The organism is Streptomyces sp. HPF1205, assembly GCF_020400825.1.
Lineage (GTDB): Bacteria > Actinomycetota > Actinomycetes > Streptomycetales > Streptomycetaceae > Actinacidiphila.
Genome location: NZ_JAINVH010000032.1, coordinates 1 through 92,724 on the forward strand (window position 1 = coordinate 1; position 92,724 = coordinate 92,724).

Consider the following 92,724-nt stretch of genomic DNA (forward strand, 5'->3'; position numbering starts at 1 on the left):
GGTGAACTACGGCAACGGCGGCACCAGCACCGGCGGGTCGTCCGGCCCGCTGCACGCGGTGGGCGCGGGCAAGTGCCTGGACGTGCCGAACTCGACCACCACGCTGGGCACGCAGACGCAGATCTACGACTGCAACGGCCAGGCCAACCAGAACTGGACGCACACCTCGTCCAACCAGCTCACGGTCACCCTCGGCGGCACCCAGCTGTGCCTGGACGCCTATGCCAAGGGAACCACCAGCGGCACCAAGGTGGACACCTACAGCTGCAACGGCCAGACCAACCAGCAGTGGCAGTTGAACTCCAACGGCACCATCACCGGCGTCCAGTCCGGCCTGTGCCTGGACGTCACCGGAGCCTCCACCGCCAACGGCGCCCTGGCCGAACTGTGGACCTGCAACGGCCAGTCCAACCAGCAGTGGACCCTCGGCTGACCTGAACGGCGCCACTTCGTGGCCGGTACGCGCCGGCCGCGGGTCGTGGCGGGCCGCCGGGGCGCGAACGCCCGCGCCCCGGCAGCGGTGAGAGGCCCGCGCCACGGGCCTCTCACCGGATCACTGTCCCCCACCAGTGAGGCAAGCTGATGACGAACCACTCCGCGGCGCCGGCAGCCGCGCGCGGCGGGTGCGCGGCGGTCGCCGCGATCCGCCGGGACGCGACCCGCCCGTCGTCCGACGGGCCGATGGTCCCCCGCGGCAGCGGCCGGCCGGGCCGGGCCGCCCGCGACGCGCGGACCCGGCCCCGTACCAGGGTCGAGACCTGGACGAGCGACGGCGGCGACGGGCGGCAGCGGCCTCCTGGAACACCTCCCGCGGGCGGACGGCCCGCGAGCGGACGGCCGTCGACGGCGAGCGGCTCCCGGGCCGTCCTGGCGTCCATGACGGCCCGACGACCGGCGGCCCCAGCCCTCGGCACGCCCCGTACGCCCTGACGGCTGCCCCGGTCCCCACGCCCGGTCGGAGCGACTCCCGCGGCATCCAGGCCCATCCGACCCACGACCGCGGCACACACCGGAAGCGGTCGCGCGGTCGGGCCCACGGTCCGACGGGAGCCGACCCGACCACCGCTCAGCCCCACCCCGCGTTGTGCGATCCGCTACCCCACACGAAAGGCTCCCACATGTCCGATTCTTCCCTTCCGATCAGCCGGCGTCGGTTGCTGGCGTCGGCGGCCGGCGCGGCCACGGCCTTCGGTCTGCTGCGGTTCGCCCCCGACGCCGCGGCCACCACGGGCCCCAGCAGCTACTCGGCCAGTTGGTCGTCGGTGGACCAGCACCCGCCGGCCCCGGCGTGGTTCCAGGACGCCAAGTTCGGCATCTACTACCACTGGGGTGTCTTCAGCGTTCCCGCGTTCGGGAACGAGTGGTACCCGCGCAACATGTACATCTCGGGCTCGAACGAGAACAACCATCACAAGGCCACCTACGGCGACCCGTCGGTGTGGCCGTACAACTTCTTCATCGACGGCGGGCGTGACAAGTCCGGCAACTTCGTGCAGTTCGCGCCCAAGCTGACCTCGGCGGGCGGGAACTTCGACCCCAACGCCTGGGCAAGCCTGTTCAAGGCCGCCGGCGCGAAGTTCGCCGGCCCCGTCGCCGAGCACCACGACGGTTTCTCCATGTGGAACAGCCAGGTCAACCCGTGGAACTCCGTCCAGCGCGGTCCCAAGCTGGACCTGGTGAACCTGCACGCCCAGGCCATCCGCGGCCAGGGCCTGAAGTTCATGACCTCGCTGCACCACGCGTACCACTTCAACGGCTACTACGACCACGTGCCGGCCCAGTCGGACCCGACGCTGAAGATCCTGTTCGGGCAGCAGGGCACGACCGCGGAGAACCTGCTCTGGTACAACAAGCTCATCGAGGTCATCGACGGCTACCAGCCGGACCTGATCTGGCAGGACTTCGACCTGAACCTGGTGCAGGAGTCCTATCGCCTGCAGTTCCTGGCGTACTACTACAACAAGGCCGTCGCCTGGAACAAGGACGTCGTCGCCACCTACAAGGACGGCCTGGACAACAAGGGCGAGGTCTTCGACTTCGAACGCGGCGGGCCGTCGGGGCTGATGACGCCGTACTGGCTGACCGACGACAGCATCTCCTCCTCCAGTTGGTGCTACACCGTGGGCATCGGCTACTACACCACCCAGGCCCTGCTGCACGCGCTGATCGACCGCACGGCCAAGGGCGGCACGATGCTGCTGAACATCGCGCCCATGGCCGACGGCACCATCCCGTCGGGACAGCAGACCATCCTGCGCGGCATGGGCGACTGGCTGAGCCGCAACGGTGAGGCGATCTACGGCACCCGGTCGTGGTCCAGCTACGGCGAGGGCCCCACCGCCATGGGCGGCGGATCCTTCAGCGGCCCCAAGGCCGGCGTGGCCCAGGACGTCCGCTTCACCCGCACCCAGGACAACACGGTGCTCTACGCCACCTCGCTCGGCTGGCAGGGCGGCACCATGACCATCACCACCTTGAACTCCAACCAGTTCAACATCAGCACCCTGACCAGCGCACAACTGATCAACAACGCCGCGGGCAGCTACATCAACCTGCCGACGCCGACCCAGGACGCCTCCGGCCTGCACCTGACCATGCCGTCCTCCAGCGCCCCCTTCAGCGCCCTGGCGTACACCGTCAAGCTCACCTTCTCCGGGCAGATCCCGGCGCTGGGCAGCGGCGGGACCGGCACCGGCACCGGCTACGTGAAGATCGCCAACGTCACCACCGGGCTGGTCCTCGACAGCGGCGGCAACGTCTCCTCCGGCTCCAACCTCAAGCAGTGGAACTACGACGGCAGCACCAACCTGCAGTGGCAGCTGGTGGACCTGGGCGGCGGCTACTACCGGATCGTCAACCGCACCAACGGCATGGTCGCCGACAGCTGGGGCAACACCGCCAACGGCGCCCCCGCCCGCCAGGCCGCCTGGAACGGCGGCAACAACCAGCAGTGGTCGCTGAACAACCTCGGCAACGGCCGCTACCAGATCATCAACCGCGGCACCGGCACCGCCCTCGACGGCGCCGGCCTGACCTCGGCCGGCTCCACCGCCGAGCTGTGGGCGCCGAACGGCAGCACCAACAACGAGTGGACCATCACCGGAGTGTGAGGTCCGGCGGGGGTGGCGCCGGCCGGCGCCGCCCCCGTTCTCCCCTCGCGGACCTCGTACCCGAGGAGCAGGGATGTGCTCCTCGGCCGCGCGGCCGCGAAGACGCACACCCATCGGCTTGGCGGCCACCGGCCGTCAAGCCGATGCCGTTCCCCAAGACTTCCCAGGACAAGGAGCGATACGACCATGCACCGAATGTGGTTGCGCCGCGTGCGGCGCGCACTCGTGGGGGCGGGCGCGGTGGTGGCCCTCGCCGCCGGTGTCCTGACCGGTACGGCGGCCACGTCGCAGGCGGCGACGCAGCAGCCGTGCGACATCTACGCGGCGGGCGGTACGCCGTGCGTGGCGGCGCACAGCACGGTGCGCGCGCTCTTCGGCTCGTACAGCGGCAGCCTCTACCAGGTCCGGCGGTCGTCGGACAACACGACGAAGAACATCGGCGTGGTGACGGCGGGCGGCCGGGCCGACGCCGCCGCGCAGGACTCCTTCTGCGCGAACACCACGTGTGTGATCACGACGGTGTTCGACCAGTCCGGTCACGGCAACGACGTGATGTACCAGGGTCCCGGCGGCGCCGGCGGCTCCGACACGCCCTCGAAGGCGACCTCGGAGTCGCTGACCGTGGACGGCGGCAAGGTGTACTCCCTCTACATCAACCCGGGCAACAGCTACTGGCGCGACGGCCACCTCACCGGGATTCCCACCGGCAGCGCTCCCCAGGGCGCGTACATGGTCACCAGCGGCACGCACGTCAACGGCGGCTGCTGCTTCGACTACGGCAACAGCGAGACCGACCGCAGGGCCGACGGGGCGGGCGCCATGGACGCCATCTACTTCGGCACGAGCTGCTGGTTCGGCGGCTGCTCCGGCTCCGGCCCCTGGGTGCAGGCCGACCTGGAGTACGGCCTGTACTCCGGCGGCAGCCAGTCCTGGAACTCCAACCAGCGGGCGTTCACCAGCAAGTACGTCACCGCCATGCTGAAGAACAACGGGACGTCCAGGTTCGCCCTCAAGGGCGCCAACGCGCAGTCCGGCGGCCTGACCACCCTGTGGGACGGCTCCCTGCCGCCCGGCTACAGCCCGATGAAGCAGCAGGGCGCCATCATCCTGGGCAGCGGCGGCGACTGCTGCAACGGCAACACCAACCTGTCCCAGGGCACCTTCTACGAGGGCGCCATCGTCGCCGGCTACCCCTCCGACGCCACCGACAACGCGGTGCAGGCCAACATCACCGCCGCCGGATACGGCGGTTCCAGCGGTGGCACCGGCGGGACCTCGGGTCCGCTGCACGCGGTGGGCGCGGGCAAGTGCCTGGACGTGCCGAACTCGTCCACCACACTGGGCACGCAGACGCAGATCTACGACTGCAACGGCCAGGCCAACCAGAACTGGACGCACACCTCGTCCAACCAGCTCACGGTCACCCTCGGCGGCACCCAGCTGTGCCTGGACGCCTACGGCAAGGGAACCACCAACGGCACCAAGGTGGACACCTACAGCTGCAACGGCCAGACCAACCAGCAGTGGCAGTTGAACTCCGACGGCACCGTCACCGGCGTGCAGTCCGGCCTGTGCCTGGACGTCACCGGAGCCTCCACCGCCAACGGCGCCCTGGCCGAACTGTGGACCTGCAACGGCCAGTCCAACCAGCAGTGGACCCTCGGGTAGCCATCCCCGCGGGCCATGTCCGCCAGTCCGACGGGACCGCCCCCGGAGCCGGCAAGGGCTCCGGGGGCGGTCCCGTGCCGTCCCACGGGCGTGCCGTCGTACGGGCGTGTCCGCGCGGGTGTGCCGCGTCCTTCACTTGTGCGGCCAGTGGGGCCGCCGGGGGTGGGAGGGGCCGCGGGGGCGGGTCGGGCCGGGCGGCCGGGGCTGCGAGGGCGGCCCGCCCGGGTCCGGATGCGCGGGGAGGTCGCCGGGCGGGTGCAGCCCTTCCTCGGAGTACCGGGTCGCGGCGATGGCGTCGACGGTCTGCTCCTCGGTGAAGGTCTCGGAGCCGGGGATGTGCGGCACGTATCCGATGAGGGTGCCGTCGCGCACCACCTCGGCGTCCAGTCCGGCGGCCCCGTCGGCGTTCCACAGGGCCTCGCTCCCGTCGGGGATGACCACGCGGATCCCGAACTCGTACACGCCCTCCTCGGCGCGGTGGGCCATGATGCCCCGCGTACGCAGGGCGGACACGATGCGGTCGATGCGGTCGGGTTCCATGGCCGGGCATCCTCCTCGGGCGGCCTGCCGTCGGCGCCCGCCCGGAGCGGGCACCCGCCCCCCCTCGTCTCCACGGTACTGCGGCCGTCCCGGACCCCCCACCGGAAGCCGCGGGACCCGGGGCCGTCTGAGGCGGACCGCCGGGGGCCGTCCGCCTCAGACGGCCCGCTCGAACCAGGTGCCCTGCTTCCCGCCGAGGTCGGCCGGATCCGCCGGGCCGACCGGGACGAAACCGGTTTTGGCCAGCACCCTTCGTGAGGCGATGTTCTGGTGCGGCGCGGCCGCCCGCAGCCTGCGCAGGCCGTGCCGGCGCGCCGCGAAGGCGCACAGCTCCGTCACGGTCGCGGTCGCGACCCCGCGCCCGGCGGTCTGCCGCGCGACGCGGTAGCCGAGCACGGCGGTGCCGTCCTCGATGTCGTACAGGTTGAACCTGCCCAGTACGGAGCCGTCCTCGTCCAGGAGCAGGTAGAAGACGCAGATGCCGCTCTCCTGCTCGGCCAGCAGGTCGGCGTACCGGTCGTCGAAGGCGGCGAAGTAGTCGTCGCCGCGGTCCGTGATGTGGGCGGCGAAGTAGTCGCGGTTGGCCAGTTCGAAGGCCAGCACCGCCCGGGCGTGGTCGTGGCGCAGCCTCTGCAGTTCGGGCATCCGCCGACCGTACCGCCGGGCCGCGCCCGCCCGTCCACCGGGCCGCGCCCGTCGGGTGAGCCGTAATCGAGGAGCGGGCCGGGTTGGCACGGTGATAGGGAAGGCGGCATGGAGTTCTTCTGCTACCACCGCGACCGGCCCGGCTCGTCGACGCTGCGCGACGAACTGCTGGAGGAGCACTGGTCGTACATGGACCGGTTCGGGAAGGAACTGATCGCCCGCGGCCCGACCTTCACCGACGACGACGTGCCGACCGGCAGCGTGCACATCGCCGACCTGCCGGACCCGGCCGCCGCCCGCGCCTTCGCCTTCGACGAGCCCGGCTACCAGGCCGGCGTCTACCGGGACGTGCTGCTGCGCCGCTGGCGCAACATGCTCGGGCGCACCATGTGGGACTTCCCGGGCGGCCGTACCGGCGGCAACCGCTACCTGGTGCTCGGCCTCGGCCCGGCCGGGGCCGGAGCCGGGGCGGAGCCCGCCGTGCCGGACGACCGGGACGAACTCGTCGCCTACGGACCGCTGCTGTCCGACGACGGGGTCACCTGGGTGGGGACGGCGGCGCTGGTCCGCGCGCCCGACCCGGACACGGCACGCGCGGTCCTGACCGCGGACCGCGGTGCCGGCCCGTACGCCGGAGTCGAGGTGCACAACTGGGAGTTCGGCGGGCGGCGGTAGGAGAGCACGGGCGCCGCCGGCCGGCCCCGGTCGCCGGCGCGTCCCGTCAGGGAGCGGTGAGCGACACCGGGCTGACCCGGAACATGCCGCAGACGCGCAGGCGGTAGGTGATGAGCGCGGAGTTGCCGCCGGCGCCGGGCGGGAAGACCCGGATGAACGAGGAGGGCGGCCGGCACCTGGGCCCGAAGCCCTGGTTGTTGGTACGGATGGTGGCGAACGCCTTGTGGCCCGTGCGCACGGTCACGGTGGTCACCGGACGGTTGAAGCTGCGGCGGGCCGGGAACGTGATCGGGCGCTTGCCCTGGTCGAGCAGGACGACAACCGGATAGCCGCGCATCACGCAGTTGTGCGGGTTGACGTTCTGGAACTGGATGGGGACGAAGACCGACCCCGCGCCGGCCGTCACCCGGCCGATGGACAGGTGAAGGTCGCTCACCTGGCAGTTGGGTACGGGCGGTGAGGCCTTGGCGCCCTGGGCGCCGTCGGCGGCCTGGGCACCGGTGGCGCCAACGGTGGCACCGGTGGCGGCGAACAGGGCGGCGGACGCAAGGACGAGCGCCCGCCTGGAAATGCTGGTCATGTTGCACTCCCGTCCGGATCGACAAATGCCCAAATACCCGTCCAATTTACGTCTTCCGCCGCACAGCGGCATCGCGGGCACGAGTGGCGCGGCGGACCCGAGCGCGGTATGGGCGGCGGGCGCGGCCCTCGCAAAAGGCGAGGTGGGCGCGGCGCGGGCGGCGCCCGGACGGCCTCCTCCCGGCCGTCAAGCCGCGGATGACGCGAGGACCCAGGGTGCGGATCGCGGTACGCAGGGTGAGAGCGGGGCGGGGCGACGGCGGTGCCGGCTCGCGTCGTGCCGCGGGCCGGTGGACGTCCCCGGACGCGGCACACCGGCGTCCATTCGGCGCCCCGGACCGCCACGGAAGTCGCCGCCGCCACCGTCGTCGCCACTTGGGCCCCCGCGCGGGCGCCGCGCCCCGCGTCATAGGCGTCGACGTCTGACCGCCCCTTATGATTCGTCCGACCACTACGGGCGGGCGGCTCGTCCGGTACGGGCGGGCGGGACGGATGGGGGTGGGTGCGGTGCGCGTGCCGCGGGAACCACAGGAACCACAGGAACCACAGGAAGCGGAGGCGGGAGCGGCGGCGCAGGCGCTGGAGCTGGCCTACGACGGGCCGGCGGCGATCTGGGCGGAGGCGCTGCCGGTGGGCAACGGCAGGCTCGGCGCCATGGTGCACGGCACCTGCCCGGTGGAGCGGATCGACCTCAACGAGGACACCTTCTGGTCCGGCCCGGGCGACACGGACGTGCCCGAGGTGCCCGAGGGGCTGCTGGCCCGGGCCCGGGCACAGGTACGGGCCGGTGAACACGTCGCCGCCGGGCGGACCCTGACCGCCACTCAGGGCGCGGACGCCGAGGCCCTTCAGCCGGTCGGCACCCTGGAGATCGAATTCATCGGATCACCCGCCGCCCCGGCTTCGTACCGGCGCTCGCTCGACCTGCGCGACGGGGTGGCTCATGTGGTGCGCGGCCAGGCGGCCGGGCACCACGTACGGCAGCAGGTGCTCGCCTCCGCGCCGCACCAGGTGGTCGCGGTGCGGCTGGAGTCGGACGCCCCGGAGGGCCTGCACCTGCGGGCGCGGCTGACCACGCCTCAGCCGCGCTCCCGGTTCCGCGCGCAGGGCCCGGGAGCGGTGGCGCTGCTCCTCGCCGCGCCCCGGCACGTGGTCCCGTGGCCGCGCCGCGACGGCGTGCGGTACGAGGACGACGAGACGCGCTCCGTACGGGCCGCGGCGCTGCTGCGCGTGGACGCCGAGGGGGCGGGGGCGACCACCGGGCAGGACGACGGGCCGGGTGAGGGACCAGGCGGCGGGCCGGACGGCGGGCCGAGGGTCGCGGGCCCCGCGGTGACGGTGCGCGGCGCGAGGGCGGTGACCGTGTACGTGGCCGTCCGTACCGGCTTCGCGGGTGCGCTGACGCCTCCCGTACGGGACCCGGAGGAGTGCCTCGCCGAGGCCGCGCGGGACGTGGCGGCGGCGCGGGCGGCCGGGTGGAGCGGGCTGCGCGCGGCCCATCTCGCCGACCACAGGGCCCTCATGGACCGCGTGACGCTGCGTCTCGACGACGTGGGGCCGGTGCCCGGTCTCCCGGTCGACGCCCGCCTGTCGCGGCGCGCCGCCGGGGAGCGCGACGAGCACCTGTGCGTGCTGGCCTTCGCCTTCGGCCGCTACCTGCTGGCCGCGTCCTCCCGTCCCGGAACGCAGGCGGCGACCTTGCAGGGCGTCTGGAACAGCGAGGTGACGCCGCCGTGGAACTGCCAGTACACGGTGAACATCAACGCGGAGATGAACTACTGGCCCGCCGAGACCACCGCCCTGCCCGAGTGCCACGAACCGCTGCTCGACCTGGTCACCGGGCTCGCCGAGGCCGGCCGGCCCGCCGCGCGGGGCATTTACGGCGCCCGCGGCTGGACCTGCCACCACAACACCGACCTGTGGCGGATCACCGTACCGGTCGGCAAGGGCCTGGGCGACCCGATGTGGTCGCAGTGGCCGATGGGCGGCGCCTGGCTGAGCCTGCACCTGGCCGAGCGGTGGCGGTTCGGCCGGGACGTGCGGTTCCTCGCGCGGGTCGCGCTGCCGGTGGGCGCGGACGCGGCCCGGTTCGTGCTCGACCTGATGGTGCCGGACGCGGACGGGTGGCTGGTCACCTCGCCGTCGACCAGCCCGGAGAACCGGTTCGTCACCGCGGACGGCCCGGCCAGCGTGGTCGAGGGCAGCACGATGGACCTGACCCTGGCGCGGGAGCTGTTCGCGTTCCTGCTGGAGGCGGAGCGCGAACTGGCGGCGGCCGGCCTCGCGCCGTCCGCCGAGGACGCGGCCGCGCTGGAGGAGGTGCGCGCGGCCCTGCCGCGGCTGGCCCCCCTGCGCGTCGGCTCCGACGGCAGGCTGCTCGAATGGCCGGGCGAACGCGAGGAGGCCGAGCCGCACCACCGGCACGTCTCGCACCTGGTCGGCCTCTACCCCGGGCGGATCCTGGCCGGGGACGGGCGGTTGCGGGACGCGGCGCGCCGCTCGCTCGAAGGCCGCGGGGACGCGGGCACCGGGTGGTCGGTGGCGTGGAAGACCGGCCTGTGGGCGCGGCTCGGCGACGGCGCGGCCGCGCACCGGCTGCTGGGCGAGTACCTGCAGCCGGTCGGCCCCGGGCTCTCCGGCGGGTCCTCCTCCGGCGGCGGGGTCTACCGCTCGATGCTGTGCGCGCACCCGCCGTTCCAGATCGACGGCAACTTCGGCGTGACGGCGGCGATCGCCGAGATGCTGCTGCAGAGCCACACCGAGTACGAGGGCGCGCCCGTGCTGGAGCTGCTGCCCGCGCTGCCGCCGCGGTGGCCGGCCGGGCGCGTGACCGGTCTGCGGGCGCGTGGCGCGGTCCGCCTGGCCGAACTGGTATGGGCGGACGGCGCGGTGCGCTCCGCGCGGGTCGAAGCGCTCGCCGACACCCGCGTCGAGGTGCGCTGGACGGCTCCGACGGGCGAGGCCCGCGCTCTTCGGCTGCGCCTGCGCGCGGGGGAATGGGCGGACGTGCGCTGACGGTTCGCCTGCCGGCGGGGAACCGGGCCGACTGCGGCCAGGTGGGCGGACCCTGCCTGCGGCCGGTGGCCGGGCCACTTGCGGCCGGTGGCCGGACCCCTGCCTCCGCCCGTGGCCGGAAGCCCTCGCGGCCGGTGGCCGAACCGCGAAAGGGGCTGCCCCTTGCCGCCGGTGGCGACCTGCCGCACCGTGCCGGCTGGTCGCGCAGTTCCCCGCGCCCCTGGGTACTTCCGGCCGTACCGGCCCCGAAGACGCGTCGCCCCCACCGGCGCGTAGTGGCCCGCGGTGCCGCCGTCGCCCTCGGCTCGGCCTACTTGGAGAAGCCCGCTGTCAGGCCGGCGATCAGGGGGCGGCGGGCGAGGGCGAAGAGGGCGACCACGGGCAGGGTGGACAGGACGACCGCCGCCATGGTCGCCGGGACGTCGATGCCGTACTGGCCGCGGTAGAGGGTCAGGGCCAGCGGCAGGACGGCCTTGTCGGGGTTCTGGGTGAGGATGAGGGGGAAGAGGAAGCCGTTCCACACCTGCAGGCCGTCGTAGACGGCGACGGTCACCAGGGCGGGCCGGGCCAGCGGTACGGCGAGCGACCACAGCACACGCCAGTCGGACGCCCCGTCCACCACCATCGCCTCGAACAGCGACCGCGGCACGTCCCGCAGGAAGGTGACGAGGATCAGGACGGTGAGCGGCAGCGCGAACGCCGCCGAGGGCAGCACGACCGCGAAGAGGTTGTCGTACATGTGCAGCCGGATGATCAGCAGGTAGACCGGGATGACCACCGCCTGCAGCGGGACGGCCAGGCCCAGCAGGAACAGCCGGAAGTACATCCGGGTCCAGCGCCCGGTGCCGCGCACGATGACGAAGGCGGCCAGCAGCCCGGAGGCGACGGTCAGGGCGAGGGTGGCCGCGGTGACCACGGCGCTGTTGAGGAGGTAGGTGGAGAAGCCGTTGTCCAGGACGGTCCGGTAGTTCGCCAGGGTGGGGCGGTGGGGCACCGTCAGCGGGCCCGCGGTGACGTACTGGTCACGGGCCCGCAGGCTCGTGACGACCACCCAGTAGACCGGGACCAGGACGACCGCGGTCCACAGCAGGGCGGCGCCGCCGGTCGCGGTACGGCGCAGGGCCCGCGCGGCGCGGCGCGCCCGGTCCGCCGTCCCGGCGTTCACACGCCCTCCTGACGGCTGTCCATCCGGTGGAAGCCGGACAGGCGGGTGGTCAGCAGCGACAGGCCGAGGCCGATCACCACGAGCAGGGTGGCCACCGCGCTCGCCCGGCCCATGTCGTGCGCCTGGAAACCGGTGAGGTACATCGCCAAGGGCAGGACGCGGGTCGCGGTGCCCGGGCCGCCGGTCCCGCTGGACAGGACGAAGATCAGGTCGAAGGAGGTCAGCGAGCCGACCAGCACGAGCGTGGTCGAGGTGACGAGGGTGTACCGCAGCTGGGGCAGGGTGATCCGCAGGAAGCGGGCGCACGGCCCGGCGCCGTCGATGGCGGCGGCCTCGTACAAGGCGGCCGGGATCTGCCGCAGCCCGGCCTGGTAGAGCAGCGCGTGGAAGGGGACGAACTGCCAGGCGATCACGAAGACCACCGTGTAGAGGGCCAGGTGCGGCGAGCCCAGCAGCGGCCGGGCCAGCCAGTGCAGGCCGGGGGTGGTGCCGAGGCCGAAGGCGGGGTCGAGCAGGGACTGCCAGGTCAGCCCGACGGCCACGGCGGACAGCAGCAGCGGCAGGAACCACAGGACCGCGAGAAGCGACCGCCACCGGCCGCGCGGGGCCTGGAAGAGGCCGAGCGCGAGCGCGAGCGGGGTCTGGACGAGCCAGCTCACCGCCATCACCTTGACCGTGAGCCACAGGGCCTGCCAGGTGGCGCCGTCGGTGAGCACGCCGTGCCAGTCGGCGCCGCCCGCCCAGCTCAGCGGGCCGAGCCCGTCCCACCGGGAGACGCTGAGCGCCGCCACGCCGGCCAGCGGCACCAGCGCGAACAGGCCGAAGAGGATCAGGGCGGGGGCCGCCATGAGCACCGCGCTGCCGCGCCCGCTGCCCCGTCCGCGCCGCCCGCGGGCCCGCCCGCCCGGCGCGGACCGCGCGGACCGCGTGCCCTGCGTGACCCCCGCGGCCTGAGCCGCCTGCGCGGCCCGATCGCCCTGCACGGCCTCCGCGGCCCGTACCGGCGCCTGCGGCGACCCGGGCCGGCGCCCTCGTACCACGGCCGCCATCACGGCACCTCGCTCATGGCCGCGCCGAACTCCTCGGGCCGGATCTGTCCCAGCAGGGAGCGGTCCACGCCGGTCAGCACCGGGTCGGCCCGGCGCGAGGGCAGGTCCTGGTCCCAGGAGAGCTGGAAGCCGGGCGCCTTTCGCACCAGGGCGTACACGAACCGCAGCCAGGCCCTGTCGGGCGTGGCGACCGCCGCGAGCTTCGGCTCCAGGCCGGTGACCGGCGGTACGCTCCCGGCGGCGAGGTAGGCGTCCTGCTGCGTGCCGTTCATGACGTAGTCCTTGAGGAAGGCCAGCGCCGCCGCCTTGTGGGTGCTCGCCGCGTTGAGCGACAGGTAGTTGGCGGGGCCGCCGACGAGGTCGCCGGGCTCGCCCCTGCCGCCGGCCACGGTGGGGAAGGTGGTCCAGCCGAGGCCGCCGCCGGAGACGAAGGAGGGCGCGGCGGCGGCGATGTTGGCGTACTCCCAGGTGCCCATGACCTCCATGGCCGCCTTGCCGGTGTAGAGCAGGGCCGTGGCGACGCCTTGGTCGTACGTCATGCCGGAGGCGTTGCCGCCGAAGGCGCCGGCCCTGGCGAGGGTCTGCAGGTCCCGGTCGGCCTCGGTGACCGCCGGGTCCTTCCAGGCGGAGGCGTCCCCGGCGGCGATCCTGGTGAAGACCGACGAGCCGCCCACCCGGTCGAGCAGGTACTCCATGTACATCAAGGTGGGCCACCTGTCGTTGGCCGCGAGCGAGAGCGGCACGACGCCTCTGGCCTTCAGGACGCGCACGTCGGCGAGCAGTTCCGCGTACGTCGCCGGCGGCCGCAGCCCGGCGGCGGCCATCACCTTCTTGTTGTAGTAGAGGACGACGGGCGCGAGCCCGTTGCACGGCACCCCGTAGACCTTCCCGCGGAAGGCGGCCGAGCGCATGACGGCCGGCATGAACCGCCCGGCGCCCACGGCCGCCGGGGGCAGGGCGGCCACCTTCCCGGCGCCGACGTAGTCGTCGAGGGCCCCGCCGCCCCAGTTGAAGAAGAGGTCCGGGGCGCGGCCGGCACCGAAGGCGATCCGCAGTTTCTGCTTGTAGTCGTCGTTGGCGTACAGCCGCAGTGTGATCTTCTGCCGCGGGTGGTCCTGGTTCCAGGCGGCCACGGCCCGCGCGAGGATCGTCTGGTCGGACAGCGCCCACAGCGTGAGCCCGCGCGCCGGGGAGCCCGCCGCCGCGCTGCCCGCCGGCCCCGCGGTCCCGCACCCGGCCGCCGCCAGGAGCGCGGACACGGCGAGCAGGGCCGTACGCACGCGGGTACGGGTACGGGCACGCGTGCGGCCATGGGTACGGGCGCGTGCGGGGACGCCGGGGGATCTGATCACGTGCATGGGTTCCGCTCCTCGTCGGTCCGGTTCGGTCCGGTTCCGTCAGGTTCCGTCAGGTCCGGCCTGGGTCCAGTCCGGCCCGTTTCGGCCCGGTCAGGTCCGGCCCGGTCCGGTCCGGCCGGACGTGCGCGTCCGCTCATCGGACAGGCGTGCAGACATGGTCCGCACACGCCGGACAAGGAAGAGGAACGCCCTGGTCACAAAATCCTTTCGCCTGCCGGCCGGGACCGTTCCCCGGGCCTTCTCCGTTAGGCTCCGGCTCATGGCGAGAGCACGGTTCATCGCGCTGACCACCGCGATCGTGGTCCTGGGGGGCGGCGCCGCGGCGATCGTCGAGGTGTCGCAGGGCGGGGGCGGCGGTCACGGCGGCCGTGCGGGCGGCGGCCCGGTGGACCCGGCCCGGCTCCAGTCGGACATCGCGGCGAAGCTGCCCGCCGGGTGGACCGACACCGTCGACCGCAGCGGCGACACGGTCAATGTCCGCCTGGTGCACGAGGGCGGGACGAAGGAGCTGCTCGCCGCGATCCACGCGCACAAGATCGTCGACCCGGACGAGCCCGAGATGATGCGGCTGCTGCCGGCCGACCTGTCGGACACCGGCTACCTCATCCACTACTCCGACACGAAGGACAAGGGCACGCTGCTGCGTGTGGCGGCGGGCAAGGGGCACCCGGGCCCGCATCCGGTGCTGGTGTTCGCGAGCCGGGAGTTCATCGCCGCCGAGCTCGCGCAGGCGCCGCCGTTCACCCCGACGGCCGTCGTCGTGCCCCTGCCGTGAGCCGGGCCGCCGCGCTCAGCCCAGCACCCGGTCCAGGTTGAAGGCCGCGCTGATCAGGGACAGGTGGGTGAACGCCTGCGGGAAGTTGCCGAGCTGCTCGCCGGTGGGGCCGATCTCCTCGGCGTAGAGGCCGACGTGGTTGGCGTACGTCAGCATCTTCTCGAAGGCCAGCCTGGCCTGCTCGGTGCGGCCCGCCCGGGCCAGGGCCTCGACGTACCAGAAGGAGCAGATGGAGAAGGTGCCCTCGGTGCCGCCCAGGCCGTCCGGGCTGGCGCTCGGGTCGTAGCGGTAGACCAGCGAGTCCGAGACCAGGTCGGCGGTGAGGGCGTCGAGGGTGGACAGCCACTTGGGGTCGGTCGGCGAGACGAACTTGGCCAGCGGCATCATCAGCAGCGAGGCGTCCAGCACCTCCCCGTCGAGCCGCTGCACGAACGCGCCGCGCTCGGCCGACCAGCCGCGCCCCATTATCTGCCGGTAGATCGCGTCGCGGGTCTGCCGCCAGCGCGGCAGGTCGGCCGGCAGGCCGCGGTGGTTGGCCAGCCGTATCGCCCGCTCGATCGCCACCCAGCACATCAGCCGCGAGTAGATGTAGTGCTGCCGGCCGCCGCGCGACTCCCACACGCCCTCGTCGGGCTGGTCCCAGTTGTCGCACAGCCAGTCCACGACCACGCCGACCTCGTCCCAGCGGTCGCTGCTGATCGCCCGGCCCCACTTGTCGTAGAGGTAGACGGAGTCGATGAGCGCGCCGTAGATGTCCAGCTGGAGCTGTCCGGTGGCGGCGTTGCCGACGCGTACGGGGGCGGAGCCGAGGTAGCCCTCCAGGTGCGGCAGCTCGTACTCGGGCAGGTCCTCGCGGCCGTCGATGCCGTACATGATCTGCAGCGGGCCGCCGGCCAGGGCGCCCGTGGAAGCGCTCGCGCGTTCGGACAGGAAGTCCATGAACGCCTCGGCCTCGCTGGTGAAGCCCAGCCGGAGCATGGCGTAGACGCAGAAGGCGGCGTCGCGGATCCACACGTAGCGGTAGTCCCAGTTGCGCTCGCCGCCGATGCGCTCGGGCAGGCTGGTGGTGGGGGCGGCCACGATGGCGCCGGTCGGCGCGTAGGTGAGGAGTTTCAGGGCCAGCGCCGAGCGGTGCACCATCTCGCGCCAGCGGCCGTGGTAGCGGGACTGGTGCAGCCAGCCGCGCCAGAAGCGGACGGTGGTCTCGAACTCCTCCTCCGCCTCGGACTGCGGGCACACCCGGGGCAGCTCCGCCTCACCCGCGCCGTCCCCGATCCGGTCCAGCGTGAACACCGCCGACTCCCCCTCCAGGAGCTTGAAGCGGGCGAAGGCGTCCTGGCCGTCGCACTCCAGCGGGACGGTCGCGGTCAGCGCCATGGACAGCGCGGAGGAGCGGAACACCACGGCCCGGCCGTGCGACTCGGCGGTGTGCCGGAGGGTGCCGTAGCCGAAGCGGGGGGCGACGCGCGCGCTGAAGGGGAGCGTGCCGCGTACGCAGATGACGCGGCGGATCAGCCGGTGCATGCCGCTGTCGCCGTCCCCGCGGTCGCCGTCCCCGCGCGCCCGGCGGCCGTCGCCCCCGGCCGGACCGCTCCCGGCCGGATGGCCACCGGCCGGATCGTCCACGACCGGCATGAAGTCCTGGATCTCGGCCACGCCGTCGGCGGCGAAGAAACGGGTGATCAGTACGTTGGTGTCGGGGAAGTAGAACTGCCGGGTCCTGGCCGGCACGTCCGCGCTCAGCGCGAAACCGCCGCCCCGCTCGGCGTCCAGGATGCCCGCGAAGACGGCGGGCGAGTCGAAGCGCGGGCAGCAGTACCAGTCGATGGTGCCGTTCGTGCCGACGAGCGCGGCCGTCCGAAGATCGCCGATCAGTCCGTGCTCGGCGATCGGGAGGTACCGGGCGGACGGCTCGCGCCCGCGCTCGAATCCGCCCGGCTCGAAGGTCATCGCCGGTATGTCATCGCGGCTTTTCCGCGGCGGCGCCCGGTCGGCACCCGGTCAGCGCCTGCGGCCGGTGGTCGCCGACGAGGTCGCCGACGTGTCGAGCACGCAGTCCGAGCCAGGGAAGATCTCCGTCTCCCGGCCGTCCTCGTACCGGACCCGGTACGGAGGCTCGCCCTCGCGTCCCAGCACCTCCAGCACCTCGGCCCGGTGCTCCGGAGTGCCCACCGTGTGCCCTGTGAAGCGCAGCACGTCGCCCTTGTGCACCTGCATGGTCCGCTCCCCTCGCGCAGCACGTGCGTCCTGTGCGGTCGTGGAAGACCTCTTTGTCCGAGGGTACGCCTGTACGACCGGTACGACCCGGCGAGCGCGGCGGCGTCCGTACGGGTGCTTCGCGGCGCGGCTCCGGGGTGCGCCGGTGGACGGGTGCGTCAGTGGATGCCGTGGCGGGCCAGCAGCGACGCGAAGGCGGACGCCGTGAAGAGGGAGTTGGCATCGCTGCCGGTGACCGTGGTGCCGTCGATCTTCACGGTGGGGGTGCCGGTGGCACCGCCGGCGAGGAACGCGGCCTCGGAGCGGTGGACGAAGGCGAGGTAGCGGTCGGTGGTCACCGCGGCCTTGAAGGCGGGTGTGCTCAGCCCGGGGACCTGGCCCGCCAGGCTGAGCAGGGCGGCGGTGGTGAAGCCGTCGGCCGACTCGGGCGGCTGGTTGGCGTAGAGCACGTGGTGGTACGCGGGGAAGCGGTTCTCCTGGACGGCCGCGCGCAGGGCGTTGACCGCGCGGTGCGAGCCGTCACCGCCCGCGGTGCTGTCGATGAACGACGCCAGGACGTAGCGCAGCTGCACGGTGCCCGCCTTGGCCAGCGCGAGGAGCTGGGCGTCGTTGGCGTCCTCGAACCGCTTGCAGATCGGGCAGCGCGGGTCCTCCTCGATGGTCACCGTGTGCTTGGCGGCCGGGTCGCCCACCACGATCGTGGTGCCGTCCGCGGCCACCACCGAGGGCAGGCCCCCGGGGGGCGGGGGCGCGGTGGTCGGCGTCTGGGGCGGCGGCGGGGGCGGGGAGGGGACCGCCGTGGGGTTCGTGGCGCCCGTGGCGCTCGCCGAGGCCCGGCCGCCGGGCCGGGCGGCGTCTGTGTGCCCGCCGCTGCCGCCGCTTCCGCCCGAGCCGCCGCAGGCCGTGAGCGCGAACGCCATCAGCGCCGCCACCGTACCCGCCGTCATCGCGCCCACTCGCGACCGCCGCACCGCGCCCCCCGACTCCCGCCCGCCACGCCCGACTTGCGGCCGGCACGCCCGTCCTGCCGCTCTGGCCGCGACCCTACCGGAAGGGGCGAGGCGGCGGAGGACGGTTGCGAGCCGGTCGTGTACCGGCTACTCGTATGCCCGCCGGTCGCGGACGGGCGGGTCGCGTACGGGCCTGCCGGTCGTGCCGTCGACGCGCCCGCTTCCCGGCGAAGGCGGGCGGGGGCGGCGGCGGGCATCACGCGAGGCCCCTGGTGATCGCCGACGATCGCGGGCGGTCACGGCAGGGTGAGGACGCGCGGCCCCTCCTCGGTGACGGCGATGGTGTGCTCCATGTGGGCGGCGCGGCTGCCGTCGACGGTGCGCAGGGTCCAGCCGTCCGGGTCGACGCGGTACGCGCCGCTGCCGCCCGCCATCAGCATCGGCTCGATGGCCAGGGTGAGGCCGGGCCGCAAGGGGAAGCCGCGCCCGGGCCTGCCCTGGTTGGGCACGTGCGGGTCCTCGTGCATACGGCGCCCGATGCCGTGGCCGCCGAAGTCGGCGGGCATGCCGCAGCGCGCGGCGCGGGCCACCGTACCGATCGCGTGCGCGATGTCGCCGAGGCGGTTCCCGGCCGTGGCGGCCGCGATGCCCGCGTCCAGGGCGCGCCGGGCGGCGGAGACGAGTGCGGTGTCCGCCGGCCTCGGGGCGCCGACGCAGAACGTGATGGCGGCGTCGCCGGTCCAGCCGTCGAGTTCGGCGCCGCAGTCGACGCTCAGCAGGTCGCCGTCGCGCAGCCGGTAGTCGCCGGGGATGCCGTGGACGACCGCGTCGTTGACGGACGCGCAGATCACCGCGGGGAACGGTACGGGCGCGAAGGACGGACGGTAGCCGAGGAAGGGCGAGCGGGCACCGGCCCGGCGCAGCACGTCGCGCGCCACCTCGTCCAGCTCCCGCAGGCTCACCCCGACGGCCGCGGCCTCGCGGGTGGCGGCCAGCGCGTTCGCCACGACGCGGCCGGCCTCGCGCATCGCGTCCAGGGCGTCGGCGCTCTTGATCTCGACCATGGGGGTCTCCTCGACGGGGTCACCGTGTTCCAATTCTTATACCGGTATTAGTATCACGTGCATGGTACGTACTCCCCTGACCCCCGAGGAGCGGGCCCGCGGCGAGCGCTTCGGCACGCTGCTGCGCGAGGCCCGCGGCGACCGCAGCATGCCCGAGGTGGCGGCGGCGGCCGGTATCTCCGCGGAGACGCTCCGCAAGATCGAGACGGGCCGCGCCCCGACCCCCGCGTTCTTCACGGTGGCCGCCCTGGCCTCGGCCCTCGGCCTGTCCCTCGACACCCTGGCCGCGGCCTGCGCCCAGCCGTCACCGGACGACCGGACGCAGCCGCGCGAGGCGGCGGCCTGACCCCCGGCCCGCCCCGCGCGGCGCGGGCGGGTCTCAGGTCTCCTCCATCCGCCGGCCGGTGAGTTCGTAGCTGTGGCCGCCGGGGTGGCCGCCGTACTCGCAGCACCCCTCGCCCGCGGGCGGCGGCCCCACCGCCGGGCAGTCCGGCAGCACGACCAGCCGCACTTCGCCCTCCGGGCGGCTCCAGCGGGCCCACACGGCTCCGGTGTCGCGGCCGGCCAGGTGCATCACGTGAGCGTGGTGCTCCCCGGTGGCGTGCGCCTGCAACGAGCAGCGCAGATCCCGCTCGACGTCCTCCACCGCTGCCGCCCCGCCCGGGGCGAACCCCATGGCCACGGGCACGAGGTACGCGGGCAGCCGCGCCCGCCGCCCGCATACGCGCGCGGGCGCCGAGCACTGCCAGCTCTCGTCGATCATCAGGCCACCCTGATCAAGGCCCAGACAGCCTTGCCCTCGTTCCCGTGGAGCGTTACCCCCCATTGCCCGTCGGTGAGCACGTCCACGAGTGCAAGACCCCGGCCGCTCTCGTCGTCCTTCCCCGCCCTGCACGGCCGCAGTCGGACACCGGCACCATCGTGCACCTCGACGCGCACGGCGTCTTCCAAGCGGAGGAATCGCGTCTCGATCGACCTTCCTCGCGGCGAATGGCCATGCCGAACCGCATTGGTCACAAGCTCGGAGAGCACGAGTTCCGCGGTGCTCGCCAGATCGGCGAGGTCCCAGGCAGCGAGGACGCGACGGAGTTCGCTGCGTGCCGATCCGACGCAGTGAGCCTGTGCGGGCCACGTCCGCACAACCTCCGTCCCGTCCGCGCGCGACTGGTCGACGGGCTCTGGACGCCCTTTCCCCACAGGCGGGTCATGCAAGTCGATCGGGTTCACGGTGAATCACTCCATTGGTGCGTGCGGCCTGTCCGGGCGATTCCCAACGCTTTCGCCTCTTCGGCCGGCCTGGAAGTGTGTGCCGACGCCGAGTGAGCGTGTGCGTTTCACACATCGTGTGAATGCGCGGCGGCTAGTCTCGGTCGAGGGTCGGCAGTGAGGGGGTCGCATGGAGCCGAACACATTGCTGGACGCACTGCTCGATGAGGCAGGCATGTCCCGTGCCGGACTGGCAGCACGTGTCAACAGCCTCACGAAATCACGGGGGAAAGCCACCCGATATGATCACGCCTCGGTCATCCGGTGGTTACGCGGTCAGCGCCCGCGGGGCGCTGTCCCCGACATGATCTGCGACATCTTCACGGAACAGTTGGGCCGCCCGTTTTCGCACGACGACATCGGCATGGGCGAGCCCCTGTCGGTCGACGTGCCGAGGGGTGGGCTGGCCGCTTTCATCGACAGGTCAACGGCTCTGTGGCGTGCGGACGAGCAACAACGATCCGATGTACGGGAGGCGTCCACGATTGACGGCCTCGCCGCAGTGGCCCCCGTGTGGGAATGGGAGAACCCGCCGGAGGACACCGACGTGTCCCGCGAGGGAACATCGCACGTCGGGGCGCCCGACATCGATGTTCTGCGTACGGCACGCACCCACTACGAGCAGATGTACCGCAAGGTCGGCGGTGTAGCGGCAAGGGACCGGATCGTCCGCTTCCTCACCGGAGATGTCGCACCAGTGCTTCGCGGTTCGTACTCGGATGCGGTTGGGCGGGAGTTGCACCGTGCCGTGGGCGGCCTGGTGTCGATCGCCGGGATCTGCGCCTACGACAGCGATGCGCAGGGCTTGGCCCAGCGTTATTTCCATCAAGCGCTACGTCTTGCCAAGGCCAGCGGCGATCGGTCGTTCGGTGGCTACGTCATCGCGCTGATGGTCAACCAGTCCGTTTTCCTCCGTGAATACCGACAAGCCGTGGCATTCGCGGAGGCAGGCCTGCGGACCGCCGGCTCCCACATCTCTCCTGCCTTGGCCACCGACTTGTACGCGATGCAGGCGAAGGCGTTCGCACGCATGGGCGACCAGATCAATGCCCATCGCTGTATGGCGCTCGCTGAAACGGCTGCCGGACGGATTCACCCGGGCGACGAACCGGAGGAGACCGGCTATGTTCAACCCGGCCTTGTGGAAGCCCACTTGGCAGAGGCACTGATAAGTCTCGGTGACATGAGCCCTGCGCAGGAGTACGCCCACGAAGCCGTACGTTCGCAGGCGCACGCCCGTGGGCGCGTACACCGACTGGCGACCCTCACCAACGTACAGCTACGCAGCGGCGAGAACGAGCAGGCAGCCGCCACCGCGGCCGCGATGGTCCGTGAGGCCCGCGGCATGGAATCCCAGCGCTTGAGAGACCGGCTGATCTCGGTCCGGCGGTCCTTCGCCGAGCATGGCGGAGCGGCGGCCAGGGACACGACAGAACTGATCGACGAGACTCTGCGCCTGCCGCTGTAGCGTGGGCTGCGCCTGGGACAGTGCCGAGCCCCAGCGCGGAAGGCGGCCGGGTCGTGGCAGCGTGGAAGAACCTTGGAGAACGGACCGTTTACGAGAACCCCTGGCTCAGGGTGAACCTCGCCGACGTGGAACTGCCCGACGGCCGCCACCTCGATCACTATCTGCTCCGGCAGCGGCCGGTCGCGCTGGCCACGGCCGTCAACGAGAAGAACGAGGTACTCCTGCTGTGGCGGCACCGGTTCATTCCCGATTCCTGGGGGTGGGAGATCGCCGCCGGGGTGGTCGAGGACGGGGAGGACGTACAAGAGGCGGCCGCGCGGGAGATGCTGGAGGAAACGGGATGGCGGCCTGTACTGCCGTTGCGGCATTTGCTCACGGTGGAGCCGTCCAACGGACTGTCCGACGCGCGGCACCACGTCTACTGGGCCGAAGGAGCGGAGCACGTGGGCGATCCCGAGGACGACTTCGAATCGGACCGCCGTGCGTGGGTGCCGCTCAAGGACATCCCGGAGCTTGTGGGGCGCGGCGAGATCCGGGCGTCGAACACCGCGGCCGCCCTGCTTTTGCTGCACCACATGCGACTGGGCTGAGCACAACCTGACCGGCCCCGAGCCCGGCTGCGGGGCGGACCGGGCCGAACTGCCCGCGCGGCAGCGCGAGACCGACGTTCGAGACGGTCGCGAACCGCGGAGTCGGCCGGGGCCGGCCGGGCCGGGCGTGGGAGCGTGGAGGGCCCGGGGAGTCGGGAACTCCCCCATAAGAAAGAAAAGGGAGCACCGTGGCCCACCCGCACGCCGATGGACGGCCCGCCCCGCAGGAACCCGCCGTCCGGTCGATGACCCTGCTCGTCGCCGCCGTCATCGTCCACGACGCGGCGGCCGGGCGGGTGGCGCTGCTGCGGCGCGGCGAGAACGCGCGGTTCGCGCCCGGGAAGTGGGACCTGCCGTCGGGCAAGAGCGAGCCCGGCGAGCCGGTCAGCGGGACGGCCGTACGGGAGCTGCGGGAGGAGACCGGGCTGCTGGTGGAGCCCGGGTCCCTGGAGGTCGTCCACGTCGTCCACGGCGCCTGGGGTGTCGAGGCGCCCGGCGGCTTCCTCACCGTCGTCTTCGCGACCCGCGCGTGGGAAGGGGAGTTGGAGAACCGCGAGCCGGGCAAGCACGCCCGGGTGCGCTGGTTCGCCACGGACGACCTCCCCGCCGATTTCGTGCCCAGCACCGGGAGCGCCCTGCGCGGCTACCTCTCCGGCGGCCCGCGGCTCACCCTGCGCGGCTGGCACTGACCGGGCGGGCGGCCACCGGGCCGTAAACCCCCCTCACGCCGTGCCGAGTTCCCCGCGGGCCGAGGCCACCCAGGCCGCGACGCCCGGGGAGTCCGAGTCGCGGGCCAGGTCCGCCGCTTCGTCGAGCAGGGTCGCGGCGTCGTCGGGCCGCTCCTGCTGGGCGGCGAGGTGGGCGAGGCCGATCAGGTTCGCCGCGACCCCGGGCAGGAAGCCGAGGTCGCGGCGCAGCCGGGTGGACTCCTCGAGCAAGGACCGCGCCTCGTCCAGCCGGCCGGCCATGTGGGCGGCGAACCCGAGGTGGCGCAGCGCGTAGGACATGGTGAGACGGTCCTCGGCCCGGGTGGCGAGCTCCAGGGAGCGCTCGAAGGAGGGCAGGGCCGTCTCGTCGTCCTCGCGCACCACCTGGTGGTACGTCCCGATCCAGAACAGCGCCTCGCCCTCGCCCCGCACGTCGCCCAGCCGCCGGTAGAGCGCCGCGGCGCGCTCGAAGAGCTCCAGTTCGGCCGAGGCGTCCAAGCTCCGGTCCGCCAGGAAACGGGCGTGCACCAGCCGGCCCCGGGCCAGGGCGACATCGGCCTCGACCGCGTCCAGCCCCTCGTCGGCGGCGGGCAGCACCCCGGCGTCGCCCCCGAAGACCGCCCGCTCGTAAAGGAGTTGGGCCCGCTCGATCCGCTCGTCCACAGTCATGCGGCGATCCTACGCAGCCGGGTACGCGGGGCCGCGCGCCGCCGGCCGCCACCGGGCGCCCCCGAGGACCGCCCCGCCGGCGCCCCCGTACCCGCCCCTGCCCGCGCCCGGCCGCCCGGCCGCCCGGCCGCCCGCCGAAGAATTCACCCGGAAACCCCTTCGGGGGAACTGTCTACGCGCGTATCTTGGGCCGGATCGCGCGCGCCCGCGAGGGCGTGACGCACCGTCGCATGCCGTGAACGCCAACGGAACGCGGGCAAGCCCGCGCAACCCGCTCCGTACGAAGGAGAAGCCCCGGTGCCGCACCCCTCCGAGGACACACCCACCCCCGCAAGACCCGGACCGGCAACCCCGGCGGCCCAGGCCGCCCCGGTGACCCCGGCCGCCCGCCGAAACGGCAGCCCCGCCCTCAAGAAGCGGCTGCTGCCCGTCGGCATAGCCGGCTCCCTCGTCCTGGCCGCGCTCGGCGTGCACGCCGCCGTCGCCACGCCCTCCGCGGACGCCGTGATCAGCGAGGTGTACGGCGGCGGCGGCAACTCGGGCGCCACGTACACCAACGACTTCGTGGAACTTGCCAACGCCGGTGCCGCGCCCCTGGACCTGAGCGGCTACAGCGTGCAGTACCTGCCGGGCAGCCCCACCGCGAGCTCGAAGTGGCAGGCCACCGCGCTGAGCGGGACGCTGGCCGGCGGCGGGCGGTACCTGGTGCAGGAGGCGGCCGGGACCGGCGGCACCACCGCGCTGCCCACACCGGACGCGACGGGCACCGTCAACATGTCGGGGACGACCGGCACGGTCGCGCTGGTGTCCGGCGCCGACCCGCTGACCTGCCTGACCGCCGCGGACTGCGCGGCCGACTCGCGGGTGAAGGACCTGGTCGGCTTCGGTACGGCGGTCGTCCACGAGGGCGGCGGCCCGGCGGCCGGCGCGAGCAACACCGCGTCGGTCGCCCGCAGTGCCGCCCTGACCGACACCGACGACAACGCGGCGGACTTCACCGCGGGCGCACCGACCCCGCAGAACTCGGCCGGGGGCGGCACGCCGACGACACCTCCCACGACGCCGCCGAGCACGCCCCCCACCACCCCGCCGACCACGCCGCCGAGCACCACTCCCCCGGTCGCCGCCAGGATTCACGACATCCAGGGCCCCACCCGCCTGTCGCCGCTCGCGGGCAAGGCCGTCACCGGCGTGACCGGCGTCGTCACGGGCGTACGCGGCTACGGCTCGTCGCGCGGCTACTGGGTGCAGGACCCGCGGCCGGACGACGACCCCCGTACCAGCGAGGGCATCTTCGTCTACACCGGCTCGGTGAGCCCGGCCGTGGCGGTCGGCGACAGTGTGAGCCTGGACGGCACGGTCTCGCAGTTCTACCCGGGCGGCACGGGCATCGGCGGGCAGTCCGTCACCGAGCTGACCAAGGCGAAGGCGACCGTGGTCTCCAGCGGCAACCCGCTGCCGGCGCCCGTGGTCCTGGACGCGGCCGACGTGCCCGACGCCTTCGCGCCGAGCGCGGGCGGCGGCAGCATCGAGTCGCTGCCGCTGCGGCCCGCGGACTTCGCGCTGGACCTGTACGCGTCGCTTGAGGGCATGAACGTGGCGTTCTCCGACGCGCGCGTCGTGGGCGCCACCGACCCCTACTCCGAGTTGTGGGTCACGGTGAAGCCGCGGCAGAACCCGACCAGGCGCGGCGGCACCGTGTACACCGGGTACGACCAGCCGAACTCCGGCCGCTTGATGGTGCAGTCGCTGATCCCCCTGGCCACCCAGGCGTTCCCCACGGCCGACGTGGGCGACACGCTGGCCGGGCGGACCGAGGGGCCGCTGGACTGGAGCCAGTACGCCGGCACGTACGCCGTTCAGGCGCGCGCGATCGGCACCGTCGAGGATGGCGGCATCGCCCCCGAGGTGACCGCGAAGGCGCGGCCGGACCAGGTGACGGTGGCCACGTACAACGTGGAGAACCTGGCGCCCTCCAACGATCGGGCGAAGTTCGACCGGCTGGCCAAGGGTCTGGTCACCAACCTGCGCTCGCCCGACATCGTGGCGCTGGAGGAGATCCAGGACAACGACGGCGCCACCGACGACGGTGTGGTGGCCGCCGACAGGACGCTCACCGAGCTGACCGGCGCGATCGCGGCCGCGGGCGGCCCGCACTACCAGTGGCGGGAGATCGACCCGGTCGACGACAAGGACGGCGGGCAGCCCGGCGGCAACATCCGCCAGGCGTTCCTGTTCAACCCCGACCGGGTGTCCTTCACCGACCGCCCGGGGGGCGACGCGACGACCGCGGTGGGCATCACCGGCACCGGCAGGAACACCGCCCTGACCGCCTCCCCCGGCCGGATCGCGCCGGACGACCCGGCCTGGACCGACAGCCGCAAGCCGCTGGCGGGCGAGTTCACCTTCCGCGGCCGCACGCTGTTCGTGATCGCGAACCACTTCGTCAGCAAGGGCGGCGACCAGGGCGTCGACAGCCGCTTCCAGCCGCCGGTGCGCGGCTCGGAGGTCCAGCGCATCCAGCAGGCGATCGTGGAGCACGACTTCGTGCGGCGGCTGGAGCAGGCGGACCCGCGCGCGGACGTCGTCGTCCTGGGCGACCTGAACGACTACCAGTTCTCGCCCGCGGTCCTCGGCCTCACCGGCGACGGCGAGGTCCTCACCGACCTGGTCGACACGCTGCCGCCGCGCGAGCGCTACTCGTACGTGTACGAGGGCAACTCCCAGGTGCTGGACCACATCCTGGTCAGCCCCAACCTGCGCCACGACGTGGACTACGACGTGGTCCACATCAACTCCGAGTTCGCCGACCAGACCAGCGACCACGACCCGCAGGTGATCCGCCTGGAGCCGTAGCCGGCGCGGCCGCCGGCCCGGCGGCATGAGCGAGGGCCCCGGCATCCGGATCCGCCGGCCACGACGTCACGTCGGCGGCGGTCCGGTGCCGGGGCCCTCGCGGTGCCAGGTCCCTCGCGGTGCCGGGTCTCGGCGGTTCCGGCGACTCGGCGGTTCCGGCGGCTCGGCGCCCACGGGCGCCGGGCCGTCAGTACTCCTCCACGCCCGGGCCTTCCTCGACCTCGCCCATCCTGGCCTTGATCACCGGGGCGATCAGCAGGTCGTAGACACCGACTCCGATGACCGCACCGGCCAGCGGGCCGACGATGGGAATCCAGAAATAATGATGGAACCATTGGAATGTTCCCGGTAGGGCGATCGCGTCCCAGCCCTCGGCCCAGGTGAACAACCGGGGGCCGAAGTCACGGGCCGGGTTGATGGCGTATCCGGAGTTGGTGCCGAAGGTCAGACCGATCGCCACGACCACCAGGCCGATGAGGAACGGGTGGAGATTCGACATCGGGGCCGTGTTGCGCGTGTCGATGAGCGCGCAGATCAGCATGAGCAGCAGCCCGGTGCCGATCATTTCGTCGAGGAACGGACCCCACCAGGAATTCCCGAAGTACTGGGCCGGGAATGTGGCGAAGATGGAGTACGTCGGCAGCGACTTGTTCCGTGGGATGCCCGCCTTGGACTCGGCCGAGTCGATCGCCCAGTGGTAGGAGGCGTAGACGAGGGCGGCGGCGACGAAGGCGCCCGCGAGCTGCGCGAACCAGTAGGGGATGATCTTCTTCCAGGGGAAGTCCCGGCGGACGGCGAAGCCCAGGGTCACCGCGGGATTGAGGTGGGCGCCGCTGATGCCGCCGGCGACGTACACGCCGAACACGACGGCCAGGCCCCATCCCCAGGAAATGATGAGCCAGTTGGGGGCACCGAACGGAACGCTCTGCCGCCCCGAACCGGGGAGGCCGACGACGGCGACGGCGACCGATCCGACGCCGATCAGAATCAGAACAAAGGTTCCCAGGAATTCGGCGAGCATCTCACCGCCGATTCCTTCTCGATAACCGCGTCGACGCGCGATGTGCTCAGCCATCGGCTCTCTCCTTGGTCGGCATGGAAACAGACCTACCGCTTTCCGGCGGTCCGCGCATGCACGAGGGACGCCATCGGAGTGAACCGTTCGGCGAGTCGCCGTCACATTCCCCCGGGCGGCCGGAACCGGGTTTCCGCCACGGCCGGTTCCGGCCGCCGGGGGGGCGCGGGTGTCAGACGGTCAGAACGATCTTCCCGGTGACGTGGCCGCGTTCGCTCTCGCGATGCGCCTCGGCGGCCTGGTCCAGCGGGTAGACGCGGTGGATCACGACACGCAGCTTGCCGGCCGCGAACAGCGCCAGCGCCTCTTCGAAGGCGGGCCGGTGGCGGGGCTCGTCGGAGGCACCGGAGCTGAAGTGGACCCCGAGGCGGGCGGCGCCGGCCGCGTCGGCGATGGTCACCACCCGCTCCTTGCCGCCGGTCAGCTCGATGGACGCGGCGAGCGCGTCGCCGCGTCCGGCCCCGTCCATGGCCGCGTGGACGCCGTCGGGGGCCACCGCCCGCACGCGGTCGACGAGCCCGTCCCCGTACGCCACCGGGATCGCCCCGAGCGAGCGCAGCAGGTCGTGGTTGGCCTCGCTCGCGGTACCGATCACGGTGGCGCCGCGGGCGACCGCGATCTGGACGGCGATCACGCCGACCGCACCGGCCGCGGCGTGGACGAGCAGCGTCTCGCCGGGCCGCAGGGCGAGCAGTTCCAGTACGCGGTACGAGGTCTCGGCCGCGACCGGCAGCGCCGCGGCCTGCTCCCAGTCGAGCGGGCCGGGCTTGAGGGTGGTGACGGCGGCCGGGGCCAGCGCGTACCCGGCGTAGGAGCCGGTGGCCGTGGGGCCGAACACCTGGTCCCCGAGGGTGAGGCCGGTGACGCCCTCCCCGAGCGCGTCGATCACGCCGGCGGCCTCGACGCCGGGGATGTGCGGGAAGTCCACCGGGAAGACCTGCCGCAGCGAGCCGTCCCGGATCTTGCAGTCCAGGGCGTTCACGCCGGCCGCGCGGACCGCGACGCGCACCTGGCCGGGTCCGGGCTCGGGCAGCGGGAACTCCTGGCGGCGCAGGACGTCCGCGGGGCCGAACTCGCTGTAGGCGACGGCGGCCATGGACGTCGTGGGCGCCGTGGGCGCCGTGGACGCTGGTGACTGGCTCATGTGGCTCACGTTTCCTCGGAAGTCGGGGGCGATGAGATGACCGGTTCCAGCATGGACGGGTGGGCGGGCCGGTGGGCCGCTTCCCGGCGCGCACGGCGTTTCCGACGCGCCGACGGCGGCGAAGCGGACCGAAAAGGCCGACACGCCCGGGACGGACACATGAAAAGGAAATGCGCACACTTAGCCACTGTTTACAAGGCAGGTGGCGCATATCACCCGCGATTCACCAAGCTCGTGGCCCATTATGTCTGGAATGCGGCAGACGCGCGTTTGCCTCTACCCCCTCCGACGTGTCACAGTCGATGTCAACGGCGGCCGATCGACCCGGGCTCCGCCGTTCCACAGGCGCCGCGGACACACCCCCCCTGTCGCGCGGCGGTTCCGAAGAGGCCCTCCCGCGTCATCCCCCCCCGATGCGGAGGGCCTCTTCTTGTGCCCGCGCTTCCCTCACCCGCCCCCGCGTACCGCGCCGGGCGGCGCACTCAGCGGTCGGCGGAGACCCGCAGCTCGAACCAGGTGGTCTTGCCGCGCGGCTGGAGGTCGACCCCCCAGCGGTCGGAGAGCGTGTCGACCAGGAACAGCCCGCGCCCGCTGATGTCGAGCGGCCGGACCGGCAGCAGGCACGGCAGCGCCCGCGAGGGGTCGCGCACCTCGACCCTGATCCAGCCGCGCCGCCGCGGCATCCGCAGCCCGAAGGTGCGCGCGCCGGTGTGGCGTACGGCGTTGCCGACGAGTTCGGAGACCAGCAACTCGACGGTGTCGCCGAACTGGGGCAGGCCCCACATCCTGAGCACGGAGAGCGACAGCCGGCGGGCGGTGGCGGCCGACTCCGGGCGGGAGGTGAGGTGGACCTCGCGGGCCGACGGATCGCCGAGCAGGTCGAGCGCGGTGACCGCGGCGTCGTCGGCCGGGATCGGCGTCACCCGCGCGACGCTCTCCGCCCGCTGCGACTGCTCAGATCCTCCCCGGCCCGCCATGTCCTTCATGATGGCCGTAACGGCGGTGCCGCGCGGGGTAACCACCGGAATTGATGACACCGGATCAGGCCATGTACCGGCCGCCTGTCGCATATGCCGGCAGCACCTGCGGGCGTCGGCGACCCCGCCCGCCCGGGGAGTCGCGCAGGCCGTCGCGGACACGGAGAGTCGCCGAGTCGTGACACCGGGGAGTCGCGCGGGGTTCCCCGAAAGTGCCGCCACGACCCCATCGCTACTCTCCGTCATGCCCTCACCCGAACTTGGCCTTGCCGGGGCCCTCCTCCACGAAGCTGCGCATGCCGGTCTCGCGGTCGTCGGTGGCGAACAGCGCGGCGAACAGGTGCCGTTCGAGGGCGAGCCCGGTGTCGAGGTCCGCGTCGAGCCCCTTGTCGACGGCCTCCTTGGCGGCCCGCAGCGCGTACGCCGGCCCGCGCGCCAGCCGCTCGGCCCAGGCGCGGGCGGCCCCGTACACCTCCTCGGCGGGCACCACCTTGTCGACCAGGCCGAGCGACAGCGCCTCCGCCGCGTCCACCATGCGGCCGGTGAAGACGAGGTCCTTGGCCCGCGAGGGGCCGATCAGCCGGGCCAGGCGCTGCGTGCCGCCCGCGCCCGGGATCAGGCCGAGCAGGATCTCGGGCTGGCCGAGCTTGGCGTTCTCCGCCGCGATCCGGATGTCCGCGCACAGCGCCAGTTCGCACCCGCCGCCGAGCGCGTAGCCGTTGACGGCCGCCACGACCGGCTTGGGGATCCGCGCCACGGCGGTGAACGCGGCCTGCAGGTCGCCCGCCCGCAGGGCCATGTCCTGGTAGGACATGGCCCGCATCTCCTTGATGTCCGCGCCCGCCGCGAACACCTTCTCGCCGCCCCACACCACCACGGCCCGCACCTCCGCCCTGCGGGCCGCCTCCTCGGCGACCTCCTTGAGCAGGTCCTGGGTCCGCGCGTCCAGCGCGTTCATCGGCGGCCGGTCCAGCCGGATCGTCCCGACACCGGCGTCGACTTCGAGGGTTACTGTCATGGCCGGAGAGTACGCCGGGCGACGCCCGGCGACCGCCCGAGGGTCACAGGGCCGAGCCCGCCACCCACTCCTGCCAGGTGAGGTTCCAGCCACCCATCCCGTTGTCAGGGGAGACGGTCGCGTCGTGGGAGTTGACGACCCGGATCGGGTCCCCCACCAGGGAGTGGGTGAAGAACCAGCCGGCCGGCGTGTCCGCGCTCCCGCCCTTGGTGTCGCGCAGGCCGATGCAGCCGTGGCTGACGTTGGTGGCGCCGAAGACGTCGGGCGGCGACCAGTAGTTGCCGTGGACGAAGGTGCCGGAGCGGGTCAGCCGCATCGCGTGCGGCACGTCGGGGATGTCGTACTCGCCGCCGAAGCCGACCGTGCGGCTGTCCATCCGGGTCAGCGCGAACTTCTCGGCGATGACCATGACGCCGTTGTACGTGGTGTGCTCGGGGCTGCCCGCCGAGACCGGGAGGGTGCGGATGACCGTGCCGTCGCGCCGCACGGTCATGATGTGGGTGGCCGCGTCGACCGTGGAGCGCTGGTCGCGGCCGATGGTGAAGGCCACCGTGCGTACTTGCGTGCCGTACACGCCGGGCGCGGCGCGCACGTCACGCAGCCGCAGGGCGAGGGTGACGTGGGTGCCGGGGCGCCAGTAGGCGGCCGGCCGCAGGTCCAGGCGCCGGTCGCCGAACCAGTGGCCCACCACCCGCACCGGCGGGTCGGACGTCACGGTGACCCCGCGCTCGACGGCGGCGCGCTCGATGACGGGCCGGTTGAACCGCACGGTGATGATCATCCCCGTGCCCACGGTCGCCCCGTTCGCGGGCGTCGGGAAGCCGATGAGGTCGTCCCTGGGCACGAGTGTGGTGAAGGTGGTGTGCCTGGCGGTCGCGTGGCCGTCGGCGTCGACGGCGTAGGCGTCCACCGTGTACGGGGTGGCCGGCAGCAGTGCCGCGTCCGGGCGCCAGGTGCGGGCGTCCGGGGAGACCGTGCCGGGCACCGCGGCGCCGTCGCCGCTCTGCACGGAGACCTCGGTGAGGGTGCCGCCGGTGACGGTGACCGCGAGCGGGCCGGCCGGCGGCACGTCCTTCGCGCCGTCCTCCGGGCTGACCGCGATGACCGCCCGCGAGTCCTGCGGGCGCTGCGCCCCGGCGGTGGCGGCGGGGACCGGGGGCGGGACCCGCTTGCCGTCCGAGCCGAACCCGGGGCCGCAGCCGACCGCGACCACCGCGCCCAGCACCGTCCCCAGCATCGCGCCCCACACCGCGCCCGTGCGTCTCGCCGCTGTCCTCACGCACCCACAACGACGCCGCACCCGCCGGGGAAACGCGCCGCCTGACCATCGCCGCTTCCGGAGGGTGACGCACCACCCCCTGGTGGGAAGAATGCCGGGAAGGACACGGCCCGCCGGCGGGCACGGGACGCCCGCGCGGCAGCCCGGGCCGGGTCCTTGCGCCGGCGAGCCGCGGGAGGCAGACACGTGTCCGAGACGGAGTCCGGCGCGGCCGGGCGAGCCCCGCGAGGCCCGTCGGGGCCGGACGGTGCGAGGGCGGCATGAGCAGGATGCAGCCACCCGAGCCCGGGGTCGCCGTGCCCCCTCCCGGCCCCGCGGAGGCCGCCCCCGCCGGGGGGCCGGTCGCGGTGCCGGGCCCGCCCCGCCCCCGTACCGCGGGCGGGGGCGGCCCCGGCCGAGCGGTTTCCGCGCGCACCCGGGAGGCCACCGTCCGGCCGGGGGCGCCGCATCCGCTCGGCGCCCGTTTCCGTACCGGCCCCGACGGCGCCGCGGGCACCAACTTCGCGCTGTGGGCGGCCGGCGCGGAGTGGGTGGAGGTGTGCCTGTTCGACGAGGACGGCGGCGAGACGCGGGCGGCGCTGACCGAGCTGACGCACGAGGTGTGGCACGGCTTCGTGCCGGGGGTGCGGCCCGGCACGCGGTACGGCTACCGGGTCGGCGGTCGCTGGGACCCGTGGACCGGCGCCCGCTGGAACCCGGCGAAGCTGCTGCTCGACCCCTACGCGCGGGCGGTGGACGGCGAGTTCCGGCTGGCGCCCGAGGTGTACGGGCACGTGCGGCACTGGCCGGAGGCCGGCGTGGCCGACACCGTGCGCGACGACCGGGACTCGGCGCCGTACGTCCCCAAGGGCGTGGTGGTCGATGACGACGACGACTGGCAGGACGACCGCCGGCCCAAGACGCCCTGGTCGGACACGGTGCTGTATGAGCTGCACGTGCGCGGCTTCACCATGCGCCACCCCGGCGTACCGCCCGAACTGCGCGGTACGTACGCGGGCCTGGCCCACCCGGCCGCGGTCGAACACCTGACCCGGCTCGGGGTGACCGCGGTCGAGCTGATGCCGGTGCACCAGTTCGCGCACGAGGAGCACCTGGAGCGGCAGGGGCTGCGCAACTACTGGGGCTACAACTCGATCGGCTGGTTCGCGCCGCACGCCGCCTACAGCGCCTCCGGGACCCGCGGCCAGCAGGTGGGCGAGTTCAAGCGGATGGTCAAGGCGCTGCACGCGGCCGGGATCGAGGTGATCCTCGACGTCGTCTACAACCACACCGCGGAGGGCGGCGAGGGCGGCCCCACCCTCAGCCTGCGCGGCATCGACAACCGCGGCTACTACCGGCTGGCCGCCGACCCCCGCCGCTACACCGACTACACCGGCTGCGGCAACACCCTGAACGTGGTCCAGCCGCACGTGCTGCGCCTGATAACGGACTCCCTGCGCTACTGGGTGACCGAGATGGGCGTGGACGGCTTCCGCTTCGACCTCGCCGCCGCGCTCGCCCGCTCGACCAACGACGTGGACATGCTGTCCCCCTTCCTCACGGTGATCGGCCAGGACCCGGTCCTGCGCCGGGTGAAGCTGATAGCCGAGCCCTGGGACGTGGGTCCTGGGGGCTACCGGGCGGGCGCGTTCCCGCCGCTGTGGACCGAGTGGAACGACCGCTTCCGCGACACCGTGCGGGACTTCTGGCGCGGCGCCACCGACGACGTGCGCGACCTGGGCTACCGGCTGTCGGGGTCCAGCGACCTGTACGACTGGGGCGGCCGGCGCCCGTACGCCTCCGTCAACTACGTGACCGCCCACGACGGCTTCACCCTGCGCGACCTGGTCTCGTACAACGGCAAGCACAACGAGGCCAACGGCGAGGAGGGGCGGGACGGCAGCGACGACAACCGCTCCTGGAACTGCGGCGCCGAAGGGGAGAGCGACGACCCGGCGGTGACGGCGCTCAGGCGCCGGCAGATCCGCAACATGCTGGCCACGCTGCTGCTGGCCACCGGGGTGCCGATGCTGGTGGCGGGCGACGAGATGGGCCGCACCCAGGGCGGCAACAACAACGCCTACTGCCAGGACAACCCGGTCGGCTGGGTCGACTGGTCGCTGCTCGACGACCCCTCGTGGGCGGGCCTGCGCGACCTGGCGGCCCGCCTGATCGCCCTGCGCCGGGCGCACCCGGTGCTGCGGCGCGGCGGGTTCTTCTCGGGCCTGGCGGCCGGCGCGGAGGGGCTGCGGGACGTGGCGTGGTTCGCGCCCTCGGGGCGGGAGATGACCGGCGAAGACTGGTTCGCGCCGTCCGCCACGCTGGGGATGTTCCTGTCCGGGCGGGACATCCCGCAGCGCGACGCCCGCGGCGAGCCGGTCCTCGACGACAGTTTCCTGCTGATCGCGCACGCCCACCACCGGCCGGTGTCCTTCACGCTGCCGGGCCCGCCGTGGGCCGGCTCGTACGAACTGCTGCTGGACACGGCCCTGGAGGAGCAGGCGGCGCCCCCGGGGACGGCCGTCGCGGCGGGCACCGAGGTCCGGGTGGGGGCGCGGTCGGCGCGGCTGTACCGGGTGGGTGCGCCGGGCCCGGACGGCGGCGGACCGGGCGGACCGGACGGACCGGACGGTCGCAGGACCGGTCGGGGCGGCCAGGACGGCCGAAGCGGCCGGGGCGGCCGGGGCGGACCGGGTTCCGGCGGGAAAACGAGGTGAGCGCTGTCGGTGCCCGGCCTTACTGTCAGGGGTGATGCCTGCCACGACCCCTGACTCCGCGCCCGCCGTCCGCTCCCGGTCGGTCATCCGGTCGCTGCTGCGCCTGTGGCCGTACGTCAGACCCGTGCGGCTGCGGCTCGGGCTGTCGGCCGTGGTCGCGGTCGTGGCGTCCTGCATGGCCCTGCTCATCCCCCTGGTGCTCAAGTGGATGGTCGACGGCCCGATCCAGGACCACGACACGGCCGGGGTGTGGCGCGGCGGCCTGCTGATGCTGGGGCTGGGGCTGCTGGAGGCGGGACTGTTCGGGGTGCGCCGTTGGCTGGTGGCCAGGCCCCTGGCGGGGGTCGAGGCGGCGATGCGGGCCGACCTGTACCGGCACCTCCAGCGGCTGCCGGTCGCCTTCCACGACCGCTGGGCGTCGGGGCAGCTCCTGTCGCGGGCCACCATGGACCTGCAGATCCTGCGCATGTTCCTGGCCTTCCCGCTGGTCTTCCTGGTGGTCAACGGCGCCACCATCCTCATCGGCTTCGCGATCCTGTTCGCCCAGGCGTGGCTGCTGGGCCTGGTGCTGCTCGTGCCGGTGATCCCGCTGGTGGTCCTGTGCTCGTACTTCGAGACGCGGTACGCGCTGGCCGCCCGTACGGCCCAGGACCAGGCCGGCGACCTGGCGACCGTGGTCGAGGAGTCGGTGCTGGGCATCCGCATCATCAAGGCGTTCGGGCGGCACCGCAGCCAGGCGCGGGCGTTCCGGCTGCAGACCGGGCGGCTGTGGGACACCGAGATGCGCAAGGCCCGGCTGCTGTCGGACATCTGGGCGGTCATCATGACGCTGCCGGAGCTGGCGATCGGCGCGGCCCTGGTCGTCGGCGTGCTCCGGGTCTCCGACGGCCGGCTGTCGGCGGGCACGCTGGTGGCGTTCCTGTCCACCGCCCTCACGCTGCGCTGGCCGGTGGAGTCCATCGGCTTCCTGCTGGCGATGAGCAACGAGGCCTCCACCGCCGCCGACCGCTACTTCGAGGTGATGGACCACCCGGAGGCCGACGTCTCGGGCACGGAGCCCGAGGAGGACCGGGGCCAGGACGGGCTGCGGATGAGCGGCGTCCGCTTCCGCTACCCCGACGCCCCGGCCGGCACCCCGGACCTGCTGCGCGGGGTCGACCTGCACATCCGGCCGGGCGAGACGATGGCGCTGGTCGGCGCGACCGGCAGCGGCAAGACCACCCTGACGGCGCTGCTGCCCCGGCTGCACGAGGCGACCGGCGGCCGGATCACCCTGGACGGAGCGGACGTCGCGGGCCTGCCGGTGCGCCGGGTGCGCGAACTGCTGTCGGTGGCCTTCGAGGAGCCGACACTCTTCTCCGCCTCGGTGCGCGAGAACGTCGCCATGGGCGCGGGTCCTGCGGGCGTCACCGAGGCCGACATCCTGCGCGCCCTGGACATCGCGCAGTGCGACTTCGTGACGAACCTGCCGCAGGGCCTGGACACCCAGGTCGGCGAGCAGGGGCTGAGCCTGTCCGGCGGGCAGCGGCAGCGGCTCGCGCTGGCCCGCGCCGTGGTCGGGCGGCCCCGCTTCCTCGTCCTGGACGACCCGCTGTCCGCGCTCGACGTGCACACCGAGGCGCTGGTCGAGGCCGCGCTGCGCGAGGTGCTGCGGGAGACCACGGCGCTGGTGGTCGCCCACCGCCCCTCCACCGTGCTGCTCGCCGACCGGGTGGCGCTGCTGTCGGACGGCCGGATCACGGCGGTGGGCACGCACACCGAACTGCTGCGGGACAGCGCCGAGTACCGCTGGATGATGTCGGGCGCGTCCGGCCCGGGGGATCCGCTCGGACCGCCCGGTCCGCAGGGCGGGCGGACCCCGCTGGAAGGGAGCAGGACCCGATGACCTCCGTCGCCGAGCAGACGGCCGAGCGGCCCCCGGAGGAGGACGGCACGCCGGGCGCCCCCGGGGCCGCGCCGGACCCCTTCGACCAGGACGTCCTGCCGGCTCCGAAGAACGCCCAGCTCACCTTGCTGCGTTCGCTGCTGAGCCCGCACCGCGCCAGGCTGTGGCTGGCCACGGCGCTGCTGCTGGTCCAGCAGGCGGCCGTGCAGGTCGGCCCGCTGCTGGTCGCGTACGCCATCGACCACGCCATCCCGGCGGTGCGCCACGGGCGGCACGGCCCGCTGGTCGCCGTCGCCTGCGGCTACCTCGGCTGCGGCCTGGCGGCCGGGATCCTGCAGCGCGCCTTCATCCGCACCGCCGCCCGTACCAGCCAGGACGTGCTGGTCGACCTGCGCGGGCGGATCTTCCGCCACGCCCAGTCGCTCAGCCTGGACTTCCACGAGCGCTACACCTCCGGGCGGCTGATCTCGCGGGCCACCTCCGACGTCGAGTCGATCCGCGAGCTGCTCGCGGAGGGCCTGGAGGAGCTCATCGAGGTCGTGCTGTCCGCGGTCTACATCTCGGTGCTGCTGCTGGTGCTGGACTGGAAGCTGGGCCTGGCCACCATGGTGTCGTTCGGGCCGCTGTACGTGGGGATCCGGAGCTACCGGCGCCGGTCGATGGTCGCGTACCGCAGGCGCTCGACGGCGACCGCGGCGGTCATCGTGAAGTTCACCGAGACGATGAACGGCATCCGGCCGGTCAAGGCGTTCCGCCGCGAGGAGCCCGGCGACGCGGCCTTCGAGGAGCTCAACCGCCGCCACGAGCGGGCCAACGGCGACGCGATCCTGGAGATGGCCAGGTACGTGGTGGGCTCGCGGCTGATCGCCAACGTCACCATCGCGGCGATCGTGCTGTGGGGCGCGTACCGGGTGGCCCAGGGCGGCATGGCGCTGGGCGTGCTCGCCGCCTTCGTGCTGTACCTGCGGCGGCTGTACGACCCGATCGACCGGCTCGGGATGTTCCTCAACTCCTACCAGTCGGCGGCCGCGTCCCTGGAGAAGATCGCCGGGCTGCTGGCGCAGCGGCCGGGGGTGCCGGAGCCCCGGCAGCCGCTGCCGCTGCCGGAGCGGGCGGCCGGGCAGCCGGGCCGCGAGGTCGTCTTCGAGGACGTGCGGTTCGCCTACCGCACCGGCGGGGAGGTGCTGCCCGCCTTCGACCTGCGGCTGCCGGCCGGGCAGACCGTGGCGGTGGTCGGCGCCACCGGCGCGGGCAAGTCCACGCTGGCCAAACTGCTCGCGCGCTTCTACGACCCCACCAGCGGGCGGGTGCTGCTCGACGGCGTCCCGCTGCGTGACCTCGCCCCCGCCGACCTGCGGCGCGGCGTGGTCATGGTCACGCAGGAGGCGTTCCTCTTCTCGGGGACCGTCGCCGACAACATCACCATCGGGCGGCCCGACGCCACGCGCGAGGAGGTCGAGGCGGCGGCCAAGGCCATCGGCGCGCACGACTTCATCACCGCCCTGCCCGACGGCTACGACACCGACGTCCGCAAGCGCGGCGGCCGCATCTCGGCCGGGCAGCGCCAGCTCGTCGCCTTCGCCCGCGCCATGCTCGCCGACCCGGGCGTCCTGATCCTGGACGAGGCCACCTCGTCCCTGGACGTGCCCGGAGAACGCGCGGTCCAGCACGCCATGCACACCGTGCTGCGCGGCCGCACCGCGGTGATCATCGCGCACCGCCTGTCCACGGTCGAGATCGCCGACCGCGTCCTGGTCATGCGTGCCGGCCGGATCGTGGAGGACGGCCCGCCGGACCGGCTCATCGCGTCCGAGGGCCACTTCGCGGACCTGCACCAGGCGTGGCGGGACAGCCTGGTGTGAGCGGGTGACGCCGGGCGGGCGACGCGAGCGGGCGGGCCGGTCGGCCGGTTCGCGGCGTCACCCGAACGGCGTGGCCGGTCACCCGTCCGGCGGTCGCGGCCCGGGCCGAAACCCCAGCGGGCGGCCCGAGTTCGGGTGTTTTGCCGGGTTTCTCCGGTGTGGGGTGATCGGTCCGCGGGATCCGCGTCCGTACAGTGCGGGTGCGAACACTGCCCCACCCTGTAGGAGAGAACATGGCAACCGGCACCGTGAAGTGGTTCAACTCGGAGAAGGGCTTCGGCTTCATCGAGCAGGACGGCGGCGGCTCCGACGTCTTCGCCCACTACTCGAACATCCTGGCCAAGGGCTACCGCGAGCTGCTGGAAGGCCAGAAGGTCGAGTTCGACGTCACCCAGGGCCAGAAGGGCCCCCAGGCGGAGAACATCCGCGCGGTCTGACCCGGGACGCGACACGTCCCACGGCCCCGGTGGCACACGGATCGCGTGTGCCACCGGGGCCGGTGCGTGTTCCCGGGACGCGAGGGTCAGCGCAGGACGCCCGCCGTCATCCCCTCGGCCTCGGCCGGTACGGCGACCAGTCCCAGCTCCGCCGGGGTGGCCAGCAGCGGGTGCGAGGGCAGGACGCGCACGGTGTAGCCGAAGGAGCCGGTGCGGTCCAGGGTGAGCGTGCCCTCGTACGTGTGGCGGCCCGAGACGTCCGGGCGGGCGGTCGGCTTGAGCGCGACGATCGCGGGAGCGGTGATCCGGTCGCCCGCGTCGACCCGGCCGGACAGCAACTGCACCTCCACGTCGGCGGGATCGAGGCCGCCCAGGGTGACCTGGGCGCGCAGGGTGAGCGTGGAGCCCAGCTCCGGCGCCCCCTCGGCCGGCCCCTCGGTCGCGCTGGTCTCCACGTGGTCCACGCAGACCCCCGCCCAGTGCCGGCGGACCCGGCGCTTCCAGGCGGCCAGGTCGGCCGCGTGCGGACCCTGTATGGCGCGGTGGGATCGGGCGGCGGGGGCGTACAGCCTGGTCACGTAGTCGCGGACCATCCGGCCGGCCAGCACCTTGGGGCCGAGGCCGGCCAGGGTGTGCCGGACCATCTCGATCCAGCGCTCGGGCAGCCCGTTCCTGCCCTGGTCGTAGAAGCGCGGGGCGACCTGGTTCTCCAGCAGGCCGTAGAGCGCGGCGGCCTCCAGTTCGTCGCGCCGGTCCTCGTCGGTGATGCCGTCGGCGGTGGGGATCGCCCAGCCGTTGTCACCGTCGAACCACTCGTCCCACCAGCCGTCGAGCACCGACAGGTTCAGGCAGCCGTTCAGGGCGGCCTTCATCCCGGAGGTGCCGCACGCCTCCAGCGGGCGCAGCGGGTTGTTCAGCCAGACGTCGCAGCCGGGGTAGAGCAGCCGCGCCATCCGCATGTCGTAGTCCGGCAGGAAGACGATGCGGTGCCGCACCCGCGGGTCGTCGGTGAACTTCACCAGTTCCTGCACCAGCCGCTTGCCGCTGTCGTCGGCCGGGTGGGCCTTGCCCGCGACCACGATCTGGATCGGCCGCTCGGGGTGCAGCAGCAGCTCCCTCAGCCGGTCCTGGTCGCGCAGCATCAGGGTGAGCCGCTTGTACGAGGGGACCCGGCGGGCGAAGCCGATGGTCAGCACGTCGGGGTCGAGGACGGAGTCGGTCCAGCCGAGCTCGGCCTCGCCCGCGCCGCGCTGCCGCCAGGAGGCACGCAACCGGCGCCTGACGTCCTCCACGAGCTGTTCGCGCAGCTCGCGGCGCAGCTCCCACAGCCTGGCGTCCGGAATGTCCGCGATGACCCGCCACGACTCGGTGCCGCCGACGGTCATGGCGTCCTCGGCGGCCTGCTGGCCGGCCTGGCGCGCGGCCAGCCGCTGCACCTCGGGCGCCACCCAGGTGGGGGCGTGCACGCCGTTGGTGATGGACGTGATGGGCACGTCCTCGGGGTCGAAGCCGGGCCACAGCCCGGCGAACATCCCCCGGCTGACCGCCCCGTGCAGGGTGGACACGCCGTTGGCCCGCTGGGCTAGCCGCAGGCCCATGACGGCCATGTTGAACAGGTTGGGGTCGCCGCCGCTGTGGGTCTCCAGGCCCAGTTCGAGGATGCTGCCGACGTCCACGCCGGGCAGCTCCCCGCCGTCGCCCAGGTGGCGGGCGACCAGCTCGCGGTCGAACCGGTCGATTCCGGCCGGTACGGGGGTGTGGGTGGTGAACACGGTGCCGGCCCGGACCGCCTCCAGGGCGGCGTCGAAATCGAGCCCTTCCTGGGCCAGTTCCCTTATCCGCTCCAGGCCGAGGAAGCCGGCGTGGCCCTCGTTGGTGTGGAACACCTCGGGGTCGGGGTGGCCGGTGATGCGGCAGTAGGCGCGGACGGCCCGGACGCCGCCGATGCCCAGCAGCATCTCCTGCAGCAGCCGGTGCTCGCTGCCGCCGCCGTAGAGCCGGTCGGTGACGTCGCGCTCGGCGGCCTGGTTGCCCTCGACGTCGGAGTCGAGCAGAAGCAGCGGCACCCGCCCGACCTGGGCCTTCCAGATACGGGCGCGCAGGGAACGGCCGCCGGTGAGGGTGAGGCCGATCCCGGCGGGGGTGCCGTCGGCCTCGCGGAGCAGGGTCAGGGGCAGGGAGTTGGGGTCGAGCACCGGGTAGTGCTCCTGCTGCCAGCCCTCCCGGGACAGGCTCTGGCGGAAGTAGCCGTGCCGGTAGAGCAGGCCGACGCCGATGAGCGGGACCCCGAGGTCGCTCGCGGCCTTGAGGTGGTCGCCGGCGAGGATGCCCAGGCCGCCGCTGTACTGCGGCAGGGCCGAGGTGATGCCGAACTCGGGTGAGAAGTAGGCGATGGCTGCCGGCAGGTCGCTCTGTTCCTGGTACCACCGTGGGTTGGCCAGGTAGTCGGCGAGGTCCTCGGAGGCGGCGTCGAGCCGCCGCAGGAAGCGGCGGTCGGCGGCCAGGGCCGCCAGCCGCTCCTTGGACACGCCGCCGAGCAGCCGTACCGGGTCGCCCTGGGCCGCCCGCCAGCCCTCGGGGTCGACACTTCCGAACAGTTCTCCGGTCTCCTGGTGCCATGACCAGCGTAGGTTCTGGGCCAGTTCCCCCAGCGGGCGCAGAGGTTCCGGCAGGACGGTGCGCACGGTGAATCGACGAATTGCCTTCACACCTTCGACCGTAGCCCCGCGAGCAGGACGTCTGCGGGCTCTCTCCGCGATCTGCTGGTTCAAACGCTCGAACGGCGGCTCATTGAGGCGAAACGGGGCGGCGAGCGGGCGCCGGTCGCTTGCGGGACAGGGCGCGCACATCTGAGGGAACCGGTGATCGGCCGTGCGCGGCGCCCGATCGGGTGCGATCCTGGTGGCTTGAACGAGACGAGGCGCAGGGGGCTCTTGTGGGGCTCCGCGGCCCGTGGGGGCGCACGCGGGGGCGCATGTGGGGGCGCGTTCGGCGCGAAACCGGGGGGCATTCAGGACATGAGCCGCACTCCCGCGGGGGGCGCGGATTCGGGCTTCCGTGACGTGCTCCCGAAAGACCGTCATGCGGGTGGTTTCGCGCGTAGACCGGGGAGCACTCTGAAGAGTGTCCGACACCGCGCGCGGCCGCCGCGATGGCCACAGACCCTCCCGCCCTCCGCCGTCAAGCCTCCGGCGCCCGCCACCCGGGTGAACGCGGACCCGAGTGGCCACGCGGGCAGGCTCCGATGGCCAAGAACAGGTAAAAAGAGCGGGGGCCGACATCCCGTCTCCCGCTCTTCCGGGAACCCGAACTGCCAGGTGAGGAAATGATCGGTCGTATTCCCGTGCTCGATGTCCGCCCAAGCGTGGACTGCGGCCGCCGGCCGGCGAAAGCGGTGGTCGGCGAGACGTTCCAGGTGACGGCGACAGTGTTCCGTGAAGGGCATGACGCCGTCGGCGCCAACGTCGTGCTGCGCGACGCCGCCGGACGGTCCGGCCCGTGGACGCCCATGCGCGAACTGGCCCCCGGCACCGACCGCTGGGGCGCCCTCGTCACGCCCACCGCCGAGGGGCGCTGGACGTACACCGTCGAGGCCTGGTCGGATCCGGTCGCCACGTGGCGGCACGCCGCCGGCATCAAGATCCCGGCCGGTATCGACACCGAACTGGTGCTCACCGAGGGCGCGCTGCTGTACGAGCGGGCGGCCGCCGGGGTGCCGAAGAACGACGGCCGCGCCGCGGTCCTGGCCGCGGTCGACGCGCTGCGCGACGCGACCCGCCCGCCGTCGGCGCGGCACGCGGCGGCCCTGGTGCCCGAGGTGGTCGCGGTGCTGGACCGGCACCCGCTGCGGGAGCTGGTCTCCGCCTCCCGCCCGATGCAGTTGAACGTCGAGCGGGAGCGGGCGCTGTTCGGTTCGTGGTACGAGTTCTTCCCGCGGTCGGAGGGCGCGGTGGTCACGGAGGGCGAGCCGCCGCGTTCGGGCACCTTCCGCACCGCCGCCGAGCGGCTGCCGGCGATCGCCGCGATGGGCTTCGACGTGGTGTACCTGCCGCCGATCCACCCCATCGGCACCGCGTTCCGCAAGGGCCCCAACAACAGCCTGTCGGCCGGCCCGTACGACGTGGGCTCGCCGTGGGCGATCGGCTCGCCGGAGGGCGGGCACGACGCGGTCCACCCGGACCTGGGCACCCTCGCGGACTTCGACCACTTCGTGGCGCGGGCCCGCGAGCTGCGGCTGGAGGTCGCCCTGGACTTCGCGCTGCAGTGCTCACCGGACCACCCGTGGGTCGCCAAGCACCCGGAGTGGTTCGCGCACCGGGCCGACGGCAGCATCGCCTACGCGGAGAACCCGCCGAAGAAGTACCAGGACATCTACCCGATCGCGTTCGACGAGGACTTGGCCGGCATCGTCCGGGAGACCCTGCGGGTGCTGCGGCACTGGATGAACCACGGGGTGCGGATCTTCCGCGTCGACAACCCGCACACCAAGCCCGTGGTGTTCTGGGAGAAGGTCATCGCCGACATCAACCGCACCGACCCGGACGTGATCTTCCTGGCCGAGGCGTTCACCCGTCCGGCGATGATGAACACCCTCGGGCAGATCGGGTTCCAGCAGTCGTACACGTACTTCACCTGGCGCAACGGCAAGGACGAGCTCACCGACTACGTGCGGGAGCTCAGCGGCGAGCCGGCGGCCTGGATGCGCCCCAACTTCTTCGTCAACACCCCTGACATCCTGCACGCCTACCTGCAAAGCGGCGGGCGGCCGGCCTTCGAGACGAGAGCCGTGCTCGCCGCGACGCTCTCCCCCTCCTGGGGGGTCTACGCGGGATTCGAACTGTGCGAGGCGACCCCCGCACACCCCGGCAGCGAGGAGTACCTCGACTCCGAGAAGTACGAACTGCGGCCGCGCGACTGGGCGGCCGCCGAGGCGGCGGGCCGCTCCCTGGCCCCGCTGATCAGCACCCTCAACCGGCTGCGCCGCCGCCATCCGGCGCTGCAGCAGCTCCGGGACATCACCTTCCACCACGTGGACAACGACGCGCTGATGGCCTACTCCAAGCGGCGCGGCGGAGATGTCGTACTGGTGGTCGTCAACCTGGACCCGTTCCACACCCAGGAGGCGACCGTGTCGTTGAACATGCCAGAACTCGGCCTCTCCTGGCACGAGTCGTTCCCGGTGCGCGACGAGCTCACCGGTGAGACCTACCACTGGGGCAGGGACAACTATGTGCGCCTGGAGCCGGGCCGCGCACCCGCGCACGTCTTCTCCCTGCGACCGTCTCCACCGATCGGAGGGTCACTCAGTTGATCGTCAACGAACCCGTCCCTGACACCTTCGAGGACACCCCCGCCAAGGACCGTGATCCCGACTGGTTCAAACGGGCGGTGTTCTACGAAGTCCTCGTCCGCTCCTTCCAGGACAGCAACGGCGACGGTGTGGGCGACCTGAAGGGCATCACCGCCAAACTCGACTACCTGCAATGGCTGGGCATCGACTGCCTGTGGCTGCCGCCGTTCTTCGCCTCCCCCCTGCGGGACGGCGGCTACGACGTGGCGGACTACACCGCGGTCCTGCCGGAATTCGGCGACCTGGCCGACTTCGTGGAATTCGTGGACGCCGCCCACCAGCGCGGCATGCGCGTGATCATCGATTTCGTCATGAACCACACCAGCGACCAGCACCCGTGGTTCCAGGCGTCCCGCAGCGATCCCGACGGCCCCTACGGCGACTACTACACCTGGGCCGACGACGACAAGCAGTTCGGCGACGCCCGCATCATCTTCGTCGACACCGAGACGTCGAACTGGACGTTCGACCCGGTCCGCAAGCAGTACTACTGGCACCGCTTCTTCTCCCACCAGCCGGACCTGAACTACGAGAACCCGCAGGTGCAGGAGGAGATCCTGGCCGCCCTGAGGTTCTGGCTGGACCTGGGCATCGACGGCTTCCGGCTGGACGCGGTGCCCTACCTCTACCAGCAGGAGGGCACCAACTGCGAGAACCTGCCGCGCACCCACGGCTTCCTGAAGCGGGTGCGCGCGGAGATCGACGCGCACTACCCGGACACGGTGCTGCTGGCCGAGGCGAACCAGTGGCCCGAGGACGTCGTCGACTACTTCGGGGACTTCCGCAAGGGCGGCGACGAATGCCACATGGCCTTCCATTTCCCGGTGATGCCGCGCATCTTCATGGCGGTCCGCCGCGAGTCGCGCTACCCGGTCTCCGAGATCCTGGCCAAGACCCCGGCGATCCCGGCGAACTGCCAGTGGGGGATCTTCCTGCGGAACCATGACGAGCTGACCCTCGAAATGGTCACCGACGAGGAACGCGACTACATGTACAGCGAGTACGCCAAGGACCCGCGGATGCGCGCCAACATCGGCATCCGCCGCCGGCTGGCCCCGCTGCTGGACAACGACCGCAACCAGATCGAGCTGTTCACCGCGCTGCTGCTGTCCCTGCCCGGCTCGCCGATCCTCTACTACGGCGACGAGATCGGCATGGGAGACAACATCTGGCTCGGCGACCGCGACGCGGTGCGCACCCCCATGCAGTGGACCCCGGACCGCAACGCGGGCTTCTCCTCCAGCGATCCCGGCCGCCTGTTCCTGCCGACGATCATGGACCCGGTGTACGGCTACCAGGTCACCAACGTCGAGGCGCAGATGAGCTCGCCCAGCTCGCTGCTGCACTGGACCCGGCGGATGATCGAGATCCGCAAGCAGAACCGGGCGTTCGGCCTGGGCTCGTTCACCGAGCTGCCGTCCAGCAACCCGGCGGTGCTCGCGTTCCTGCGTGAGGACGGCGACGACCTCGTGCTGTGCGTGAACAACTTCTCCCGGTTCGCCCAGCCCACGGAGCTGGACCTGCAGCAGTACGCGGGCCGGCACCCGGTGGAGCTGATCGGCGGGGTGCGCTTCCCCGCGATCGGCCAGCTCCCGTACCTGCTCACCCTCGCCGGCCACGGCTTCTACTGGTTCCGGCTGCGCAAGGACCCGTCCTGACGACCGGGGGGCCGACGCGACGCCGGCCCCCCGTGGCGCCCCTTCGCCGAGTAGTTCGCCGAGTAGCGGGCCCGACGCACCTTTGGCAGTATCCAGAAGTACCCCGGCAGCACCCGACGGCCACGCCTCCGCCACCACACGGGGGACCCGGCCGGCCGGCCGACACGCGCCCGGCACCGGAACGTTACGCCGGCGAGTCCGTACGGCGGTTTCCTGTCACCCGCCCGGGGCAGGCTCCCCGTGTCGCCGGACAGCCCGAACCCGCCATCCGGGAGGCTGGCGCCCCTGCCGTTCGCACGTTCGGGCAGGTGGCGCGACTCCCCGGGGAAAGGACGTCATGTCGGACAGCTCCTGGACCCGTGTTTCCTCCACCACCGGCCGTGCCGTGGTGCCCGGGCTGCTGCGCTCGCTCGACCCGCTGCTGCGCGCCTGGCTGCCGCGGCAGCGCTGGTTCGCCGGGAAGGGCCTGCCGATCGGCGGGTTCCACCTGACCGCGGCCACCGAGCTGGTGCCGCCCGGCGGGCGGCTCGGACCGCTGGGCCTGCTGCACGTCCTGGTCGACGTCGAGCAGCCGGGCCGGTCCCCCGACTGCTACCAACTGCTCCTCGGCGCCCACCCGCTGCTGCCGTCCGCCCTGGTGCGCGCCGCCCTCGGCCCCGCGGTCGGCGGCCCGTACGACGGCCTGACCCTCTACGACGCCCCGCACGACCCGCGGCTGGCCGCCCTGCTGCTGGAACGGCTGCGGATGCCGGGCCGGATCGGCCGGCTGCGCTTCACCACCGAGCCGCGCGCCCAGTTCCCGCCGGGCCTGACCCCGCGCGTGTCCACCGCCGAGCAGTCCAACACGTCGGTGGTGTACGGCGACACGTACATCCTGAAGCTCTTCCGCCGGGTCTCCCCCGGCACCAACCCCGACCTGGAACTGTCGCTGGCGCTGGCCAGGGCCGGCTGCAAGCGGGTGGCGGAGCCGGTGGCGTGGTTCGAGGCGGACGCGGCCGACGCGGCCGACTCGTCCGACTCGGCCGGGGAGGGCGAGCCGATGACGCTGGGCGTGCTGCAGCGGTACCTGCCCGGTTCCACCGACGGCTGGACGCTGGCCCTCGCCTCGGTCGCCGAGGACGGCGACTTCCGGCAGGAGGCGGCCGCCCTGGGCCGGGCCACCGCCGAGGTGCACGCCTCGCTGGCCGCCGCCCTGCCCGTGCACCGCCTCGGCGGCGCGGCGCTGGAACGGCTCGCCGCCGCGATGACGCACCGGCTGGAGGAGACCGCCGCCGAGGTCCCCGCGGTGCGCCCCTACGCGGGCGCCCTGCGCTCGGCGTTCGACGACCTGGCCAAGCTCGGGGCCGGCGCCGGGACGGCGGGCGCGGTGACCGCCCAGCGCGTCCACGGCGACCTGCACCTGGGCCAGGCCCTGCGCGGGCCGGACCGCGAGTGGGTGCTGATCGACTTCGAGGGCGAGCCGGCCCGGCCGCTGGCCGAGCGGCGCCGGGCGGCGCCGCCGGTGCAGGACGTCGCGGGCATGCTCCGCTCCTTCGACTACGCGGCCCACCACAGCGGCAACGGGCCCTGGGCGGCCCGCCACCGCGACGCCTACTGCTCGGGCTACGCGCAGGTGTCCGGCCACGACCCGCGCGAACAGCCCGTGCTGATACGGGCCTTCGAGACGGACAAGGCGGTGTACGAGGCCAGGTACGAGGCGCGGCACCGTCCCGCCTGGCTGCCCATCCCCCTCTCGGCCCTGGCCCGCCTGGCCGCCGCGGGGCCGGTATGAAGCCGGTCCGAAGCGGCCTGCCACCGGTACGCAGCGGTACGAGCGGGCGTGAAGCCGGTATGAAGGCGTAAGGACCGGGGCGCGCCCCGCACCACCGACACGAACCCCCGAGGAGAATCCGCCCGTGACCCCGCGCACACCCGAAACCCCCTCCGGCCGCACTCCCGAGGCGACGGCGCGCGGCTACGACGCGACCACACCGCGGCCGAAGGCGTCCGGTACCGCCCCGAAGAAGGCCGCGGCCAGGAGGGAGGCCGCTCCCGCGCACGTCGCGGCCGGTGCCACCGGGAGCAGCCTCGACCCGCGCGAGCGGGAGCGGCTGCTGGGCGGGGAGCACCACGACCCGCACTCGCTGCTCGGCGCCCACCGGGAGGGCGGCGCCGTGCGGTTCCGGGCCCTGCGCCCGTACGCGCGGGGCGTGGCCGTCCTGGCCGACGGGATGCGGGTGGAGCTGGAGCCGGAGGGCGACGGCCTGTTCTCCGCGCTGGTGCCGCTGGCGGAGATCCCCGCGTACCGGCTCGCGGTGACGTACGAGGACGGGGAGCACGTCGTCGACGACCCGTACCGGTTCCTGCCCGCGCTCGGCGAGCTCGACCTGCACCTGATCGGCGAGGGGCGGCACGAGGAGCTGTGGCGGGCGCTGGGGGCCCGCGTGATGGAGCACGGCGGGGTGCGGGGCACGCGGTTCACGGTGTGGGCGCCGAACGCGCGGGGTGTGCGGCTGGCGGCGGACTTCACCTACTGGGACGGCACGGCGTTCCCGATGCGGTCGCTGGGCGCGACCGGGGTGTGGGAGCTGTTCGTGCCCGGCGTGGGCGCGGGCACCGCGTACAAGTACGAGATCGCCACGCGCGGCGGCGGGCGGGTGACGAAGGCGGACCCGATGGCGCGCGCCGCCGAGGTGCCGCCGAGCACGGCCTCGATCGTCACCGAGTCGCGGTACGAGTGGACCGACGAGGAGTGGATGGCGCACCGCGGCGACGTGCCCGTCCACCGCGCGCCCTTCTCGGTGTACGAGGTGCACCTGCCGTCGTGGCGGCCGGGCCTGGACTACCGGGAGCTGGCCGAGCAGCTTCCCGCGTACGTCAAGGAACTGGGCTTCACGCACGTGGAGTTGATGCCGGTCGCCGAGCACCCCTTCGGCGGCTCGTGGGGCTACCAGGTCACCTCGTACTACGCGCCGACCTCGCGGCTGGGGTCGCCGGACGACTTCCGGTACCTGGTCGACGCCCTCCACCGGGCCGGGATCGGCGTGATCATGGACTGGGTGCCGGCCCACTTCCCGAAGGACGAGTGGGCGCTGGCCCGGTTCGACGGCGAGCCGCTGTACGAGCACCCGGACCCGCGGATGGCCGAGCACCCGGACTGGGGCACGCTGACCTTCGACTTCGGCCGCACGGAGGTGCGCAACTTCCTGGTGGCCAACGCGGTCTACTGGTGCGAGGAGTTCCACATCGACGGGCTGCGGGTGGACGCGGTCGCCTCGATGCTGTACCTGGACTACTCGCGCGAGCCCGGCCAGTGGACGCCCAACGCCCACGGCGGCCGGGAGAACCTGGACGCGGTCGCCTTCCTGCAGGAGATGAACGCGACCGTGTACCGCCGCTGCCCCGGCGCGGTCACCATCGCCGAGGAGTCCACCGCCTGGGACGGCGTCACCCGCGCCACCCACCACGTGGGCCCGACCGGTTTCGGCGGCCTCGGCTTCGGCCTGAAGTGGAACATGGGCTGGATGCACGACTCGCTGCAGTACGTGCAGCACGAGCCGGTGCACCGCAGGTACCACCACGACGAGATGACGTTCTCGATGGTGTACGCGTACAGCGAGAACTACGTGCTGCCGATCTCGCACGACGAGGTGGTGCACGGCAAGCGGTCGCTGGTCAACAAGATGCCCGGCGACTGGTGGCAGCAGCGCGCCACCCAGCGCGCGTACCTGGCCTTCATGTGGGCGCATCCGGGCAAGCAGCTGCTGTTCATGGGCCAGGAGTTCGCGCAGGGCGCCGAGTGGTCGCACGACCACGGCCCGGACTGGTGGCTGCTGGACGAGACCTACTCGGCGGCGGGCGACCACCGCGGGGTACGGGACCTGGTGCGCGACCTGAACGCGGTGTACGCCGCGACGCCCGCGCTGTGGCAGCTGGACACCGACCCCGCGGGCTTCGAGTGGATCGACGGGGGCGCGGCGGAGGACAACACGTTCTCCTTCCTGCGGTTCGGGGCCGACGGCGAACCGCTGCTGTGCGTCAGCAACTTCTCCCCCGTGGTACGGCACGACTACCGCCTGGGCACGCCCGACGAGGTGTGGACGCGGGTGCTGAACACCGACGACGCGCGGTACGGCGGCAGCGGGGTGGCGGTCGACGTGCCGCTGAAGCCCGAGGCGACGCCGTGGCACGGCCGTAAGCACAGCGTCCGGCTGACGCTGCCGCCGCTGGCGACGGTGTGGCTGCGGCCGGCGGAATGACGCGGGGCCGGGGCGGCCTGAGGCGGCCGGCCGCCTCAGGCCGGTTCGATCTCGCCGGGCCGCCAGGTCTGGTCGAACCAGCTTTCGAGCGGGCCGTACAGCCGCAGTATGACGAACCATCCTTTGCCGGGCACGGTGCGGATCCAGTTCGCCTCCCTGCCCGCCGGCGGGGTCGGGCCGAAGTGGACGATCGTGTCGCCGTTGGCCTCCGCCCGGACGTCGCCGGACAGGCTGTTCACGCTCGGGTAGGGGTCGTCGGTGCGCAGCAGTGAGCGGGTCTGCGGGTCGTAGACGTTGACCGCCCAGAAGTCCTCTGCCGGGACGTCGCGCGGCAGCCTGAGCGTGTAGCTCCTCGCGCCGTCGAGCCACGCGCCGGTGGAGTCCTCCGCCGTGTAGGCGTACTGCGATCCGGCCCCGACGGCCGCTGCCGCCATCGCCGGTGAGGAGGCCGTCGCGAAGTAGTGGAACACCGCCCGGGCGTCCAGCAGCCGGGCGCCTTGCGGGGACAGGAACTCGTGGCTGCGCGAGGGCCACGGGTTCTTCCAGGAACTGCCGGAGTAGAGGTAGAAGGCGGGGTCGCGCGGCTTGAAGGCCAGCGTCCGTACGATGCCCGCCGCGATCCTGGCGGCGGTGTCCAGGATCGCGCGCATGCGGTCGTCCGGCCGGAACGGCGTGCCGTGCACGATGCCGACCGAGGCGAGCTGCCCGGCCAGTTCGCTGTCGAGCGCCTCGGGCGGTTCCCCCTGGACGAGGGTGTCGATCTCCTCGAAGAACGAGAAGTCGTTCGCGTGGATCGTGTTGAAGTCCGCCTCGGCGAAGTCGACGAAGCGCTGCTCGGGCGGGTCCGCCGCGGCCGAGAGCGGATGGACGCGCGCCTGGAGCAGGTTCTGCGCGCCGCCCAGCGCTCGCATCAGCACCCAGCAGGAGAAGGTCGCCGGCCGCGCGACGACGTATCCGTCCGGCACGTCGCCGTCGTAGCCCGGGGGCAGGAAGAGGTACCTGCCTCCTTCTCCCTTGTCGGGCCCGGCGATGCCCATGTCGATGACGTAGCGCTGCCACAGGTCGTTGACGAGGCACAGCGAGTCCGGCGGTGACTCGACGACGGTGGGCCCGTCCTCGTCGAGGGCCAGGCAGGTCATGCCGTACGTGGTCTCCGTGTTGGCCGTCAGCAGCATCGGTGCCGAGCCGCAGCGCGTGGCCGTGTAGCCGATCGTGCGGGAGTCGACGCCCAGGCCGCGCAGTCCTCGCCGCATCGCGACCATCGAGGCGCCGGGCACGCAGTTGAGGAACACCTCGATCCCGCGCAGCAGGTCCAGGGCGTCGTAGCTGCGGGTGACCGCGTCGGGCAGCGGCATGCCGTCGAAGAAGTCGAGCGCGCCGAAGACCGTCTCCACCCGGTCCGGGACGCTGATCGAGGCAAGGGCCGCGGCCGTGGTGCCGGGGCCCGGGCCGTCGCTCGTGTGCGGCATCGCGTACCTCCTGTGCGGGTCGTCCCCTCCGGTCCGTTCCGGTCCTCAGTCCGCCGCCTCGATCTCGCCCGGGCGCCAGGTCCTGTCGAAGAACGGCGGCAGGGGGCTGTAGAACCGCAGGACCACGAACCACCCGCGGCCCGGCACGGTCCGGATCCAGTTGCCCTCCGGCACGCCGTCGGGCCGGCCGGGCCCGAAGTGCAGCGTGGTCGTGCCGTCGGCGTCGCGGACCGCCGCCGGGCCCGGGTAGTCCTGGCTGCCGGCCCGGGGAAAGCGCTGCGGAGTGTCGAGCATGGAGCGGGTCTGGTTGTCGTACACGGTGCACGACCAGAACCTGGCGGCGGGGATGTCCGGCGGCAGCGCCAGGCGGTAGCGCCTCGCGCCGTCCAGGGCCTCGCCCCGCCGGTCGGCGAACGCGAACACGTACTGCGAACCGATGCCGGTCAGACGCGCCGTGAACGCCGGGCTGATGCCCACGCCCAGGTACCACCACCACGACCGCAGGTTGAGCTTGCGGGCGCCGTCGCTCGCCCGGGTCTCCACGCCCCGGTCGGTGATGTCCGCGGGCGGGGTCATGAAGTCGTGGCCGGACACGAGCAGGCCGTTGAGCCACTGGGACCGCGGGCCGTAGTAGTGCGCGCCCTCGGCCGGGCGCGGGCGGCAGGCCAGGGTACGGGCCGTGGCGTTCCCCACCGCCGCCGCTTCGGCGAGGATCTCCCGCATCCGCGCGTCGGGCCGGAAGGGCCGGCCCTTGGCGATCCCGACCGCGGCCAGCGCGCCAGCGATCTCGGGGTCGAGCGCCTCGGCCGGCTGGTCGTGCACGAGCTCGCTCGCGAGGTCGAAGTACGTCGCGTCCGCGGGCGGGATCATGTCGACGGCGAGCCCGCTGCCCTCGACGAAACGCGGCGCGTCGGCCTCGCGCAGGCCGGCCGTCCAGAACCGCGGGGTCAGCGGCATGGGCGGCTCGGTGCCGCCGGTGACGATCGGCGCGAGGCCGGTCCCGTACAGCCCGTGGACGTAGCGGTAGAGGCGCAGCCCCCGCTTGACGCGCTCGGCGACCGGCGCCGGATCGCCGTCCTCCAGGAACGCCCGCCCGACCAGGACGAGCCGGGTGGTGCGCGCCACGCGCGTGAAGAATCCCCCTTCGGGCAGCGGGCCCCGGTAACCGGGCGGCACGAAGAGGTACTTGCCGCCCGTCCCGCGATCGGGTCCCGGCAGCCCGGGGTCCTCGACCCAGCGGAACCACATGTCGTTGACGAAGCAGAGGGTCAGGGGCGGCACCTCGACCACCAGCGGCCCCTCGGTCAGGTCGAGGAACGACAGGAAGTAGACGGTGTCCGCGTTGCCGGTCAGCACCAGCGTGCGGGCGTCCATGAACCGCGAGAAGAGCAGGACGTCGTGGTCCAGGACGCCCGCCTCGTGGAAACCCTTGCGGGCCGCCCACAGGCTGACGCCGGAATAGGCGTCGAGGAACGCGCTGACCGCGCGCATGCGGTCCAGGTGGTCGTAGACGCGGTCCGCGGTCTCCTCGGTGGGCATCCCGAGCGGGAAATCCCAGGTGCCCAGCCGCGTCTCGACCCGCTCGGGAGTCGAGATCGCCGCGATGGCCCGCGGTGACGTCCGTGCGGCTTCCTGCAAGGAATCGCTCCGTTCTCGCGCCGAGGCCCCCGGGCTCCCGTCCTCCTCGTCCTCGGAAGTCCTTGCCGACCATCGTCCGCGCCCGCCGCCCGGCCGCAACCGGCGCCGCGCCGATCGAGTGGCCCGGGGCAGGCGGGCGGGGGGGCGCGTCGCCGGAAGGCCGGCGTCAGGCCGGCTGCCATGCCCGGATCAGGTCGGTGGGGCCGTAGAGGGCGGCGGGACCGGGGGCGGCGGTGCCGGTGCGGGAGACGGCGATCAGGGGGGTGGCGGCTGTGGCGCCCGGGACCGCGAGGGCGTCGCGGGCCAGCGCGGCGAAGTCGTGGGAGTCGAAGGCGGCGTTCTCGTGCCATTTGATGGAGCCGACGAAGTGGACGGCTCGGGCCGGGGCCGCGCGGTCGGTGCCGACCAGGTCGACCTCGGGGTTGTTGGTACGCGGCCACCAGCCGCCGACCTCGGCGGTGTCCGGCCAGCGGTCGTCGGGCAGCAGCCGGGCCAGCGCCTCTCGGACGACGGGTTCGATCGCGCGGCCGCGCCAGGAGGTCCAGCCCCGCTCGACGGTCTCCGCCAGGCGTGCCCCCCGGCCGCGCTCCACCTCGGAGATGCCGCGCTCCAGGAAGGCCAGCCAGAACCGCAGGTAGGGGTCGGCGACACGGTAGCGGCGGTCCCGGTCACCGGGCCGGGTGGACAGGGGCGTGTCGACGGCGACGACGCGCCGCGAGGTCAGCCGAGCGAGCACGGGATTCAGCGAACCGGCCGCCAGCGGCTTCTCACCGGAACCCGATTTTGCCGCGATGGAGCTGAAGGTGCGCTCGCCCGTCCCGATCACCGACAGCACGTGCCTCGCCTGGAGTTCGGCCGGGAACTCCGCCGCCAGCGAGCGCTCGCCCGAGACGAGCAAGGGTGAGGTCGGGTCGTCCAGGGCGCGCCGCAGGAAGTCCGTACGGCTCTCCCCCTCGCGCCATTCCTGGCAGATCAGCGGCAGCCCCCCGGTGACCAGATGGGCGTCGAAGGCGTCGGCGGGCGGCAGCCCGGTCATCGTCATGACCTCGTACGGGGTGAGCGGCGCCAGGACCATTTCGACCGCTCGCTGGTGGAACGGCCGTCCGTACTCGGACAGTTGCTCCATCATCGCCAGGTCACTGCCGATCAGGACCAGCAGAACGGGTTTGCCGCTCAGCGCCCGGTCCCACGCCGTCTGCAAGGTGCCCTCGGCCACCGGGTCCGCCTCGATCAGCCACGGCAGCTCGTCCACTACGACGATGCTCGGCTCGTCCTCGGGCAGCACCGCCGCGAGCAGCCGGAACGCGGCGTCCCAGGTGGCCACGGACTCCACGCCCGCCAGCAGTTGGCGGCCCGGCAGCGCGGAATCCCGCAGAGCGGCGAGGAAGCCGGCCCGCTCCTGGGCGGGGGACTCGCCGCGGGTCGCCTGATAGACCACGTACGGCACCCCGGCGCGTTCGCAGAAGACGTCCACCAGCCGTGACTTCCCCACCCGGCGCCGCCCCCGCAGCAGCAGCGCCCGGCCCCGCTGGTCTCCCCGCCCCTCCCGCACCCAGTCCAGGTGGCGTTCCAGCATGGCCAGCTCGCGCCCGCGCCCCACGAATCCGGCCATGAACTACCTGCCTTCTCTGACTCAACCAAAGTTTACTCAAGTCAATTTTACTCTACTTGAGTTTAGTCAACTAGAATTGAGTAACCGGGAGTAGCGAGTCAAGCCCTTTCCGTGAGACCCCTCAGAAGACCGACTCCGCCTCCTCCATGCGGTCCTCCGGGACGGTCTTGAGGTGGGTGACCGCGTCGGCCAGCGGGACCATGGTGATGCGGGTGCCGTGCAGGGCGGTCATGTGGCCGAAGGCGCCCTTGTGGGCCGCCTCCACCGCGTGCCAGCCGAAGCGGTTGGCCAGCACCCGGTCGTAGGCGGTGGGCACCCCGCCGCGCTGGACGTGGCCCAGGATGACCGGCCGGGCCTCCTTGCCCAGCCGCGCCTCCAGTTCGCGGGCCAGGGTGGTCCCGATCCCGGCGAACCGCTCGTGGCCGAACTTGTCGATCTCGCCGACGCCGTAGTCCATCGTGCCCTTGGCCGGGTGGGCGCCCTCGGCGACGCAGACGACGGCGAACCGCTTGCCGCGCGAGAAGCGCTCCTCCACCATCGCCACCAGGTCGGCCGGGTCGAAGGGCCGCTCGGGCACGCAGATGCCGTGGGCGCCGCCCGCCATGCCGGCCTCCAGGGCGATCCAGCCCGCGTGCCGCCCCATGACCTCCACCACCATCACCCGCTGGTGCGACTCGGCGGTGGTCTTGAGCCGGTCGATCGCCTCGGTGGCGACGGTGACGGCGGTGTCGAAGCCGAAGGTGCGGTCGGTGCCGCTGATGTCGTTGTCGATGGTCTTGGGCACGCCGACCACGGGCATCCCGGCGTCGGACAGCATGCGGGCGGCGGTCAGGGTGCCCTCGCCGCCGATCGGGATGAGGACGTCCAGGTCGTAGGAGGCCCGCAGTTCCTCGGCGTTGTCGGCGGCCTCGCGCAGCCGGCCGCGCTCCAGGCGGGCCGAGCCGAGGATGGTGCCGCCGCGGGTGAGGATGCCGCTGACCGAGTCCAGGTCCAGCGGCCGGAAGCGGCCCTCCAGCAGGCCGCGGAAGCCGTCCTCGAAACCGATGACCTCGTCGCCGTGGCCGGTCAGGGCCCGGTGGGTGACGGAGCGGATGACGGCGTTCAGTCCGGGGCAGTCGCCGCCCGCGGTGAGGACTCCGATACGCATCAGGGGTTGCTCTCCAGACTTCCCGTGCCAGGGCTCGCGCCCGCTGACGATCCGCGGCCGCGCGCCGGGGCGGAGGTGCGGTCCACCGGCACGTGCCCCGCGCGGCCCCGCCCATTCACGGCGACCTCGGCACCAGCGTGCACTCCGTGATCCGCCCGGCGAGATAGTCGTCCACATTGCGGACGGTCGCGGCGATGATCTCGTCGACCGCCTCCTCGGTGAAGTACGCCTGGTGCGAGGTGACCAGCACGTTCGGGTACGTCATCAGGCGGGCCAGCACGTCGTCGGTCATGACCTCCAGCGACTTGTCGTAGAAGAAGACCCCTGCCTCCTCCTCGTAGACGTCCAGGCCGACGCCGCCCAGCCGCCCGTCGCGCAGCGTGGCGACCAGCGCCGAGGCGTCCAGCAGCGCGCCGCGGCCGGTGTTGATCAGGATCGCGTCGTCCTTCATCGCGGCCAGCCGCCGGGCGCCGACCAGGTGGTGGGTGGAGGGCATCAGCGGTACGTGCAGGCTGATCAGGTCGGCCTCGCGGAACAGCCGGTCCAGCTCGACGTACTCCACGCCGAGCTCGGTGCACTCGGGGTTGACCGCGATGTCCCAGCCGAGCATGCGCATCCCGTAGCCGCGGGCGATCCTGGCGAAGGCGGTGCCGATCCGGCCGGTGCCGACCACGCCGACCGTGCGGCCGTGGAAGTCGCGGCCGAGCAGCCCGTCGAGGCGGAAGTCGAAGTCGCGGGTGCGGCTCGCGGCGCGCACGATGCGCCGGTTCAGCGCCGTCGCCAGCGTCCAGGCGAACTCGGCCACCGCGTACGGGGAGTAGCCGGTGACCCGGGCGACGGTCAGGCCGAGGCGCTCGGCGTGGTCGAGGTCGATGTTGTTGTAGCCGGTGGAGCGCTGGGTGACCAGCCGGGTGCCGCCGCGCACCAGGCCTTCGAGCACGGCCGCGTCCAGCACCGCGTTCACGCTGGTGGAGACCGCTTCGAAGCCGGTGGCCAGCGGCAGCGTCTCGGCGTTGAGCGAGGTCTCCAGGGCCCGCAGCTCGTGCCGTCCGGCGAAGGCCGCCGCGAGCCGCGGCCGCTCGTCGCGCTGCACTCCGGTCGCCAGGATCTCCACCGCACCGCCTCCTCGGTCCGCCTGCGCTCACTCTACGTGCACACCGCCGCTGTCCGGGGGAGCACACGGGCCGAAACCCCCCGCACGGGGACAGTGGGGGCTCGGGGAGCGTGGGCGGCGCGCGCACGTTAGCGTCGGACGTACGCACGCCCGTAGGCCCGTTCGGCCCACGCCGCTCGCACAGGCGCGGCCGGACGGACGGCAGACGGACGACCGGACAGATGCAGGGAGCACAGGGGTGACGCGCAGCGTCTATGTCACGGGGGTCGGCCGCGGGGACGGCCGCCAGGTGGTGGAGCTGGGGGTGATGGAACTGCTCACCCGGCAGGTGGACCGGGTCGGGGTCTACCGCCCGCTGGTGCACGACGCCCCGGACCGCATCTTCGCGCTGCTGCGCGCCCGCTACCGCCTCACCCAGGACCCCGCGACGGTCTACGGGATGGGGTACGAGGAGGGCGCCGCGCTCCAGGCCGAGCAGGGCCAGGAGGCACTGACCGCGCGGCTGGTCGAGGGGTACCTGCGGGTCGCCGAGGAGTACGACACCGTGCTGATCCTCGGCTCGGACTTCGCCGCCACCAATCTGCCCGCCGAGCTCGGGGTGAACGCGCGGCTGGCCAACGAGTGCGGCGCCTCGGTGCTGCCGGTGATCGGCGGGCGCCACCAGAGCGCCGAGTCGGTGGTCGCCGAGGTCCGCAACGCCCACCACGCCTACACCAACCTCGGCTGCGACGTGATCGCGATGGTCGCCAACCGGGTGGACCCGGCGGTGGCCGAGGAGGCGGCCGGGCAGCTTCGCCGGACCCTGGACGTACCGGTGTACGTGCTGCCGGAGGACGCCGCGCTGTCCGCGCCGACGGTCTCGCAGATCGTGGAGACGCTGGGCGCCGAGGTGCTGCTCGGCGACGACGCGGGGCTGGCCAGGGACGCGCTGGACTTCGTGTTCGGCGGCGCGATGCTGCCGACCTTCCTGCCCGCGCTGACCCCCGGCTGCGTGGTGGTGACGCCCGGCGACCGGGCCGACCTGATCGTGGGGGCCATGGCCGCGCACTCCGCCGGCAGCCCGCCGATCGCCGGGGTGCTGCTCACCCTGGACGAGAAGCCGCCGCCGCACATCCTGGCACTGGCCGGCCGGCTGGCCCCCGGCACGCCGGTCCTGGCGGTGCCCACCGGCTCGTTCCCGACCGCCGCCGAGCTGTTCGCGCTGGACGGCAAGCTGGGCGCGGGCACCCCGCGCAAGGCCGAGACCGCGCTGGGCGTGTTCGAGACCCACGTCGACACCGCCGAGCTGACCGCCCGGCTGTCGGTGGCCCGCTCGGCCCGGGTCACGCCGATGATGTTCGAGCACGCGCTGCTGGAGCGGGCCCGCGCGGACCGGCGCAGGATCGTCCTGCCGGAGGGCGGCGAGGAGCGCATCCTGCGCGCCGCCGAGGTGCTGCTGCGCCGCGGGGTGTGCGACCTGACGCTGCTCGGCGACGAGGACGCGGTCCGCAAGAAGGCCGCGGACCTGGGCATCTCGCTGGACGACGGGGCCGTGACGCTCATCGACCCGCAGACCTCGCCGCTGCGCGACCGCTTCGCCGAGGTGTACGCGAGGCTGCGCGCCCACAAGGGCGTCTCGTACGAGCTGGCCTACGACGTGGTCGCCGACGTCTCGTACTTCGGCACCCTCATGGTCCAGGAGGGCCTGGCCGACGGCATGGTGTCGGGCGCGGTGCACTCCACGGCGGCCACCATCCGCCCGGCCTTCGAGATCATCAAGACCCGCCCGGACGCGGCCATCGTCTCGTCGGTGTTCTTCATGTGCCTGGCCGACAAGGTCCTGGTCTACGGCGACTGCGCGGTCAACCCGGACCCGGACGCCGAGCAACTGGCCGACATCGCGATCCAGGCGGCCGGCACCGCGGCCCGCTTCGACGTGGAGCCGCGCGTGGCGATGCTCTCGTACTCCACCGGCACCTCGGGCACGGGCGCGGACGTCGACAAGGTGCGGGCGGCCACCGAGCTGGTACGGGGGCGCCGCCCGGACCTGCTGGTGGAGGGGCCGATCCAGTACGACGCGGCGGTCTCGCCCGTGGTGGCGGCCACCAAGCTGCCGGGCTCGGCGGTGGCCGGGCAGGCGACCGTACTGGTCTTCCCGGACCTCAACACGGGCAACAACACCTACAAGGCGGTGCAGCGCTCGGCGGGCGCGGTGGCGGTCGGACCGGTGCTGCAGGGGCTGCGCAAGCCGGTCAACGACCTGTCGCGGGGTGCCCTCGTGCAGGACATCGTCAACACCGTCGCCATCACGGCGATCCAGGCGCAGGGGGACCGGGCATGACGGACGCAACGGACACGACGGACACCACGGACGCGAGCGGTACGGGCGGGGCGGGTGGTACGGGCGGGGCGACCTGGGTGCTGGTCCTCAACTCCGGCTCCTCGTCGGTGAAGTACCAGCTGCTGGACATGGCGGGCGAACGGCGGCTGGCGTCCGGGGTGGTGGAGCGGATCGGCGAGGAGGGCGGTGTCGCCGACCACGCCGAGGCGCTGCGGCAGGCGTCGGCGGAGCTCAAGGAGCGCGGCCTGGGCCTGGACTCCCCCGCCCTCGCCGCGGTCGGCCACCGGGTGGTGCACGGCGGCACCCGCTTCACCGAGCCCACCGTGGTGACCGACGAGGTGCTCGCCGAGATCGAGAAGCTGGTGCCGCTGGCGCCGCTGCACAACCCGGCGAACATCACCGGCATCAAGGTCGCCCGCGAGCTGCGTCCCGACCTGACGCAGGTCGCGGTGTTCGACACCGCCTTCCACTCCACCATCCCCGAGGCGGCGGCCCGCTACGCCATCGACACCTCGGTCGCCGACCGGTTCGGCATCCGCCGCTACGGCTTCCACGGCACCTCGCACGCGTACGTCTCCGCCGCCACCGCCGCCCTGCTGGGCCGCGACCCCGCGCAGGTGAACGTGATCGTGCTGCACCTGGGCAACGGCGCCTCGGCGTCCGCGGTGCGGGGCGGGGTGTGCGTGGACACCTCGATGGGGCTGACCCCGCTGGAGGGCCTGGTCATGGGCACCAGGTCGGGCGACATCGATCCCGCGGTGGTCTTCCACCTGGAGCGGGTAGGCGGTATGAGCACCGACGAGATCGACACGCTGCTCAACAAGAGGTCGGGGCTGCTCGGCCTGTGCGGCGCCAACGACATGCGGGAGATCGGCCGCCGCATGGGCGAGGGCGACGAGGCGGCGCGGCTGGCCTTCGACGTGTACGTGCACCGGCTGCGGCGGTACGTGGGCGCCTTCACCGCGGTGCTGGGCCGGGTGGACGCCATCGCCTTCACCGCGGGCGTCGGGGAGAACTCGGCGGCCGTGCGGGTGGCCGCGCTGGACGGCCTGGAGGCGCTGGGCATCCACGTGGACCCGGTACGCAACGCGGTGCGCGGCTCCGGGCCCCGGCTGATCTCGGCCGACGGCTCCCCGGTGGCCGTCGCGGTGGTGCCCACCGACGAGGAGCTGGCGATCGCCCGCGATACTTACGCCTTGGCCCGCGCGTGACCGACGCCGCTCAGCGGGGCCGGCAGCCCCGGACAAAATTCCGGACCGGAACAAACGGATAGGATAGCGCCCATGCGCCGAGCCAAGATCGTCTGCACCCTGGGACCCGCCGTCGACTCGTTCGACCAGCTCAAGACGCTGGTCGAGGCGGGCATGAACGTCGCCCGCCTCAACTTCAGCCACGGCAGTCACTCCGAGCACGAGGACCGCTACCAGCGGGTGCGCAAGGTCGCGGCCGAGACCGGCCGGGCGGTCGGCGTGCTCGCCGACCTGCAGGGCCCCAAGATCCGGCTGGGCAAGTTCGCCGACGGACCGGTGGAGCTCGTCGCGGGCGACGAGTTCACCATCACCACCGAGGAGGTCGCCGGCGACAAGCACCTGTGCGGCACCACCTACAAGGGCCTGCCCGGCGACGTCTCGCAGGGCGACCCGGTCCTGATCAACGACGGGAACGTGGCGCTGCGGGTCATCGAGGTCGACGGCCCCCGGGTGCGCTGCCTGGTGGTCGAGGGCGGGGTGATCTCCGACCACAAGGGCATCAACCTGCCCGGCGCGGCCGTCAACGTGCCCGCGCTGTCCGAAAAGGACATCGACGACCTGCGGTTCGCCCTGCGGATGGGCGTGGACATGGTGGCGCTGTCCTTCGTGCGCGACGCCAAGGACGTCCGGGACGTGCACCGGGTGATGGACGAGGAGGGCCGCCGCGTCCCGGTCATCGCCAAGGTGGAGAAGCCGCAGGCGGTGCGGAACATGGAGGACGTCGTCATGGCGTTCGACGCGGTGATGGTCGCGCGCGGCGACCTCGCCGTGGAGTACCCGCTGGAGCAGGTGCCGGTGGTGCAGAAGCGGCTGATCGAGCTGTGCCGGCGCAACGCCAAACCGGTGATCGTGGCGACCCAGATGATGGAGTCCATGATCACCAACTCCCGCCCCACCCGCGCCGAGGCGTCCGACGTGGCCAACGCCATCCTCGACGGCGCCGACGCGGTGATGCTCTCCGCGGAGTCCTCGGTCGGCAAGTACCCGGTGGAGACGGTCAAGACGATGTCCCGCATCGTCGAGGCCGCCGAGGAGGAGCTGCTGCGCCGGGGCCTGCAGCCGCTGGCCCCCGGCAAGAAGCCGCGCACCCAGGGCGGCGCCGTGGCCCGGGCCGCCGCCGAACTCGCCGACTTCCTCGACGCCAAGACGCTGGTGGCCTTCACCAAGTCCGGCGACACCGCCCGCCGCCTGGCCCGCTACCGCGTCCCGGCCCCGGTCCTGGCCTTCACCACCGACCCCTCGACCCGCAACCAGCTCGCCCTGACCTGGGGCGTGGACGCGTTCGTGGTCGAGCACGTGGAGACGACCGACGAGATGGTCGCGCTGGTGGACCGGGAGATGCTCAAGCTCTCGGAGTACGCCAAGGGCGACACCGTGATCATCACGGCCGGCTCCCCGCCCGGCGTCCCGGGCACCACCAACCTGGTCCGCATCCACCACCTGGGCGACATGCCGCACTGACGCCCGCCGGCCGGCCGCCGCCGCCCGAGCCGCCGTACGGCCGCGGGATGTCCCCGCCGTACGGCTGCCGCCGCGGAAGCAGCGGACGCCCCGGCCCGCGAAACGCCGAGCGGCCCGGACCCCCGTGCTTCACGGGGTACGGGCCGCGCTGCGGTTCGTGCGGTGTCGCGGTCGGGCCGCGGGTCAGGGCCGGCCCGGGAGGACCTGCATGCCCGGGACGTGGAGGTCGCCGCCGAACTGGCCGGCCTGGACGACGGTGACGTGGGTGAAGAACAGCTCGGGCAGCGTCAGCGGCGGCGGGGCCTTGGGCGTGAACGTGATGGGGATCAGGCCCAGCAGGTTGCCGCTGAGGGACTCGGTGTACATCGTCACCGTGCCGTTGCGGATGGTGGACGTGGAGCCGGGTGCGGCCTTGACGAACGTGTGGCCGCCATTCGGACCGTTCACGGTCTGCCACAGGTCGTCGATGTCGATGCCGGTCGCGGTGAACTTCAGCACGTCCTTGACCTTGCCGCTCCAGGTGCGCACCTGGACGATGCCGTCGTACTGCAGGCCGTGCAGGGTCAGCTTGGAGCTCTTCAGGGTCCACGGGTCGTCCGGCAGCAGCGGGATGCCGCCCTCGACCTGGGCGTCGGCGAGCGCCTTCGCGTCGTACGTCGGGCAGGGGTAGGACTGCGAGCCGCCAGAAGCCGCTGTGGAGCCCGTGGGGGTCGCCTTGGGCGTGGCGGTCGCGGAGGTGCCCGCGAGGTCCTTCACGGTCTTGCTGAGGGTCTCCGCGGGGCTTTTCCCGGTCTGCTTCGGCGTCGCCTTCGGGGTGGCCGAAGTACCGCTGTCCGGCGCGGACTTCGCGGGCGCCGACGGCGAGGGGCTCGCGCTGGGGGCGGGCGCGCTCTTCGTCGGGGACGGCGACGGGCTCGGCGTCGTGGGCGACGGCGACGGCGCGGACTTGTCGGTGCCCAGCAGGCCGCCGAGCAGGTTGCCCAGGCCCAGCGGGTCCAGCGGGTTGGTGGTCGAGGAGGACGAGGGGGCCGATGAGGTCGTGCCGGACGTGCCCGACGTACCCGTGGAGCCCGAGGAACCACCGGCCGGCGACGGACTGGCGCTCGGCTTGGGCGCGGCCGTCGTCGTCGCGGGCTTGGGCAGCGCCTTCTTCAGCGGGCTGTCCGCCGTCGGGCTCGGCGAGGCCGACGGGCTCGCCGACGGGGACGGGGTCGCCTTGCCGCCGCTCCCGTCCGTCGAGCTGTCCTTGCCCGCGCCCGACGCCGACGGTGACGGGGTCGCGGTCGGGGTGTCCGTCTGGGAAACGCAGGGCCCGGCCTTGAACTTGCTCTTGGGCATCTCGTCGGCCTGGGCGAGGTGCGGCGTGAAGCCCATGCCCATCAGGACGGCCGTCGGCATCGCCGCCAGCGCCACCGCCTTCCCGGCGGGGACGTGCAGCTTGGTCAGCAGCGACTTGCGGGGGGCCGCGTGGCGCGGCCCCGAGGGCGCCCCGTTGCGGGCTCCGTCGCTCTCGGCCGGCTGAGTTTGGTCACCCAGCACGGTGCCTCCCGTTCTTTTCGGTGGTCTCTTCGTCGGACCGTGCTCCCGCGTGCACCGGTTCGGGTGCCGTGAACGGCGCCCCGCCCTGGGCCGGTACGACGGGCCCGGCGGGCGGCGCCCCGGGTTCCCGCGCGTCGCCGCCGGAGTCCGGGGCGGCGCCCGGCAGTTCGGCCTTGTCGCCCGGGTCGTCGGTGGCCGGGACGCCGGGCGCCCAGGCGACGGCGAGCGCGCCGCCGAACAGCGCGAGCAGGAAGCCCAGCAGGAAGCCGCCGAAGTTCGACACCACGAGCGAGACGAGCGCGAGCAGGATCGAGGCCACACCGGCGAAGATCCGCACCTGGCTCTGGAACCACATGGTCAGGCCGAGCACGAACAGCAGGACGCCGATGATGAGCGAGCCGGAACCGGCCGTGGTCGCCATCCTGACGGTCAACTGACCGAGCGTGAGGTTCGCGTACGGGAAGTACGCGATGGGCAGGCCCGCGAGGCAGGTCCACAGACCCGCCCAGAACGGGCGCTGCCACCGCCAGTGGCGGAAGGTCAGCCGGGCATGGCGGAGACGGGCACGCAGTCCTGTCGACTCGGCGCTCATGGAAAACAGCTCCCTGGGACTGGCTTGGGTGTACGTCATGGGGTGACCCGGGCGAGCCGCATCCCGCGCGGCCCGCCCGTGACCACTCCGGCGGTGCCTAGTAGCACTCGACCTTGGAGCCGGAACCCATGTGCAGGCGCAGGCTGAGCCCGGCCAGCTTGAAGGTGCCGGCGCTGGTCGCCCAGGCGGTCTGCTTGACATCGGTCAGGTCGGCGGACGCGGCCTCCTGGGCGAAGGAGCCCGGGTCGGTCTTGTCGCCGGGGCCGATGCCCGGGCCCTTGGTGCTCTGGCCCGCCGCGACACCGATGTTGATGTCGTTGAACGTCGCGTCGGCGTCGAGCTGGTCGAGGTCGATGTAGAGGTTCTTGGCCTCGACCGTCTTGCCGCCGTTGCCGGCGGTCAGCTTGAGCGTGACGTCACCGATCGGCGTCGGGACGACCACCGACTGGCACAGCCCGGTGATGTCCGCGCTCTTGAACGCGGACACGGCGACCGGCACGGGTCCGTGGCCGCTCGGCACGTCGATGTTGCCGTACTGCTCGAACCCCTCACCGTGCAGCGTCTTGGCGGTGACCTTGAACTGCTGGCCGGAGACGGCGAAGGACGCGGCCAGCGCGCCCTGGGCCAGCGCCACGCCAATCGCGGCGGTGGCCGCGACACTCGGCACCATGACGACGGCGAACCGCTTCCATCTGGTACCGCCACGAACGAGTGACTCCATACTTCCTCCTTCTCGGACGTACATCTCCGGCCCGGATCATTCGGGTCCTGGCCTGGGATGGGAGAAGTGCTACGTCCTCGGGAAGGAGAGCGCCGGGGATCGGCGGCCCGTCCCTCCCGCGGGAGGTGTGGACGGCGCCGTCCGGATCATCGGCGATCACCCCCGAGCGACAACCACTGGCCACGCTCTTCGCGCAACCTGCGGGACAGGCTCCGTACGGTGCCGTCCGGGGACGGGTCCATGACGGGTCCACGGGCGGTGACCGAGACGGAGACCCCCCTGTCCCGGAGCCATGGCATATGCCAGGGACTCCCACTCGGCGGGGACCCGCGGCCGTGGCGCCGACTGGCGGCCGGGCTGTGGCTACGGACCGAGCTTGGCCGATCGTGGTCCATTCCCGGCCGGTGCACAAGGGGGTTCATTACCAGCGAGTAACGGTCCGGAGTCGCAGGCAAGATCACCACGGTGCGTTGCCTCACTCAGCGTGACAATCACTCCGGTGAGCAATCCCGGCATCGGTCGCGATGTCCGGACGAAGCGGGACAGGTTTCTTACCCGAAGTAACAGCGACCGCTATTTATCACGGTTTGATAAACAGCGGTCGCCGTGTCGTCAAATCAACGTCCCGGTCAGAACAGAACCCTGGCCAGAGCGGTACGCGCCGAAACCACCCGGGGGTCGTCCGGGCCGATGACCTCGAACAGTTCGAGCAGCCGGAGCCTGACCTCGTCACGCTGCTCGCCCGCGGTGCGCCGTACGGTGTCGACCAGCCGGCCGAAAGCGTCCTCCACGTGACCGCCCACCAGGTCGAGGTCGGCCGCGGCCAGCTGGGCGGCGACGTCGTCGGGGCGGTCGGCAGCGGCGGCCCGCACGGCGGAGGCGTCGGCGCCCTGCACCCGGCTGAGCAGTTCGGCCTGGGCCAGACCCAGCTTCGCCTCGGCGTTGGCGGGCTCGTCGGCCAGCACGTTCTTGTACGCCTGGACGGCGCCGCCGAGGTCGCCGGCGTCCAGCGCCTCGTGCGCGGCGGACAGCGCGAGCTCCTGCGGGGTCGCCGGGCGCGGCGGCGCGGCCTCGGCCTGCTGCGCGGCGGCCCCCGGGTCGATCTCCGGGCCCACGATGCCGAACCGCTGCTCGGCGACCGCGATCAGCTGGTCGAGCACCTCGGTGACCTGGTCCTCCGGCGCGGCGCCCTGGAAGAGCGGCATGGCCTGCCCGGCCAGCACCGCGAAGACCGCGGGCACGCCCTGGACGCCGAACTGCTGGAAGAGCAACTGGTTGGCGTAGACGTCGGCGGTGGCGAGCACGAACCGGCCGCGGTACTGCGCCGCCAGGCGCTCCAGCATCGCGTTGAGCTGCTTGCTCTGCTCGGCCTGGTCGGCCCAGAAGCTGATGACGACGGGCGCCTCGGACGAGCGCTGCAGGACGTCGCTCTCGAAGGTCGCCTCGGTCACCTCGATGACGAGCGGGGAGGCGGCGGACGGCCCGGCACCCGGGCCGGCGTCCTGGCGCCGCGCCCTGGCCTCCTCGGCCTTCGCCTTGGCCTCACTGGCCGCCTTCAGCGCGGCGAGATCGACCACGCCGCTCATGGACATGTTCCTAGGCTGCATGAGGCCAATCCTCCCCCCTTCCGGGGCCGGGCGTGCACGGACCCGGGATCCCCGCCTGGCTGGCGGGCCCTGCCGGCCTCGTGCCACCCCCGCGCACGCACCCATCAGGTGGACGCGCGGTGCCGGTCACGTCTGGTGTCGTCCGGTACGGATCCCCATCCGCACGTCTACCTGGTCGTCGTGGTCGTCGTCGCGGGTCGCGGCGGGTGGTGCCGCCGGTTTTCGCTACGGGTCGTAGCGTAACTGGCCGGTAGCATCGCCCGCGTGGCCGTACGGCGTGATTCGGATCACTCGCCGACCCGGCTACCGGCCGGTATGGTCCGGCCTATGCCTGCCGTGTCCCCTCACAAACGCGCCGGACGCCCCAGAAGTGCCCGGGCGGACCGCGCGATTCTGGAGGCGACCCGCGAGGCGCTGGCCGAGCTGGGCTGGGGGCGGCTGACGCTGGGTGACGTGGCGGCCCGCGCGGGCGTGGCGAAAACCACCCTCTACCGCCGCTGGCCGGGCAAGAACGAACTGGTGGTGGACGCGCTGGCGGCGCTGTTCGAGGAGCGTCTCGACCTTCCCGACCTGGGCAGCCTGCCGGCCGACGTACGCGGGGTGGTACTGCGTTTCGGGGAGCTGCTGACCATGCCCGAGACCAGGACCGCGCTGATGGCGGTGGTCGCCGAGGCCACGCACGACGACGCGCTGCGGCGGCGCATCCGCGAGGCGATCGTCGACCGGCAGAAGCACCTGGTGCTCGTCGGCCGCCGGCGGGCGCAGAGCCGCGGGGAGTTGCCGCCGGACGAGGGCGGTCCCGACCCCGGGGCGGACGACATGATCTTCGACGTGGTGGCCGGTTCCGTGCTCCACCGGGCGCTGGTCAGCTCGCAGCCGGTGGACGAGGAGTGGGCCGAGCGCCTCGCCGTGCTCCTCGTCGCCGGCATCGCGGGCCGGCGCCCGGCGGACCCGCGCGCCTAGAGTCGCGGGGCCGCGGGGCCCCCGCGGACCTCAGACCTCCACCTCGTGGTCCGCGTACGGCGCGCGGTCCTCCGCGAAGTGGTCGAACTCGCCCGCCATGACGCCTTTGACGAACGCCTCCCACTTGGCGGGGGTGGTCACGGCCACCACGTCCGGCTGCTCCGTCTCACGGATGTAGATCATCCCGTCGTCTCCGACCGTCGCTTCAAGGGACACGAAGTTCCTTCCCTGGTGGGCCTGTTGTTCGTACGAGAGTACGAGGCCAGACCGCGCGGGGCGCATGCCGGAACCGGCACTTCCGGCGACTGCCGGAGGTCGGCGCCCCGCCGGAAGCGGAACCTTCCGCTCAGAACCTTGCCGGTTCGGTGTAGGTGCCCCACTCGGCCCGCAGCGCGCCGCAGATCTCGCCCAGCGTGGCCTCGGCGCGCACCGCGGCCACCATCGGCTCGATCATGTTCGCCCCGCCCCGCGCCGCGGCCACCATGGCGTCCAGGGCCGTGCGCACCGCCGCGTCGTCGCGCCGCGCCCGCCGCTCGGCGAGCGTCCGCACCTGCTCGCGCTCGACCTCGTGGCCGACCCGCAGGATCTCCAGGTCGCCGGTGACGGAACCGGTGTGCCGGTTGACCCCGACCACCGCCTTCTCGCCCTTCTCCAGCGCGGTCTGGTAGCGGAAGGCGGACTCGGCGATCTCGCCGGTGAAGTACCCGTCCTCGATGCCGCGCAGGATGCCCGAGGTCATCGGGCCGATCGGGTGCTCCCCGCTGGGCACCGCCTTCGCGCCCAGCTCCTTGATCCTGGCGAAGATCGTCTCGGCGTCCGCCTCGATGCGGTCGGTGAGCGCCTCCACGTACCAGGAACCGCCCAGCGGGTCGGCCACGTTGGCGACGCCGGTCTCCTCCATCAGCACCTGCTGGGTGCGCAGCGCGATCTCGGCGGCCTGCTCGCTGGGCAGCGCGAGGGTCTCGTCCAGCGCGTTGGTGTGCAGCGAGTTGGTGCCGCCGAGCACCGCCGACAGCGCCTCCACCGCGGTGCGCACCACGTTGTTGTACGGCTGCTGGGCGGTCAGCGACACGCCCGCGGTCTGGGTGTGGAAGCGCAGCCACTGCGCCTTGTCGGAGGTCGCCCCGTACACGTCGCGCATCCAGCGGGCCCAGATCCGCCGGGCCGCGCGGAACTTGGCGATCTCCTCGAAGAAGTCCAGGTGCGCGTCGAAGAAGAAGGACAGGCCCGGAGCGAAGGCGTTGACGTCCAGGCCGCGGGACAGCCCCAGCTCCACGTAGCCGAAGCCGTCAGCCAGGGTGTACGCGAGCTCCTGCGCGGCCGTCGAGCCCGCCTCGCGGATGTGGTAGCCGGACACCGACAGCGGCTTGTACGCCGGGATGCCCGCCGCGCAGTACTCCATCAGGTCGCCGATCAGCCGCAGGTGCGGCTCGGGAGCGAACAGCCACTCCTTCTGGGCGATGTACTCCTTGAAGATGTCGGTCTGCAGCGTGCCGTTGAGCACGGCCGGATCCACGCCCTGCCGCTCGGCGGCGACCAGGTACATGCAGAAGACCGGGACCGCGGGCCCCGAGATGGTCATGGAGGTGGTGACGTCGCCGAGCGGGATGTCCCGGAACAGGACGTCCATGTCGGCCGCGGAGTCTATGGCGACCCCGCAGTGGCCGACCTCGCCCAGCGAACGCGGGTCGTCGGAGTCGCGGCCCATCAAGGTGGGCATGTCGAAGGCGACCGACAGGCCGCCGCCGCCCGCCTTGAGGATCATCTTGTACCGCTCGTTGGTCTGCTCGGCGTTGCCGAACCCCGCGAACTGCCGGATGGTCCAGGTGCGGCCCCGGTAGCCGGTGGGGTGCAGTCCCCTGGTGAAGGGGTACTCGCCGGGCCAGCCGATGCGCTCGAACCCGGGAAGCTCGGTTCCGGGCGGTGGCCCGTACACCGGCTCGACCGGATCGCCCGAGAGGGTGGTGAAGTCGGCCTGCCGCTTGTGGGCGGAGTCGTACCTGGCCTGCCAGCGTTGGCGGCCTTGCTCGATGCCGTGGGCGTCCATGGGACAAATTTACTAGGACGTCCAACTAATTGTCGATGCGGGGCGCCCGCCCGGGTGAGTGAGCATGGTCTCAGCGGGCCGGAGGCCGCCGGGGGGACCTGGGCCGGCTAGGCCTTGACGGGCTCGCCCGCGTCGGCCGTGATCACCTTGGGGCCGAGCTCCCGGGTGACGCGGCGCTCGACGAAGAAGGCGGCGGTCGGAACGGTGCCGGCGAGCAGCACCCACGCCATCCGGCCGATCGGCCACTTCGCCTTGGAGCACAGGTCGAAGGCGAAGACCAGGTAGACGACGTAGAGCCAGCCATGGGCGAAGCCCACGGCCGTGGTGAAGGTGCCCGCCCCGCTGATGTCGAGCGCGTACTTGCCGATGACCCCCAAGGTGAGGGCGATCAGCAGCACACCGGTCACATAGGCCATCACGCGGTAGCGGGTGAGCACGCTGGATTTCATGGCAAGCAGCCTAACCCGAGGCGATTCGCCCCTGGATGTCAGCCCTCCTCGAAGTCCCCGGCCGCTATCCGCAGCGGCCTGAGCAGGGCGAAGATCTCGCCGCACTCCTCGGAATCGTAGGCGCCCAGGCCGAAGTCCATGGCGATCAGGTCGCGGGTGGCCGCCTCCATGATCTCGCGGCCCTTGTCGGTGATCGACGCCAGGGTGCCGCGGCCGTCGTTGGGGTTGGGGCGCTTGGCGACCAGGCCGGCGGCGACCAGGCGGTCGACGGTGTTGGTGACCGAGGTGGGGTGCACCATGAGGCGTTCGCCGATCTTGGACATGGGCAGCTCGCCGGCCTTGGAGAAGGTCAGCAGGACCAGCGCCTCGTACCGGGCGAAGGTGAGGCCGTACGGCCTGACGACCGCGTCCACCTGGCCGAGCAGGATCTGCTGCGCTCGCATGATCGAGGTGATGGCGGCCATCGAGGGCACCTCGCCCCAGTGGCGGCTCCACAGTTCGTCCGCGCGGGCGATGGGGTCGAAGGGCAGGCTCAGGGGCTTTGGCACGGCCCCGAGCCTACCCGCCGGTCACATACCGGTCTAAGACGTCTCACGAGGCGAGCGCGCTGAGGGCGTGCCACTGGTCGGCGGAGAGGTTCCAGTCGCCGTACCCGTTGCCCTTGTCGACGGTTCCGCGGGTGGAGCCCGAGGTGATCACCAGGTCGCCGCGAGTGGCCCGGTCGAAGAACCACTTGGCGTCCACGGTGTTCATGCCGATGCAGCCGTGGCTCTTGTTCTCCTTGCCCATGTACACGGCGTTCCAGGGCGCGGCGTGGGTGTACGTGCCGGAGGTCGTGATGTTGACGGCCCAGTGCACGTCCTTGTCGTAGAAGTCCGCGGAGTCCTTGGAGGTGGCGATGTTGACCGAGGAGGAGGTCATCCGGACGGTGGACTGCTTGCTGATCACCACCATCTGCCCCTCCCAGGTGGGGAAGCGGGACTGGCCGGCCGAGATCGGGAAGGTCTTGACCGTCCGGCCGTTCTCGGTGACCCGCATGGTGTGGGCCTTCAGGTCCACGTAGGAGATGCGGGCGGTGCCGATGGAGAAGGTGTCGTGGATGTCGCGGCGCAGGTAGCGGCCGCCGCCGGTGTCGATGCCGGACAGCTTGGCGGTCAGGGTGACCTTGGTGCCGGGCTTCCAGTAGGCGTCCGGGCGCCAGTCCACCCGGTCGTAACCGGTCTGGGTGGTGACCCAGCCCCAGCTGCCGGGGGTGGACGGGGTGGTGGTGACCGACAGTGCCCGCTCGACGGCGGCCTTGTTCGCCACCGGCTTGTCGAACTGCAGGGAGACCGGCAGACCGACGCCGACCACGGCGTTGTTCAGCGGGGTCGGCGTGACGCCGTTGACCTTCGCCGCGGTGACCGTGTGGAAGGTGCTGGTGGCCTGGGTCTGCTTGCCGGAGGAGTCGGCCGCGGTGACCTTGACGGTGTACGCGGTGCCAGGGGTCATGGTGCGGTCGGAGGTCCAGGTGTGCTTGGCCGCGTCCAGGGCGCCGGTCACCTCGATCGGGTGAACACCGTCCGAGGCGTCGCCGTCGGGCGTGACGGTGACCGTCCGCAGCGTGCCGCCGGCGACGGTCACCTTGACCGGCGAACCGGGGCTGACGGCGGCGGCGTTGGCGGCGGGCGTCACGCTGATCCGGGCCGAGGAGCCGGAGGAGGGCGACGTGCCGTCCTTCCCGGACTGCGAGTCGGCGGATTTGCCGTGGCCGCCGCACGCGGTGGCGCCCAGGGCAACGGCCAGCAGCACCGCGGGCGCGACGAGCGCCCGCGGTCGGAGGATTCGTATACGGGTCACGGCGTCTGCATCCTTGTCAGCAGCGAATCACGGTACTGACTTAGTCGCTTTTCCGTCTCCGCGGGTTCCAGTCGCCCGATGTGACGTGGGACGCGCGGGACCCGGCCCGGGATCAGCGACCGCGCTCGTCGCGCAGGTGGGCCACCACGGGCAGCATGGCCTCGCGGTACGCGGCGAGGTCCTCCGGGCTGAGCAGCTCGATGAAGTGGGCCCGGACCGAGGCGACATGGTGGGGAGCGACCTTGCGCATGGTCTCCCAGCCGTGGTCGGTGAGGACCGCGTACAGCCCGCGGCGGTCGGTGTCGCAGTTCTCCCGGCGCACCAGGCCCACCGTCTCCATGCGGGTGATCTGGTGCGACAGGCGGCTCTTGGACTGCAGGGTGGATCTGGCCAGGTCGCTCATCCGCATCCGGCGGTCCGCGGCCTCGGAGAGGTTGACCAGGATCTCGTAGTCGTTGTTGGTCAGGCCGAAGGGCTGGAGGTCGCGCTCCAGTTGGTACATCAGAAGCCGGCTGAGTTCGAGGTGGGTCCGCCAGGCCCGCTGCTCCTCGTCCGTGAGCCAGTGGGTGACGCGTTCCGCGGTCTCGGTCTCCATGACGGGAATTCTACCGGTCGTTGAACCGGAGATGATCGCGAGGGTAGCCATCCGGTCACCGAGCGGAGTACCCGGCACCCGGCACGCCGGGCCCCGCCGACCCGGGAATGCGGCCGGGTGCCGCGCCGGGCGGCGCCGCGGTGGCCGCCTCGGCCATCAGCACCTCGGTGGACTGCAGCAGCACCTGGCCGGCCCCGGTGAACTCGAACTGGTGCTCCTCGCCCGAGGCGCCGCCGATGCCGGTCAGCGCGCGCACCCCGCCGAGGAAGCCGCGCAGGTAGCCGTGGTCGTAGTGGTGGCACGGCGAGGGGCAGTCGGCCCAGCCGACCAGCGCCTGCGGGTCGACCCGGACCGGCGGTTCCACGAAGTGCACGGCGCCGTTGGAGGCGGCCACGAACGTGCCGGTGCCGATGAGGGTCAGGAAGCCGGGGACGACCGACTGCTTGAGGGCCAGCCCCGGCTGGAAGGCCAGCAGGTTGCCGGAGCGGATGGTGAGGTTGCCGTCCTGCAGGTCGTAGGAGTTGACGTCGTAGGAGCGGTCGGCGAGCAGCAGCTTGGCCTTGCCCTCGGCGACGACCCAGTCCGCCGCGTGCAGCGGGGAGTGGAAGCTCGTGGCGACCAGCCGGTCCAGCGGGCCGTGCCCGATGGCGTGGAACCGCGCCTGCCCGTAATAGGCGATCATCTTGCCCTTCTGCAGGAACCACTGGCCGTCGAGGTCCACGCTGAAGGCGTACGGGTTGACGTTGTCGTTGGACGGCAGGGTGTACGGGTCGTGGACGACCGGGCCGCCGGGGTCGTACGAGGGCGGGGGCGGGGGCGGGTAGGTCACAGCTTCTCCTCCGACGCCTGGACGTAGACCATGCCCTGGCCGGACAGTTCGAGCTGGAACGCCTCGCCCGAGCCGCGGCCGACCAGTTCCCGCCAGCCGATGGCGGTGGACAGCTTGCTGCGCAGGTCGCCGCGGTGGGCCGCGTACGCCTGCGGGTCGACGTGCACCGGGCGGCCGGGGACGACCGGCAGTTCGACCACGCCGCCGTGGGCGAGGAACGCGGCCGAGCCGTGGCCGCTCAGCGTGGTGGTGAACAGGCCCTGCCCGGTGGCCTGGCCGCGCAGCACGCCCATCACGCCGCCCTGCGAGCCCATGAACATGGTGCCCTGCCGCAGCGAGCCCTCGAAGGCCAGCAGGCGGTCCGCCTCCACGTAGAGGGTGTCGCCGGCCAGGTCCACGATGTGCACGTGGTGGCCGCCGTGCCCGAACATCACCGTGCCGTCGCCCTCGACGGTCATCAGCGGGGCGGCCTCGCCCGTCAGCCGCCGGCCGATCATGGACATCACCCCGCCCTGGCCGCCGGTGAGGCTCGGCGTGAAGCCGACCTGGCCGCGGTAGGCGAGCATCGCGCCGCGCTGGCTGAACAGCCGCTGCCCCGGGGCGATCCGCGCCTCGACCATCTTGGAGTTGATCCGGGTGAAGGCCACTACAGCTGCCCCCCGACCGTGTTCCGCTCGCTGGGCTGGACGTAGACCAGCCCCTCGCCCTCGAAGCGGATCTGGAAGCTCTCGCCCGAGCCCTCGCCGATCAGGGTCCGCCGGCCGACCCCGGACTGGAACTGCTGGCGCAGGTCCCCGGTGTGGGCGACGTACGCCCCCGGGTCCACGACCAGCGGGGTGGCGGCGGTCACCCGCAGCACGATCGCCGGCCCGTCGGACAGGATCGCCGCCTGGCCGGTGCCCTCGACGGTGGTGGTGAACAGGCCGTTGCCCTGGGAGGCCCCGCGCAGGCCGGTGAAGGTGGTGCCGGTACGCAGGGCCGCGTCGGTGACCAGCAGGTTGCTCGCCTCGACCCACAGCTTGCCGCCGGTCAGCCGCACCAGGTTGATCTCGGTGGCGCGGTCGGCGAAATAGCAGGTGCCGTGGCCCTTGACCTGCATGACGGCCATCGCCTCGCCGGTGATCCGGCGGGTGACCAGGCCGCGCAGGCCGTCGCCGCCGCCGGTCATCTTCTTGAAGGTCATCTCGCCCTCGTAGGCGACCATGGAGCCGTTCTTCGCCTTGACGGCGTCGCCCGCCAGGTCGACGGCCAGCATCCGCGGGCCCTGTAGCCGGAGGACCGCCATGGGTCAGCGCGGGTCGTGGCCGCTGGCGGCGGGCCGGCGCCGCACCGGCAGCGGCTCCTTCTCCACGGCGCCCGCGCCGGGGGCGTACGAGTGGCCGGACGGGATCTCGCCGGCGGCCGCCTCCACCTCCATCAGGGAGGCGCTGCGCCGCTCCGCCTCGAACGCCCTGGCGCCGCCGCGCAGCCCGAACAGCCGCTTGGCGAGCAGGATGTAGAGGACGGCCAGCGCGTTGAGCGCCAGGGTGCCGATCTTGAAATAGCTGACCTTCTCGGTGAGCTCGTAGACCTCCAGCGGCAGGAAGGCCGCGGTCGCCACGACGGTGAGGTACTCGGCCCACCGCTTGGCCCACCACAGGCCGAAGCCCTCGACGATCTCGATCAGCGCGTAGGCGACCATCAGGCCCGCCACGGTCCGCAGGGTGGACTTCTTGTAGTCGAAGGTCTTGCGGATGGTCTCCACGACCGGGGAGTGGTCCAGGTCGTAGTGGAAGTGGTCGGCGAACGGCTTGAGGGCGGTCAGGTCCTCCTCGAAGAGCCTGCGCACGGCGTCCTGGGAGTTGCTGAACTTCCACACCGCCCAGGCGGCGACCAGGATGAGCAGGCCGCGCAGCAGCCGCTCGACGGCCAGGAAGCGCAGGATGAACAGGTCGCGCAGCGCCTTGCCGCGGGGTACGAGGGGCGCCCTGTCGGCCGGTCCCGAGCCGTGCGGCTCGCCCGGCACGAAGTCGCCGCAGCGCAGGCAGCGCCACACCGGGCCGACGGCGGTGGACGCGCGCAGCTTCTCCCGCAGCGCCGGCTCGTCGGGCGCGTAGGTGATGTGGCCCTTGCGGGCGCAGTGCCGGCGGTCCCAGTCGATGCTCATCGGCGTTCGGTCCCCGTGGGTCGTGGTTCGGTGCGGCTGCGGGTGTGCGCGTGCGCTGGTGTGTTCTCCTGTGCTGGGACGCTACCGCCCGGGGCGCGGTTGCCACCCCCGGACAGGGCCATCGATACGCTCCGGTGATAATGGAGGGAAGGCTTGTGATCGTGTTCACAAGCCGGACCGGGCCCGTGCGCGACATCCGGCACGCGGGTCCCCGCCCCCGTTCGACAGTGAGGTATCCGTGGACCTGAAGACCGCCGGCGCCCTGCGCAGGCTCCGCTTGGTCTCCGCCCCCGAGGCGGTGTCCTTCCTGCTCCTGCTGGTCTGCTCGGTACTGAAGCGGACCACGTCCTTCAACGCGGTGCCCGTGATGGGCATGGTGCACGGCGTGCTGTTCATCCTGTACGTCGTGTTCTGGGCCGACGCCTGGCACCGCGCCCGCTGGTCGAAGGGCCGGGCCGGACTGTACTTCCTCCTGTCGGTGCTGCCCACCGGCGGCTTCTTCGCCGAGCGCATGCTGCGCCGCGAGTGCGAGGACGCCGTGGTGGCCGCGCGCGGGGCGGCCGGGGACGCGGCGGCCGCGGCATGATCGTCGCCTTCTCCGTCACCCCGCTGGGCGTCGGCGAGGACGTGGGCTCGTACGTGGCCGACGCCGTCCGGGTGGTCCGCGAGTCGGGACTGCCCAACCGTACGGACGCGATGTTCACCTCCGTCGAGGGCGAGTGGGACGAGGTGATGGACGTGGTCCGGCGGGCCGTGGCGGCCGTCGAGGCCCGCGCGCCGCGGGTGTCGCTGGTCCTGAAGGCCGACATCCGCCCCGGCGTGACCGGCGCGCTGACGTCCAAGGTCGAGACCGTCGAGCGGTTCCTGGCACAGGAGGGCTGAGGCCCGCCCGGGGCCCGTCCGGCGCGCTCCGTCCGGCGCTGCTAGGACAGGCCGCCGGTGGCCACCGCGACGCCCAGCGCCGTGCGCTCGTACAGCACCTGGTGGCCGTAGCGGCGGGAGACCAGCAGGCCGGCGTCGCGCAGCACGGACAGGTGGGCGGAGACCGAGGACATCGCCATCGCGTGCCGGTGGGCCAGGGCGGTGGTGGTACTCGGTGCCTCCAGGCCGGTGAGGATGGCCGCGCGGCCGGCCCCGAGCAGGCGCACCAGGGCGGTCGAGGCGGCCGGGCCGGTCTCCGCCCACAGGCCACCGATGCCGCGCGCCGGGTAGATCACGGTGGGCTGCCAGGGCGGGTCGAAGGCGCTGCCCGCCTCGGGCCAGAAGAACACGCTGGGCACCAGGACCAGGCCCTGTCCGCCGGTCTCGGGCAGGGCCGCGTTCCCCGCCGCCGTCAGCGACCCCTCGGACCAGCTCAGCTTGGGGTGCAGCCCGGTGAACAGCCGCTGCATGCCGCCGTCGGCCAGCCGTCTGGAGTGGTAGGCCACGTCCGCCTCCAGGACGGCCCGCAGCCGCGGCCAGTGCGGGGCCAGCAGCGAAGTCCACACCTGCTCGTACAGCGCGGCCAACTGCCGTACGGTCCCCTCCGGGTCGGCGAGCATCGCCCGCCCGCGCCTGCCGGCCGAGGCGCCGGGGGTACGGGCGAGCGCCGCCGCGATCTGCCGCCGCGCCACGTCGGCCGGGGTGGCGCGGACCGCGGCCAGTTCGTCCTCCAGCGCGGTGAGCGGTCCCCGCAGCGGGGGGTGCAGGAAGTCGGGGCCGTGGCCGTGCTCGGGGGCCAGCAGCCACAGCGGCGCCAGGTCGAGCCCCGCCGCCGCCGCCCTCACCTGCCGCAACCAGGGCAGGTGGTAGCCGTGCCGGTCCGGCCGGGACAGGGTGCGGATGGCGCCCTGGGTCTCCCTCAGAGGTGATATCGCGAAGCGGCAGCGCAACAGGTCCTCAGCGGCAAACCGCATACGAAGCGGCATCATGCCCCCCAAGATTCGGCTGAGTCCGAAAGACTACGACGGGTGGTGCCCCTGCCACCAGTGTGATGCCATGACAACGGACAGCGAGCATCCACCACTTGGCGGAGACACCCCTTCGCCGACCGGACCGGACGACGCTCCCACCACCCACGGGAGCAAGGAGGAGGCCGGTCCCGGTTACGGCGCGGTGTTCTCCGTCCGCGAGTTCCAGCCCATCTTCGCAGCTCACGTGCTGTCCATACTCGGCACGGTCTTCGCCGAAGTGGCGCTGGCCGTCCTCGTCTTCCGGCAGACCGGCTCGGCGCTGCTGACCGCGCTGGTGTTCGCCATGGAGTTCCTGCCGTACGCGCTGAGCGGGCTGCTGCTGTCCGGCATCGCCGACCGCTTCCCGGCCCGCCGGGTACTGGTCTGCTGCGACATCGTGTCCGCGACGTGCGTGGGCGTGATGGCCGTGCCCGGCATGCCGCTGGCGCCGATCTTCGTACTGCGGATCGTGGTCTCGATGGTCTCGCCGCTGTTCATCGGCACCCGCGCGGCGAGCCTGGCCGACATCCTCCAGGGCGACCTGTACATCCTGGGCCGCTCGCTGGTGCGGATGGTCGCGCAGACCTCGCAGATCGTCGGGTTCGGGCTCGGCGGCCTGGTGCTGGTGGTGCTGCCGCCGCGCGGCGCGCTGGTGGTCACCGCGGGCACCTTCGTGAGTTCGGCGCTGCTGCTGCGCTTCGGCACCCGCAACCGGCCGGCGCGGGCGACCGGCACGGGCACGATGATGCGTCAGTCGCTGGCCTCGGCCGGGCAGTTGCTCGCCCACCCGCGGATCCGGGCACTGCTGCTGATGTGGTGGGTGCCGCCGATGTTCTTCTCCGTCGCCGAGGGCGTCGCCGCGCCCTTCGCGAACGCGGCGGGCGCCGGCTCGCTCGGCTTCGGCGTCTTCCTCGCCGCCATGCCCGCGGGCGCGGTCACCAGCGAGGTCATGGCCGGCACGCTGCTGGGGCCGGCGACCCGGGACCGCATCGCCGTACCGCTCGCGGCGGTCTCGCTGCTGCCGATGGCCGCCTTCGCCACCGATCCCCCGCTGCCCCTGGCGATCGTCCTGCTCCTGCTGACGGGGCTGTGCGCGGCCTACGCGCTGGGCATGGACCGCTGGTTCGTCGAGGAGGTGCCGGACGACAGGCGCGGTCAGGCCATGTCGCTGATGGGCGCCGGGATCATGACCCTGCAGGGCATCGGCATGGCGGCGGGCGGCGCCATCGCCGACTGGGCCCCGCCGTACGCGGTGATCTGCGGCGGCGGGGCGGTGGGCACGCTGTGCGTGCTGGGCGTCCTGCGCTCGGTCAGGCGCTCGCGGCCGGCGGTGGTGAGCACGGCCTGAGCGGCCGGCGCCACCGGGCGGCGGGAGCCGCGGGGACACCCCGGGGCCCCGCGGGGACGCGCGCGGGCGGCTACCCCTCGGTAAGGCCCGCGACCAGTTCGTCCGCGGCCGCGTAGGGGTCCAGCTCGCCGGCGGCGACGCGCCGGGAGAGGGCGTCCAGGCGCCGGTCGCCGTGCAGGTCCCCGATGCGCTGCCGCAGGGCGGTCAGGGCGATGTTCTCGATCTCGCCCGCGGCCCGCTTGCGGCGGCGGGCGTCCAGCACGCCGTGCTCCCCCGTCCAGGCGCGGTGCTTGTCCAGAGCCTCGACGACCTCGTCTATGCCCTCGCCGCGGGCGGCCACGGTCTTGACGATCGGGGGCCGCCAGTCACCGGGGGCGCGGGACTCCCCCAGCCCCAGCATGTGGTTCAGCTCGCGAGCGGTCGCGTCGGCGCCGTCGCGGTCGGCCTTGTTGACCACGTAGACGTCGCCGATCTCAAGAATGCCGGCCTTGGCGGCCTGAATGCCGTCGCCCATGCCGGGGGCGAGCAGCACGACACAGGTGTCGGCCTGGGCGGCGATCTCGACCTCCGACTGGCCGACACCGACCGTCTCGACCAGGATCACCTCGCAGCCGGCCGCGTCCAGGACGCGGATCGCCTGGGGGGCGGCCCACGCGAGCCCGCCCAGATGGCCGCGGGTGGCCATGGAACGGATGTAGACGCCCGGGTCGGAGGCGTGCTCAGACATCCGGACCCGGTCACCGAGCAGGGCGCCGCCGGAGAACGGCGAGGACGGGTCCACCGCCAGGACGCCCACCCGGCGGCCCGCCTTGCGGTACGCGGTGACCAGCGCCGAGGTCGAGGTGGACTTGCCCACGCCGGGCGCGCCGGTGAGGCCCACCACGTAGGCCCCGCCGGTCAGCGGTGCCAGCGCCGCCATCACCTCGCGCAGCTGCGGGGAGGCCCCCTCCACCAGCGAGATCAGCCGGGCCACGGCCCGCGGCCTGCCCTCCCGCGCCTGCTCGACGAGTGCGGGGACGTCCATTGCTGCTCCCTTTTTCTGGGCTCGGTTCGCCTCCGGAGGCTTCCCTTTTGTGGCTCGGTTCGCCTCCGGGGGCTTCCCTTTTGTGGCTCGGTTCGCCTCCGGGTGCTTCGACCCGGTGTCGACGGTCGACATGCTCAGTCGCTCCTTCGTCACTCCTTGCGCGTGTCTCCCTTTCGACACCAGCGCCCCCTTCGGCTCACTCGCCGTTTTTGTGGCTCGGTTCGCCTCCGGGTGCTTCGACCCGGTGTCGACGGTCGACATGCTCAGTCGCTCCTTCGTCACTCCTTGCGCGTGTCTCCCTTTCGACACCGGCGCCCCCTTCGGCTCACTCGCCCGTGGTCACCGTCAACGCACCGCACGGCGTATGGGAACCCACGCCGCTCAACACACCGCTCAGCGCGGCGGTCTCCCGAGCGGGCCGGTGCACCGCGCCGACTCAGCTCCCGGCCACCCCGCACACCTCTCAGCAGCAGGCGGAAGGGGCCGCTCAGCGCCCCCCGCACGCCTCCCGGCAGCGGGCGGAAGGGGCCGCAGGGGTGGGGGTCCGGAATGCTGCCGTGTATTTGTGGGCCGCCAGGCCCGTAAATATACGATTCCGGACCCCCACCCCGGAGGCCCCGCCCCCACCGGCACCCGGAACCGGGCACCCGCACGGGTCAGCGCGGGACCCGCACGATCAGGGCGTCGCCCTGGCCGCCACCCCCGCACAGCGCCGCCGCGCCCGTACCGCCGCCGCGGCGCTTCAGTTCGAGCGCCAGGTGCAGCACGATACGGGCCCCGGACATGCCGATGGGGTGGCCGAGGGCGATCGCGCCGCCGTTCACGTTCACCTTTTCGGGGGTCACTCCGAGATCCTTCATGGACTGGACGGCGACCGCGGCGAAGGCCTCGTTGATCTCGATCAGGTCGAGGTCGGCGACGGTCAGGCCCTCCTTGGCCAGCGCGTGGTTGATCGCGTTGGACGGCTGGGACTGCAGGGAGTTGTCGGGGCCCGCCACGTTGCCGTGGGCGCCGATCTCGGCGAGCCACTCCAGGCCGAGTTCCTCGGCCTTCTGCCTGCTCATCACGACGACCGCGGCGGCGCCGTCGGAGATCTGCGAGGAGGTGCCTGCGGTGATCGTGCCGTCCTTGGTGAAGGCCGGCCGCAGCTTGGCCAGGCCCTCGGCGGTGGTCTCCGGGCGGATGCCCGCGTCGTGCGCGATGACGATCGGGTCGCCCTTGCGCTGCGGGATCTCCAGCGGGGTGATCTCGGCCTCGAACAGGCCGTTCTTCTGGGCGGCGGCCGCGCGCTGGTGGGACAGGGCGCCGAACTCGTCCTGCGGGGCGCGCTCGATGCCGAGCCGGGTGTTGTGGCGCTCGGTGGACTCGCCCATGGCGATCTTGTCGAACGCGTCGGTCAGGCCGTCGTGCGCCATGGTGTCGAGGACCTCGATGGCGCCGTACTTGTAGCCCTCGCGGGACTTGGGCAGCACGTGGGGCGCGTTGGTCATCGACTCCTGGCCGCCGGCCACCACGACGTCGAACTCGCCGGCCCTGATGAGCTGGTCGGCCAGCGCGATGGCGTCGAGGCCCGACAGGCACACCTTGTTGATCGTGAGCGCCGGGACCGACATCGGGATGCCGGCCTTGACGGCGGCCTGGCGGGCCGGGATCTGGCCGGCACCGGCCTGCAGCACCTGGCCCATGATCACGTACTGCACCTGGTCGCCACCGATCCCGGCCCGCTCCAGCGCCGCCTTGATCGCGAAGGCGCCGAGCTCGGCCCCGGAGAAGGAGCGCAGGCTGCCGAGCAGCCGGCCCATGGGGGTACGGGCACCTGCGACGATCACGGACGTGCGTGTTGCCTGGCTGGTCATGGTGCGGCCCCTTCGGCTGAAGAGATGAGTTAACGATGGTTATCATCAATGTACTCAGGCGTAACCGCCGGGTCACGGTTCATACCGTGTGACGGCGCGCACGTTGCGTGACCACATATGCATACGGTGCACTGTGTACATGCTGACTCGGATCGACCACATCGGGATCGCCTGCTTCGACCTCGACGCGACCGTCGAGTTCTACCGTGCCACGTACGGCTTCGAGGTGTTCCACACCGAAGTCAACGAGGAGCAGGGCGTGCGCGAGGCCATGCTCAAGATCAACGAGACGTCGGACGGCGGTGCCTCCTACCTGCAGCTCCTGGAGCCGACCAGGGACGACTCGGCGGTCGGCAAGTGGCTGGCCAAGAACGGCGAGGGCGTGCACCACATCGCCTTCGGCACCGCCGACGTGGACACCGACTCCGAGGCCATCAGGGACAAGGGCGTGCGGGTGCTGTACGAGCAGCCGCGCCGCGGATCCATGGAGTCCAGGATCACCTTCCTCCATCCCAAGGACTGCCACGGGGTGCTGACCGAGCTGGTCACCTCCGCCAAGGACCGGGGCGGGGACGCCGCCGGCCACGCGGACCACTGACCCGACCCCGCGCGGCCCGGTAGAGTGGCCGGGCCGGCCGGGGTGGGCGGCCGGGCGCCGCTGAGCCAGGCTGCGCCCGAGTACGCTCCCGCTCCGCGGCGTTGATCTGACACCATTCTTCGTACAGCTCTGTCGGCTCAGTTGCTCCGCCGCGACGACAGCGGTGGCCGCGGCGGGGCGGCAGCGACGGAGAATCTCACCCGGTTGGCGGGTGAGGACGCCAGGAGACGGATGGGACCGCGGAGTGCGGGGCAACGACAGCTACCGGGCTAATGACAGCTACCGGGCTGACGACCACCTCTCGCTGCTCGAAGCCGAGATGGAACGGCTGAGGACCGAGCGGGGCAAGGCCGTCGACCACGCCGACGACCTCGGTTACCAGGTGGAGGTGCTGCGCGCCAAGCTGCACGAGGCGCGGCGCAACCTGGCCGCCCGCCCCGCGTACGACAACATCGGCCACCAGGCCGACCAGCTCCTGCGCAACGCCCAGATCCAGGCCGACCAGCTCCGCGCCGACGCCGAGCGGGAGCTGCGGGAGGCCCGCGCCCAGACCCAGCGGCTGCTGCAGGAGCAGGCCGAGCACCAGGCCAGGTTCGAGGCCGAGTGGCACGCCGAGGCGATCGCCCGGCGCCGGGCGCTGGACGAGGAGCTGGCCGAGCGGCGGGCGACCGTCGAGACGCACGTCAACGAGAACGTGGCCTGGGCCGAGCAGTTGCGCGCCCGTACCGAGTCGCAGGCCCGCCGCCTGCTGGACGAGGCCCGCGCCGAGGCCGAGGCGTCACTGGCCGCCGCCCGGGCCGAGGCCACCAGGGCGGCCGAGCAGACCGGCCAGCGGCTGACCGCCGAGGCGCAGGCCGCCAGGGCCGAGGCCGAGCAGATCCTGCGCCGGGCCAGGACGGACGCCGAGCGGCTGCTGACCGCCGCCTCCACGCAGGCCCAGGAGGCCACCACCGAGGCCGAGCAGCTGCGCAGCAGCACCCGCAGCGAGTCCGAGGAGGCCCGAGTCCGGGCCGTCGAGGCCACCCGCCTGGCCGAGGAGCGGATGCGGGAGGCCGACGAGACGCTGCGCACCGCCCGCGCGGAGGCCGAGCGGCTGCGCGACGAGGCCGCGGCGGGCGCCGCCAAGCGGCTGGCGCAGACCGAGTCGGAGAACGAACAGCGCACCCGTACCGCCAAGGCCGAGATCGCCCGGATGGTGGCCGAGGCCACCAAGGAGGCCGAGGCGGCGAAGGCGGAGGCCGAGCAGGTGGTGGCCGACGCCAAGGCGGAGGCCGAGCGGCTCAAGGCCGAGGCCGCCGAGGCGGCGAGGGCCGCGGCCTCCGAGGACGCGGCCGCGCAGCTCGCGCAGGCCGCCAGGTCGGCCGAGGAGATCCTCACCAAGGCGTCGCAGGACGCCCGCTCGACCACCAGGACCGCCGCCGAGGAGGCCGAGCGGATCCGCAAGGAGGCCGAGGCCGAGGCCGAGCGGCTGCGCACGGAGGCGGAGGCGTCGGCGCAGGAGCTGCGCGGCGCCGCCCAGGACGACACCGCGGAGTACCGGGCCAGGACCGTCGAGCTGCAGGAGGAGGCGCGCCGGCTGCGCGGCGAGGCCGAGCAGCTGCGGTCCGAGGCGGTCGCCGAGGGCGAGCGGATCCGCGGCGAGGCGCGGCGCGAGGCCGTCCAGCAGATCGAGGAGGCCGCGCGCAAGGCCGAGGAGCTGCTGGCCAAGGCGAAGGCGGACGGCGACGAGGTGCGGCAGGGCGCCGCCGCCGAGTCCGACCGGATGCGTGCCGAGTCCGTCGAGCGGGCCTCATCGCTCCAGCTCAAGGCCGAGGAGGCGCTGCGCGTGGCGCGCGCCGAGGCCGAGGAGCTGCGGGCGGAGGCCGAGCGGCAGGCCGCCGCCGTCAAGGAGGCGGCCGAGCAGGCCGCCGCCGAGCAGCGGGCCGAGGCCGAGACGCTCGTGGCGCGGATGCGCGCGGAGGCCGAGACCGACCTCGTACGGCTGCGCGAGGAGGCGCAGGCGCGGGTCGCGTCGGCCGAGGAGCGGCTGCGCGAGGCGAGCACCGAGGCCGACCGGATCCGGACGGAGGCGGCCGAGGAGGCCGAGCGCCTGCGCCAGGAGACCGCCGAGCGGGTCCGGGCGCTGCGGGAGCAGGCGGAGGCCGAGGCGGTACGGCTGCGCGACGAGGCGGCCGCCGACGCGGCGCAGACCCGCGCGGAGGGCGAGTCCGTCGCCGTACGGCTGCAGGCGGAGGCGAGCGCCGAGGCCGAGCGGCGCCGGTCGGAGGCGCAGGAGACCGCGGACCGGCTGCGCGCGGAGGCGGCGGCCGCGGCCGAGCGGACCGGGCAGGAGGCCGCCGAGGCGCTGGCCGCCGCCCAGGAGGAGGCGGCCCGCCGCCGGCGCGAGGCCGAGGAGCTGCTGGCCGCGGCCCGCGCGGAGGCCGAGCAGGAGCGGTTCGGCGCCCACCAGGAGAGCGAGGAGCTGCTGGCGGCCGCCCGCCGCCGGGTCGAGGACGCGGCGGTGGAGGCCGACCGCCTGGCGGCCGAGGCCGAGCAGCGGGCCACCGACATGGTGGCGGCGGCCGAGACGACCGCCCAGCAGGTACGGGACTCCGTGGCGGGGCTGCGCCAGGAGGCCGAGGACGAGATCGCCGGGCTGCGCTCGGCCGCCGAGCACGCCGCCCAGCAGCTTCGGGCCGACGCCCAGGGCGAGGCCGACCGGCTGCACGCCGACGCCAACTCCGAGCGGGAGCGGGCCGCCGAGGACGCCGCGCGCGTCCGCCGGGAGAGCCAGGAAGAGGCCGACGCGGCACGCCAGTTGGCGGACCGTACCGTCGGCGAGGCGATCGACGAGTCCGACCGGCTGCGGGCGCAGGCCCGCGAGGACGCCAACCGGATGCGCACCGACGCGGCGAACCAGGCCGACCAGCTCGTGGGCAAGGCCCGCGAGGAGGCCGAGCGGATCGGGACGCAGGCCCGGCAGACGCTGGCGGACGCCGAACGGGACGCCGAGCAGGCCCGCGAGGAGGCCCAGCGGATCCTCGACGAGGCACGCGAGGCGGCCAACAAGCGGCGCAGCGAGGCCGCCGAGCAGGCCGACGAACTGATCAACAAGGCCAGGGCCGAGGCACTGAAGACCCAGGCGGCGGCCGAGGAGCAGGCGGACACGATGGTCGGCGCGGCCCGTGGGGAGGCGACACGGCTGCTCGGCGAGGCCACGTTGGAGGCCAACGGGCTGGTCGAGCGGGCCAGGACCGACGCCGACACACTGCTGGCCGAGGCCCGTCAGGACGCGACCGCGATCCGCGAGCGCAGTGAGGAACTGCGCAGCCGGGTCGAGTCCGAGGTCGAGGAACTCCACGAACGTGCCCGCAAGGAGGCCGCGGAGGCGATGAAGTCGGTGGGCGAGCGGGTCGACAAGCTGGTGGCCGCCGCGACCGAGCAACTCGCCGAGGCGGAGGCCAAGGCCGCCGAGATCAAGACCACGGCGACCTCGGAGGCGAGCAAGGTACGGATCGCCGCCGTGAAGAAGGTCGAGGGCCTGCTGAAGGAGGCCGAGCAGAAGAAGGCCGAGGCCGAACGCGAGGCGGCCCGGGTCAAGGGGGAGGCACGGGCCGAGGCCGAACGCGTGGTGGCCGAGGGCAGACGAGAGCTGGAGACCCTGATGCGTCGCCGCGAGGACATCAACGCGGAGATCTCCAGGGTCCAGGACGTACTGGAAGCGCTGGAGTCCTTCGAGGCACCCAAGTCGTTCGACTCCCCGCCGGCCGGCGGGGCGAAGAGCACGGTGGCGGCGGGTGCCGGCGCGGGCGCGGTTCGAACAGGCAGCAAGCGCATCGAAGATGCTCCACTCGATTGAGCGGATGTTTTTGTTACCTCATCCGCAATGGCTCGGTGACACGCCGTCCGGGCCCCTAGGATTCCCCCTATCACCTCACCGGTCTGAATCGACAGGAACCTCATGAGCGACACTTCCTCCCCCTTCGGCTTCGAGCTCGTGCGGCGCGGATACGACCGCGGACAGGTGGACGACCGCATCACCAAGCTCGTCGCCGACCGTGACAGCGCCCTGACGAGGATCACGGCGCTGGAGAAGCGCATCGAGGAGCTGCACCTCGAAACCCAGAACGCCCAGGCCGCCGTCAGCGACGCGGAGCCGTCGTACGCCGGCCTCGGCGCCCGTGTCGAGAAGATCCTCCGCCTCGCCGAGGAGGAGGCGAAGGACCTGCGCGAGGAGGCCCGCCGCGCCGCCGAGCAGCACCGGGAGCTGGCCGAGTCGGCCGCCGCCCAGGTGCGCAGCGACGCGGAGGCCTACTCCGCCGAGCGCAAGGCCAAGGCCGAGGAAGACGGCGCGCGGATCGTCGAGAAGGCCAAGGGCGACGCCACCCAGCTCCGGAACGAGGCGCAGAAGGACGCCCAGGCCAAGCGCGAGGAAGCGGACGCGCTGTTCGAGGAGACCCGCGCCAAGGCCGCCCAGGCCGCAGCGGACTTCGAGACGAACCTGGCCAAGCGCCGCGAGCAGTCCGAGCGGGACCTGGCGTCCCGTCAGGCGAAGGCGGAGAAGCGGCTGGCGGAGATCGAGCACCGCGCCGAGCAGCTCCGTCTGGAGGCGGAGAAGCTGCGCACGGACGCCGAGCGCCGGGCCCGCCAGACGGTGGAGACCGCGCAGCGCCAGTCCGAGGACATCGTCGCGGACGCCAACGCCAAGGCCGACCGGATCCGCAGCGAGTCCGAGCGCGAGCTGGCGGCGCTCACCAACCGCCGCGACAGCATCAACGCGCAGCTCACCAACGTGCGCGAGATGCTGGCCACCCTCACCGGCGCGGCGGTCGCCGCGGCCGGCTCCCCCGCGGACGACGAGCCGATCTCGCGCGGCGTCCCGGCCCAGCAGTCCCGCTGAACCCGACCGGCGGGCCGCCTCGACCGGGCCCGCCCCGACCCGGCCGTCCCGGCCCCGGCCGCCACTGACCGGAGCCGGCCGGCCGACCGGCCAACCCTCGCCGGCCGTCGAATGTCGCAGTTCTGGAACCCCTGCCCCTCCTCGGGCAGGGGTTCCGCCGTATGTTGCTAGCCTCGCCCCCATGATTGAGTTGCAGGGGCTCACCAAGCGGTACGGGGACAAGACCGCTGTCGACCATCTGACGTTCACCGTGCGCCCCGGCGTGGTGACCGGATTCCTCGGCCCCAACGGCGCGGGCAAGTCCACGACGATGCGGATGGTGCTCGGCCTCGACCGCCCGACCAGCGGTGACGTACGGATCGACGGCAAGCACTACGCACAGCTCAGCGAACCGCTGAAGTACATCGGCGCGCTGCTGGACGCCAAGGACGCGCACGGCGGCCGCAGCGCCTACAACCACCTGCTGTGCCTGGCCCAGTCCAACCGCATCCCCCGCCGCCGGGTGGACGAGGTGCTGGAGACCGTGGGCCTGACGGCGGTGGCCAGGAAGCGCTCCAAGGGCTTCTCGCTGGGCATGGGCCAGCGGCTGGGCATCGCGGGCGCGCTGCTCGGCGACCCGGAGATCCTGATGTTCGACGAGCCGGTCAACGGGCTGGACCCGGAGGGCATCCACTGGATCCGCAACCTGATGAAGGGGCTCGCCGCCCAGGGCCGCACCGTCTTCGTCTCGAGCCACCTGATGAGCGAGATGGCGCTGACCGCCGAGCACCTGATCGTCATCGGCCGCGGCCGGCTGCTCGCCGACACCTCGATGGCGCAGTTCATCGCGCAGAACTCGCGGTCCTTCGTACGGGTGCGCACCCCGCAGGTCGAAAGCTTCCAGGACGTGCTGACCGCGGCCGGGTACCGGCCGGTGCGGGCCGACGACGGCTCGTTCGAGGTCCAGGACGCGGACCCGGCCCGGCTCGGCGAACTCGCCGCCGAGCACCGGCTCGTGCTGCACGAACTCAGCCCGCAGCGCGCCTCGCTGGAGGAGGCGTTCATGCGGCTCACCGCGGAGTCCGTGGAGTACCACGCGCACGGTGCGGTGACGCCCGGCGCCGCGGCGCCGGGGACGCCGCCGGGCGGGACGCCGGGGGTTCCGGGGATGCCGGGTGCGCCGGTCGCCGCCGGGCAGCCGCCCGTACCTCCCGTACCGCCGCCGGGGCAGGCCGCGCCGCCGGCCGAACCCGGGCAGCCGCCCGTACCGCCCGGGCAGCCCCCGCAGCCGCAGTGGGGCTCCCAGTGGCGCAACAACCCGCGTTCCGGAAAGAGGCGTTGACATGGCCGCCCCCGCCGCCGTCCTGCAGTCCGAGTGGACCAAGATCCGCTCCGTGCGGTCCACCGTGTGGACCCTGGCCCTGGCCTTCCTCGTCACCGTCGCGCTCGGCGCGGTGATCTGCCTGGTGTTCAACAACACCTGGGACAACCTGTCCGACTCCGACAAGGTGACCTTCGACGCCACCCAGACCAGCTTCTTCGGCATGACGCTGGGGCAGCTCGCGCTGATCGTCTTCGGCGTGCTGGTCATGTCCAGCGAGTACAGCACCGGCATGATCCGCACCTCGCTGGCCGCCGTGCCGCAGCGCGGCACCTTCTACTTCTCCAAGGTCGCGGTGGCCGGACTGCTGGCCCTGGTGGTCGGCATGGCCACCAGCTTCCTGACCTTCTTCCTGGGCCAGGCGCTGCTCGGCTCGCACAAGGCGCACCTCGGCGACCACGGTGTCTTCCGCGCGGTCCTCGGCGCCGGGCTCTACATGACCCTGCTGGTGCTGCTGTGCGTGGGCGCGGCGGCGATGCTGCGCAGCCCGATGCTGGGGCTGGGCATCCTGATGCCGTTCTTCTTCCTGGTCTCGCCGATCCTGGCGGCCGTGCCCAAGGTCAAGACGGTCGCCCGCTACTTCCCGGACCAGGCGGGCCGCAAGATCATGGAGGTCGTGCCGTCCTCGGACAACCACACCTCGTACGGGCCCTGGGGCGGCATGGCCATCATGGCCGTATGGGTGGCGGCGGCGCTGCTCGGCGGCTACGTCGTGCTGAGGAGGCGCGACGCCTGAGCGGAGCCTTTCGCGGGCGTCAGCGGCACGGCGTCAGTAGCGCGGCGCGTCACGGGACCGCTGGACCTTACGGGTCCGGCGGTCCTTCGCCTGCCAGCAGGCGCGGTGCCAGTGCCGCCGGTCGTCGAGGCCGTCGTACTCCCGCCAGGCGACCACGTGGGCGACGCCCGGCGGGATCTCCTGGTCGCAGCCCGGGCAGCGGTAGTGCTTGGTGGAGGCGCTGCCCGCCACGGGTCTGACCACCCAGTCCTCGCCCTGCCACTCCTCCCTGGCTCCCCCGCCGGGCACCAGGCCGCGCTCCTCACCGGCCGCGGCCGCGGCTGTGGCGCGGCGCGGCCCGCCGGGACGGTTACGTCGCGGGGACACGCGTGGCTCCTTCGCTCTCTCGGTACTCCCGCCTCTCGCGGCGGACAGTTCTTTCCAGCGTACGCGCGGTGACAGCCGGGGGCGGAAGACCCCATCTGCCGTACCCCTGCCGAAAATCATGAAAACGCGACAGAAAGCCGTGCCTTTGGCACGTGCCAGACGTTAGACGGTCAAGGAGGGAGTATGCGATGCGAGTTGGGACCTTCGTCCTCGCGGCTCAGTTCCCTGGCCAGGGACAGGCCGAGCCGCTGCACCGGGCGATACGCACCGCCGACGCCGCGGAGAGCGCCGGTCTGGACGCCGTGTGGCTGGCGGAACACCATTTCGTGCCCTACGGGGTCTGCCCGTCGGCCATCACCCTCGCGGGTGTACTGCTGGGCCGCACCTCGCGGATCGGGGTGGGAACGGCGGTGAGCGTGCTGCCGACGGCGCACCCCGTGGCGCTCGGCGAGCAGTCCGCGCTGCTGCACCTGCTGTCCGGCGGCCGCTTCACGCTGGGCGTGGGCCGCGGCGGGCCCTGGGTGGACCTGGAGGTCTTCGGGGCCGGCCCGGCCGCCTTCGAGACCGGGTTCCCGGAGTCCCTGGACCTGCTGCTGCGCTGGCTGCGCGAGCCGGCCGTCGGCGCGGACGGCCCGCGCTACCGCTTCCGTGAGGTCCAGGTGGTGCCGCGGGCCGACGAGCTGGACGGCCGCGGCGGCCCGCCCGTCGTGGTCGCCTGCACCTCGCCCGGCACGGTCCGGCTGGCCGCCGAGCGCGGCCTGCCCATGCTGCTGGGCATGCACGCCGGGGACGAGGAGAAGGCCGAGATGGTCGCCCTCTGGCGGTCCCGCGCGCTGGAGGCGGGCCACCGGCCGGAGGCGGTCGAGGCGGTCGACCACGTCTCGGCCGGTGTGGTGCAGATCGCCGACACCCGGGGCGACGCGGCCGAGACGCTGCTGAAGGCGATGCCCGGCTGGCTGCAGCAGGGGCTGGCGGCCCACCGGACGTACGACGGCAGCCGCCGCGCCATGCGCGACCCGCTGGCCTACACCGAACTGCTCTGCGCCCTGCACCCGGTGGGCCCGCCCCGGCTGTGCGCCGACCGGCTGGCGGCGACCGCCGAGCGCACCGGCATCACCCGGTTCGCGCTGCTGGCGGAGGGATCCGGCGATCTGGCCGTGACATTGGACAACGTCGCGCGGCTGGCGGGCGACGTGCTCCCGGAACTGGCTTGAATCCGTGGGGACCGGCCGGCCCGGGGAGCACGTCCTCCCCCGCCCCTTCGGGCACGGGGGTCCCCCCGGTGCCGGCCGCCGTAACCGTCCCGGGTTCAGCAGTCCCGCAACTCCGGCGACTGGTTGAGCACTTGGGAACGCAGGGAGGTGAAGTCCCCGAGGGCGCCGTCCACGGCGGGGTCGAGCGGGAAGACGGCCACCCGGTGGCAGTTCTGGAACGCCAGCCGCACCCCGAAGTGCCGCTGCAGGGCGCCCCGTATCGCGTCGCTCGCCAGCGCCCGCAGCAGTTGTCCGCGCTCCTTCTCGCTCGGCGGCGGCACCTGGTTGTCGGCGAACTCACCGCCGTCGACCTTGAGCTGCGCCACCAGCGAGCTGATCATCTCCCACGCGTAAGGGAGGGACGTCCGGACGCAGTCGACGAATTCCTTCTCGTCGACCTCGCCTCGCTCGGCCTGCTCCAGCAGGGCCGGTGAGACGTCGAGCGACATGGGTACTCCTCTCGTGACCCAGCCGTGGGGTGGCCGGGTCTGGGGGTACCCCCATGCCCGAAGGGCGTTGGGGGAGGACGAATGCCCGGAGCCGTTCCGGCGCCTCCTGTCCGGCGGCTCCGGGCTTCAACCGTAGGGGCCCGTGGTGCGCAAGCACCAGGAGGGAACACCCACAACCAGCCAACGTGCGGGGCAGGGGCCCCCGGCGGGGCGGGCGGGGGCCGGCCGCCGGACCGATGCCGGGCCCGTGCCTGGCCCGCCGCCGGACCGATGCCGGACCCGTGCCGGGCCGGCCGCCGTCGTGGGCGAATCGCGCGGAGGGCACGGGGTCGAGTAGCGTTGCCGACCATGCGCCTCGTCATCGCCCGCTGCTCCGTGGACTACGCGGGCCGGCTCTCCGCCCACCTGCCCTCGGCCACCCGGCTGCTGCTCATCAAGGCCGACGGAAGTCTGTCCGTGCACGCCGACGACCGCGCCTACAAGCCGCTCAACTGGATGTCGCCGCCGTGCAGCCTCAAGGAGGGCGAGGACGGGATCTGGACGGTCACCAACAAGGCCGGCGAGCAGTTGATCATCTCCATCGAGGAGATACTGCACGACTCCTCCCACGAACTGGGCGTGGACCCCGGCCTGATCAAGGACGGCGTGGAGGCCCACCTCCAGGAGCTCCTGGCCGACCGGATCGAGGTCCTGGGCGACGGCTGGACGCTGGTCCGCCGCGAGTACCCCACCGCGATCGGCCCGGTCGACATCCTCTGCCGTGACGCCTCCGGCGGCACCGTGGCCGTGGAGATCAAGCGCCGCGGCGAGATCGACGGCGTCGAGCAGCTCACCCGCTACCTCGACCTCCTCAACCGCGACCCCCTCCTCACCCCCGTCCGCGGCATCTTCGCCGCCCAGGAGATCAAGCCGCAGGCCCGCGTCCTGGCCACCGACCGCGGGATCGACTGCGTCGTCCTGGACTACGACGCCCTGCGCGGCATCGAGGACGACAAACTCCGGCTCTTCTGAGGGGCGTTACGGGAATACGGGGGCGTATGCAGGACGCCCGTGACGCGCTGCTGTGGAAGCTGGAGGGGCTGCCGGAGTACGACATCCGCAGCCCGCTGACGCCGGCGGGAACCAATCTGCTCGGCCTGGTCAAGCATGCGACCGGCACCGAGGCGTCCGGCTCGGCGCGACCTTCGGGCGGCCCTGTTCCCACGCTCCGGCGCAGACGGCTGATCACCATCACGTCAACGGATCACGGCAGGGCTGAACCGGCTCGGCGTCGACCGAGGTCGACCGGCCGGGGCATCGTCCGGGAGGCGGCGCCCGATCGACCGATCGGGGTGTGGTCTACCTGCTGCCGGCCGTCGCCCGAGGCTGACGCAGGAGGTCTCGCCGGGGAAGCGGCCGATGGCCTTGACCCGGCGGCGGGTCTCGCCGAAGGTCCGCTCCGCCGGATACCGCTTCTCCCAGGTGGCGATGAAGGGCACCCTACGCCCGTGATCATTTGCACCAGACCTTGGACGCGACCACCCGCAACCGGGTGAACCGATATTTTGCGGAAATAGCAAGGCTGTTTGCCGAAGACGGTAGCGCGGGGTGACAGTGCCGAT

At 72.8% G+C, this 92,724-nt stretch carries 76 protein-coding genes and 1 pseudogene; 34 read left to right on the forward strand and 43 right to left on the reverse strand.

Going from position 1 to position 92,724, the window contains the following annotated elements; translation table 11 throughout:
- The 3 genes from K7G61_RS28200 to K7G61_RS28210 form a co-directional block, all read left to right on the forward strand.
- Positions 1-433: ricin-type beta-trefoil lectin domain protein (locus tag K7G61_RS28200; protein ID WP_225849833.1), on the forward strand; the 433-nt coding region annotated here is incomplete at its 5' end.
- 685 nt (positions 434-1,118) lie between these two features.
- Entirely contained in the window at positions 1,119-3,110 is a 1,992-nt protein-coding gene (locus tag K7G61_RS28205; RefSeq protein ID WP_225849834.1) for an alpha-L-fucosidase, read from the forward strand.
- A 186-nt stretch (positions 3,111-3,296) separates the two neighbouring features.
- On the forward strand, positions 3,297-4,778 hold the full coding sequence (locus tag K7G61_RS28210; protein ID WP_225849835.1) for an arabinofuranosidase catalytic domain-containing protein: 1,482 nt from the start codon (positions 3,297-3,299) through the stop codon (positions 4,776-4,778).
- Positions 4,779-4,910: 132 nt separating this feature from the next.
- Here K7G61_RS28210 and K7G61_RS28215 read toward each other — a convergent pair whose 3' ends face one another.
- Both K7G61_RS28215 and K7G61_RS28220 read right to left on the reverse strand, forming a co-directional pair.
- Positions 4,911-5,318: a hypothetical protein gene (locus K7G61_RS28215; RefSeq protein WP_225849836.1), complete on the reverse strand. Its 408-nt coding sequence runs from the start codon at positions 5,316-5,318 to the stop codon at positions 4,911-4,913.
- Between the two features lie 156 nt (positions 5,319-5,474).
- A complete protein-coding gene (locus tag K7G61_RS28220) occupies positions 5,475-5,963 on the reverse strand; it encodes a GNAT family N-acetyltransferase (protein ID WP_225849837.1) in 489 nt (162 codons plus the stop codon).
- 108 nt (positions 5,964-6,071) lie between these two features.
- Here K7G61_RS28220 and K7G61_RS28225 point away from each other — a divergent pair, with 108 nt between their 5' ends.
- A complete protein-coding gene (locus K7G61_RS28225; RefSeq protein ID WP_225849838.1) occupies positions 6,072-6,638 on the forward strand; it encodes a YciI family protein in 567 nt (188 codons plus the stop codon).
- 46 nt (positions 6,639-6,684) lie between these two features.
- Here the strand turns inward: K7G61_RS28225 and K7G61_RS28230 are convergent, their stop codons facing one another.
- Positions 6,685-7,218, reverse strand: coding sequence for a DUF4232 domain-containing protein (locus K7G61_RS28230; protein ID WP_225849839.1), 534 nt, complete (start codon positions 7,216-7,218; stop codon positions 6,685-6,687).
- A gap of 512 nt (positions 7,219-7,730) precedes the next feature.
- On the opposite strand from K7G61_RS28230, the gene K7G61_RS28235 reads away from it, so the two are divergent.
- Complete coding sequence (locus tag K7G61_RS28235) at positions 7,731-10,232, forward strand: glycoside hydrolase N-terminal domain-containing protein (protein WP_225849840.1); 2,502 nt, start codon at positions 7,731-7,733, stop codon at positions 10,230-10,232.
- A 310-nt stretch (positions 10,233-10,542) separates the two neighbouring features.
- Here K7G61_RS28235 and K7G61_RS28240 read toward each other — a convergent pair whose 3' ends face one another.
- The 3 genes from K7G61_RS28240 to K7G61_RS28250 all read right to left on the reverse strand — a co-directional run bounded on the left by K7G61_RS28240 (position 10,543) and on the right by K7G61_RS28250 (position 13,804).
- On the reverse strand, positions 10,543-11,397 hold the full coding sequence (locus tag K7G61_RS28240; protein WP_225849841.1) for a carbohydrate ABC transporter permease: 855 nt from the start codon (positions 11,395-11,397) through the stop codon (positions 10,543-10,545).
- Positions 11,394-12,245, reverse strand: a complete 852-nt coding sequence (locus K7G61_RS28245; protein ID WP_225849903.1) for a carbohydrate ABC transporter permease — start codon at positions 12,243-12,245, stop codon at positions 11,394-11,396. The genes K7G61_RS28240 and K7G61_RS28245 overlap by 4 nt, the downstream gene beginning before the upstream one ends.
- A 200-nt stretch (positions 12,246-12,445) precedes the next feature.
- Positions 12,446-13,804, reverse strand: coding sequence for an extracellular solute-binding protein (locus K7G61_RS28250; RefSeq protein WP_225849842.1), 1,359 nt, complete (start codon positions 13,802-13,804; stop codon positions 12,446-12,448).
- Between the two features lie 259 nt (positions 13,805-14,063).
- Here K7G61_RS28250 and K7G61_RS28255 point away from each other — a divergent pair, with 259 nt between their 5' ends.
- Positions 14,064-14,579 (forward strand): hypothetical protein, encoded by a 516-nt coding sequence (locus tag K7G61_RS28255; RefSeq protein ID WP_225849843.1) that lies wholly within the window; start codon positions 14,064-14,066, stop codon positions 14,577-14,579.
- A gap of 15 nt (positions 14,580-14,594) precedes the next feature.
- Here the strand turns inward: K7G61_RS28255 and K7G61_RS28260 are convergent, their stop codons facing one another.
- The 4 genes from K7G61_RS28260 to map form a co-directional block, all read right to left on the reverse strand.
- Complete coding sequence (locus tag K7G61_RS28260; RefSeq protein ID WP_225849844.1) at positions 14,595-16,529, reverse strand: glycoside hydrolase family 15 protein; 1,935 nt, start codon at positions 16,527-16,529, stop codon at positions 14,595-14,597.
- 51 nt (positions 16,530-16,580) lie between these two features.
- Positions 16,581-16,796 (reverse strand): DUF1918 domain-containing protein, encoded by a 216-nt coding sequence (locus K7G61_RS28265; RefSeq protein ID WP_225849845.1) that lies wholly within the window; start codon positions 16,794-16,796, stop codon positions 16,581-16,583.
- Between the two features lie 158 nt (positions 16,797-16,954).
- Entirely contained in the window at positions 16,955-17,743 is a 789-nt protein-coding gene (locus tag K7G61_RS28270; protein ID WP_225849846.1) for a thioredoxin domain-containing protein, read from the reverse strand.
- Positions 17,744-18,042: 299 nt separating this feature from the next.
- Entirely contained in the window at positions 18,043-18,810 is a 768-nt protein-coding gene (gene map, locus K7G61_RS28275) for a type I methionyl aminopeptidase (protein WP_225849847.1), read from the reverse strand.
- 61 nt (positions 18,811-18,871) lie between these two features.
- Here map and K7G61_RS28280 point away from each other — a divergent pair, with 61 nt between their 5' ends.
- Entirely contained in the window at positions 18,872-19,156 is a 285-nt protein-coding gene (locus K7G61_RS28280; RefSeq protein WP_225849848.1) for a helix-turn-helix domain-containing protein, read from the forward strand.
- A gap of 33 nt (positions 19,157-19,189) precedes the next feature.
- Here the strand turns inward: K7G61_RS28280 and K7G61_RS28285 are convergent, their stop codons facing one another.
- Entirely contained in the window at positions 19,190-19,573 is a 384-nt protein-coding gene (locus tag K7G61_RS28285; RefSeq protein WP_225849849.1) for a hypothetical protein, read from the reverse strand.
- The gene (locus K7G61_RS28290; protein ID WP_225849850.1) at positions 19,573-20,037 is read right to left on the reverse strand and encodes an ATP-binding protein; all 465 of its coding nucleotides are present in this window, start codon (positions 20,035-20,037) and stop codon (positions 19,573-19,575) included. The genes K7G61_RS28285 and K7G61_RS28290 overlap by 1 nt, the downstream gene beginning before the upstream one ends.
- Before the next feature lie 169 nt (positions 20,038-20,206).
- Here K7G61_RS28290 and K7G61_RS28295 point away from each other — a divergent pair, with 169 nt between their 5' ends.
- From K7G61_RS28295 to K7G61_RS28305, 3 genes are all read left to right on the forward strand, one after another.
- On the forward strand, positions 20,207-21,544 hold the full coding sequence (locus K7G61_RS28295; protein ID WP_225849851.1) for a transcriptional regulator: 1,338 nt from the start codon (positions 20,207-20,209) through the stop codon (positions 21,542-21,544).
- 53 nt (positions 21,545-21,597) lie between these two features.
- Complete coding sequence (locus tag K7G61_RS28300) at positions 21,598-22,134, forward strand: NUDIX hydrolase (protein WP_225849852.1); 537 nt, start codon at positions 21,598-21,600, stop codon at positions 22,132-22,134.
- A 245-nt stretch (positions 22,135-22,379) separates the two neighbouring features.
- Positions 22,380-22,823: an NUDIX domain-containing protein gene (locus K7G61_RS28305; protein WP_225849904.1), complete on the forward strand. Its 444-nt coding sequence runs from the start codon at positions 22,380-22,382 to the stop codon at positions 22,821-22,823.
- Between the two features lie 33 nt (positions 22,824-22,856).
- Here K7G61_RS28305 and K7G61_RS28310 read toward each other — a convergent pair whose 3' ends face one another.
- Entirely contained in the window at positions 22,857-23,510 is a 654-nt protein-coding gene (locus tag K7G61_RS28310; RefSeq protein WP_225849853.1) for a tetratricopeptide repeat protein, read from the reverse strand.
- Positions 23,511-23,933: 423 nt separating this feature from the next.
- Here K7G61_RS28310 and K7G61_RS28315 point away from each other — a divergent pair, with 423 nt between their 5' ends.
- Positions 23,934-26,366, forward strand: coding sequence for an endonuclease/exonuclease/phosphatase family protein (locus tag K7G61_RS28315; RefSeq protein ID WP_225849905.1), 2,433 nt, complete (start codon positions 23,934-23,936; stop codon positions 26,364-26,366).
- Positions 26,367-26,553: 187 nt separating this feature from the next.
- Here the strand turns inward: K7G61_RS28315 and K7G61_RS28320 are convergent, their stop codons facing one another.
- The 5 genes from K7G61_RS28320 to K7G61_RS28340 all read right to left on the reverse strand — a co-directional run bounded on the left by K7G61_RS28320 (position 26,554) and on the right by K7G61_RS28340 (position 31,817).
- Positions 26,554-27,441, reverse strand: coding sequence for an MIP/aquaporin family protein (locus tag K7G61_RS28320; protein WP_225849854.1), 888 nt, complete (start codon positions 27,439-27,441; stop codon positions 26,554-26,556).
- 172 nt (positions 27,442-27,613) lie between these two features.
- A complete protein-coding gene (locus K7G61_RS28325; protein WP_225849906.1) occupies positions 27,614-28,537 on the reverse strand; it encodes an NADP-dependent oxidoreductase in 924 nt (307 codons plus the stop codon).
- 530 nt (positions 28,538-29,067) lie between these two features.
- Entirely contained in the window at positions 29,068-29,562 is a 495-nt protein-coding gene (locus tag K7G61_RS28330) for an ATP-binding protein (protein WP_225849855.1), read from the reverse strand.
- A 250-nt stretch (positions 29,563-29,812) separates the two neighbouring features.
- Entirely contained in the window at positions 29,813-30,580 is a 768-nt protein-coding gene (locus K7G61_RS28335; protein WP_225849856.1) for an enoyl-CoA hydratase/isomerase family protein, read from the reverse strand.
- A gap of 43 nt (positions 30,581-30,623) precedes the next feature.
- Entirely contained in the window at positions 30,624-31,817 is a 1,194-nt protein-coding gene (locus K7G61_RS28340; protein WP_263984966.1) for an Ig-like domain-containing protein, read from the reverse strand.
- Between the two features lie 311 nt (positions 31,818-32,128).
- Here K7G61_RS28340 and glgX point away from each other — a divergent pair, with 311 nt between their 5' ends.
- The 4 genes from glgX to K7G61_RS28360 all read left to right on the forward strand — a co-directional run bounded on the left by glgX (position 32,129) and on the right by K7G61_RS28360 (position 38,739).
- On the forward strand, positions 32,129-34,555 hold the full coding sequence (glgX, locus tag K7G61_RS28345) for a glycogen debranching protein GlgX (protein WP_374204271.1): 2,427 nt from the start codon (positions 32,129-32,131) through the stop codon (positions 34,553-34,555).
- A gap of 34 nt (positions 34,556-34,589) precedes the next feature.
- Complete coding sequence (locus K7G61_RS28350; RefSeq protein WP_225849859.1) at positions 34,590-36,440, forward strand: ABC transporter ATP-binding protein; 1,851 nt, start codon at positions 34,590-34,592, stop codon at positions 36,438-36,440.
- Positions 36,437-38,302 (forward strand): ABC transporter ATP-binding protein, encoded by a 1,866-nt coding sequence (locus K7G61_RS28355; RefSeq protein ID WP_225849860.1) that lies wholly within the window; start codon positions 36,437-36,439, stop codon positions 38,300-38,302. The genes K7G61_RS28350 and K7G61_RS28355 overlap by 4 nt, the downstream gene beginning before the upstream one ends.
- 233 nt (positions 38,303-38,535) lie before the next feature.
- Positions 38,536-38,739, forward strand: a complete 204-nt coding sequence (locus tag K7G61_RS28360) for a cold-shock protein (protein WP_225849861.1) — start codon at positions 38,536-38,538, stop codon at positions 38,737-38,739.
- Positions 38,740-38,825: 86 nt separating this feature from the next.
- Here the strand turns inward: K7G61_RS28360 and glgP are convergent, their stop codons facing one another.
- A complete protein-coding gene (gene glgP / locus K7G61_RS28365) occupies positions 38,826-41,447 on the reverse strand; it encodes an alpha-glucan family phosphorylase (protein ID WP_225849862.1) in 2,622 nt (873 codons plus the stop codon).
- A 617-nt stretch (positions 41,448-42,064) separates the two neighbouring features.
- Between glgP and K7G61_RS28370 the strand changes: the two genes are divergently transcribed.
- The 4 genes from K7G61_RS28370 to glgB all read left to right on the forward strand — a co-directional run bounded on the left by K7G61_RS28370 (position 42,065) and on the right by glgB (position 49,985).
- Positions 42,065-44,050, forward strand: a complete 1,986-nt coding sequence (locus tag K7G61_RS28370) for an alpha-1,4-glucan--maltose-1-phosphate maltosyltransferase (protein WP_225849863.1) — start codon at positions 42,065-42,067, stop codon at positions 44,048-44,050.
- Positions 44,047-45,747 carry a maltose alpha-D-glucosyltransferase gene (gene treS, locus K7G61_RS28375; protein ID WP_225849864.1) on the forward strand — a complete coding sequence of 567 codons (1,701 nt, stop codon included), beginning with the start codon at positions 44,047-44,049 and terminating at the stop codon, positions 45,745-45,747. The genes K7G61_RS28370 and treS overlap by 4 nt, the downstream gene beginning before the upstream one ends.
- A 337-nt stretch (positions 45,748-46,084) precedes the next feature.
- Positions 46,085-47,518, forward strand: coding sequence for a maltokinase (locus K7G61_RS28380; RefSeq protein WP_225849865.1), 1,434 nt, complete (start codon positions 46,085-46,087; stop codon positions 47,516-47,518).
- A gap of 124 nt (positions 47,519-47,642) precedes the next feature.
- Positions 47,643-49,985: a 1,4-alpha-glucan branching enzyme gene (gene glgB, locus K7G61_RS28385; protein WP_225849866.1), complete on the forward strand. Its 2,343-nt coding sequence runs from the start codon at positions 47,643-47,645 to the stop codon at positions 49,983-49,985.
- Between the two features lie 35 nt (positions 49,986-50,020).
- Here glgB and K7G61_RS28390 read toward each other — a convergent pair whose 3' ends face one another.
- The 5 genes from K7G61_RS28390 to K7G61_RS28410 all read right to left on the reverse strand — a co-directional run bounded on the left by K7G61_RS28390 (position 50,021) and on the right by K7G61_RS28410 (position 56,965).
- Positions 50,021-51,454, reverse strand: coding sequence for a DUF1254 domain-containing protein (locus tag K7G61_RS28390; protein WP_225849867.1), 1,434 nt, complete (start codon positions 51,452-51,454; stop codon positions 50,021-50,023).
- 45 nt (positions 51,455-51,499) lie between these two features.
- Positions 51,500-53,092: a DUF1254 domain-containing protein gene (locus tag K7G61_RS28395; protein WP_225849868.1), complete on the reverse strand. Its 1,593-nt coding sequence runs from the start codon at positions 53,090-53,092 to the stop codon at positions 51,500-51,502.
- 166 nt (positions 53,093-53,258) lie between these two features.
- Positions 53,259-54,704, reverse strand: coding sequence for a DUF234 domain-containing protein (locus K7G61_RS28400; protein WP_225849869.1), 1,446 nt, complete (start codon positions 54,702-54,704; stop codon positions 53,259-53,261).
- A gap of 121 nt (positions 54,705-54,825) precedes the next feature.
- Complete coding sequence (locus K7G61_RS28405; protein WP_225849870.1) at positions 54,826-55,851, reverse strand: ATP-dependent 6-phosphofructokinase; 1,026 nt, start codon at positions 55,849-55,851, stop codon at positions 54,826-54,828.
- A 115-nt stretch (positions 55,852-55,966) separates the two neighbouring features.
- Positions 55,967-56,965 (reverse strand): 2-hydroxyacid dehydrogenase, encoded by a 999-nt coding sequence (locus tag K7G61_RS28410; RefSeq protein ID WP_225849871.1) that lies wholly within the window; start codon positions 56,963-56,965, stop codon positions 55,967-55,969.
- A 238-nt stretch (positions 56,966-57,203) separates the two neighbouring features.
- Between K7G61_RS28410 and pta the strand changes: the two genes are divergently transcribed.
- The 3 genes from pta (at position 57,204) to pyk (ending at position 61,996) form a co-directional block, all read left to right on the forward strand.
- Positions 57,204-59,285 carry a phosphate acetyltransferase gene (gene pta / locus K7G61_RS28415; RefSeq protein ID WP_225849872.1) on the forward strand — a complete coding sequence of 694 codons (2,082 nt, stop codon included), beginning with the start codon at positions 57,204-57,206 and terminating at the stop codon, positions 59,283-59,285.
- On the forward strand, positions 59,282-60,496 hold the full coding sequence (locus K7G61_RS28420) for an acetate kinase (protein WP_225849873.1): 1,215 nt from the start codon (positions 59,282-59,284) through the stop codon (positions 60,494-60,496). Before pta ends, K7G61_RS28420 begins: the two co-directional genes overlap by 4 nt.
- Before the next feature lie 72 nt (positions 60,497-60,568).
- On the forward strand, positions 60,569-61,996 hold the full coding sequence (gene pyk / locus K7G61_RS28425; RefSeq protein WP_225849874.1) for a pyruvate kinase: 1,428 nt from the start codon (positions 60,569-60,571) through the stop codon (positions 61,994-61,996).
- Positions 61,997-62,179: 183 nt separating this feature from the next.
- On the opposite strand, the gene K7G61_RS28430 is transcribed toward pyk, so the two are convergent.
- The 4 genes from K7G61_RS28430 to K7G61_RS28445 all read right to left on the reverse strand — a co-directional run bounded on the left by K7G61_RS28430 (position 62,180) and on the right by K7G61_RS28445 (position 66,455).
- The gene (locus K7G61_RS28430; protein ID WP_225849875.1) at positions 62,180-63,535 is read right to left on the reverse strand and encodes a hydrogenase expression protein HypF; all 1,356 of its coding nucleotides are present in this window, start codon (positions 63,533-63,535) and stop codon (positions 62,180-62,182) included.
- Positions 63,525-64,127 (reverse strand): DUF6114 domain-containing protein, encoded by a 603-nt coding sequence (locus K7G61_RS28435; protein WP_225849876.1) that lies wholly within the window; start codon positions 64,125-64,127, stop codon positions 63,525-63,527. Before K7G61_RS28435 ends, K7G61_RS28430 begins: the two co-directional genes overlap by 11 nt.
- A gap of 97 nt (positions 64,128-64,224) precedes the next feature.
- Positions 64,225-64,848, reverse strand: coding sequence for a DUF6230 family protein (locus K7G61_RS28440; protein WP_225849877.1), 624 nt, complete (start codon positions 64,846-64,848; stop codon positions 64,225-64,227).
- 629 nt (positions 64,849-65,477) lie between these two features.
- Positions 65,478-66,455: a tetratricopeptide repeat protein gene (locus K7G61_RS28445; protein WP_225849878.1), complete on the reverse strand. Its 978-nt coding sequence runs from the start codon at positions 66,453-66,455 to the stop codon at positions 65,478-65,480.
- Positions 66,456-66,782: 327 nt separating this feature from the next.
- Between K7G61_RS28445 and K7G61_RS28450 the strand changes: the two genes are divergently transcribed.
- The gene (locus K7G61_RS28450) at positions 66,783-67,418 is read left to right on the forward strand and encodes a TetR/AcrR family transcriptional regulator (RefSeq protein ID WP_225849879.1); all 636 of its coding nucleotides are present in this window, start codon (positions 66,783-66,785) and stop codon (positions 67,416-67,418) included.
- A 30-nt stretch (positions 67,419-67,448) separates the two neighbouring features.
- On the opposite strand, the gene K7G61_RS28455 is transcribed toward K7G61_RS28450, so the two are convergent.
- The 10 genes from K7G61_RS28455 to K7G61_RS28500 all read right to left on the reverse strand — a co-directional run bounded on the left by K7G61_RS28455 (position 67,449) and on the right by K7G61_RS28500 (position 75,323).
- The gene (locus tag K7G61_RS28455; RefSeq protein WP_308190724.1) at positions 67,449-67,634 is read right to left on the reverse strand and encodes a DUF397 domain-containing protein; all 186 of its coding nucleotides are present in this window, start codon (positions 67,632-67,634) and stop codon (positions 67,449-67,451) included.
- A gap of 130 nt (positions 67,635-67,764) precedes the next feature.
- Positions 67,765-69,465: a methylmalonyl-CoA mutase gene (locus tag K7G61_RS28460; protein ID WP_225849881.1), complete on the reverse strand. Its 1,701-nt coding sequence runs from the start codon at positions 69,463-69,465 to the stop codon at positions 67,765-67,767.
- A 107-nt stretch (positions 69,466-69,572) separates the two neighbouring features.
- Positions 69,573-69,914 (reverse strand): DUF3817 domain-containing protein, encoded by a 342-nt coding sequence (locus K7G61_RS28465; protein ID WP_225849882.1) that lies wholly within the window; start codon positions 69,912-69,914, stop codon positions 69,573-69,575.
- A 38-nt stretch (positions 69,915-69,952) separates the two neighbouring features.
- Positions 69,953-70,462, reverse strand: coding sequence for a MarR family winged helix-turn-helix transcriptional regulator (locus K7G61_RS28470; RefSeq protein WP_225849883.1), 510 nt, complete (start codon positions 70,460-70,462; stop codon positions 69,953-69,955).
- 43 nt (positions 70,463-70,505) lie between these two features.
- Complete coding sequence (locus K7G61_RS28475) at positions 70,506-71,753, reverse strand: Ig-like domain-containing protein (protein WP_225849884.1); 1,248 nt, start codon at positions 71,751-71,753, stop codon at positions 70,506-70,508.
- Positions 71,754-71,865: 112 nt separating this feature from the next.
- The gene (locus K7G61_RS28480) at positions 71,866-72,348 is read right to left on the reverse strand and encodes a MarR family winged helix-turn-helix transcriptional regulator (RefSeq protein WP_225849885.1); all 483 of its coding nucleotides are present in this window, start codon (positions 72,346-72,348) and stop codon (positions 71,866-71,868) included.
- A 55-nt stretch (positions 72,349-72,403) separates the two neighbouring features.
- Entirely contained in the window at positions 72,404-73,177 is a 774-nt protein-coding gene (locus tag K7G61_RS28485) for an AIM24 family protein (protein WP_225849886.1), read from the reverse strand.
- Positions 73,174-73,824: an AIM24 family protein gene (locus K7G61_RS28490; protein ID WP_225849887.1), complete on the reverse strand. Its 651-nt coding sequence runs from the start codon at positions 73,822-73,824 to the stop codon at positions 73,174-73,176. The genes K7G61_RS28485 and K7G61_RS28490 overlap by 4 nt, the downstream gene beginning before the upstream one ends.
- Positions 73,824-74,432, reverse strand: coding sequence for an AIM24 family protein (locus tag K7G61_RS28495; protein ID WP_225849888.1), 609 nt, complete (start codon positions 74,430-74,432; stop codon positions 73,824-73,826). Before K7G61_RS28495 ends, K7G61_RS28490 begins: the two co-directional genes overlap by 1 nt.
- A gap of 33 nt (positions 74,433-74,465) precedes the next feature.
- Positions 74,466-75,323, reverse strand: a complete 858-nt coding sequence (locus K7G61_RS28500) for a DUF2127 domain-containing protein (RefSeq protein ID WP_225849889.1) — start codon at positions 75,321-75,323, stop codon at positions 74,466-74,468.
- Positions 75,324-75,561: 238 nt separating this feature from the next.
- Here K7G61_RS28500 and K7G61_RS28505 point away from each other — a divergent pair, with 238 nt between their 5' ends.
- Positions 75,562-75,909, forward strand: a complete 348-nt coding sequence (locus tag K7G61_RS28505) for a DUF3817 domain-containing protein (protein ID WP_225849890.1) — start codon at positions 75,562-75,564, stop codon at positions 75,907-75,909.
- Positions 75,906-76,205 (forward strand): MTH1187 family thiamine-binding protein, encoded by a 300-nt coding sequence (locus tag K7G61_RS28510; RefSeq protein ID WP_225849891.1) that lies wholly within the window; start codon positions 75,906-75,908, stop codon positions 76,203-76,205. Before K7G61_RS28505 ends, K7G61_RS28510 begins: the two co-directional genes overlap by 4 nt.
- 41 nt (positions 76,206-76,246) lie before the next feature.
- Here the strand turns inward: K7G61_RS28510 and K7G61_RS28515 are convergent, their stop codons facing one another.
- Positions 76,247-77,230, reverse strand: a complete 984-nt coding sequence (locus K7G61_RS28515) for a DUF5937 family protein (RefSeq protein WP_225849907.1) — start codon at positions 77,228-77,230, stop codon at positions 76,247-76,249.
- 70 nt (positions 77,231-77,300) lie between these two features.
- Here K7G61_RS28515 and K7G61_RS28520 point away from each other — a divergent pair, with 70 nt between their 5' ends.
- On the forward strand, positions 77,301-78,602 hold the full coding sequence (locus K7G61_RS28520; RefSeq protein ID WP_225849892.1) for an MFS transporter: 1,302 nt from the start codon (positions 77,301-77,303) through the stop codon (positions 78,600-78,602).
- 70 nt (positions 78,603-78,672) lie between these two features.
- On the opposite strand, the gene meaB is transcribed toward K7G61_RS28520, so the two are convergent.
- Positions 78,673-79,626 carry a methylmalonyl Co-A mutase-associated GTPase MeaB gene (gene meaB / locus K7G61_RS28525; RefSeq protein ID WP_225849893.1) on the reverse strand — a complete coding sequence of 318 codons (954 nt, stop codon included), beginning with the start codon at positions 79,624-79,626 and terminating at the stop codon, positions 78,673-78,675.
- 656 nt (positions 79,627-80,282) lie between these two features.
- Positions 80,283-81,482, reverse strand: coding sequence for an acetyl-CoA C-acetyltransferase (locus K7G61_RS28530; RefSeq protein WP_225849894.1), 1,200 nt, complete (start codon positions 81,480-81,482; stop codon positions 80,283-80,285).
- 139 nt (positions 81,483-81,621) lie between these two features.
- Between K7G61_RS28530 and mce the strand changes: the two genes are divergently transcribed.
- From mce to K7G61_RS28555, 5 genes are all read left to right on the forward strand, one after another.
- Positions 81,622-82,080 (forward strand): methylmalonyl-CoA epimerase, encoded by a 459-nt coding sequence (gene mce / locus K7G61_RS28535; RefSeq protein ID WP_225849895.1) that lies wholly within the window; start codon positions 81,622-81,624, stop codon positions 82,078-82,080.
- A gap of 244 nt (positions 82,081-82,324) precedes the next feature.
- Positions 82,325-85,918 (forward strand): polarized growth protein Scy, encoded by a 3,594-nt coding sequence (gene scy / locus K7G61_RS28540; RefSeq protein ID WP_374204270.1) that lies wholly within the window; start codon positions 82,325-82,327, stop codon positions 85,916-85,918.
- A 102-nt stretch (positions 85,919-86,020) separates the two neighbouring features.
- On the forward strand, positions 86,021-86,959 hold the full coding sequence (locus K7G61_RS28545; RefSeq protein ID WP_225849896.1) for a cellulose-binding protein: 939 nt from the start codon (positions 86,021-86,023) through the stop codon (positions 86,957-86,959).
- A gap of 181 nt (positions 86,960-87,140) precedes the next feature.
- Positions 87,141-88,280, forward strand: a complete 1,140-nt coding sequence (locus K7G61_RS28550) for an ABC transporter ATP-binding protein (protein ID WP_225849897.1) — start codon at positions 87,141-87,143, stop codon at positions 88,278-88,280.
- A 1-nt stretch (position 88,281) separates the two neighbouring features.
- Positions 88,282-89,055, forward strand: coding sequence for an ABC transporter permease (locus tag K7G61_RS28555; RefSeq protein WP_225849898.1), 774 nt, complete (start codon positions 88,282-88,284; stop codon positions 89,053-89,055).
- 33 nt (positions 89,056-89,088) lie between these two features.
- On the opposite strand, the gene K7G61_RS28560 is transcribed toward K7G61_RS28555, so the two are convergent.
- Positions 89,089-89,421: an ATP/GTP-binding protein gene (locus tag K7G61_RS28560; RefSeq protein WP_225849899.1), complete on the reverse strand. Its 333-nt coding sequence runs from the start codon at positions 89,419-89,421 to the stop codon at positions 89,089-89,091.
- Between the two features lie 188 nt (positions 89,422-89,609).
- On the opposite strand from K7G61_RS28560, the gene K7G61_RS28565 reads away from it, so the two are divergent.
- Positions 89,610-90,635 (forward strand): LLM class flavin-dependent oxidoreductase, encoded by a 1,026-nt coding sequence (locus K7G61_RS28565; protein WP_225849900.1) that lies wholly within the window; start codon positions 89,610-89,612, stop codon positions 90,633-90,635.
- 95 nt (positions 90,636-90,730) lie between these two features.
- On the opposite strand, the gene K7G61_RS28570 is transcribed toward K7G61_RS28565, so the two are convergent.
- The gene (locus K7G61_RS28570) at positions 90,731-91,123 is read right to left on the reverse strand and encodes an SCO5389 family protein (RefSeq protein ID WP_225849901.1); all 393 of its coding nucleotides are present in this window, start codon (positions 91,121-91,123) and stop codon (positions 90,731-90,733) included.
- A 348-nt stretch (positions 91,124-91,471) separates the two neighbouring features.
- Between K7G61_RS28570 and nucS the strand changes: the two genes are divergently transcribed.
- Both nucS and K7G61_RS37390 read left to right on the forward strand, forming a co-directional pair.
- Positions 91,472-92,134: an endonuclease NucS gene (gene nucS, locus K7G61_RS28575; protein WP_225849902.1), complete on the forward strand. Its 663-nt coding sequence runs from the start codon at positions 91,472-91,474 to the stop codon at positions 92,132-92,134.
- A 26-nt stretch (positions 92,135-92,160) separates the two neighbouring features.
- Positions 92,161-92,331: pseudogene (locus tag K7G61_RS37390) on the forward strand (DUF664 domain-containing protein); the annotation flags it as partial.
- Positions 92,332-92,724: the final 393 nt, after the last annotated feature.

Coding starts and splice junctions, on each gene's coding strand:
- K7G61_RS28480 (WP_225849885.1), bottom strand. CDS start 72,348: ATGGAGACCGAGACCGCGGAACGCGTCACCCACTGGCTCACGGACGAG.
- K7G61_RS28285 (WP_225849849.1), bottom strand. CDS start 19,573: ATGATCGACGAGAGCTGGCAGTGCTCGGCGCCCGCGCGCGTATGCGGG.
- K7G61_RS28570 (WP_225849901.1), bottom strand. CDS start 91,123: ATGTCGCTCGACGTCTCACCGGCCCTGCTGGAGCAGGCCGAGCGAGGC.
- K7G61_RS28360 (WP_225849861.1), top strand. CDS start 38,536: ATGGCAACCGGCACCGTGAAGTGGTTCAACTCGGAGAAGGGCTTCGGC.
- K7G61_RS28370 (WP_225849863.1), top strand. CDS start 42,065: ATGATCGGTCGTATTCCCGTGCTCGATGTCCGCCCAAGCGTGGACTGC.
- pyk (WP_225849874.1), top strand. CDS start 60,569: ATGCGCCGAGCCAAGATCGTCTGCACCCTGGGACCCGCCGTCGACTCG.
- K7G61_RS28500 (WP_225849889.1), bottom strand. CDS start 75,323: ATGAGCATCGACTGGGACCGCCGGCACTGCGCCCGCAAGGGCCACATC.
- K7G61_RS28210 (WP_225849835.1), top strand. CDS start 3,297: ATGCACCGAATGTGGTTGCGCCGCGTGCGGCGCGCACTCGTGGGGGCG.
- K7G61_RS28400 (WP_225849869.1), bottom strand. CDS start 54,704: ATGGCCGGATTCGTGGGGCGCGGGCGCGAGCTGGCCATGCTGGAACGC.
- K7G61_RS28440 (WP_225849877.1), bottom strand. CDS start 64,848: ATGGAGTCACTCGTTCGTGGCGGTACCAGATGGAAGCGGTTCGCCGTC.
- K7G61_RS28355 (WP_225849860.1), top strand. CDS start 36,437: ATGACCTCCGTCGCCGAGCAGACGGCCGAGCGGCCCCCGGAGGAGGAC.
- K7G61_RS28510 (WP_225849891.1), top strand. CDS start 75,906: ATGATCGTCGCCTTCTCCGTCACCCCGCTGGGCGTCGGCGAGGACGTG.
- K7G61_RS28305 (WP_225849904.1), top strand. CDS start 22,380: ATGACCCTGCTCGTCGCCGCCGTCATCGTCCACGACGCGGCGGCCGGG.
- K7G61_RS28555 (WP_225849898.1), top strand. CDS start 88,282: ATGGCCGCCCCCGCCGCCGTCCTGCAGTCCGAGTGGACCAAGATCCGC.
- K7G61_RS28520 (WP_225849892.1), top strand. CDS start 77,301: ATGACAACGGACAGCGAGCATCCACCACTTGGCGGAGACACCCCTTCG.
- K7G61_RS28460 (WP_225849881.1), bottom strand. CDS start 69,465: ATGGACGCCCACGGCATCGAGCAAGGCCGCCAACGCTGGCAGGCCAGG.
- K7G61_RS28215 (WP_225849836.1), bottom strand. CDS start 5,318: ATGGAACCCGACCGCATCGACCGCATCGTGTCCGCCCTGCGTACGCGG.
- glgX (WP_374204271.1), top strand. CDS start 32,129: ATGCAGCCACCCGAGCCCGGGGTCGCCGTGCCCCCTCCCGGCCCCGCG.
- K7G61_RS28220 (WP_225849837.1), bottom strand. CDS start 5,963: ATGCCCGAACTGCAGAGGCTGCGCCACGACCACGCCCGGGCGGTGCTG.
- K7G61_RS28225 (WP_225849838.1), top strand. CDS start 6,072: ATGGAGTTCTTCTGCTACCACCGCGACCGGCCCGGCTCGTCGACGCTG.
- K7G61_RS28245 (WP_225849903.1), bottom strand. CDS start 12,245: ATGGCGGCCCCCGCCCTGATCCTCTTCGGCCTGTTCGCGCTGGTGCCG.
- mce (WP_225849895.1), top strand. CDS start 81,622: ATGCTGACTCGGATCGACCACATCGGGATCGCCTGCTTCGACCTCGAC.
- K7G61_RS28350 (WP_225849859.1), top strand. CDS start 34,590: ATGCCTGCCACGACCCCTGACTCCGCGCCCGCCGTCCGCTCCCGGTCG.
- K7G61_RS28545 (WP_225849896.1), top strand. CDS start 86,021: ATGAGCGACACTTCCTCCCCCTTCGGCTTCGAGCTCGTGCGGCGCGGA.
- K7G61_RS28335 (WP_225849856.1), bottom strand. CDS start 30,580: ATGACAGTAACCCTCGAAGTCGACGCCGGTGTCGGGACGATCCGGCTG.
- K7G61_RS28405 (WP_225849870.1), bottom strand. CDS start 55,851: ATGCGTATCGGAGTCCTCACCGCGGGCGGCGACTGCCCCGGACTGAAC.
- K7G61_RS28230 (WP_225849839.1), bottom strand. CDS start 7,218: ATGACCAGCATTTCCAGGCGGGCGCTCGTCCTTGCGTCCGCCGCCCTG.
- K7G61_RS28380 (WP_225849865.1), top strand. CDS start 46,085: ATGTCGGACAGCTCCTGGACCCGTGTTTCCTCCACCACCGGCCGTGCC.
- K7G61_RS28265 (WP_225849845.1), bottom strand. CDS start 16,796: ATGCAGGTGCACAAGGGCGACGTGCTGCGCTTCACAGGGCACACGGTG.
- K7G61_RS28250 (WP_225849842.1), bottom strand. CDS start 13,804: ATGCACGTGATCAGATCCCCCGGCGTCCCCGCACGCGCCCGTACCCAT.
- K7G61_RS28310 (WP_225849853.1), bottom strand. CDS start 23,510: ATGACTGTGGACGAGCGGATCGAGCGGGCCCAACTCCTTTACGAGCGG.
- K7G61_RS28270 (WP_225849846.1), bottom strand. CDS start 17,743: ATGACGGCGGGTACGGTGGCGGCGCTGATGGCGTTCGCGCTCACGGCC.
- K7G61_RS28330 (WP_225849855.1), bottom strand. CDS start 29,562: ATGGCGGGCCGGGGAGGATCTGAGCAGTCGCAGCGGGCGGAGAGCGTC.
- K7G61_RS28340 (WP_263984966.1), bottom strand. CDS start 31,817: ATGCTGGGGACGGTGCTGGGCGCGGTGGTCGCGGTCGGCTGCGGCCCC.
- K7G61_RS28450 (WP_225849879.1), top strand. CDS start 66,783: ATGCCTGCCGTGTCCCCTCACAAACGCGCCGGACGCCCCAGAAGTGCC.
- K7G61_RS28465 (WP_225849882.1), bottom strand. CDS start 69,914: ATGAAATCCAGCGTGCTCACCCGCTACCGCGTGATGGCCTATGTGACC.
- K7G61_RS28530 (WP_225849894.1), bottom strand. CDS start 81,482: ATGACCAGCCAGGCAACACGCACGTCCGTGATCGTCGCAGGTGCCCGT.
- K7G61_RS28495 (WP_225849888.1), bottom strand. CDS start 74,432: ATGCTGGCCGTCGACCTGGCGGGCGACGCCGTCAAGGCGAAGAACGGC.
- K7G61_RS28325 (WP_225849906.1), bottom strand. CDS start 28,537: ATGGCCGCCGTCGCCTACAGCGAGTTCGGCCCCGCGGACGTCCTGCGC.
- map (WP_225849847.1), bottom strand. CDS start 18,810: ATGGTCGAGATCAAGAGCGCCGACGCCCTGGACGCGATGCGCGAGGCC.
- K7G61_RS28420 (WP_225849873.1), top strand. CDS start 59,282: ATGACGGACGCAACGGACACGACGGACACCACGGACGCGAGCGGTACG.
- K7G61_RS28255 (WP_225849843.1), top strand. CDS start 14,064: ATGGCGAGAGCACGGTTCATCGCGCTGACCACCGCGATCGTGGTCCTG.
- K7G61_RS28295 (WP_225849851.1), top strand. CDS start 20,207: ATGGAGCCGAACACATTGCTGGACGCACTGCTCGATGAGGCAGGCATG.
- K7G61_RS28260 (WP_225849844.1), bottom strand. CDS start 16,529: ATGACCTTCGAGCCGGGCGGATTCGAGCGCGGGCGCGAGCCGTCCGCC.
- meaB (WP_225849893.1), bottom strand. CDS start 79,626: ATGGACGTCCCCGCACTCGTCGAGCAGGCGCGGGAGGGCAGGCCGCGG.
- K7G61_RS28515 (WP_225849907.1), bottom strand. CDS start 77,230: ATGCCGCTTCGTATGCGGTTTGCCGCTGAGGACCTGTTGCGCTGCCGC.
- K7G61_RS28550 (WP_225849897.1), top strand. CDS start 87,141: ATGATTGAGTTGCAGGGGCTCACCAAGCGGTACGGGGACAAGACCGCT.
- K7G61_RS28205 (WP_225849834.1), top strand. CDS start 1,119: ATGTCCGATTCTTCCCTTCCGATCAGCCGGCGTCGGTTGCTGGCGTCG.
- K7G61_RS28390 (WP_225849867.1), bottom strand. CDS start 51,454: ATGCCGCACACGAGCGACGGCCCGGGCCCCGGCACCACGGCCGCGGCC.
- K7G61_RS28445 (WP_225849878.1), bottom strand. CDS start 66,455: ATGCAGCCTAGGAACATGTCCATGAGCGGCGTGGTCGATCTCGCCGCG.
- K7G61_RS28435 (WP_225849876.1), bottom strand. CDS start 64,127: ATGAGCGCCGAGTCGACAGGACTGCGTGCCCGTCTCCGCCATGCCCGG.
- K7G61_RS28565 (WP_225849900.1), top strand. CDS start 89,610: ATGCGAGTTGGGACCTTCGTCCTCGCGGCTCAGTTCCCTGGCCAGGGA.
- K7G61_RS28280 (WP_225849848.1), top strand. CDS start 18,872: ATGGTACGTACTCCCCTGACCCCCGAGGAGCGGGCCCGCGGCGAGCGC.
- nucS (WP_225849902.1), top strand. CDS start 91,472: ATGCGCCTCGTCATCGCCCGCTGCTCCGTGGACTACGCGGGCCGGCTC.
- K7G61_RS28320 (WP_225849854.1), bottom strand. CDS start 27,441: ATGGCTGAGCACATCGCGCGTCGACGCGGTTATCGAGAAGGAATCGGC.